Source organism: Psychroflexus aestuariivivens (assembly GCF_004010055.1).
Lineage (GTDB): Bacteria > Bacteroidota > Bacteroidia > Flavobacteriales > Flavobacteriaceae > Psychroflexus > Psychroflexus aestuariivivens.
On record NZ_RQVT01000018.1, the window covers coordinates 1 to 115343 of the forward strand.

General features: G+C 33.4%; 98 protein-coding genes (1 of these 98 running past the window's edge). 51 read left to right on the forward strand and 47 right to left on the reverse strand.

The window, feature by feature from the left end:
- The first annotated feature begins 66 nt into the window (after positions 1 to 66).
- On the forward strand, positions 67 to 1035 hold the full coding sequence (locus EIG86_RS02945) for a T9SS type A sorting domain-containing protein (protein WP_127844656.1): 969 nt from the start codon (positions 67 to 69) through the stop codon (positions 1033 to 1035).
- A 63-nt stretch (positions 1036 to 1098) separates the two neighbouring features.
- Here the strand turns inward: EIG86_RS02945 and EIG86_RS02950 are convergent, their stop codons facing one another.
- Together EIG86_RS02950 and mnmA are read right to left on the reverse strand one after the other, a co-directional pair.
- On the reverse strand, positions 1099 to 2043 hold the full coding sequence (locus EIG86_RS02950; protein ID WP_127844657.1) for an NAD(P)H-dependent flavin oxidoreductase: 945 nt from the start codon (positions 2041 to 2043) through the stop codon (positions 1099 to 1101).
- 11 nt (positions 2044 to 2054) lie between these two features.
- On the reverse strand, positions 2055 to 3245 hold the full coding sequence (mnmA, locus tag EIG86_RS02955; RefSeq protein ID WP_127844658.1) for a tRNA 2-thiouridine(34) synthase MnmA: 1191 nt from the start codon (positions 3243 to 3245) through the stop codon (positions 2055 to 2057).
- Positions 3246 to 3439: 194 nt separating this feature from the next.
- On the opposite strand from mnmA, the gene EIG86_RS14330 reads away from it, so the two are divergent.
- Positions 3440 to 5608, forward strand: coding sequence for a fasciclin domain-containing protein (locus EIG86_RS14330; RefSeq protein WP_317129905.1), 2169 nt, complete (start codon positions 3440 to 3442; stop codon positions 5606 to 5608).
- 80 nt (positions 5609 to 5688) lie between these two features.
- Here the strand turns inward: EIG86_RS14330 and EIG86_RS02965 are convergent, their stop codons facing one another.
- The 3 genes from EIG86_RS02965 to EIG86_RS02975 form a co-directional block, all read right to left on the reverse strand.
- Positions 5689 to 6327, reverse strand: a complete 639-nt coding sequence (locus tag EIG86_RS02965) for an SDR family oxidoreductase (protein ID WP_127844659.1) — start codon at positions 6325 to 6327, stop codon at positions 5689 to 5691.
- Between the two features lie 121 nt (positions 6328 to 6448).
- Positions 6449 to 7486: a CNNM domain-containing protein gene (locus EIG86_RS02970; RefSeq protein ID WP_127844660.1), complete on the reverse strand. Its 1038-nt coding sequence runs from the start codon at positions 7484 to 7486 to the stop codon at positions 6449 to 6451.
- Between the two features lie 3 nt (positions 7487 to 7489).
- Complete coding sequence (locus tag EIG86_RS02975) at positions 7490 to 8200, reverse strand: pirin family protein (RefSeq protein WP_127844661.1); 711 nt, start codon at positions 8198 to 8200, stop codon at positions 7490 to 7492.
- Between the two features lie 128 nt (positions 8201 to 8328).
- On the opposite strand from EIG86_RS02975, the gene EIG86_RS02980 reads away from it, so the two are divergent.
- From EIG86_RS02980 to EIG86_RS02990, 3 genes are read left to right on the forward strand one after another with little or no spacing between them, the layout of a single operon-like run.
- Complete coding sequence (locus EIG86_RS02980) at positions 8329 to 8871, forward strand: RNA polymerase sigma factor (protein ID WP_127844662.1); 543 nt, start codon at positions 8329 to 8331, stop codon at positions 8869 to 8871.
- Positions 8855 to 9397 carry a hypothetical protein gene (locus EIG86_RS02985; protein ID WP_127844663.1) on the forward strand — a complete coding sequence of 181 codons (543 nt, stop codon included), beginning with the start codon at positions 8855 to 8857 and terminating at the stop codon, positions 9395 to 9397. The genes EIG86_RS02980 and EIG86_RS02985 overlap by 17 nt, the downstream gene beginning before the upstream one ends.
- Positions 9369 to 10676 carry a hypothetical protein gene (locus tag EIG86_RS02990; RefSeq protein ID WP_127844664.1) on the forward strand — a complete coding sequence of 436 codons (1308 nt, stop codon included), beginning with the start codon at positions 9369 to 9371 and terminating at the stop codon, positions 10674 to 10676. Before EIG86_RS02985 ends, EIG86_RS02990 begins: the two co-directional genes overlap by 29 nt.
- 3 nt (positions 10677 to 10679) lie before the next feature.
- Here the strand turns inward: EIG86_RS02990 and EIG86_RS02995 are convergent, their stop codons facing one another.
- The 7 genes from EIG86_RS02995 to pyrE all read right to left on the reverse strand — a co-directional run bounded on the left by EIG86_RS02995 (position 10680) and on the right by pyrE (position 18122).
- Positions 10680 to 11156: a DUF4199 domain-containing protein gene (locus EIG86_RS02995; RefSeq protein ID WP_127844665.1), complete on the reverse strand. Its 477-nt coding sequence runs from the start codon at positions 11154 to 11156 to the stop codon at positions 10680 to 10682.
- Positions 11153 to 11647, reverse strand: coding sequence for a YciI family protein (locus EIG86_RS03000; protein ID WP_127844666.1), 495 nt, complete (start codon positions 11645 to 11647; stop codon positions 11153 to 11155). Before EIG86_RS03000 ends, EIG86_RS02995 begins: the two co-directional genes overlap by 4 nt.
- Before the next feature lie 18 nt (positions 11648 to 11665).
- Entirely contained in the window at positions 11666 to 12571 is a 906-nt protein-coding gene (locus EIG86_RS03005; RefSeq protein WP_127844667.1) for a sterol desaturase family protein, read from the reverse strand.
- A 75-nt stretch (positions 12572 to 12646) separates the two neighbouring features.
- Positions 12647 to 12994 carry a hypothetical protein gene (locus EIG86_RS03010; RefSeq protein ID WP_127844668.1) on the reverse strand — a complete coding sequence of 116 codons (348 nt, stop codon included), beginning with the start codon at positions 12992 to 12994 and terminating at the stop codon, positions 12647 to 12649.
- Between the two features lie 11 nt (positions 12995 to 13005).
- Positions 13006 to 16959: a PAS domain S-box protein gene (locus tag EIG86_RS03015; protein WP_127844669.1), complete on the reverse strand. Its 3954-nt coding sequence runs from the start codon at positions 16957 to 16959 to the stop codon at positions 13006 to 13008.
- Between the two features lie 121 nt (positions 16960 to 17080).
- Positions 17081 to 17473: an STK_08120 family protein gene (locus EIG86_RS03020; protein ID WP_127844670.1), complete on the reverse strand. Its 393-nt coding sequence runs from the start codon at positions 17471 to 17473 to the stop codon at positions 17081 to 17083.
- A 4-nt stretch (positions 17474 to 17477) separates the two neighbouring features.
- Positions 17478 to 18122 carry an orotate phosphoribosyltransferase gene (gene pyrE / locus EIG86_RS03025; protein WP_127844671.1) on the reverse strand — a complete coding sequence of 215 codons (645 nt, stop codon included), beginning with the start codon at positions 18120 to 18122 and terminating at the stop codon, positions 17478 to 17480.
- A gap of 8 nt (positions 18123 to 18130) precedes the next feature.
- On the opposite strand from pyrE, the gene EIG86_RS03030 reads away from it, so the two are divergent.
- Entirely contained in the window at positions 18131 to 18751 is a 621-nt protein-coding gene (locus EIG86_RS03030; protein WP_127844672.1) for an NUDIX hydrolase, read from the forward strand.
- Here EIG86_RS03030 and EIG86_RS03035 read toward each other — a convergent pair.
- Positions 18722 to 20473, reverse strand: coding sequence for a M14 family metallopeptidase (locus tag EIG86_RS03035; RefSeq protein WP_127844673.1), 1752 nt, complete (start codon positions 20471 to 20473; stop codon positions 18722 to 18724). The genes EIG86_RS03030 and EIG86_RS03035 overlap by 30 nt on opposite strands.
- A 62-nt stretch (positions 20474 to 20535) precedes the next feature.
- On the opposite strand from EIG86_RS03035, the gene EIG86_RS03040 reads away from it, so the two are divergent.
- The gene (locus EIG86_RS03040; protein WP_127844674.1) at positions 20536 to 22599 is read left to right on the forward strand and encodes a TonB-dependent receptor family protein; all 2064 of its coding nucleotides are present in this window, start codon (positions 20536 to 20538) and stop codon (positions 22597 to 22599) included.
- On the opposite strand, the gene coaD is transcribed toward EIG86_RS03040, so the two are convergent.
- From coaD to EIG86_RS03055, 3 genes are all read right to left on the reverse strand, one after another.
- Positions 22596 to 23066, reverse strand: coding sequence for a pantetheine-phosphate adenylyltransferase (gene coaD, locus EIG86_RS03045; RefSeq protein WP_127844675.1), 471 nt, complete (start codon positions 23064 to 23066; stop codon positions 22596 to 22598). The genes EIG86_RS03040 and coaD overlap by 4 nt on opposite strands.
- 74 nt (positions 23067 to 23140) lie before the next feature.
- Positions 23141 to 24136, reverse strand: a complete 996-nt coding sequence (locus EIG86_RS03050; RefSeq protein WP_127844676.1) for a D-alanine--D-alanine ligase — start codon at positions 24134 to 24136, stop codon at positions 23141 to 23143.
- A gap of 75 nt (positions 24137 to 24211) precedes the next feature.
- Positions 24212 to 24904 carry an RluA family pseudouridine synthase gene (locus EIG86_RS03055; RefSeq protein ID WP_127844677.1) on the reverse strand — a complete coding sequence of 231 codons (693 nt, stop codon included), beginning with the start codon at positions 24902 to 24904 and terminating at the stop codon, positions 24212 to 24214.
- 161 nt (positions 24905 to 25065) lie between these two features.
- Here EIG86_RS03055 and EIG86_RS03060 point away from each other — a divergent pair, with 161 nt between their 5' ends.
- On the forward strand, positions 25066 to 27879 hold the full coding sequence (locus EIG86_RS03060) for a M16 family metallopeptidase (protein WP_127844678.1): 2814 nt from the start codon (positions 25066 to 25068) through the stop codon (positions 27877 to 27879).
- Between the two features lie 78 nt (positions 27880 to 27957).
- Here the strand turns inward: EIG86_RS03060 and EIG86_RS03065 are convergent, their stop codons facing one another.
- Positions 27958 to 29586 carry an acyl-CoA carboxylase subunit beta gene (locus EIG86_RS03065; protein WP_127844679.1) on the reverse strand — a complete coding sequence of 543 codons (1629 nt, stop codon included), beginning with the start codon at positions 29584 to 29586 and terminating at the stop codon, positions 27958 to 27960.
- Between the two features lie 198 nt (positions 29587 to 29784).
- Between EIG86_RS03065 and EIG86_RS03070 the strand changes: the two genes are divergently transcribed.
- Complete coding sequence (locus EIG86_RS03070; protein ID WP_127844680.1) at positions 29785 to 33834, forward strand: BspA family leucine-rich repeat surface protein; 4050 nt, start codon at positions 29785 to 29787, stop codon at positions 33832 to 33834.
- Between the two features lie 77 nt (positions 33835 to 33911).
- On the opposite strand, the gene EIG86_RS03075 is transcribed toward EIG86_RS03070, so the two are convergent.
- Positions 33912 to 35372, reverse strand: coding sequence for an aminoacyl-histidine dipeptidase (locus EIG86_RS03075; protein WP_127844681.1), 1461 nt, complete (start codon positions 35370 to 35372; stop codon positions 33912 to 33914).
- Between the two features lie 137 nt (positions 35373 to 35509).
- Positions 35510 to 36277: an MBL fold metallo-hydrolase gene (locus EIG86_RS03080; RefSeq protein ID WP_127844682.1), complete on the reverse strand. Its 768-nt coding sequence runs from the start codon at positions 36275 to 36277 to the stop codon at positions 35510 to 35512.
- Positions 36278 to 36479: 202 nt separating this feature from the next.
- On the opposite strand from EIG86_RS03080, the gene EIG86_RS03085 reads away from it, so the two are divergent.
- The 3 genes from EIG86_RS03085 (at position 36480) to EIG86_RS03095 (ending at position 39842) form a co-directional block, all read left to right on the forward strand.
- Entirely contained in the window at positions 36480 to 37436 is a 957-nt protein-coding gene (locus EIG86_RS03085; protein WP_127844683.1) for a calcium/sodium antiporter, read from the forward strand.
- Positions 37437 to 37521: 85 nt separating this feature from the next.
- Positions 37522 to 38841 (forward strand): serine hydrolase domain-containing protein, encoded by a 1320-nt coding sequence (locus EIG86_RS03090; RefSeq protein WP_127844684.1) that lies wholly within the window; start codon positions 37522 to 37524, stop codon positions 38839 to 38841.
- Positions 38842 to 39167: 326 nt separating this feature from the next.
- A complete protein-coding gene (locus EIG86_RS03095; protein ID WP_127844685.1) occupies positions 39168 to 39842 on the forward strand; it encodes a hypothetical protein in 675 nt (224 codons plus the stop codon).
- Between the two features lie 14 nt (positions 39843 to 39856).
- Here EIG86_RS03095 and EIG86_RS03100 read toward each other — a convergent pair whose 3' ends face one another.
- Both EIG86_RS03100 and EIG86_RS03105 read right to left on the reverse strand, forming a co-directional pair.
- Positions 39857 to 40381, reverse strand: coding sequence for a hypothetical protein (locus tag EIG86_RS03100; RefSeq protein ID WP_127844686.1), 525 nt, complete (start codon positions 40379 to 40381; stop codon positions 39857 to 39859).
- A 208-nt stretch (positions 40382 to 40589) separates the two neighbouring features.
- Positions 40590 to 40994 carry a hypothetical protein gene (locus EIG86_RS03105; protein ID WP_127844687.1) on the reverse strand — a complete coding sequence of 135 codons (405 nt, stop codon included), beginning with the start codon at positions 40992 to 40994 and terminating at the stop codon, positions 40590 to 40592.
- Between the two features lie 350 nt (positions 40995 to 41344).
- On the opposite strand from EIG86_RS03105, the gene EIG86_RS03110 reads away from it, so the two are divergent.
- A complete protein-coding gene (locus EIG86_RS03110; RefSeq protein WP_127844688.1) occupies positions 41345 to 42463 on the forward strand; it encodes a DUF2891 domain-containing protein in 1119 nt (372 codons plus the stop codon).
- A complete protein-coding gene (locus EIG86_RS03115) occupies positions 42460 to 43677 on the forward strand; it encodes an Nramp family divalent metal transporter (protein ID WP_240032167.1) in 1218 nt (405 codons plus the stop codon). Before EIG86_RS03110 ends, EIG86_RS03115 begins: the two co-directional genes overlap by 4 nt.
- 132 nt (positions 43678 to 43809) lie before the next feature.
- On the opposite strand, the gene EIG86_RS03120 is transcribed toward EIG86_RS03115, so the two are convergent.
- From EIG86_RS03120 to EIG86_RS03145, 6 genes are all read right to left on the reverse strand, one after another.
- Positions 43810 to 44742 (reverse strand): mechanosensitive ion channel family protein, encoded by a 933-nt coding sequence (locus EIG86_RS03120; RefSeq protein WP_192901702.1) that lies wholly within the window; start codon positions 44740 to 44742, stop codon positions 43810 to 43812.
- On the reverse strand, positions 44735 to 45223 hold the full coding sequence (locus tag EIG86_RS03125; protein ID WP_127844689.1) for a Dps family protein: 489 nt from the start codon (positions 45221 to 45223) through the stop codon (positions 44735 to 44737). Before EIG86_RS03125 ends, EIG86_RS03120 begins: the two co-directional genes overlap by 8 nt.
- A gap of 42 nt (positions 45224 to 45265) precedes the next feature.
- Positions 45266 to 45754, reverse strand: a complete 489-nt coding sequence (locus EIG86_RS03130; protein WP_127844690.1) for a Dps family protein — start codon at positions 45752 to 45754, stop codon at positions 45266 to 45268.
- A 17-nt stretch (positions 45755 to 45771) separates the two neighbouring features.
- Positions 45772 to 46071, reverse strand: coding sequence for a phosphoribosylpyrophosphate synthetase (locus tag EIG86_RS03135; RefSeq protein ID WP_127844691.1), 300 nt, complete (start codon positions 46069 to 46071; stop codon positions 45772 to 45774).
- A gap of 222 nt (positions 46072 to 46293) precedes the next feature.
- A complete protein-coding gene (locus EIG86_RS03140; RefSeq protein WP_240032168.1) occupies positions 46294 to 46890 on the reverse strand; it encodes a DUF2490 domain-containing protein in 597 nt (198 codons plus the stop codon).
- A 153-nt stretch (positions 46891 to 47043) separates the two neighbouring features.
- Entirely contained in the window at positions 47044 to 49590 is a 2547-nt protein-coding gene (locus EIG86_RS03145; RefSeq protein WP_127844693.1) for an ATP-dependent Clp protease ATP-binding subunit, read from the reverse strand.
- A 212-nt stretch (positions 49591 to 49802) separates the two neighbouring features.
- Here EIG86_RS03145 and gyrA point away from each other — a divergent pair, with 212 nt between their 5' ends.
- Positions 49803 to 52343 (forward strand): DNA gyrase subunit A, encoded by a 2541-nt coding sequence (gyrA, locus tag EIG86_RS03150; protein ID WP_127844694.1) that lies wholly within the window; start codon positions 49803 to 49805, stop codon positions 52341 to 52343.
- Between the two features lie 50 nt (positions 52344 to 52393).
- A complete protein-coding gene (locus tag EIG86_RS03155) occupies positions 52394 to 53665 on the forward strand; it encodes a tetratricopeptide repeat protein (protein ID WP_127844695.1) in 1272 nt (423 codons plus the stop codon).
- 74 nt (positions 53666 to 53739) lie between these two features.
- Here the strand turns inward: EIG86_RS03155 and hpf are convergent, their stop codons facing one another.
- Positions 53740 to 54042: a ribosome hibernation-promoting factor, HPF/YfiA family gene (gene hpf / locus EIG86_RS03160; RefSeq protein WP_127844696.1), complete on the reverse strand. Its 303-nt coding sequence runs from the start codon at positions 54040 to 54042 to the stop codon at positions 53740 to 53742.
- 247 nt (positions 54043 to 54289) lie between these two features.
- On the opposite strand from hpf, the gene EIG86_RS03165 reads away from it, so the two are divergent.
- Positions 54290 to 54865, forward strand: coding sequence for a DJ-1/PfpI family protein (locus EIG86_RS03165; RefSeq protein ID WP_127844697.1), 576 nt, complete (start codon positions 54290 to 54292; stop codon positions 54863 to 54865).
- A 111-nt stretch (positions 54866 to 54976) separates the two neighbouring features.
- Positions 54977 to 57898, forward strand: a complete 2922-nt coding sequence (locus EIG86_RS03170; RefSeq protein WP_127844698.1) for an FAD-binding and (Fe-S)-binding domain-containing protein — start codon at positions 54977 to 54979, stop codon at positions 57896 to 57898.
- Here EIG86_RS03170 and EIG86_RS03175 read toward each other — a convergent pair.
- Together EIG86_RS03175 and EIG86_RS03180 are read right to left on the reverse strand one after the other, a co-directional pair.
- Positions 57893 to 58690 (reverse strand): hypothetical protein, encoded by a 798-nt coding sequence (locus tag EIG86_RS03175; RefSeq protein ID WP_127844699.1) that lies wholly within the window; start codon positions 58688 to 58690, stop codon positions 57893 to 57895. The genes EIG86_RS03170 and EIG86_RS03175 overlap by 6 nt on opposite strands.
- Positions 58691 to 58731: 41 nt before the next feature.
- A complete protein-coding gene (locus EIG86_RS03180) occupies positions 58732 to 59556 on the reverse strand; it encodes a UDP-2,3-diacylglucosamine diphosphatase (protein WP_127844922.1) in 825 nt (274 codons plus the stop codon).
- A gap of 205 nt (positions 59557 to 59761) precedes the next feature.
- Between EIG86_RS03180 and EIG86_RS03185 the strand changes: the two genes are divergently transcribed.
- The 9 genes from EIG86_RS03185 to EIG86_RS03225 all read left to right on the forward strand — a co-directional run bounded on the left by EIG86_RS03185 (position 59762) and on the right by EIG86_RS03225 (position 69601).
- Positions 59762 to 60805: a hypothetical protein gene (locus tag EIG86_RS03185; protein ID WP_127844700.1), complete on the forward strand. Its 1044-nt coding sequence runs from the start codon at positions 59762 to 59764 to the stop codon at positions 60803 to 60805.
- 111 nt (positions 60806 to 60916) lie between these two features.
- Positions 60917 to 63343 carry a phenylalanine--tRNA ligase subunit beta gene (pheT, locus tag EIG86_RS03190; protein WP_127844701.1) on the forward strand — a complete coding sequence of 809 codons (2427 nt, stop codon included), beginning with the start codon at positions 60917 to 60919 and terminating at the stop codon, positions 63341 to 63343.
- Positions 63344 to 63431: 88 nt separating this feature from the next.
- Positions 63432 to 63869, forward strand: coding sequence for a hotdog fold thioesterase (locus EIG86_RS03195; protein ID WP_127844702.1), 438 nt, complete (start codon positions 63432 to 63434; stop codon positions 63867 to 63869).
- A gap of 90 nt (positions 63870 to 63959) precedes the next feature.
- Positions 63960 to 64685, forward strand: coding sequence for a hypothetical protein (locus tag EIG86_RS03200; protein ID WP_127844703.1), 726 nt, complete (start codon positions 63960 to 63962; stop codon positions 64683 to 64685).
- 257 nt (positions 64686 to 64942) lie between these two features.
- Positions 64943 to 66148, forward strand: a complete 1206-nt coding sequence (gene lysA / locus EIG86_RS03205) for a diaminopimelate decarboxylase (protein WP_127844704.1) — start codon at positions 64943 to 64945, stop codon at positions 66146 to 66148.
- A gap of 146 nt (positions 66149 to 66294) precedes the next feature.
- Entirely contained in the window at positions 66295 to 67128 is an 834-nt protein-coding gene (locus EIG86_RS03210) for a glycosyltransferase family A protein (protein ID WP_240032169.1), read from the forward strand.
- Positions 67125 to 68729: a sulfatase-like hydrolase/transferase gene (locus tag EIG86_RS03215; protein ID WP_127844705.1), complete on the forward strand. Its 1605-nt coding sequence runs from the start codon at positions 67125 to 67127 to the stop codon at positions 68727 to 68729. Before EIG86_RS03210 ends, EIG86_RS03215 begins: the two co-directional genes overlap by 4 nt.
- Positions 68730 to 68859: 130 nt before the next feature.
- Positions 68860 to 69096 (forward strand): TM2 domain-containing protein, encoded by a 237-nt coding sequence (locus tag EIG86_RS03220; protein ID WP_127844706.1) that lies wholly within the window; start codon positions 68860 to 68862, stop codon positions 69094 to 69096.
- Positions 69097 to 69124: 28 nt separating this feature from the next.
- Positions 69125 to 69601 (forward strand): STM3941 family protein, encoded by a 477-nt coding sequence (locus tag EIG86_RS03225; protein WP_317129906.1) that lies wholly within the window; start codon positions 69125 to 69127, stop codon positions 69599 to 69601.
- 18 nt (positions 69602 to 69619) lie between these two features.
- On the opposite strand, the gene EIG86_RS03230 is transcribed toward EIG86_RS03225, so the two are convergent.
- The 3 genes from EIG86_RS03230 to EIG86_RS03240 form a co-directional block, all read right to left on the reverse strand.
- Positions 69620 to 70480, reverse strand: coding sequence for a carboxypeptidase-like regulatory domain-containing protein (locus EIG86_RS03230; protein WP_127844708.1), 861 nt, complete (start codon positions 70478 to 70480; stop codon positions 69620 to 69622).
- Positions 70481 to 70578: 98 nt separating this feature from the next.
- Entirely contained in the window at positions 70579 to 70998 is a 420-nt protein-coding gene (locus tag EIG86_RS03235; RefSeq protein WP_127844709.1) for a thiol-disulfide oxidoreductase DCC family protein, read from the reverse strand.
- Positions 70995 to 73169 carry an endonuclease MutS2 gene (locus tag EIG86_RS03240; protein ID WP_127844710.1) on the reverse strand — a complete coding sequence of 725 codons (2175 nt, stop codon included), beginning with the start codon at positions 73167 to 73169 and terminating at the stop codon, positions 70995 to 70997. Before EIG86_RS03240 ends, EIG86_RS03235 begins: the two co-directional genes overlap by 4 nt.
- 44 nt (positions 73170 to 73213) lie before the next feature.
- On the opposite strand from EIG86_RS03240, the gene ung reads away from it, so the two are divergent.
- A complete protein-coding gene (ung, locus tag EIG86_RS03245) occupies positions 73214 to 73879 on the forward strand; it encodes a uracil-DNA glycosylase (RefSeq protein ID WP_127844711.1) in 666 nt (221 codons plus the stop codon).
- 314 nt (positions 73880 to 74193) lie between these two features.
- On the opposite strand, the gene EIG86_RS03250 is transcribed toward ung, so the two are convergent.
- The 6 genes from EIG86_RS03250 to EIG86_RS03275 form a co-directional block, all read right to left on the reverse strand.
- Complete coding sequence (locus EIG86_RS03250; protein ID WP_127844712.1) at positions 74194 to 75039, reverse strand: substrate-binding domain-containing protein; 846 nt, start codon at positions 75037 to 75039, stop codon at positions 74194 to 74196.
- 30 nt (positions 75040 to 75069) lie between these two features.
- A complete protein-coding gene (locus tag EIG86_RS03255) occupies positions 75070 to 75942 on the reverse strand; it encodes a nucleoside phosphorylase (protein WP_127844713.1) in 873 nt (290 codons plus the stop codon).
- Between the two features lie 2 nt (positions 75943 to 75944).
- Entirely contained in the window at positions 75945 to 76157 is a 213-nt protein-coding gene (locus EIG86_RS03260; RefSeq protein ID WP_127844714.1) for an alkylphosphonate utilization protein, read from the reverse strand.
- Between the two features lie 7 nt (positions 76158 to 76164).
- Positions 76165 to 76500, reverse strand: a complete 336-nt coding sequence (locus EIG86_RS03265) for a translation initiation factor (protein ID WP_127844715.1) — start codon at positions 76498 to 76500, stop codon at positions 76165 to 76167.
- 2 nt (positions 76501 to 76502) lie between these two features.
- A complete protein-coding gene (locus EIG86_RS03270) occupies positions 76503 to 77453 on the reverse strand; it encodes an isopenicillin N synthase family dioxygenase (RefSeq protein ID WP_127844924.1) in 951 nt (316 codons plus the stop codon).
- A 234-nt stretch (positions 77454 to 77687) separates the two neighbouring features.
- On the reverse strand, positions 77688 to 79532 hold the full coding sequence (locus EIG86_RS03275; protein WP_127844716.1) for a DUF4139 domain-containing protein: 1845 nt from the start codon (positions 79530 to 79532) through the stop codon (positions 77688 to 77690).
- Positions 79533 to 79878: 346 nt separating this feature from the next.
- Here EIG86_RS03275 and EIG86_RS03280 point away from each other — a divergent pair, with 346 nt between their 5' ends.
- From EIG86_RS03280 to EIG86_RS03315, 8 genes are all read left to right on the forward strand, one after another.
- A complete protein-coding gene (locus EIG86_RS03280) occupies positions 79879 to 80673 on the forward strand; it encodes a DUF4412 domain-containing protein (RefSeq protein ID WP_127844717.1) in 795 nt (264 codons plus the stop codon).
- 342 nt (positions 80674 to 81015) lie between these two features.
- Positions 81016 to 81627: an SRPBCC family protein gene (locus tag EIG86_RS03285; protein ID WP_127844718.1), complete on the forward strand. Its 612-nt coding sequence runs from the start codon at positions 81016 to 81018 to the stop codon at positions 81625 to 81627.
- Positions 81606 to 82040, forward strand: a complete 435-nt coding sequence (locus EIG86_RS03290; protein ID WP_127844719.1) for a hypothetical protein — start codon at positions 81606 to 81608, stop codon at positions 82038 to 82040. Before EIG86_RS03285 ends, EIG86_RS03290 begins: the two co-directional genes overlap by 22 nt.
- A 159-nt stretch (positions 82041 to 82199) precedes the next feature.
- Positions 82200 to 83258 (forward strand): chorismate synthase, encoded by a 1059-nt coding sequence (gene aroC, locus EIG86_RS03295; protein ID WP_127844720.1) that lies wholly within the window; start codon positions 82200 to 82202, stop codon positions 83256 to 83258.
- Positions 83259 to 83264: 6 nt separating this feature from the next.
- Positions 83265 to 84575 carry a dicarboxylate/amino acid:cation symporter gene (locus EIG86_RS03300; protein ID WP_127844721.1) on the forward strand — a complete coding sequence of 437 codons (1311 nt, stop codon included), beginning with the start codon at positions 83265 to 83267 and terminating at the stop codon, positions 84573 to 84575.
- Between the two features lie 83 nt (positions 84576 to 84658).
- Positions 84659 to 86497, forward strand: coding sequence for a CocE/NonD family hydrolase (locus EIG86_RS03305; protein ID WP_127844722.1), 1839 nt, complete (start codon positions 84659 to 84661; stop codon positions 86495 to 86497).
- Positions 86498 to 86659: 162 nt separating this feature from the next.
- Positions 86660 to 89269: an AsmA family protein gene (locus EIG86_RS03310; RefSeq protein ID WP_127844723.1), complete on the forward strand. Its 2610-nt coding sequence runs from the start codon at positions 86660 to 86662 to the stop codon at positions 89267 to 89269.
- 56 nt (positions 89270 to 89325) lie between these two features.
- On the forward strand, positions 89326 to 89883 hold the full coding sequence (locus EIG86_RS03315) for a hypothetical protein (RefSeq protein WP_127844925.1): 558 nt from the start codon (positions 89326 to 89328) through the stop codon (positions 89881 to 89883).
- 3 nt (positions 89884 to 89886) lie between these two features.
- Here EIG86_RS03315 and EIG86_RS03320 read toward each other — a convergent pair whose 3' ends face one another.
- Genes EIG86_RS03320 through EIG86_RS03335 form a run of 4 tightly spaced genes read right to left on the reverse strand, consistent with a single transcriptional unit; the run spans position 89887 to position 95302 of the window.
- Positions 89887 to 91410 (reverse strand): GH3 family domain-containing protein, encoded by a 1524-nt coding sequence (locus EIG86_RS03320; protein WP_127844724.1) that lies wholly within the window; start codon positions 91408 to 91410, stop codon positions 89887 to 89889.
- A 43-nt stretch (positions 91411 to 91453) separates the two neighbouring features.
- Complete coding sequence (scpA, locus tag EIG86_RS03325) at positions 91454 to 93580, reverse strand: methylmalonyl-CoA mutase (RefSeq protein WP_127844725.1); 2127 nt, start codon at positions 93578 to 93580, stop codon at positions 91454 to 91456.
- Positions 93581 to 93582: 2 nt separating this feature from the next.
- Entirely contained in the window at positions 93583 to 94977 is a 1395-nt protein-coding gene (locus tag EIG86_RS03330) for a methylmalonyl-CoA mutase subunit beta (RefSeq protein WP_127844726.1), read from the reverse strand.
- Positions 94970 to 95302, reverse strand: coding sequence for an FtsB family cell division protein (locus tag EIG86_RS03335; protein ID WP_127844727.1), 333 nt, complete (start codon positions 95300 to 95302; stop codon positions 94970 to 94972). Before EIG86_RS03335 ends, EIG86_RS03330 begins: the two co-directional genes overlap by 8 nt.
- Positions 95303 to 95742: 440 nt before the next feature.
- Between EIG86_RS03335 and EIG86_RS03340 the strand changes: the two genes are divergently transcribed.
- From EIG86_RS03340 to EIG86_RS03410, 15 genes are all read left to right on the forward strand, one after another.
- The gene (locus EIG86_RS03340; protein ID WP_127844728.1) at positions 95743 to 96099 is read left to right on the forward strand and encodes a hypothetical protein; all 357 of its coding nucleotides are present in this window, start codon (positions 95743 to 95745) and stop codon (positions 96097 to 96099) included.
- A gap of 301 nt (positions 96100 to 96400) precedes the next feature.
- Positions 96401 to 97030 carry a protein-L-isoaspartate(D-aspartate) O-methyltransferase gene (locus EIG86_RS03345; RefSeq protein ID WP_127844729.1) on the forward strand — a complete coding sequence of 210 codons (630 nt, stop codon included), beginning with the start codon at positions 96401 to 96403 and terminating at the stop codon, positions 97028 to 97030.
- A 2-nt stretch (positions 97031 to 97032) separates the two neighbouring features.
- Positions 97033 to 99501, forward strand: coding sequence for an erythromycin esterase family protein (locus EIG86_RS14205; RefSeq protein ID WP_205030453.1), 2469 nt, complete (start codon positions 97033 to 97035; stop codon positions 99499 to 99501).
- Positions 99502 to 99568: 67 nt separating this feature from the next.
- Entirely contained in the window at positions 99569 to 101068 is a 1500-nt protein-coding gene (gene mqo, locus EIG86_RS03355) for a malate dehydrogenase (quinone) (protein ID WP_127844730.1), read from the forward strand.
- Complete coding sequence (locus tag EIG86_RS03360) at positions 101058 to 101654, forward strand: DNA polymerase ligase N-terminal domain-containing protein (protein WP_127844731.1); 597 nt, start codon at positions 101058 to 101060, stop codon at positions 101652 to 101654. Before mqo ends, EIG86_RS03360 begins: the two co-directional genes overlap by 11 nt.
- A 77-nt stretch (positions 101655 to 101731) precedes the next feature.
- Positions 101732 to 102658: a non-homologous end-joining DNA ligase gene (ligD, locus tag EIG86_RS03365; protein ID WP_205030454.1), complete on the forward strand. Its 927-nt coding sequence runs from the start codon at positions 101732 to 101734 to the stop codon at positions 102656 to 102658.
- Positions 102655 to 103467: a non-homologous end-joining DNA ligase gene (gene ligD, locus EIG86_RS03370; RefSeq protein WP_127844733.1), complete on the forward strand. Its 813-nt coding sequence runs from the start codon at positions 102655 to 102657 to the stop codon at positions 103465 to 103467. Before ligD (EIG86_RS03365) ends, ligD (EIG86_RS03370) begins: the two co-directional genes overlap by 4 nt.
- Before the next feature lie 300 nt (positions 103468 to 103767).
- On the forward strand, positions 103768 to 104931 hold the full coding sequence (locus EIG86_RS03375; RefSeq protein WP_240032170.1) for a baeRF3 domain-containing protein: 1164 nt from the start codon (positions 103768 to 103770) through the stop codon (positions 104929 to 104931).
- Between the two features lie 100 nt (positions 104932 to 105031).
- Positions 105032 to 106138, forward strand: a complete 1107-nt coding sequence (locus EIG86_RS03380) for an AI-2E family transporter (RefSeq protein WP_127844734.1) — start codon at positions 105032 to 105034, stop codon at positions 106136 to 106138.
- Between the two features lie 91 nt (positions 106139 to 106229).
- Positions 106230 to 106760 carry a macro domain-containing protein gene (locus EIG86_RS03385; RefSeq protein ID WP_127844735.1) on the forward strand — a complete coding sequence of 177 codons (531 nt, stop codon included), beginning with the start codon at positions 106230 to 106232 and terminating at the stop codon, positions 106758 to 106760.
- A 142-nt stretch (positions 106761 to 106902) separates the two neighbouring features.
- Complete coding sequence (locus EIG86_RS03390; RefSeq protein WP_127844736.1) at positions 106903 to 107925, forward strand: sodium:calcium antiporter; 1023 nt, start codon at positions 106903 to 106905, stop codon at positions 107923 to 107925.
- Between the two features lie 149 nt (positions 107926 to 108074).
- Positions 108075 to 109919 (forward strand): flavohemoglobin expression-modulating QEGLA motif protein, encoded by a 1845-nt coding sequence (locus EIG86_RS03395; protein ID WP_127844737.1) that lies wholly within the window; start codon positions 108075 to 108077, stop codon positions 109917 to 109919.
- Positions 109919 to 110968 (forward strand): glutathione synthetase, encoded by a 1050-nt coding sequence (locus tag EIG86_RS03400; RefSeq protein ID WP_127844738.1) that lies wholly within the window; start codon positions 109919 to 109921, stop codon positions 110966 to 110968. Before EIG86_RS03395 ends, EIG86_RS03400 begins: the two co-directional genes overlap by 1 nt.
- A 25-nt stretch (positions 110969 to 110993) precedes the next feature.
- Positions 110994 to 111914, forward strand: a complete 921-nt coding sequence (locus EIG86_RS03405) for a M14 family metallopeptidase (protein ID WP_127844739.1) — start codon at positions 110994 to 110996, stop codon at positions 111912 to 111914.
- A gap of 139 nt (positions 111915 to 112053) precedes the next feature.
- Positions 112054 to 112827, forward strand: a complete 774-nt coding sequence (locus EIG86_RS03410; RefSeq protein WP_127844740.1) for a sulfite exporter TauE/SafE family protein — start codon at positions 112054 to 112056, stop codon at positions 112825 to 112827.
- Positions 112828 to 113185: 358 nt separating this feature from the next.
- Here the strand turns inward: EIG86_RS03410 and EIG86_RS03415 are convergent, their stop codons facing one another.
- The 4 genes from EIG86_RS03415 to EIG86_RS03430 all read right to left on the reverse strand — a co-directional run.
- Positions 113186 to 113389 carry a dodecin family protein gene (locus EIG86_RS03415; protein WP_127844741.1) on the reverse strand — a complete coding sequence of 68 codons (204 nt, stop codon included), beginning with the start codon at positions 113387 to 113389 and terminating at the stop codon, positions 113186 to 113188.
- A 216-nt stretch (positions 113390 to 113605) separates the two neighbouring features.
- Positions 113606 to 114016: a hypothetical protein gene (locus EIG86_RS03420; RefSeq protein ID WP_127844742.1), complete on the reverse strand. Its 411-nt coding sequence runs from the start codon at positions 114014 to 114016 to the stop codon at positions 113606 to 113608.
- Positions 114017 to 114138: 122 nt separating this feature from the next.
- Positions 114139 to 114747, reverse strand: coding sequence for a uridine kinase (gene udk / locus EIG86_RS03425; protein ID WP_127844743.1), 609 nt, complete (start codon positions 114745 to 114747; stop codon positions 114139 to 114141).
- Between the two features lie 27 nt (positions 114748 to 114774).
- On the reverse strand, positions 114775 to 115343 hold the 3' portion of the coding sequence (locus tag EIG86_RS03430) for an alpha/beta hydrolase (RefSeq protein ID WP_127844744.1). 88 nt of this gene lie beyond the right edge of the window; only the last 569 of its 657 coding nucleotides appear in the window; its start codon lies off the right edge, out of view; its stop codon occupies positions 114775 to 114777.

The window sequence follows — 115343 nt, forward strand, 5'->3', positions numbered from 1 at the left end:
TGTGAAAGTGAAGAGTGAATTAGCCACTGAAACTTTTAAGATAATTAAACAATAAAACCAAAATCAATGAAAACAACTTTACTTACTTTATGTTTAAGCCTAATGTCTTTCCATTTTGGCTATTCACAAACCACAAACATCCCCGACGAGAATTTTGAGCAAGCCCTCATCGACCTAGGGATTGACAGTGACGGCACCGTCAACGGGCAAGTTCTCACAGCTGATATTGAGAATGTCACAGAATTAGATCTTTCAAACGAAGAATATGAAGACTTAGGATATAATGATTTAGATATCACAGGAATTTCCGACTTTACTGCCCTTGAAATTATTGATTTGCAGGGACAACCCATTTATTGGTTCTCTGGAGAAAATGAAGACATTTTCAATTCAAATTTAAATCTGAAAGAGATTCACCTCAACAATTTCGGAACAGATTACGATTCAAGTATTTACATAGAAAAATTAGATTTAAGCAATCTGAATAATTTAGAATATTTAAATTTTAATAATCTCGACATCAAATATATAAAGTTAGATAATTCAAATTATGACTATGAAAATATAATCATAGATTTGCTTCATGAAGGCTATCCGAGACCTGCTGGACCGATTACAAATAGTGATGATCCTGAGTGGCCAGATTATTGGACTAACGAAGTTTGTATTCAGGTTAACGACCCTGAGGCGGCAAGCAATAATAATCCGCCATATGATACTTGGACAATTCTTATTGATAATATTGGGATCGTTACTTACAATTTTTCTGCAAACTGTAATCTAAGTACCGAAAATTTTGAAGATTTAAACACAATCTCCGTTTATCCCAATCCAGTGCAAAATAAGTTGAATTTTGAGAATCCGAAACAAATCAATTTAGATGAAGTTCAAATTTTCAATATAAAAGGTCAGTTGGTAAAAAGGTTTACAAACATCAAAAACAGCATCAATTTAGATAATTTGAATAAAGGCGTGTATTTTGTAAAAGTGAAGAGTGAAGAAAATATACAGACATTTAAAGTCTTGAAAAAATAAATAGAACTCAAATTTAAATTCAGAGTTCGATATAAAGTTGTCAAAACTTTATATCGAACTTTTTTATAATTCAGAAACTTTAGCTTTGGCTGTCTTAAATTCAGAAATAATATTATCAACGATTTTTGCAGCAGGTAAAATGTCGTTTACCAATCCAGAAATTTGTCCGATTTCCAATTCACCTTCTTCCAAATCACCTTCAAACATGCCTTTTTTAGCTCTAGCGCGACCTAAAAGTTGCTGCAACTCTTCTTTGCTTGGTGTTTTTCGGTATAGGTTTTCAATATCCTGATAGAATTTGTTTTTCAACAAACGCACTGGCGCTAATTCTTTTAAAGTCAGTTTGGTGTCGCCTTCCTGAGCTTTCACAACTTCATTTTTAAAATTGATATGCGACGAGGCTTCTTCGCTGGCAACAAACCTAGTCCCAACTTGCACGGCATCTGCGCCCAAAATCATTGCTGCCAACATTGCTGAGCCAGTTGCAATTCCGCCAGCGGCAATCAATGGAACAGTCAGTTTTTGTCTTACCATTGGGATGAGCGTAAATGTGGTTGTTTCTTCACGACCATTGTGACCGCCAGCTTCAAATCCTTCAGCAACAACAGCATCAACGCCAGCTTCTTCAGATTTCAAGGCAAATTTTACGCTGCTCACCACATGCACAACTTTGATGCCTTTGGCTTGTAAAGTTTTGGTCCAGGTTTTTGGATTTCCAGCAGAAGTAAAAACAATTTCAACGTGTTCTTCCATAATAATATCCATGATTTTTTCAATATCTGGATAAAGCATCGGCACATTCACTCCGAAAGGTTTGTCGGTGGCTTTTTTACATTTTTGAATATGTTCACGCAAAACCTCAGGATACATAGAGCCTGCACCAATGATGCCAAGTCCACCGGCATTGCTTACTGCACTGGCCAATTTCCAACCGCTTGCCCAAATCATTCCGGCTTGGATGAGTGGATATTCTATCTTGAATAATTCTGTAATTCTATTAGTTGTCATACTTTGTTTTTTTATGCTATGACGCCAGAACCAATCAGTTCGTCGTCCAAATACCAAGCGACAAACTGACCTTCCGAAATGGCGGTTTGTGCTTGGTCGAAAATAACATACAATTCGTTTTTCATTTGATATAAAGTCGCATTTTCCAAAGGTTGTCTATATCGAATTCTAGCTTTTACACGCATCTGTTCGCCCTCTTCTAAAGCTAAATCTGGTCGCACCCAATGAATTTCATCTTGGTTTACCCAAAGTCCTTTTTTATGTAAACCCGGATGATTTTTGCCTTGACCGGTATAAATCACATTTTGTTCCACATCGGTGTCGATGACAAAAAGTGGTTCTTTAGTCCCGCCAACGGCTAAACCTTTACGCTGTCCTTTTGTGAAAAAGTGCGCGCCTTCATGTCGGCCTAAGCGTTTGCCGAATTCTGGTTTGTATTTGTATTTCTTAGACTGGGTTTGCAGCTGTGCTAATAAATCACTTTCGATTTCAACATCGTTGTCGTTGAATATTTCGTGTTTTGCATCTATTTCAACAATATCTCCGGTTTTAGGTTGAAGCTTTTGCTGAAGGAATTCTGGCAGTTTCACTTTGCCAATAAAACATAAACCTTGAGAATCTTTTTTGTCAGCAGTAATTAAGCCTTGCTCTGCAGCGATTTGTCTGACTTCAGATTTTTGAAGTTCGCCCACAGGAAAAAGTGTCTTGGCAAGTTGCGCTTGAGAAACCTGACACAAAAAATACGACTGGTCTTTATTATTGTCTAAACCGCTCATCAATTTGTAGATGGTTTCCCTCTCTTTGGTGAATTCCGCTTTGCGGCAATAGTGTCCTGTTGCCACATAATCTGCGCCTAAAGATTCTGCGATTTTTAAAAATACATCGAATTTGATTTCCCGATTGCATAATACGTCTGGATTGGGTGTGCGTCCTTTTTCATATTCAGCAAACATGTAGTCGACGATTTTTTCTTTGTATTCTTTACTCAAATCTACAGTTTGGAAAGGAATACCAAGTTTTTCAGCAACCAACATAGCATCATTGCTGTCTTCCAACCATGGACATTCGTCGCTGATGGTCACAGAATCGTCGTGCCAGTTTTTCATAAACAGGCCGATTACCTCATAACCTTGCTGTTGACATAAATAAGCGGCAACACTAGAATCTACGCCACCACTCAGTCCAACTACAACTCTTTTCATTTTTTAATTTTATGTTGCAAAAATACAAAAGATAAGTTTAAAGGCTTTATTTTAAGAATTTAGAACAAGATTCTTAGTAATCATTTATGAATTCGAAAAAAATTCAGACTTATGAAATGTTTAATTATTATTAACTTTAATTAAACAAAATAGAGAAACCTTTGTGTTTATCTTTATTAAAAAATTAAATAACTATGAAAAAAACAACAACTTTCACAAAACTATTGATGTTTACCTTAGTATTTTTCGGTTTAACATCATGTAGCGACGATGATGATGCAGCACAAGTCATCGACAATGAACCCACAACTTTTGAAATTATTGCCGACAGTCCAGACCATACTGTTTTGGAACAGGCTTTAATTGAAAATGGTTTAAACCAAGCCCTGAATGATGGGACTTACACCGTATTTGCACCAACAGATGAAGCTTTTGGAAATGTTGATATTTCTGCTTTGTCTGCAGAACAATTAAATAATATTTTATTGAATCATGTTGTAGAAGGCGCAGCAGAATCTGCTGATTTATCTAACGATTATTTAGAAACGCTAGCCACAGAATCTATTTCTGGCAATGACAACAATTTGAGTTTATATGTGAATGTAGATTCTGGAGTAGTGCTGAATGGCGTCTCTAGCGTTACAACTGCAGATATTTCAGCATCTAATGGCGTTGTACATATTGTAGATGCGGTAATACCAATTCCTGATATTACAACTTTTGCAGTTGCCGATCCAAATTTTGAAAACTTGGAAGTAGCGCTAACTCGTGACGATCAACCAGATTTTGTTGGTACATTAAGTGCGATGAGTTCTCCAGCGCCTTTTACAGTATTTGCACCTACAAATAATGCATTTGCTCAACTTCTGGAAACTACAGAATTTGAATCTTTAGCAGATGTTCCTACAGATTTGCTGACAGAAATTTTAAATTACCACGTTATTGCTGAAGATTTTGTATCGTCTTCAGATTTAACTTCTGGTGAAGTGACTACACTGGCTGGAACCATAACAATTGACGCTGAAAATGCAATCATTACAGATGCTAACGGCAGAACAATTAATATTGAAGTTACTGATGTGAATACCTCTAACGGTGTAATTCATGCTATCAATATGGTAATTTTACCTGAAATAGAAGCGACACCAACAACATTCGAAGTTATAGCAGACAGTCCAGACCATACAATATTAGAACAATTATTGGTAGAAACTGGTTTAGATGTAGCCTTGAATGACGGAACCTACACTGTTTTTGCACCAACAGATGATGCTTTTGCAGGAATTGATGCTTCAACACTTTCAGAAGATGAATTGACCAATATTTTATTGAATCATGTTGTAAATGAAACCGTTTTATCTACAGAATTAATGACGGATTATTATTCGACATTGGCAACTGAGAATTTTTCAGGAAATAATAATACATTAAGCTTATATGTAAATACAAGTAATGGTGTAAATTTAAATGGGATGTCATCAGTATCTGTTCCAGATAATGAAGCTTCAAATGGAGTTGTTCATGTTGTTGATGGCGTATTAACCATTCCAGATATCACAACTTTTGCTATAGCGGATCCTAATTTTTCAACTTTATTAGAAGCTTTAACTCGCGGTGATCAACCAGAATATACTACCACATTGAGTGATTTTAATCCGCCTGCACCTTTTACCGTATTTGCACCAACAAATGCTGCTTTTACGGAGTTGATAGATGAATTAGACGGTGTGAATTCTTTAGATGATATTGGTGCAGAACTATTGACATCAACTCTAAATTCTCATGTTATCGCAGATATGAATGTTACTTCAGGTAATTTACCAACTGGAAATGTAGGTACTTTGGAGGGAGATATTTTTATCGATGCTGCTTCAGCGACAATTACCGACGCAAATGGCAGAACTATTCAAATAATCTTAGAGATGACAGATATTCAAACTGGTAATGGCGTTATTCATGCTGTTGATACAGTTATTCTTCCAGATTTAGGTCTGGATGTAAATGTTGTAGAAATGACGATTGACAATTCTGGAGCTTCAGCTTATTTTGTAAGTTCAATTTCTGGGAATGAAAATGTAACTCCTTTGAATGAAAATAACAGCAGCTGGACTTTAACAGAAGGGTCTCGTTATGTGTTGACAGTTACTAATTCAAATTCTCATCCGTTTTCTTTAAGAAATTCAAATGACGATGAGTTAATAAGTCAAAGTTCGGAAGGAACCTTTGAAAACGATCCCGATGTGAACTTTCAATCGGATGGTAATCAAATCAGTTTTACTTTAACGCCGCAACTTGCAGCAGAATTAAACAATTACAGTTGTACTATTCATAGTGGAATGACTGGTACGATTAGTGTTCAATAGTGTTCAGTTATTTTATAATTGAAAAAAGCGAGATGAAAATAAATTCATCTCGCTTTTTATTTTTAGGTAAACTTTTTACTTTAGAAAGTTTTCAATGCTTTTTCTAAATCTTGATTGCCTGTAAGCAGTTCAAAAGATTTGTTTTTAGCAGTTTCTAAATTCAAACTCAAGACCAAAGCGTAAGCTACATCTTCTCTAGAAATTTTTCCGCTTTTATTGAGTTTTTGAGCAATTTCTACTTTGTCAGCACCTTTATCGTCTGTTAATGCGCCCGGCTGAACAATAGTATAAGGCATTTGACTTTCTCTTAGAAAATCGTCTGCAGCTTTTTTAGCTCTTAAATATAATTCTAAACCCTTCATTTGAGATGGATCGTCAGTTCCCATTGAGCTTAACATCACAAATTTCTGTAATTTGTGAGCTTTAGCTAATTCAATAGCACGAATAGCGCCTTTTTGATCTACGGCAATGGTTTTTTCATCTCCTGTAGAACCACCAGAACCTGCGGCAAAAATTACTTTATCCATACCTTTGAAGGCATCGGAAAAATCTTTCTCTAAATCGCCAATTCGTGTTTTAATTCCTTGATTTTCGAAATAATTTTGTTGCACCTCATTTCTGATCATTGCATAAGTGGTGTATTTATTACTGTCTCTAAGAATCTTGGATACAATTCTTCCAGTTTTTCCATTTGCGCCAATGACTAGTATATTTTCCATTTTAATTTATTTATGAATTCGAAATGAATATAATTGATTTGGAACAGCTTTAATATAAATCGAATTTAAAACTTTTGTAATTTAAGTTAAAAATTGACAAGTAAGTAATGTTTTTGAGCTGCTACTTGAATTTTTTGCTTTTAGTATTCCAAAGCGTTTTGGCATATTCTTGCATATTATCAACGGTATCTTTTTCATCAATAATTTCAAAACCAAGTAAATTTTCTAAAATATCTTCCATGGTGATAATTCCCGATAGACCGCCGTATTCATCAACAATTAATGAAATATGTTCTTCGGCTTCCAACATTTTTTTCCAAATGCTAAATACGGGCGTGTTTTCTTGAAACACCAAAATATCACGTTTTAAATTTTTCAATTTTAAAGTATTTTGTCCTTCTTCAACAAGATTTTCTAAAATATGCTGTCTTAATACATAACCAGTAATATTTTCATCATGACCTTCAAAAATGGGAATTCTAGAATGTTTATAATCTTCTTTGTGTTCAAAAAAGTCATCGATAAGCAAGTTTTCATCAGCAACTGTCACTACAATTCTTGGTGTCATAACATGTTTTGCTTTGAGTTGTCTTAATTTGATGGAGTTTTGAATAATCAATTTTTCTTCTTCAGAGAAAACTCCTTCTTTTTCAGCAATATTTGCCAATGCTGAAATTTCTTCTCGACTTGTTGTTTTTTCTTTGTTTTCTGAAGCGATTAAGTTTGTGATTAAAGAGGAAAGCCAAACCAAAGGATACATTATAATTACCGTGAAATTGATAATTTTTCCTGTAAATAAGGCAATGTTTCGCCAATATTTTGCACCAATTGTTTTTGGTATGATTTCGCTAACGATAAGTATTAGTAGAGTGAGTACAGCAGAAATTAATCCAAAATAGGCTTCGCCAAAAACGATTGCAGCTTGAGCACCTACGCCAGCTGCACCAACTGTATGAGCAATAGTGTTCAAAGATAATATAGCAGATAATGGTCGGTCAATATCTGCTTTAAGCAAACTGAATTGTTTGGCAGAAGCATTGCCCTTTTCCATTTTTACTTGTAAAAAAGAGATAGGGGTAGAAAGCAATACCGCTTCCATAATTGAGCATAAAAAAGATACGCCTAAAGCTAAAGTTAAATATAAAATTAATAAAGTCATATATTAAGACATTGGTACTTCTATGAGTAAAACTTTGGAGCCACGTTGAACTTTTATATCAATAAAATCCGTGTCCCAAACACCTATTGCATCTCGCTTTTGTAATTCATTTTTGTCAACTTCAATATTGCCTTCTAATACAAAAATATACAAACCATTATTTTTATGTTTAAATTGATAAGTCTCAGTTTTGTCTTGAGTAAATTCACCTAAATGCATCCAGGCGTCTTGATGAACCCAAACGCCTTCATCATCTGAATTTGGTGACAAAATTTGATAAAAACAATTTTCAGTTTTCTCAGAATCTATACTAATTTGGTCATATCTCGGTGTCACATTTTTCTGGTTTGGGATGATCCAGATTTGTAGGAAATGAACCTCTTGATCAGCATTATTGTTCATTTCACTATGAGCAATACCAGAGCCAGCGCTCATCACCTGAATGTCTCCAGATTTGATAACTGCTTCTGTGCCGGTATTATCGCGATGTTTCAAATCACCTTTCAAAGGGATGGAAACAATTTCCATATTTTCGTGTGGATGTGTTCCAAAACCCATTTTAGGAGCAACAACATCATCGTTTAGCACACGTAACATGCCAAAATTCATACGCTTTGGATTGAAATAGTTGGCAAAGCTAAAGCTATGATGCGAATTTAGCCAGCCGTGATTGGCATGACCACGAGTATCTGACTTATGAACTAAAGTTTTCATCGATTCATTTTTTACGAATTTAACCGAGATATTTCTATATTTTTAAAAATTTGACTTAAAATTTGTAACGCTATAAATTTACATCCGTATTTAAGGTGAAGCAATTTTAATTTAACAACACAGCCGGCGTGTTTAAAACAAAAATCATTCAGCAATGTTTAAAAGGGAACCGAAAGGCTCAATTGCAATTGTATAATAAATATTGCGATGCAATGCTCAAACTTGCTTATCGGTATTTGCAACAACAAGATTTGGCTGAAGATGCAATGCAAGAAGCATTTATCAAGGCTTTTAAAAATCTTCATAAATACGATGGAAGTTCAACATTTGGGGCATGGCTAAAACGAATCGTCATTCACCAAGCAATTGATGATTTGCGCAAAAACATCAGGTTTTTGGAACTGGATGAAAATTCAGAAATAAGCACCACAGATGAACACAATTGGGAAGTTGAAGATCATTGTGCTGTTGAGGATGTAAAACATGCCTTAGAACAACTGCCAGAAAAATATAAACTCGTGCTCAAATTATTTTTAATGGAAGGTTATGACCACGAAGAGATTTCCGAGATTTTAGGAATTTCTATCAATGCATCCAGAACCCAACTACATCGCGGAAAAATACTTTTGAAAGCAGAACTTAAACACAGGAATTATGAAAGATTTGCGTAAAGATTTCAATTATGAAGATTCAAAAATCGAGCTGTCTGATAGGCATTTAAATAAATTTGAATCCAAATTGAATCGAAATTTCAAGAATAAAAAAGATTTTTCGACATATTATAAAGTCGCATCAGTAGTCGTTATTTTACTTTTAAGTAGTATTATTTTACATTATTATACGACTTCAAGTGAAGTCATTACTGAAGAGACACCGATGAAACTTGGAGATATTTCTCCCGAATTACAACAGCTGGAGAACTTTTATCTTACTTCCATTAATTATGAATTGGCAACTTTGGAAACTGACCATAATTTTGATGAAGTTGTGGACGATTATTTAGAAGAATTGAAAATTATAGATTCTGAATATCAGGATTTACAAGACGAATTGAATGAAAATGGTGTGAACGAAAACCTGATTGACGCCATGTTGAAAAATTTACAACTTAGGTTAGAATTGCTTCAAAACTTAAAATCACAATTGAACGATTTAAAAACATTAAACAATGAAAACAACTCATATTACCAGATTTAGTCTGTTCGTTTTAGTCGCTTTTTTATCTCAAGTTATTTTGGCGCAAAGTACAAAGACTTACAAGGAAAGTTTTGATGTGAATGATGATGCTATTGTAAAACTAGCAGTTTCCAATTCTAAAATCAAAATTGAAACATGGAATAAAAATAGAGTAGAGGTTAAAACTATTTTGAAAACCAAAAACGATTCTGAACAAGATCTTGACGCACTTTTCGGAGCCTGGAAAATTTCTGCTTTAGGCAACAGCGAACGTGTTGAAATCAAAGATCACCGCAGTGGTGATAACGTCATGGTATTTTCAAATGTGCAACGTCCGCATTTACCACCACGACCACCAAGACCGCCGAGGCCGACCAAAGCAAATCAACCGCTAAATCCGCCGGAAATAGATTTCGATTTCGATTATGAAGCTTTTAAAGAAGACGGAAAGGCTTACATAGAAAAATTCAAAAAGCAATTGGATTCTAGTGATTTTAGAAATAAAATTCAAATTTGGAGCGAAGCATATAGAGATTCGCTTGGTATGCACCGAGATTCTCTGCAGAAATATAGACTTGAATTGCGAGAACACCGAGAAACTATCCGTGGTTATGCTAAGCAAATGAAAGAAGAAATGGCGCCTTTAATTGAAAAACTGGAGGAAAGGATAAAAACTGAAGTGCTGCAACATCCAAACTTCAATAATGTGGAACGCATTATTGAAATAAAAATCCCCAAATCTGCTAAGCTAGAAGTTGACATCAAACACAGCGAAATGGATATTTCCTCGGTTTATGAAATAGATGCAAACCTGAATTATTCAGGTTTGCAAATCTCAAGTTTATCGGGAAATCATAATATGATTAATGCGCGATACTCAAAGATCGATATTGAAAATGCTGAATCTTTAAATTTAAGCTTAGCGTACTCTAAAAATGCAAAATTAGGAAAAGTGAAGCGTCTAGTTTTGAATTCAAAAACTTCAAATTTAAATATTCTTGAAATCGAAGACCAAGCTATTATTGATGGTTCTTTTGGTAATTTAACGATTGATAAAGTTAATCCTGATTTCAATCTAATTGATATTAACCTTAAAAATTCAAATGCCAAATTGAAACTACCAGAAGTAAATTATAATTTCTATATGAATTCAAAATCCTCAAAATTAAATTTGAAAAGTGAATTAGATTTCAAAATAAGGAAAGGATACGATACAACGATTTATCAAAATTCGGAACTATCAAATTCTAAAAAAGCTTTAAATATTAATGCAGATTTTAGCGTTATTACGCTTAATTAGTCCTTATTTCTTTTTGACAAATAAACCAACGATTAAAGTGGTCATGACTCCAAAAATTGGAGCAGTCAATAAACTCGTCAAGAGGTAATTATTATAACTGAAATAATCATTTGCGTCGTTTCGAGACATTTCTTCATTCTCAACTGCAAAATTGATGGCATTTTTGAAATATTCTGGCGTTATATAATTGACTGAAATGTATAAAGATAAAGGTGTTAAAGCTGTCACAATCAAGCTGATGATTAATCCAGATTTAAAACACTGTGCATAGCTGATTTTGCCATTGAAAAAATTTTCTCGCTTATCTTTCAAAGCAAAAAAATAGATTATAAATGAAGGTATCGCAATCAAGTTTGTGTATACATAATGTTGATCGATATGCGCATCGTGTAAGCCAAAAACTAATTCCATGGCCATCCAAACTAGACTCATAACCACATAAATTAGCGCCCATTTCAATTCGATTTTATAAGATTTCATTCTGAAAAAGATTTGGTTTCTAATTGTTGACCTAATTTATTGACCAGTGGCAAAGCTCCACTGCCATACCATTTTTTATATTCTACAGAAAATAAGCCTGCTTGAATTGCAGGGTCAGATTCAGTGTAGGTTTTTGCAGAATCGATTGAGGCTGTGTTAAATATAAAAAGCCCGCGAAAGTTCGAATCGTTTAAGAAAGGACCTGCTAAAACCATCTTTCCATCGTCTGCAAGTTGTCTGATATTTTTAAGATGGGCTTGTTGTAATTTAGATATTTCAGTAGAATCCAAAGAATCATTTTGGCCGCTTTTCAGAAAAGCAATTACATAAGTTTTCATGCCATAATCATCAGCATTAAGTTCACTTTTGGTCAAGCTATCAATTACAAGTTGTCGTTTGTTTTCTAACTGATTTTTTTCAACTTGGTCATTTTTTTGACAGCTAATATTGAAAATCAAAATAATAAAAGGAAATATAATTTTAGATTTCATTTGAATATAAAATACGCTTTACTCTTCAGGAACTGGTTGTTCTTTCATTTTGGCTTTTTTCATTTCAGCTTTATGATAATCTACAGGACTACCAAAAGCCATTCTGAATGCATCTTTTAGAGATCTTGCCCTTAACATATCTTTGAAAAGTGCAGCCCATTCGTGAAATACCAAATAAAATGGATTGAAAGAGTTGACAGGTTTGGTAATACCGTATTGTGGTCGCTCTTCTTCGGCTTGAAACGTACCAAAAATTCTATCCCAGATAATTAATGTGGAACCGTAATTCTTATCTAAATATTTTTCATTTCTAGAATGATGAACCCTGTGGTGTGAAGGCGTAGTAAAAATATATTCAATCGGTTTTGGTAATTTTTTAATATATTCTGTATGAATCCAAAATTGATATAAAACTTCAATCTGATGAACTACTAAAAACACAAATGGATGGAAACCCATTAAAATTACTGGTAAAAAGAAAATAATTTTTAGATTTTGTGTCCAAGACAATCTAAAGGAAGTCGATAAATTATAGTATTCTGAATTGTGATGAACCACGTGCGTTGACCACCAAAAGCGCTGCTCATGAGCAATTCTATGTGACCAATATCTTACAAAATCCAACGCAATAAAACATAGTAAATATGACCACCAAGTGTGTGGAATCTCAAACGGAGTTAAATTGTAAAAAAACAAAAACACGGCAAAAACTCCGATTTTCATTACGCCATTCAGTAAAATATTCACAACGCCAATGAAAGTTGAAGCTAGAAAATCTTTGCCTTCATATAATTTTTTATTCTGTCTGTAGCTGAAATAAGATTCTAAAGCAACGAGTGTGAACATAATCGGCGCTGCAATCCAGATTATTGTTGTGAAATCTAAATTGGCAACATCCTCCAAACTCATAGGTTTATTACTCATAAAAACTATTTTTTTACAAACATAAGTTTTCAAAAAATGAAACTGCCTTTTTTTGACTAAATCTTTGCAATTATTTTATGAGGTTAGGCGTCTTTGCTTAGCTAAATACATCAAAATAAATAGCGCCGCTCCAAAAACCAAAGCATACCAAAAGTCCTTTTGCATGGCTTGAGTATAAACGCTTATTTTTTCTGAATAGGTAATTAGCATTGCATTTTTTCGCTGTGGCTGGCTGATGTCGTCATCTACATAAGTTATCTCTGTGCCAAAAGGAGAATTGTATGAAATTTTTACAGTTTTGGTGTTTTCAACTTTACCCTCGAACTTATAAACGAACGTGCCGAAATTTTCAAAAATGAACAACAACAAAACTCCTAAAATAAAGGATAATAAGCCAAATTGAATAATTTTTGATGAGGTCATAAAATTGAGTTTTACAGCAAAGTTAAAAGTTTTTTGATATTTAATTGAAGTTCTTCGATGAGTTTGTTTTGTTCTTCCAAGTTTTCAGGATTAGATTTTTCAACTTTCAAAGCTATTTGTGACAACTTTTTTGCGCCAAGATTCAAGGCTGTTCCTTTCACTTTATGTGCAAATTTATTCAGCTTATCAGTATTTTCTTTATCCTTTAGTGCTTCAAAATTTAGCAAACTTTCATTAAGACTCTCATGAGCAATTTTGATCAAACTTTCGTAAAATTCTTCATTTTGATCAATCATATTCATCAAATATGATTTGCTGAAATATTCATTATTTTCAGTAGATTCTGCTACATAGTTTTCTTCCGAATAATTTTCTATGGATTCGTTTTCTTCGGGAAGGCGGTGTTTCAAAATAATTTTCTTTACAGACTCCTGAAGAATCGGTTTGCTGATGTAATCATTCATTCCCATTTCAAGACATTTTTCTTTGGTGCCTTTTACTGTACCAGCAGTGATTGCCACTATTGGGACCATTTTTCCTGAATCCAATTTACGAATGGATTGTGTCAATTCATAACCATTCATAATCGGCATTTGAATGTCTGTAAATACGAAATCTGGGGAATGAGTTTTAAACTTTTCTAAAGCTTGTTGTCCGTCTTCGGCTTCATAAATTGTAGCATCAGTGTACAAATTTTTGATGTATGATTTAATCAACTCCATATTGATTAAATTGTCTTCAGCCAACAAAAATTTTATTTGGTCAGGTTTACTTTCTTTTGGTTTTTCATAATCCAAAACCTGATGCTCATCTGATGTTAAACCATTGAGTAAATCGAATAAGTCTTTTCTTTTAATTGGCTTTAACAAAGATTGTATAGAACCATAATACTGATGATTTTCGTCTATAAGTTTCTTTGAGTTAGAAGTTTCTAGAAGAACAAAACGTTTTTGTTTTGTAATTTCATTTTTTTTCAATCTTGAAATCGCTTCAAATCCAGAGAATTCTTTAAGATAGTGATTCACGAAAATCGCTTCATAATCATTAGCTTTTGTAGCCTTGACGCAGTCGTCGATATTGTCTGTGAAATCAACTTCGACATCTTCGTGTTGCAAGTAGTTCTGAATTACTTTTCGATTAACTTCGTTGACATCTAATACCAAAATACGTTCAATATCAGTCTCTAATTTAAGCTCACGATTCTTTCTGAATTCTACCTCCAAGTCTAAATCGAAAAAGAATTTACTGCCTTTATGAACTTCACTATCTAGATTTAACTTACTTCCCATCAGACCTAAAATTTGATCTGAAATTGCAAGCCCAAGTCCAGTGCCACCATATTTTTTGGTAACAGAAGTGTCCTCTTGAATAAATGCATTAAAAATTTTCTTCTGATTTTCTTTGGCAATTCCAATTCCGGTATCGGTTACAGAAAATCTTATTTTGGCTTTGTCCTTTGATTTTGAAAGATTTTCAATTTTTAATTCAATACTGCCGTCTTCAGTAAATTTTATGGCATTATTGATCAAATTCATTAGGACTTGTTTGATTCTAATTCCATCAATCCAAATAAATTCTGGCACGTCCGACTTCAACATTAAGATAATTTCTAATCCTTTTTTGTGCGCCTGATATTTGGTTAAATCTGTAACTTCTTCAGATAATTTTGTCAAACTTATTTTTTCGGATTCTAATTGAAGTTTTCCAGATTCGATTTTAGAGAAATCCAGAATGTTATTTATTAAATCTAGAAGTGTGTTTGCCGATTGAAAAACAGTATTCATATATTGGTGCTGCATTTCGTTCAGCGGTGTTTTCATCAGTAAGTCCGTAAACCCGATAACTCCGTTCAAAGGTGTTCGAATTTCATGACTCATATTGGCAACAAATTCAGATTTAGCCTGACTAGCTTTTATAGCTTCTTCTTTAGATTTGCGTAATTTGTCTTCAAATATTTTCTGTTCTGTAATATCCTGAATTGTTGAGATTGCAATTTTTTCTCCTTCTTTATCTGTGTGCACCAGGCTATTGATCGAAACCACAAGAATTTCTCCATTTTTGGTTATGAGTTTTTTCTCGATTCCTTTAATTGTATTAGATTCTTTTAGTTCTTCTATAGCTTCAAAGTCATTTTTGTTTAGACTTTTTTCATAAGTGATTTTCCAAATTTCTTTTCCTAAAATTTCTTTTTCTTTATAACCACACATTTTTTGCATGGCTTGATTGACGTCCAAAAATTTGGCACTTCTAAAATCTGTAATTACAATACCAACGGGAGACAATTCGAAGACATTTTTGAATTGGGTGACGTTCTGCTTGAGTTCAAATTCTAATTTCTTTTTCTCGGTAACTTCCTGGTGAGTACCGAACATCCATTCTGGTTTGCCGTCTTTAGTCCACGAAATAACTTTGCCACGATCCAATACCCAAATCCAATGGCCTTTTTTGTGTTTTAACCTAACTTCAGCTTGATAAAAATCAGTTTCTAGTCTAAAGTGTTCATTCAGTGCATATTCACTTTTCTCAAGATCGTCAGGATGTGTAAAACTGTTCCATTTTTTGACAGAAATTGGAGAAATGTCTTCCAAATTGTAGCCAATCATTTCAGCCCAACGCTCATTAAACATGGTTTCACCAGTATCAACATTCCATTCCCAAGTTCCTAGATTGGTGCCATTGATAATGTTATTTAGTCGTTCTCTTTCGTGTTTGAGTTTATTTTTATTTTGTTTGGTTTCTGTAATATCTTGAAAAGATCCATAAACACCAATGCATTTGCCTTTATAAATCTCGGGTTTTATTACAATTGAAGCCCAAATGTATTTTTTTGTTTTGGTAATTATTTCAAAATCACCTTTGTATTCTATTTTATTTTTGATGCAATCGAGTACTTTCTGCTCCAGCCTTTCAAGATTTCTGCCTGGTTTAAAAAAGGATTTTGAACTTTCTAAATCGGGTTCGAAACATTCATCCACTTCAGCAATTTCTTTCAAAATTGGCGTCCAGTGCAATTTGTTACTAATGATATTTAATTCCCAACCCCCAACTTTAGCAAGTCTGCCAGATTCTTCCAACATATTGTTGGTCAGCTTTAAACGTTTTTCGGTTTCTTTTTGTTTGGTGACATCTCTGATGACACAGAGGGTTTCGTGAGAGTCAGATTTTTTGATGACGGACACATTCATATTAAACCACTTTTCTTTGTTATTGTGGTTTAATTGATATTCTAGAGACACACTTTTGTTGAGGTTTTTGCTTTTACTTATGGCTTGTTTTATTTTGCTTAGCAGATTTTTTTCAAAATTTAAATCATTGAGGTTTTTGCCTACAAATTCAGATCTATCTTTAACCAAAAAATCCTCTTTTCCGTAAAAGTCTACAAAATCATTTTCCTTATTCAGGAGAAAAACCATGTCTCCTGTATTATTCAGTAAGGTTTGGAAACGTTGTTTAGCGTCAGATATGTTTGTATTTAAGTCTTTTAGTTCAATGTGTTTTTTGTGAGCCTCTATCTTCTCCATAACTTCTTCTGAAAGATTGGAAAAAATACTTTTTTGTCTTTCGTTAAGTGACTTCGGTTTGTAATCTATGATACAGAGTGTTCCCAAAACAAAACCTGACTTGTTTACGATTTTCTGGGCTCCGTAATACCTTATTTTTGGAGAGTTGACGACGTATTCGTAATTTTCAAACCTCTCGTCTTTTGAGGCATCCTGAACTTCAAAAAAATTGTTGGAAGAATTTAAACAGTGTTTTGTAAATATCGACTTGCTTCTGGAAAATTCCTTTTTCGTATGATTTTTTTCTGATTTTAACCAAATCCTATCTCTACCGACAAAACTTATAGACGCAATTGGACAGTCGAAAATGTCTGATGCGAGCTCTACGATTCTATCAAAACTTGCATCAATTTCTGTGTCTAGAATCATATAATCTTTCAGCGCTTTCAGACGGTTTTCTTCCATAGATTTTTTTTTAAAGAGCGCCTAAATATAAATCAATATTATTCAACCTAAATAAGTTTTCAAATGAAATATTCAGCAATTTTAGTGAAGTTTAAGCTTTAAAGATTTTAAAGGGAATTAACTAGATTTTACTCAAATTTTCACTTAATGTAGCGATGAATTTTTTGATAGGATTCTTAATCATCATAGCCATCATACTGTTGAAATCGCCTTCAAACACTAATTGTACTTCACTAGAATTTTCATCTATTGCCTCGATATTTCCAGTAAGTGTAAATGGAAGTTTGTCGCTTGCTGCAGCAAGGATGACTTGGTTCGGAGAAGTGATTTCTTTGAGTCTAAGTTTGATGACCGGCATGCCTTTCAATTGAAATAAAAAACTTTGTTGGTCTAACATCTCAAATTTTTCAATACTCTCAGGCATTATTTTTTCAAAATTCTCAATATTTTTCAGGAAGTTAAAAACTTCTTGCTGAGATTTTTCAACTTTAACTTTTGGGCTTTCTAAATTCATAATTTTATTTGTTCCATTCAGCAGGATTGGCCTGCCATTTTGTTAGTAATTCAACTTCTTCTTTATTGAGATAACTGCTTTTGTAAGCCTGATTTATCAACGTGTTGTAGTTGCTTAAAGTATAAAGATCGACATTTTCTGACTTGAAATTTTCTTCTGCAATATCGAAACCATAGGTGAAAATTGCCATCATTCCTTTGACTTTGGCTTGGGCTTCTTCTTTAAGTGCTTTTACAGCATTCAAGCTACTTTTGCCAGTGCTAATAAGATCTTCAATAACCACAACATTCTGATGCGTATCTAATTTACCTTCAATTTGGTTTTTGCGACCGTGTTTTTTTGGTTCTGGACGAACATATACAAAGGGTAAACCCAGATAATCTGCTACAATTGCTCCAATACCAATAGCGCCAGTTGCTACGCCAGCAATAGCATCAGGTTTGCCAAATAATCCCTCAATTGGTTTTGCCATTTGTTCAACTATATAATTCCGAATTGGAGGGTAGGAGAGTATAATTCTGTTGTCGCAATAAATTGGAGAATGCCAACCACTTGCCCAAGTAAAAGGACTTTGTGGTTCTAATTTTATTGCGTTAATTTGCAGGAGTAATTCTGCAGTTTTTTTTGCGGTATTTTCATTTAAAATCATAAATGCAAATGTATAAAGTTTTCGTTAATGATGTGCCGATTATATTATCTACACAAGAAAATATTGGATCGCAATATACATCTATCTCCATCAAAAAAGCAAAGATAAAACGGCTCATTAAGCAAATAGAACAAGGAGAATTGCACTATCTCAACCTTTACCATAAGAAAGAAGACAAACTACTAAAACATCTTAAAAAAAAGTTGAAAGTGGTAATTGCCGCCGGGGGGTTGGTGTACAATAAGAATAATGAAATTTTATTCATTTATCGAAATAAGAAGTGGGACTTGCCCAAAGGTAAAGCTGAAAACGGCGAACCTATTGAAACTACTGCTATTCGTGAAGTCGAAGAGGAAACAGCCGTCCAAAATCTCGAAATTACACGATTTTTACAAACGACCTATCATATTTTGAAACGCAACGGAAAATACAAATTGAAAGAAACCCATTGGTATGAAATGCGAACTGATTTTGATGGCGAACTCGCTCCACAAATCAACGAAGGTATCAAGAAAGCCAAATGGAAAAATTTTGAAAAATCCCAAAAAGCACTCAATAAATCCTATGCCAATATCAAATTACTTTTTCCAAAAGAATATTTAGTTGTGCACCCTAAAGATCGGATATAAACGGTGTGTAGATTCATAATATTTAGACCGCTTGTGGATCCAATCTAATTGTGCATACCAGTTTTTTGCAAATTTTGGATCTGAATTTTGTTTTTCTTCAAATTCAGCTTTTAGTTCAGGATTTTTAGCTAGAATTTCTATGGCTAAATCTTCAAAAACGTAGGGTGAAAAACCTTCTTTTTGCTGCAAAATACTATCGAAAAAATTCCAATTGAAAAATGAATCTACAGCTTCGGGTTCCAAAGTTTCTAATAAATAACGAATGCCTTTTTGATTTGTATTTACAATGATATCACCACTTCTAAACTGTCGTTGCATAATTTCCGAAGAAACTTTTGTTTCACTATGTAGATAATGACCTTCATAGGGAGAATTTCTGGTTTTGAAATCTTCTATCCTATATGCCTCGACTTCCATTAAAGTGTCATTAAACAATCTTGTATAAGAAATGTCATTCCATTTCAATAACTCAATCACCGATGTCCATTGCTGTGGAATGACATAGGATTTGGGGATTTTTACCGAATCAGTAGGCTTAAAACTGTTGTAATATTTAATTTCTTTGTTATAAGGTTTCTCCCGGTTGAATTTAATTCGATCTAACCCAGTGACTTCGCTTTTCAATTTTTCAACTTCATAACCTAGAAAATTTAATGTGGTATTTTGAGTTGAATCTACTTTAAAATTAATTGGGTAATACTCAGCTTCAACAAGTTTTTCAAAGCGATCTTGTCGTAAATTTTGAATTTCTTTTTGGTGCTTGTCAGAAATTTCTATGATGCTTTTCAACATACTAAGCGTGCCTTCAACTCTTTTGTTATAAGGCTTCAACATGTGAGTCTCAATCATCAAACCTATAGAATTCCATAAACTTGTGTAACCTGTAGAATATCTTGGGGAATCGTTGAATTGCGTGAATCCATATTCAGGAGATTTATTGAAAACATTTACATAAGGTGTGATTTTCCAAGATTTTTCTTCTAAATCGCGTTCTATATCAGGTCTGTAAGTTTGATTTAGAAATTCACCTAAATCTCCACCCAATTTATTGTGTTGTGTAAATAAGTGCGTCAGCGTGTATTGATAATCTGCGCCATTGCTAACATGAGTATCAACAAAAATATCTGGCGAAATTTCATGATAAACTTCAAAAAAAGCCTTGCTGTTTTTGGAATCGGACTTAATGAAATCACGATTCAAGTCTAAATTCTTAGCATTGCCGCGAAATCCGTATTCCGCTGGACCTTTTTGATTGGTTCTTGAATATGAATTTCGATTTAATGCACCACCAACATTATAAATCGGAATGGCGTAAATTTCTATATTTTCTGGAATCTTGTAATCTCCTTTTGCCAAAGCTCGAAACAAAAGCATCGACGCATCAACACCATCGGGTTCACCGGGATGAATCCCATTATTAATTAGAATTTTTAATGGCGAATCACTGCCGTTTTCTTTAGAAAACTTTACCAATTTTAGTGGTTTTCCTATGTCTGTTTCATAATGTTCTTGAATGGAAACCGAGCTAAATTCTTCGGCTAGCTTTTCATAAAAGTGAATCACTTCTTCATAAGTTGAAGTCGAATACCCTTTAGAATCTTCAAAGGTAGTAGTGATGTTGAATTCTTCCTCGTTTGTTTCATTTCCATCATTTTCTTTAGTCTCATTTTTACAGCTGAACAGACTTAAAATAATGATGAATAATAGACTATATTTCCACATTTATATTTTTATTAGATTTATATAAAATCATATTTTTTAATTTGCGCTACTAAATTATAATTTTGAAACATCTCTACCTGTTTTTTTTCTTTTTTTCTGCAATTCTTTTTAGTCAAAGTCAAAACGATACCACAGATTTAAAAGAAGTTGTCATCAAAGCTGACTCAGAAATTCAATCAGATTTTCAGTCCGATGCCAATGTGTCTCTACTAAATCGACAAGATATTTTGCGCGGTGACCAAAGTATAATTACGCCAATTCTGAATCAAATTCCTGGCGTTTATATGCAGCAAGGCGGTCTGAATACTAATAAAATCAACATTCGTGGCATTGGTGCACGCGCCCAATACGAAACCAATCGACTAAAATTGTATTACGATAATATTCCACTAACCACCGCCAATGGAACATCAACTTTAGATGATATTGATCTGACTAATATTTCTAATATAAAGGTTATCAAAGGACCTCAAGCAACTGAATTTGGTGCTGGTTTGGGTGGCGTTATCCAGTTAAAATCCAACTTACCAAAAAAGGAAACCATAAATTCTGGATTAATTTTTGGAAGTTTCGATTATCTGAAACAAAACTACAGTTTAAGTCAGGCCACAGAAGATAAACAGATTTATCTGTCTTACAATAATCTGAGTTCAGGCGGTTTCAGAGAAAATAGTGAATACCAGCGCGAATCTTATTTTCTGAATTCAAAATGGAAACTTTCTGAAAATTCAGACTTGCAATTTTTAGGGCAGTTCACTTCCATGAAAGGTTTTATTCCAAGTTCACTTAGCAGAACTGATTTTGAAAACAATCCTGAATCTGCGGCATTTACATGGGCGCAAGCCAAAGGCTACGAATCTTATGATAGTGGAACTTTTGGTTTGAATTGGTCTCAACATTACGACGAATTTTACACCCAAAACACTTCAGTATTTATGAATTTTAGAGATGCCTACGAGCCGCGACCATTTGATATTTTAGAAGATCAAAACATTGGCTTTGGAATTCGCCATGTTGGTGGTGTCCAATTTTCTCTATTTGAAAAAGCAGCAGAAATAAAACTTGGAGGCGAATTTATGAAAGACGATTATGACGTTTCTACTTTTGAAAATTTATATGAACAAAACAATAATCAAGGCAGTTTGCAAGGCGAAAAAATTTCAGATTTGAAACAAAACAGACAATACTTGGAATTGTTTTCCACTCTAAAAATTGAGTTGAATTCAAGGTGGAATTTTAAATTTGGCTTAGCAACCAACAAAACTAAATATGAAATTTCTGACCGTTTCTCGACTGGTGAAAATGCCCAAAACGGAAATTATGACTACGATCGTGTGTGGTTGCCAAATTTTGTGAGTCAGTATCAATTTAGCGACAATCATAAAATATCAGCCTCCATAAGTCGCGGTTTCTCTGTGCCAACACTAGAGCAAAGTTTGACCGAGGAAGGTGTTTTCAATACAAATTTAAAACCCGAAAAGGCTTGGAACTATGAAGTTGGTTATCAATCCAAATGGTTTGGTAGTCAGCTTTTGGCAGAGGTCAATGCGTATTATATGAATGTTGAAAATCTATTGGTTGCTCGTCGTGTAGACGAAGATCGTTTTGTTGGCATAAATGCGGGTTCAACAATTCATCCTGGAATTGAATTTTCTTTCAAATCGAATTTAGATTTAGATGAATCATTACAAATTCAGCCTTATTTCTCAGGGAATTTCAATTTTTATGAATTTGATACTTTTGTCGATGGCGATGATAATTTCAGCGGTAATGATTTGACAGGTGTGCCAGACAGACAACTAAATTTTGGCTTAGATGCGGTAATTTTTAATCGTTTGTATTTATTTTTTCAAACCAATGCGGTTTCAGAAATTCCATTGAAAGATGCAAATACGGAATTTACTGAATCTTATGCGTTTTCAAATTTGAAATTAGATTATAGATTTATAATTTTCAAGGAAATTCAAGTGTCATTAAGCGCTGGTGTTAATAATATGTTCAATGAAAAATATGCAGCAAGCATCGTAACTAACGCCGTTGGTTTTGGTGGAAGTGAGCCTAGATATTTTTATCCAGGACAGGGTAGAAATTACTTTGGCGGTTTCAGATTGAGCTATAATTTTTAAACTTTTCTATCTTTTTTCGCTCGAACTGCATTCGGTACTAAACTAGTGTAATCACCATTATTCCTGATAACATCTCGTACAATAGAGGAGGAGATATAGCTTTTTCCGCTTGAGGTTAATAAAAACACGGTTTCTATTTTTTCTAATTTTCGATTGGTGTGGGCAATGGCTTTTTCGAATTCAAAATCAGCTGGATTGCGCAAACCACGCAAAATGAAATTCGCTTTTTGAGTTTTACAATAATCGACAGTGAGGCCTTGGTAAGTATCTACTTTTATTTTTGGTTGTTTTTCAAAAGTTTTCTCCAAAAACTGCCTGCGCTCCTCTAGGGAGAACATATATTTTTTGTCTGCATTGATACCGATGGCAAGAATAATTTCATCAAAAAGCGTCAGACCTCGCATAATTATATCATAATGTCCAATAGTTACAGGGTCGAAAGAACCAGGAAAAACAGCACGTTTCATAAAAATAATTTTCTGTAAGTTAATTAAAGTGAATCTGGTTTCAAAATTAATTGTTTTGCTTTAGGATTTGGCTTCTATAAGTTTAAATCAGTTTGCTTGTCTAAAGCAACTTCTACCGCATTTCCAAAAAGTTCTTCCAGAGATATGCCACCGACTTTTGCTTGTTGTGGTAAAATACTTGCTTCGGTTAAACCTGGACAAGCATTACATTCTACAAAATGCGGTTCACCATTATGGAAAATAAATTCAGAACGCGTTAAACCTTTTAGTTTGAGTAGTTTGAAAATATTTTCAGCAATATTTTGAACTTTCTGCTGTTGCTTTTCAGAAATTCTTGCAGGTGTAATTTCTTGAGATTTACCTAAATATTTGGCTTCAAAATCAAAAAATTCATTTTCAGAGACTATTTCTGTTACCGGCAAGGCTTTGATTTCTCCATCAATATTAATGACACCAACACTAACTTCCGTCCCATCTAGAAAAGATTCTATAATGACTTCGTGGTCTTCTTTGAAGGAATGTTCCAAAGCCGATAAAATATCTTCTTCGTGTTTTACTTTTGAAATTCCATAGCTACTGCCAGCGCGATTAGCTTTGACAAAGCACGGTAAACCAACGGTTTCAACAACTTTTTTGGGGTCGACTTTGTCACCTTTATTAACGAAATAATTTTTAGCAGTTTTTATACCGTAAGCTTTCAAAACTGAAATACAATCACGTTTATTGAAAGTCAAAGCCGCCTGGTAATAATTGCTTGCTGTTTGGGGAATTCCCATAGTTTCTAAATAGGCCTGGAACAAGCCATCTTCACCAGGTGTGCCGTGAATAGTGTTGAAAACACAGTCGAAATGAATCAATTCATTATTGATTTCAACAGAAAAATCAGACTTATTTATAGGATAAGTTTTGCCATCATCGGTGGTGACAAACCAATGCGTTTTCATAATACTGGCACGAAATACACGATAATTTGTTTTTGATAAATGTTGGTAAACCACTTCACCGCTTTTCAAGGAGATTTCAGCTTCACTGGAATAACCGCCCATGGCGACAGCAATATTTTTTTTCATGTCAAAATTTTGTTCAAATATAATTGAAGATTTTAAGGTGCGTATTTTTCAGGCTAGAAAAACTTCCTGTTGTTGCTAATTTTTAAGACAACTTTGCCACAAATTTTCCTTGGGTAAATCAGCTTCAAAAGTAATTGACTCTTTGCGAACAGGATGAATCAATCGTAAAGTTTTAGCATGCAAATGAATGCTGGCATCTTTGTTACTGCGGTCGAAACCATATTTTAAATCGCCTTTAATCGGACAACCAATGGCAGAAAGTTGGCTCCGGATTTGGTGATGTCGTCCGGTTTCCAATTTAATTTCCAACAAGAAATAATTGTCTAAGTTTTTTATGATATTATAATTCAGAATGGCTTTTTTTGAATTTTCAACAGGCTTAATATGTGCGTAGGATTTATTTTGTTTTGGATTTCTCTTCAAGTAATGAATAAGTTTAGCTGAAGGATTTTCAGGTTTATTTTTGACTAAAGCCCAATATATTTTGTCAGTATCATGCGCTGCAAAAGCCTTATTGAGTCGAGATAAAGCTTTGGAAGTTTTGGCAAATAAAATCACGCCGCTGGTTGGTCGATCCAAGCGATGTACCACGCCAAGATAAACATTTCCGGGTTTATTGTGTTTTGTTTTCAGATAAGATTTTACGATTTCACTCAAAGGTTTGTCACCAGTTTTGTCTCCTTGTACAATATCGCCAGGTCGCTTGTTTACAGCGATTAAATGATTGTCTTCGTAAAGTACTTGTAAATTTTCAGAAGTAGAACTCATTATTTTGAAATATTTGCGTGTGCAATGTAATAGAATTCATTTTTATAAGCAACGCAAGGGATTCTTGTTTATAATTAAATATTTAACATTTTTAAACTAAAGAATTCGTTGGTAATTAAGTTTTTTAATTCTAGATTTGAAATTCAATCAAATTCTACATTATGAATATTTTAAAATCTTTGACGCTGTTATTCATTACAGCTCCTTTGATGCTTTCTGCACAACAGGTAAATTATGATGATCCGATTCCGATGGATCCTGATGTGAAAAAAGGTAAACTTGAAAATGGTTTGACCTATTACATCAAAAAAAATGATAAACCCGAAGATAAAGTCGACTTGAGGTTAGTCATAAATGCCGGTTCGATTTTAGAAACCGATAAACAACGCGGATTAGCGCATTTTATGGAACATATGTGTTTCAATGGAACTGAGCGTTTTCCAAAAAATGAACTTGTAGATTATCTGCAAAGTATTGGCGTAAAATTCGGTCAACACCTTAATGCTTATACAAGTTTCGATGAAACCGTATATTTCTTGCCAATTCCTTCTGATGATAAGGAAAAGCTGAAAAAAGGTTTCGAAATCCTTGAAGATTGGGCGTTTAATGCGACCTTAACTCCAGAAGAAATCGATAAAGAACGCGGCGTTGTTTTGGAAGAATATAGGCTTGGTTTGGGTGCAAACAAGCGTATGTTGGCTAATTACATCGATAAATTGATGCATGGATCGAGATATGCAGATCGTTTACCGATTGGTAAAAAGGAAGTTTTAGAAAATTTTGACCACGAAGAGTTAATTCAATTTTATGAAGACTGGTATAGACCAGATTTAATGAGTGTCATTGCAGTTGGTGATATTGATGTGAATGAAATTGAAATTATGATTAAAAGACATTTTTCAAAACACACGAATCCTAAGAATCCGAAGCCAAGAAAAACTTACGGCGTTCCAAATCACAACGAAACTTTTGTAGCTGTAGAATCTGACAAAGAAGCTGCTTTTTCTCAGGTTGAAGTTTACTACAAAGATTATGATGAATCTGAACCGAATACCACAATCGGTGATTACAAATCTCAGTTAGAAATTTCTTTGTTTTCAACTATGATCAACAATCGATTAGATGAAATAAGAAATAGCAATAATCCGCCATTCAACTATGGTTTTTCTTATTATGGCGGCACTTGGTCACGAGATAAGAAAGCATACCAATCTTCTGCAATGGTTGGCGAAGGCAAGCAATTAGATGCTTTGAAAGTTTTAGTTGAAGAAAACTTACGTGTAAAAGCACATGGATTTACAGAAGCTGAACTTGAACGTGCTAAAACAGAAATGCTAACTAGAGTTGAAAGACAATATAAGGAAAGAGACAAAACAGAATCTTCTCGATATGTACAGCAACTTCAAAATCAATTTTTACGAGGAAGTGTGATGACTAACATAGAGTGGGATTTTAAAATGATGGAAAAACTTTTGCCTAAAATTGTGGTTAAAGACATCAATGGACAAATTGACAATTACATTAAAAAGGACAATAGAGTTGTAATTTTGACTGGTCCAGAAAAAGATGGTTTAAAACAGCCTACTAGAGAAGAAGTCTTAAAAGTTATCGACATTGAATCAAAAAATTTAGAGCCTTATGAAGATGAAGCTATTGCTGAAAGTCTAATTAGAAGAAAATTACCTGAAGGAAAAATTGTCGACACTGAAACTAACGAAAATGTAAATTCCAAAACCTTGACTTTGTCGAATGGTGCAATGGTCACCTATAAGAAGACAGACTTCAAGAACAATGAAATTTTATTTGAAGCTATTAGTTTTGGTGGATCGAACTTGATCGATGACGAAACATATAAAGAAGTTCAATGGGCGATGGGCGGTCTTACAGAAGCTGGCTTTTCAGGAATGGATAAAAACGATATCAGCAAGTTTATGAGCGGCAAAGTAGCACGTGTAAATCCTTATGTAGGCGGAACAACAGAAGGGATGAGTGGAAGTGCTTCACCAAAAGATTTGGAATATTTAATGCAAATGATTCAAGCTTATTTTACAGATTTGAATTATGACGAAGAAGCATTTGAGAGTTATAAAACTAAACAAAACGCATTCATGTCGAATTTAACATCTATGCCAAATGTTTATTTTCAAGAACAATTCTACACGTTTTTAAGTCAAAACAATCCTAGATTTAATGGTATTTTCCCTGATGAAGAAGCCTGGGAACGCACCAGTTACAAAAAGGCGTATCAGATTTATAGAAAACGTTTTGAAAATGCTGGAGATTTCCATTTTTATTTTGTTGGTAATATTGACGAAGATGAATTCAAGTCTTATGTAGAAAAATATATCGCTGCCTTACCTGCAACAGAATCTTCAGAGAAACCTAAAGATTTGGGCTATAGAATGTTGGAAGGTGAACATAAAAAAGTAGTAAAGAAAGGACAAGATCCTAAAAGTCAGGTTACCATTATGTTTTATGGAGAAGCAGATTATAAACCAAAAGAAGCGATGGCTTTAGATGCTGCAGGAGAAGTGTTGACCATAAAACTAATCGAAGAATTGAGAGAAGGAGAAAGTGGTGTGTATGGTGCAGGGGCAAATGGAAGAATGAGCAAAGTGCCTTATGGAAGCTATAATTTCAGCATTAGCTTTCCTTGTGGTCCTGAAAATGCAGAAAAATTAACAGAATCTGCATTAATGGAATTGAATAAAATTATTCAAAATGGTCCTACGGAAGAAGATTTAAAGAAATTTAAGGAATCTGCAAAACTGGAATACAAGGAAAAATTAAAAGAAAATAAATTCTGGTTAGATCAATTCACAAAAGCTTACACTTACAATACTTCTTTGGATGATGTTATGAATTACGAAGACAGAATTGAAAGTTTGAAAGCAGATGATATTCAAATGGTTGCTAAAAAGTATTTGTCTGAAGACAAAATCATCGGAATGTTGATGCCTGAAGATAAAGAATAAATCTCAGTATCAGTTTTAAATAAAAAGCCTGCAAAATTTGAATTTGCAGGCTTTTTTGATTTTAGAAAAGTGGTAAATTTAAGTTTGAATCACACCAAGATTGAAATCTTTTTCAATTGGGGCGTGATTAGCAACTTCAATGCCGGTAGAAATCCACTTTCGCGTTTCTAGAGGTTCGATAACCGCATCTGTCCACAATCGCGCAGCCGCATAATACGGACTGGTTTGTTCGTCGTAATTGTTTTTGATTTTATCGTAAAGTTCTTTTTCTTTCTCTTCGGTGATTTTTTCGCCTTTAGCTTTAAGTCGAGATGTTTCAATAGAAAGTAAAACTTTAGCGGCAGAGTTTCCACTCATCACGGCTAATTCTGCACTTGGCCAAGCAAAAATCAATCTTGGATCATAAGCTTTTCCACACATTGCATAATTTCCAGCACCATAAGAATTCCCTATAATAACTGTAAATTTCGGCACCACAGAATTACTTACTGCATTAACCATTTTAGCTCCATCTTTAATGATACCGCCATGTTCACTTTTGCTGCCCACCATAAAACCAGTCACATCTTGAACAAATACAAGTGGTATTTTCTTCTGATTACAATTTGCTATAAAACGTGTGGCTTTGTCTGCGGAATCACTGTAAATGACGCCACCAAACTGCATTTCACCTTTTTTGGTTTTTACAATTTTACGCTGGTTGGCAACAATTCCAACGGCCCAACCATCAATTCTGGCATAGCCCGTAATTATGGTTTGACCAAAGCCTTTTTTATATTCTTCAAATTCAGAATTATCCACCAAACGTTCTATGATTGGCATCATGTCATACTGGTCGCTTCGTTTGGCAGGAAGCAAACCATAGATTTCCTTAGGATCTAATTTAGGTTGTTTGGATTTTTTTCTATTGAAGCCAGCTTTATCAAAATCTCCGATTTTATCCACAATATTTTGGATTTTCGATAAAGCATCTTTATCATCTTTTGCTTTATAATCGGTAACACCGCTAATTTCGCAATGTGTTGTGGCGCCGCCTAAGGTTTCGTTATCAATGCTTTCGCCAATAGCAGCTTTCACTAAATAACTGCCGGCGAGAAAAATACTACCGGTTTTGTCTACAATCATGGCTTCATCACTCATAATTGGTAAATACGCACCGCCAGCTACACAACTGCCCATTACAGCAGCGATTTGAGTGATCCCCATGCTACTCATCACAGCATTATTTCTAAAAATTCGACCGAAATGTTCTTTGTCTGGAAAAATTTCGTCTTGCATAGGCAAATACACACCAGCACTGTCGACAAGGTAAATAATTGGCAAACGATTTTCGATTGAAATCTCTTGCGCTCTCAGGTTTTTCTTGCCCGTGATTGGAAACCAAGCGCCAGCCTTTACCGTTGCATCGTTAGCAACAACAATTACTTTTTTGCCAGATACGCTTCCAATTTTCACAACCACGCCGCCGCCAGGACAACCGCCGTGTTCTTCGTACATGCCTTCTCCTGCAAATGCACCAATTTCTATCGCTTCATCGGCATTATCAAGCAAAAAATCAACACGTTCTCTGGCAGTCATTTTTCCTTTGCCGTGGTGTTTTTCTATTTTCTTCTCGCCACCACCGAGACTCACTTTTGCAAATTTTTCTCTTAAATCTGAAACCAAAAGCTTATTGTGGTCTTCGTTTTTATTAAATTTTATATCCATAATTTTTCATATCTGTGGTTGAAGTGCTAAAATACAAAACCAAATTTAATTATTCCGAAAAGGTTTTCGTGAGAATCTTAAAATTTAAAAATATTAAGGTTTCTAAAATTAACATATTCATAAAGGGAATTAAATTGAAAAGTACTCCTAAGAGCTTTTTGAATTCATTAACTTGCCTTTTTTAAAATTTTAAGCTTTATGAAAAAACTTTATTTCACAATTATTTTCGCTTTTATCGGATTAACCATGCAAGCCCAAGACGATGCTTTTATTACGACTTGGGAAGTGACAACGGATGATCTCGAAATAATTATACCAACTATTGGAACTACGGTTGGATTTAATTACAATTTTACAGTTGATTACGGTGATGGGACTGTTGAGACAAATTTGACAAATGATCGTGCCCACACATATAATTCTCCTGGAATTTATACAGTTACTATTACAGGTGATTTTCCAAGGTTTTTTTTTACTGAATTATCTGAGGACAAAGCTGCAATGCTAAAAACCATTGAACAGTGGGGTGATTTTGAACTGGTTACAATGAAATATGCATTTAGAGGTTGTATAAATTTAGAAGTTAATGCAACAGATGCACCTGATTTAAGCCAAGTAGATGATATGAGTTTTATGTTTGAAGATTGCACTTCTTTAAATCAAGACATTAACCATTGGGATGTGTCCAATGTTACCAATATGAGTTATCTTTTTCGAGAAGCATCGAATTTTAACCAGCCCTTAAATAATTGGGATGTATCCAATGTCACTAATATGAGTGGTATGTTTTCAAATGCAGATAACTTCAACCAATCTTTGAATGACTGGGATGTGTCTAATGTCACAAATATGATTAGTATGTTTTCAAACGCTAGTAACTTCAACCAGTCTTTGAATGATTGGGACGTATCTAGTGTATCTAACATGAGAAGAATGTTTCGTTCAGCAGAATCATTCAATCAGTCATTAGATAATTGGGATGTGTCAAATACTTTAGATATGGGCGGAATGTTTGCGTATGCATCATCATTCAATAAAACTTTAAATGATTGGGATGTGTCCAATGTCACCAATATGAGTGGTATGTTTTCAAATGCAGATAGCTTTAACCAATCTTTAAATGACTGGGATGTCTCCAATGTCACCGATATGAATAGCATGTTTTTAGGTGCAGAAGATTACAACAAACCTGTTAACAACTGGGAGGTTGCTATTGTTCAAGATATGGAACAAATGTTTATGAATACTGAGAGTTTCAACCAGCCATTAAATAATTGGAATGTTTCTAATGTCGAAACTATGAGAGGTATGTTTCAAAATACCATAAATTTCAATCAACCACTAAGTGACTGGGATGTTTCTAATGTTCAAGATATGGATGAAATGTTTGAAAATTCAGAGAGTTTTAATCAGCCTATTAATAATTGGAATGTTTCCAACGTTGAAACTATGACATATATGTTTAAAGATACCAAAAGTTTCGATCAACCTTTAAATAATTGGGATATTTCAAATGTTGATTCTATTGCATGGATGTTTAAAAATACAAATATGTTTAATCAACCATTAGATAATTGGGACGTTTCTAGTGTTATATATATGAATGGAACATTTAGTGATGCTGAAGCATTTGATCAGGATTTGTCAAATTGGACTTTTAGCAACAATGTTGTTTTAAATGGTTTTTTAAGTTATTCTGTATTGTCAACTCAAAATTATGACTTGCTTTTAAATGCATTGGATGATTCAGGTCTTGAAAATATAAGTATAGGGGTTAGGGAATTGTTTTATTGCAATAAGCTTGCGCATCAAAGCTTAGAGTCTAAAGGCTGGTATTTTTCTGGAGACTTTCATTTGGTAAATTGCAATTTTACAATTTCCGAAGATGCCTTTGCAACTATCTGGTATGTTGAAACCGATGATTTAAACATAACAATACCAACTCAAGGTTCTGGTTATAGTTACGATATTGATTTTGGTGACGGCAATACTTTGACAAATGTTTCTGGAAATATTTCTCATACTTATAATCAATCTGGGGCTTATGTTGTATCTATCTCTGGAGATTTTCCAAGCATAAATTTTGGACAATTCTCTGAGAATTCTAATGAACCAGAAAAATTACGGCGAATAATTCAATGGGGAAATAATGAGTGGTCTTCTATGCAAAATGCATTTAACGGGTGTGAAAATCTTATTATGACTGCGAATGATGTTCCGAATCTTTCACAAGTCAGTGACTTTAGTCATATGTTTGAAGGTTGTGCATTGTTAGATGAAAACTTCAACGACTGGGACGTGTCCAATGCAACTGATATGCAGTCGATGTTTAAAAATGCCGAAAAATTTAACCAAGCTTTAAACGATTGGGATGTTTCAAATGTAATTAACATGTCTTCAATGTTTGAAAATGCTGAGGACTTTAACCAACCATTGGATAATTGGGATGTTTCTAGTGCTATGGATGTGAGTTTGATGTTTAGAGAAGCTGAAAATTTTAATCAACCACTAAATAATTGGGATGTTTCTAGTGTTACAGATATGAGTTTTATGTTTATGGAGACTGAAAATTTCAATCAACCCTTAACTAATTGGGATGTTTCTGGTGTTATTGACATGAGTGAAATGTTTAATCAAGCTATTAGTTTTAATCAAGATATATCGACTTGGGAGTTTAATGACACTGTGCTTTTAGGTTTTTCTTCCCTTGATAATGGATTTCTGTCCTTTTCAGGATTGGACGTTGACAATTATAATGCGTTATTAAATCAATTTGTACTTTTAAATTTAGAGAATAAAAACCTTGGTGCTTATGAATTAAAATATTGTAACGTTATAGCTAGAGATTATCTTATTGATCAAAAAGGTTGGACTATTGAAGGTGATGAACTTTCAGAAGTTTGTGATTTTAATCAAATCGTTGGTAATGTTTATCATGATGAAAACAATGATGATTGCAGTTCGTCTATTATATCTCAAGGCGATTTTTTCATTAATGCAACTTCTAGTTCTGTTGATATTATAACGACTTCCATAGGCAGCGAAGCCTATGTTTTAAATCTCCCAGAAGGAGATTATGAGGTTGGACTTATCAATTTGCCGGATTATTTAGAGGCGACGCCAGAAATAACTAGCATATCATTGTCAGATGCTGGTAATGAAGTTCAACTCGATTTCTGTATATCTGGCAACCAAACTATTGAAGATTTAAATGTAGTTTTAGTTCCTATTGGAGAAGCACGACCTGGTTTTGAAGCGGATTATCAACTCGTGATTGAAAATGTGGGTACACAATCGGTAGATGATGTCACATTAACTTTAGATTTTGACGACAGCATGCAAACCTTTGTATCGGCGAACCCTAATCCAGATGTCGTTGGAAACAATCAATTGACATTTCAGATTCCAAGTTTACAGATTTTTGAAACCATGACTTTCGACCTTACGATGCAGATATTTCAACCACCGATAGTTAATGGCGGTGATTTTATAAATTTAACAGCGAATATTACGCCGGACACTAATGATTTTACGCTTACTGACAATCAGTATGATTTAAGACAAACCGTTGTAAATTCTTTCGACCCTAACGATAAACAAGTTTTGGAAGGCGAGCAAGTCTTGATTGAAAATAGCGACAAATTTTTGCATTATTTGATTCGTTTTCAAAATACTGGAACTGCCAGCGCAATAAATGTCCGTATTGAAGATATTTTGCATGACAAACTGGATTGGAATACAATTAGACCAGTAAGTTCTAGCCATAATTACCGGATAGAAATCACTGATGGCAATCAAGTTGAATTTATTTTCGAGGAAATTTTCCTTCCTCATGAAGACGCAGATGAAGCTGGAAGTAACGGATTTGTAGCTTATAAAATCAAACCCAAATCTGATGTTGAAATTGGAGATATGGTTTCGGGTAATGCCGCAATTTACTTCGATTATAATCCGCCGATTATCACCAACACAGTATCCACAACTTTTGTAGAAGAGTTGAGCATTGTAGATTATGCGATGAATCAAATTCAAGTGTATCCAAATCCAACAAGTCGCCAATTGAATATCAATTCAACATACAATCTTCAAGTTGAAAACATGACATTGTTTGATATCAAAGGCAAAACCATCAAACAAATAGAAGGTGGTCAAAGACAAATCAATATGCAGAATTTAGAAGCCGGCATATATTTCCTAAAAATTCAAACTGAACACGGCGAATCAACTCAAAAAATTATCAAGCGATGATTTTGTGATTCGATACCAATTAAAAAAAAGCCCAATCATTTCTAAACGATTGGGCTTTTTTATATTTTCAAAAGAAATTACTTTAATGGAATTTGCTTCAGCACTTCTAAAGTCAATTTCCAAAACTTTTGTGTACTCGAAATGCTAGCACGTTCGTCAGGAGAATGCGCCCCACGAATGGTTGGTCCAAAAGAAATCATATCCATATTTGGATAATGACTGCCCAAAATCCCACATTCTAATCCAGCGTGACAAGCTGCAACATGTGCTTGTTCATTGTTTTGTGTTTTGTAAATCTGATCGACAACCTTCAGAATATCAGAATCAGGATTTGGTGCCCAACCTGGATAATCGCCAGAAAGTTCAACTTGAAATCCAGCCAAATCAAATGCGCTTCGCAAACTGTTGGCTAAATCGTCTTTGGTAGATTCTACCGAAGAACGCGTAAGACAAAGCACTTCTATTTTTCCATTATCAACTGAAATTTTAGCAATATTGTTAGAGGTTTCTACCAAACCATCTATGTCTGGACTCATTCGGTAAACGCCATTATGCGCCGCATAAATAGATTTAAGAAACGCATCTTGAACATCACTACTCATCACTTTTTTTGGTGTTTCGCACTCAGAAATACTAATATTCAAATTTGGTTCAAGAGAAGCATATTCAGTTTTTATGGCTTCAGAAATCTTTTCAATCGTTGAGAAAAGCTCATTTTTGTGTTTGTTTTCAACGATAAGGACAGCAACGCTTTCTCTTGGAATGGCGTTTCTTAAACCACCACCTTGAATACTAGCTACACGAGAATGCACTTGTTCGTAAGCTGAAAATAATAATCTATTCATCAGTTTGTTGGCATTGCCCAAACCTTTGATGATGTCCATGCCGGAATGTCCGCCATTCAAACCATTTACAATGATTTTGTAGGCTGAAGAATTTTCAGGAACGGACTCTTCAATATAGAATCTTGTAGCAGAAATATCGACGCCACCTGCGCAACCAATGCCAATTTCATCGTCTTCTTCAGTATCTAGATTCAGAAGAATTTCCCCATCAAGAATGCTGTCATCTAGTTCTTTTGCGCCAGTCATCCCAGTTTCTTCGTCAATGGTAAACAAGGCTTCTAATGGCGGATGCGGAATATCATTGCTTTCTAAAATCGCCATAATCGTTGCTACGCCTAAACCGTTGTCTGCGCCGAGTGTTGTGCCATCAGCTTTGACCCAATCACCATCGACGTACATATTGATGCCTTGCGTTTCAAAATCGAATTCTGTATCGTTGTTTTTTTGATGAACCATGTCCAAATGCGACTGGAGTACCGTTGTTTTTCGGTTTTCCATGCCTTGGGTTGCTGGTTTTTTGATGATGACGTTTCCAGCTTTATCTTTAAGCGTTTCTAAACCTAAATTTTGTCCAAAATCCATCATGAATTGTATGACTTCATCTTCTTTTTTGGACGCTCTTGGAACGGCATTCAATTTGGCAAAATTCGACCAGATTACTTGTGGTTCCAAGTTTTTTATATCAGTATTCATCTGTATTGTTTTTTGATTTTCGCAAAGATATGCATTGTTAATTTATCGGTCGTACCAACATTTGTAAATTTGAATTAAAAAAAAACAGCCAACTTAAAATGAAGTTAGCTGTTTCAAATAAAAAATTCTTTCCAAATTTATTTCTTATACCATTCCAGCAATTCTACTTCTATCTCAGGATTAGCTTTGTTAATTGTTTTTTTGAAATGATCTATATCGCTAAAATATGATTCACCCTCTTTTTTTCCTCTGTAATGGTAAGGAATTACTTTTTTTGGTTCAAATTGCATTACACTTTCTATAGCTTGATCTACAGACATTGTATATGGTAAATTCATACAAATTAAAGCCAAATCAATGTTTTCTAAATTTGCCATTTCTGAAATATTTTCTGTATCGCCACTGATGTACATCCTGTAGCCATCTAAATCGAGTAAATAACCGTTACCTCGACCTTTAGGATGATATTCCATACGTTCTTTGGTGATATTATACATCGGTATGGCGGTAATTTCTATATCATTTGAACTAAAAGTTTCACTGTTAGAAATCACTTTAGTCAACTTTCGAAGTGATTCTGACATTTCTTTATACACGGCTTCTGGAGCTAAAATTGTAAAATCATTCCCTAATTCTTCCAAGGTTTCTAAGCTTAAGTGATCGCCGTGAATGTCTGTAATCAAAATATAATCGGGTGTTCCCATTTTTTTATATGTTTTAGCATCGCCAACAGGATCTACAAAGAAGAGCTTGTCTTTCCAGGTCATACCAAAACTGGCGTGAGATACAGGCATAAGTTCTACCTGATCAGTTTTATGCGATTCAGTTTCTTTACTTTCTTTAGAATCTTTTTTACACCCAACTAAAATAAAGGCGAAAACAATCAGTACATAAATTTTTTTCATGATTTTCTTTTTGAATTTTAGTCTAAAATAGTTTTATTTTTTGATGTTTCAATTTGAAATGAATCTTTTTTTTAATAACATCTATTTCAATATTAAGTAGTAAATAAATCGCTTTTCAACAAAATACTTAAACTTTTGTCTCCTGCTAAAATTAATTTTAGTATTCAAAAATACATTACTTTTGGCACGTAAATTTTTGATTATGCTTGTTTCAATTTTGCTGATTTGTTTAGGCTTTGTTCTTCTTATCAAAGGTGCCGATTGGATGGTGCGTGGCGCATCTACTTTAGCCAAACAGTACAATATATCTGACCTAAGTATAGGTTTAACGATTGTAGCTTTTGGAACTTCCGCACCAGAATTGGTTGTCAATTTGGTCGCAGCTTCCCAAGACCAGCCAGATATTGTGTTTGGTAATATTATCGGTAGTAATAATTTCAACTTATTTGTAATTCTAGGAATTGTAGCTATCATAGCTCCAATTGGAGTTAAATCGAGTACAGTTTGGAAAGAAATTCCTATTTCAGCTATTGCAGTTCTTGTCTTATTTTTATTGGCAAATTCATTTTTGTTTTCTAGTTCATCTGAAGTTTCGCGTTTGGATGCTTTGGTGCTTTTGGTCGTTTTTGCAGGATTTTTGTTTTATGTTTTTCAACAGATGAAGAATGACAAAAGCAATCTTGAAGTGCCGACAGAGCAAATGAGTCGATGGAAAATTACTGCTTATATTGTCGCTGGTTTAGCAGGCTTGATTTTTGGCGGACAACTGGTTGTCAATAATGCTACAGAAATTGCTACACATCTCGGCGTGAGTCAAAAAATCATAGGATTAACTATTGTCGCTGTAGGAACATCTCTACCCGAATTGGTGACTTCTGTAGTTGCTGCTTTAAAGAAAAATAGCGACATCGCTATTGGTAACGTGGTCGGTTCTAATATTTTCAACTTCTTATTGGTTATTCCGTTAAGCGCATTGTTAAATCCATTGGCGTTCAACACCGAATTCAATACAGATCTATATTTGCTTTTTGGTGGAACTTTATTTTTATTCGTAGCCATGTTTACCGGTGGAAAGAAAAAATTAGATCGGTGGGAAGCTTTGGTATTATTAGGAAGTTTCATTGCATATACTTCATACTTAGTTTATCAAGCAATTTAGAATAAGTTATTTTACTTTCATTGAATCTGTGAATTCAACAAGTTAATAATATTTTTCCCTAAATTTGTTTAAACACTTTATACGAATGAAAAAGTTATTTATAATTACAATACTGATCGGAATTGTAAGTCAATTTACTTATGCTCAAAACTTTGACAAAACTAAATTGGACAATTATTTCGATGTACTTGAAACTAATAATAAATTTATGGGAAGCGTTGCCGTTTCCGAAAACGGTGAAATAATCTATACAAAGTCTGTTGGTTTTGCTGATTTTGAAAACAAAACTGAAGCCGATGAAAATACAAAGTATAGAATAGGCTCAATTTCCAAAACTTTTACAGCTGTCTTGGTTTTGAAAGCTGTAGAACAAGACAAGTTAGATTTGAGTCAGACTTTAGATGAATTTTATCCTAGTATTGAAAATTCAGATGAAATAACAATTAAATACTTGCTCAACCACCGTAGTGGAATTCATAATTTTACGGCAGATCAAGACTATTTGTCTTGGCACACTCGACCAAAAACAGAATCGGAAATGCTGAGCTTAATTGCTGAAGGCGGCAGTGATTTTGAACCAAACAGTCGTGCACAATACAGCAATTCCAATTACATTTTATTGTCATTTATTCTGCAGAAGTTATTTAAAACTTCATATGGTGAATTGCTAAATAATCAAATTACTGAACCTATCGGATTGGACAATACTTATCTGGGAGAAAAGATTAATACTGCAGATAAGGAAAGCAAATCCTACACCTATATGAACACTTGGACGGTAGAAAACGAAACTGACATGTCTATTCCTTTAGGTGCTGGCGGAATTGTATCTACACCGATTGATTTGGTGAAATTTAGCGATGCATTATTTACTGGAAAACTTATTAGCGACAATAGTTTGGAGTTAATGAAAACAGTAGAAAATCAATTTGGACTTGGACTGGTTCAAATACCATTTTATGATAAAACTGGTTATGGACACACTGGCGGTATCGATGGATTTAGCAGTGTATTTTCTTATTTTTCAGATGGAAATATATCTTATGCTTTGACTTCAAATGGAACAAATTACAATAACAATAATATTTCTATAGCTGTATTGAGTGCTGTGTTTGATAAGCCTTACGAAATTCCTGAATTTACTACTTATGAAGTTGGCTTAGAAGATTTAGAGCGTTATTTAGGCGTGTATTCTTCCGTCGAATTTCCTTTGAATATTACAATATCAATGAATAATGAAACCTTAGTTGCACAAGCCACTGGCCAGTCTGCATTTCCCCTTGAAGCTACCGCAGAGCATAAATTTGAATTCAAACAAGCCGATGTAGTTTTAGAGTTCAAACCCGAAACTCAAAGTATGATTCTCAAACAAGGCGGTGGAGAGTTTACTTTTACAAAAGATTAATTTTTTTATTTTAAAATTGAATGTCACATTTATCGAAACATCAACAAGATTTGAAATTTTCGACCTATTGGGAAAAATATCATAAGCGTCCGAAACTGTACTATTTTAAAGAAAGCATTTTATATTGGGCATTGCCATTTACATTGTTTAAACTATTTTTTGAATTTAAAGATCATCAGTTTCATTTGTTCTCGGGTTGGGAAAACCAAGTTGTTTAGGTGTTTGGTATCAATGTTTTTCTTGGAATTCTGAAAGCTTTTTTTCAATTTCGTGTTAATGATAAACGCTACAGAAATATAGAATCAAATCTGCAGAATTAAAAATGAATGAACTCTCCACCTAAAAATCACCCGTTTTACCAAAAATCAAAATCCCAAAAACTTAAGTTTTATGGCAAACTGATTGGCATTATTTTGCTGTTCAATTTGCCTTTTGCTGTTTTGGCTTATATATTGAATTTATTTGCTATTGTTGCATTTAGTTTCTTTGTAAGCCTTACAATTTTAGCACCGTTTATCGATGTGCCAGGCATGGTCAAGAAAGGTAAACTGCATTATTTTTCTGAAATGTTGCTGGCAGAACAACCAAAAAACAATATCGTTAATATTCATGGCAGTAGCTTGTTTGTTTATTATTTTATGCTGAATCGTAAACAGAGTGGTAAGCAGCGAACGCAATTTATTTTGAAATCATTTTTAGAAGGTTTGATAAATATCATAGATGAGTATGAAAATGATGAGCAATTGAAAATCTGTGGTACCAGTCACATTCTGAATGCAAGAACAGCTGAAAAATTGGGTTTTGAATTGAAACCAAGACAAATCACCCAAAGTGTGATTTTGGTATTCAACTTTTTCAATATTTTGGCGTGCAATTACTTGTCGAAAGGCAAATTGGTTGCTCCAAAATTCAGCAATATCAAAAGTTTTGAAGCTAAAATTTCAGATTTGAAAGCCAATCGTAAACGCCTTATTCAGTATAAAAACCACCTTAAAACTTAACCAAATTATATTTTTCATTCCATCATTGGTGGAATGATGGCGACTTTGTTTTCAGATTGTTTGTTTTGAATTTTATCTATTTTATTTTTCTGATCATCGGTCAAATTGTCTTGGGTCTCGTAGTTTGATAGCTCTAAGGCGAATTTTGAATTATTGTTTACTAATTTCACAATTCCACCATTAAATAAGTCTTGAGTAATTACACAGGGTTGCACCTGCCAAGGCAAATCTTTTGTACTATATACTGTAATACTGCCATCCTTTGATACATATTTACTTGTCTTATAGCCACGAATTATAGTTTTTGACGTGTCTATTTTTTTAAAATGAAGATCCTTTAATACATAAGATGTATCAACATCTAAAAATTTATAAAATGCACTTTTTTCATAATCTAAACAAACATCTTCTTTTTTCCCAGTTGGGTTGAAGTTTAATTTAAGTTTTTCGGGAGGTGTTATTATAAATTCGACTAAGTAAGCAACACTCTGATTCGAAAAAAAATGGTAATTTATATTATCATATAAAACACTTTCCATTAGATTTAACCCATCCAAGCTCTTACTTTCATAGGTGAAAATGTTGTTATTGTTTGTCTGAGCATGAACAAAATTAATGCTCAATACGATTATCAATATTGATAAATAATTGGATTTTAGCATAACTTTTTTAAATTAATTGAGTTAAAATTAAGGAAGAATGCAAAAAAGCATTCTTCCTATTAGTATATAGGTTAAAAATTTTTGTTTAAAAAATTCTTTGTCTGTTAAGGTCATTCCTTAAGCCTTCAGCAAATTGATTTGAGGCCACAAATTCATTTCTAGAAAAAGTGTTTAGATAAGTTATTTGACCATTTGAATTTACTTCCGCATTAGCTTCAAATTCTACAGAAATTTCTGTTCCTTCTCCTATGCAGCCTTCTCCTAAAGTTGCTGTACCTGAGATAGCAGTAATTTCAGGAGGCATAGTTGCCGTTAAAGTAACATCAGCTTCATATGATATATTACAATCACCAATGTTAAAATTGCCATCTATACGAATTGTTATACCCGTATTAACAGGTTCTGCAATGTCTACGTTCTTTAATGAATCAGCTCCAAAAGCAACTGTTGAACTCATTACTAAGGCTAAAATAAAAATACATCTTTTCATATTTAAAAAATTTAATTAAAAAAAGTTAAACTGAACACTTTGTTCAGAAGATCTAATAGTGAAAGAGATCTTTTTCAAGTCATAATAGTTTCTGCAGATATTATGTGTTATCAAAACTATTTATTAAATCCTTGGTTTTTCTTAAAATAAAGTTAAATATATATTAAAGTATATATTTTTAATAGGTTACTCTTATTCAACCTATAAATGCAACTTAACCTTTAAAGAGTGGTTTATCAGGTATAAATATAGGATTTTTATATTTTTAAAGTATTCGATTTAATCTCCCTCAATTCTCTATTTAGATTTTGAAATTGCTATTTTAGTCGAGTGCTATTAAAATTTTCAAAATGAAATATGTAATTTTCTCCCTTGTCATTGTCTTATTTGCCTGTCAAGATCCTAAAAATTCAACTTCAGAAAATACCGAAGAAACGTCCGAACCTCCAAAAAATATAGACTTTCCTGAATTTACCCAATCCGATGCGCAAGCTTTATTGAGTTTGCCGTTAGATTGCGTAACACAGGAATTCCCTAACAAACTTGGTCAAGTTTTGGGCAGTGAAGCCGATTTGGCAAGACCCAAAGATTTGCGACCTGCATTTTACGGCTGTTTCGATTGGCATTCTTCAGTTCATGGGCATTGGGCTTTGGTGAAATTGCTTCAGAAATATCCGAATTTGCCAGAAGCTAAAGATGCCAAAACTATACTGAAACAACATTTGTCTGAAGGAAATATTCAGCGTGAAATCGCTTTTTTCAAAACCGAACACAATACTACTTTTGAGCGCACCTATGGCTGGGCGTGGTTGTTTCAGTTAAGCACTGCACTCAAAAATTGGGAAGACGAAGCCGCGCCACAACTTTTAGAAAACCTAATGCCGTTGACTGAACTTTTGGAGGAAAAAATGAAAACATTCCTGCCAAAACTCGTTTATCCAATTCGAGTGGGCGAACATCCTAATACGGCATTCGCATTGAATCTAACTTACGATTATGCTTTGGCTTTCAATAAAACAGAACTTCTAAATAGTATAAAACAGCGCGCTAAAGATTTCTATTTGAAAGATGAAAATTGTCCGTTGAAATGGGAGCCAAGCGGCTATGATTTTCTGTCGCCTTGTTTGGAAGAAGCAAGGTTGATGTCAAAAATTTTACCAAAACAAGAATTTGAAACATGGTTGAACCAATTTTTACCTGGAATCTACAATTCTGATTTCAATATGGAATTGGCAGAAGTGGGTGACCGCGAAGATGGAAAACTGGTACATCTGGATGGTTTAAATTTTAGTCGTGCTTGGAATTTGTACCAACTTTCTGAAACATCTCCTAAACTGAAGCATTTGAAAAATCTCGGCGATGCGCATTTTGTTAAAGCTTACCCTAACTTGATTGGCGATTCTTACGAAGGCGCGCATTGGTTAGGAACTTTCGCTTTGTATGCTTTGGATCAAAGAACAGAAATGTGAAATCGATTTTCAAAAACATAGGCCCAGGAACTTTGGTAGCCGCTGCTTTTATTGGACCGGGAACCATAACAATTTGCACTTTAGCAGGATTGAAATTTGGCTATAATTTACTCTGGGCGTTGCTATTTTCCATTTTGGCAACCATACTTTTGCAGGAAATGTCTGCTAGATTAGGCTTGGTTTTACGTCAGAATTTAGCCACGGCAATGCGCAATTATTTTCAAAATCCAGTCTTAAAATTTTCACTCATCACACTTGTCATTTTGGCTATTGTTTTGGGAAATTCTGCTTACGAAGCTGGAAATATAAGCGGCGCAGTTATGGGAATTTCTGTAATTACTGGCGAAACCCGACTCAGTTTTAACGATTTCAGTTTCAACTATATGCCAGTCATTCTGGGTACAATTTGTTTTTTTATTTTGAATTTGAACACCTACAAATACATTGAAAAAATTCTGATCAGTTTGGTGATTTTAATGAGCCTTTCCTTTGTAGGAACAGCTTTGATAACCAAACCAGATTTAGTCAATATAGTAAAAGGTTTGACTATTCCAGATTTCCCTAGAGAGTCACTGTGGACTATTTTAGCCATTATTGGAACGACCATTGTGCCGTACAATTTATTTCTACATTCCTCCATTGTTCAAGAAAAATGGAAAGATGCTGAAAGTTTGAAATTCGCACGTTGGGATACGATTATTGGCGTTGGTTTGGGCGGACTGGTGTCTGTGTGTGTGGTTATTACAGCTGCCACCATAGAACAAAATGAATTGAATTCTATTTTGGATTTGGCAAAAACCTTAGCGCCCATTTACGGCACTTATGCTAAATATTTATTGGGATTTGGTTTTTTTGCTGCTGGAATCACCTCTACAATTACCGCTGCTTTGGCTGCTGCTTATGTTTTGAAAGCCTGTTTAGGCTGGACTTCAGACAAAAGCAAACTTTATTTTCCTTGGGTCTGGCGTTTAATTTTGCTTTTAGGGGTAATTTTTGCCTCCTTCAATCTGAATCCGATTCGCTTGATTGAATTGGCGCAAATCAGCAATGCAATTTTATTGCCATTCGTTGCCTTGTTTCTGTTTTTGATTTTGAGTAATACCAAAATTATGGGGCGATTCAGGAATTCTAAACTTCAGAATATTTTCGCTGTGATTATCATCGCTTTCTGTTTCTTTCTGGGATTGAAAAGTTTGTTTTTGGTCTTTCAGTAATTAATACTTAATTCTAAATAAATACATAATTTCTATTCAAATTAAGATATCATTGATGAATACGTTTTGTTTTTGATTAAGTGTAGACAAAAAACAGTGCTTTAAGTTTAATTTCTTATAAAAATATAAAATTTAGGAATCTTGAATATTTCTAACATCCAAAGTTTCGGAGCGGAATTTATTTTTCCCAAAATCCAAAGTTCTAATTGGAAATGGTATGTTAATATCATGCTCATTATAAGCAGATTTTATTGCTAAAACAGCTTTATGTTGCGCCATATAAACATCGGCTTGATTAGCAACATCTGACCAAAATCTAACAAGGTAATTTATAGAACTATTCCCGAATTCTGTGTAAAAAAACTGAATGCCTTCTCCGTTTCTCTGTGGAAAGGCGTCTTTGATTGCTTTTTCTGTGATTTTTTGGACAGATTCCAAATCACTTTCATAACCAACACCGCATTCCAGAAAAACGCGACCTCTTGGAGTTCTACTGAAATTTTTAAATGGAGCATCAACTATTTTTGAGTTTGGGATAACTACCAAATTTTGATCAGCAGTTTGTATAATCACGCTTCTTAAATTGATGTCAATTACAAAACCACTGAAGTCGTTTGTCTCTATCCAATCCCCAATTTGTAATTTTGGTATGAAACTAATAATAACACCTGCAAAAGTATTATGCAGTGTGCCCTGAAGTGCAAAACCTACGGCTAATCCAACAACCCCAGCTGCACCTAAAATAGAAGTAAGAACAGTATTGAGATTCAAAATTCCTAAGGATAAAAACATCCCTAATAATATGATAACTGCTTTATAGACTTTTACAGAGATCGTTCTTATAGAGTCTTGAGCGCTGCTTTTTTGAAATAGTTTATTAACTATTCTGCTTGAATATTTAGCAATAATCAAAAACAATATAAAAACCAACACCGCAATTATAAAATTGGGTAAATTCATAATTAATGAATCTACCCAATCGTACAATTTGTCAGTTAAATTTGTCCAAGCATTTTTAGCTTGATCAACCATGTGTTCATCTTTTATGGTTAAAAAACTAAGCATGTTGCTTGTCTTCTAGTTTCATAATCCAAGCATCTAACATCCAACTTGTTTTTTCTAATTCTCTAATATAAGCACCAATCATATCGATAGTACCTTCATCTTCATTTTTATCTGCGGAGTCAACTACTTTACGCATTTGTTTTATAATTTCACCATGGTCACTCAAAAGGTTACTGACCATCTCACGATCTGAGACATCAGAACTTGACTCTTTTAAATTGGATTTATTTAAATAATCAGTAAAATTACTTTCTGGTTGGAATCTTAAAGTTAGTATGCGTTCAGCAATTTCATCAATCTTTACCTTAGCATCGTCATACATTTCTTCAAACTGAATATGTAAATCAAAGAAATTTTGTCCAATAATATTCCAATGGTAGTTTCTAAGTTTTTGATAATATAAATGGTAGTCAGCAAGCAAAACATTTAGCTCTTTGACTGTTGATTTTGTTTTGTCATTATCTAGATTTAAATAACTCATTTTACTATTAATTTTAATAATTAAACAATATTTAATTCAAATTTATGCGTTTCTTTTATCACCAATTTTCATAATCCAAGCATCTAGCATCCAGCTTGTTTTTTCAAGTTCTCTGATGTATGCGCCAATCAAATCTATGGTTCCTTCATCATTATTTTCATCTGCAACTTCAACAACCTTACGCATTTGTTTTATAATTGTTCCGTGGTCGTCCAACAGATTTGAAACCATGTCACGGTCAGATACATCAGAACTAGATTCTTTCAGATTTGTGATTTTTAAATATTCGGAAAGATTGCTTTCTGGCTGGAATCTTAAAGTTAAAATACGTTCAGCAATTTCGTCAATTTTCAACTTTGCATCGTCATACATTTCTTCAAACTGTTCATGCAAATCAAAGAAATTCTGACCAACTATATTCCAGTGATAGTTTCTTAATTTTTGATAGTATAATTGATAATCTGCCAATAAAACATTCATTTCTTTGACAGTGTTTTTAGTTTTATTTTGATCTAAATTTAAATAATTCATATGTGTATTTTTAATTTTTATTTTAAGTTAAGTTTGTTCATCATTTCTTTCGAAACTTGACCACTAGTGATGCCGTAACCATCTACAAGCATACCTTTACTACCATCTTTAGTAGAAATAGCAAACAAAATAGAATTGTCTGCAGGATTGGACATCCCTTCAAATCTATAAACTTCATCTACTTCAAAATCTTCAATTTTGTATTTGGTACTTTTAGATTTATGTTCTATTTGATCATCCACAAGATTGAAGTCTTCGGTATAACCTTTGTCTCTTAGACTATTCATTCTTTGAGAGAGTGTTTGATTTTGCGCCATTGTTAATGTTTTTGTTTAAATTTAAACTTTTTAGAAGAACAGAGCAAAGTAATTAAAACGTTTAATTATTATTTAACTATTCGTTTTTTTTATTGTTATCTTTCGTGTAATAAAATATTCCTAAGGGAAATGTGAAAAGCAAAAATAAAAATTGCCTTGTCACAATACCATATACTGTAATTAGTCCAGCAATAACGTATATCCAAGTAGTTTTTGTTATTTTCATATATTATGGTGTAAACTTATTTGAAGTTGACCTTTATTCAAACTATTAGAAATCTGCCTCATATAGCCAAATTGAACTTTCAATTTTTCTGAAATTATATAACCCAAAGCTGCATAAGCACGATTTCTGTCAAAGAAATCATTTTGATTGTTAGCTGAATTCTTACTGCCATTGATGAAAATTTCATTATAAAGCGCCAAATAGGTAGATTTTGGTGAAAAATCCGAACTGAAAACAGGAATATTTACAAATAGATTATACCGAAATCTTGTGTTGAAATCATTGCCTTCTACAAATCGCTGTTCGTAACGAAAGCGATGTGTAAGTTGTACTTTTTCGAAAATACTTTGCGGAATTAAAGCTTCTTGGTAAATTCGATTTTCTTTAGAATAACTTGTAGGCTCTGAATAACTTTCGGTAGGAATATAAGCGTAACCTAAAGTAAAAATAATATTTGATTTTTCTGGTGAATAAGTCAAACCACTTCGAAGCATAAGTTGTTCAAAATCACCCAGAAGATTATAATTTCTAGACTGAACATCACCTTGAATTCCAAAATTTGAATCATTAGGCTGGTATAAATAATTGTACATATACCAATTTCCAGTTTTGCTACTTACCGTTTGACAATAAAAATTATGAGTCAAAAAAATACAAATTGTAACTATAATAAGTTTTCTCATAGAGCTAAAAAATGAAAGCCTCCAGTATAGAAAGGAGGCTTTATGAAATATAAAATATTTGAATTAATCTTTATTCACCGCATCGCGAATTTGAATATGTAATTCATCTTTATCTTTGTCGTAATCCATAAATAGACGATCACCTTCAGAAACAGAAGAATTGATAATTTTTTCTGCTAAAGCATCTTCAATATACTTTTGAATAGCTCTATTCAAAGGTCTTGCGCCGTATTGTTTGTCAAAACCTTTTTCTGCAATGAAATCTTTAGCAGCGTCGCTTAAACTAAAGTCATATCCAACTTCTTCAATTCTTTGATAAAGTTTTTCAAGTTCAATGTTAATTATTTTTTTAATATCCTCTTTTTCTAAAGCATTAAAAATCACAACATCATCTATACGATTTAAGAACTCTGGAGCAAAAGCTTTTTTCAAAGCACCTTCTATAACTTTACGCGTATTTTCATCTTCTTGTTGTTTTTGCGATTGCGTTCCAAAACCTACACCTGTACCAAAATCTTTTAGCTTTCTAGCACCGACATTAGAGGTCATAATAATTATAGTGTTTCTGAAATCTACTTTTCTTCCCAAACTATCTGTCAAATGTCCGTCGTCCAAAACTTGAAGCAGCATGTTGAAGACATCAGGATGCGCTTTTTCAACTTCATCCAAAAGAATTACAGCGTAAGGTTTACGTCTTACTTTTTCCGTCAATTGTCCTCCTTCTTCGTAACCAATATATCCTGGAGGCGCACCAATTAATCTAGATACAGCAAATTTCTCCATGTACTCACTCATATCTAATCGAATAAGCGCATCATCATTATCGAACAATTCTCTAGCTAAAACTTTTGCTAATTGAGTTTTTCCAACACCAGTTTGTCCTAAGAAAATAAATGAACCAATTGGTCTATTCGGATCTTTCAAACCAGCTCTGTTTCTTTGGATTGCTTTCACAACCTTTGCAACAGCCTCATTTTGACCTATGACTTTACTTTTTATAACGTTTGGCAATTCTGCTAACTTATTACTTTCGGTTTTAGCGATTCTTTGAACTGGTATTCCAGTCATCATAGAAACGACATCTGCAATGTGCTCTTCGGTAACTGTTTCTTTATTTTCTTTAGAATCTTTTTCCCATTCTTCTTGAGCTATTTGAAGATTTTGCTCAACACGTTTTTCATCGTCTCTTAACTTGGCAGCTTCTTCATATTTCTGTTTTTTGACGACAGAATTTTTTTCTTCTCGAATTTTTTCAAGTTCATTTTCAAGATCCAGAATTTTTTTAGGAACTTTTATATTTGTAATATGAACACGACTTCCAGCTTCATCTAAAGCATCAATTGCTTTATCTGGTAAAAATCGGTCTGTCATATACCGATTGGTTAAAGAGACACAAGATTTTATGGCTGCTTCTGTATACAAAACATTATGATGATCTTCGTACTTTGGTTTGATGTTGTTTAGAATTTCAACAGTTTCTTCAATTGAAGTCGGCTCAACGATAATTTTTTGAAATCTACGTTCTAAAGCACCATCTTTTTCAATATGTTGTCTGTATTCATCCAAAGTTGTGGCACCAATACATTGAATTTCTCCACGAGCCAAAGCAGGTTTGAACATATTGCTGGCATCTAAACTTCCTGTAGCACCACCAGCACCAACAATCGTGTGAATTTCGTCGATGAATAAAATAATGTCATCGTTTTTTTCAAGTTCATTCATAACAGCTTTCATACGTTCTTCAAACTGTCCACGATATTTTGTGCCAGCAACTAAACTAGCCAAATCTAAAGTCACTAATCTTTTATCGTATAAAATTCTTGAAACTTTTCGTTTCACAATTCTCAAAGCTAGACCTTCAGCAATGGCACTTTTACCAACACCTGGTTCACCTATCAATAAGGGATTATTTTTCTTTCTTCGGCTCAAAATTTGAGAAACCCTTTCTATTTCTTTTTCTCTTCCTACGACAGGATCTAATTTACCATCTTCAGCCATTTCTGTTAGGTCACGACCAAAATTGTCTAAAACTGGAGTTTTGGATTTTTTTGAAGATTTATTTTGTGAACCGCTATTACTACCTAAGGATTCTCTTTCAGAACCACCGCTAGGAGGTGTGTCGTCTTGATAAGAATCTGTAGGAATATCTAAATAATCACCATCTTGGGCTATCATTGCTTTGAATTCTTCTTTCACGTTATCGTAGTCGACTTTAAGTTTGTTCAGTAACTTAGTTGTAGGATCGTTTTCATTTCTAAGAATACACAGCAATAAATGCGCAGTATTTATTGATGAACTTTGAAATAATTTTGCTTCAAGAAAAGTCGTTTTCAAAGCTCTTTCAGCTTGTCTTGTTAGGTGTAAATTTTTCTTATCTTGAGAAATATTTGTATTTGTATGGTCAGAAGGGTTTAGAATTTCAACTTTTCGACGTAGTAATTCCAAATCGACGTCCATGGCATCAAGAATATTAATTGCTTTTCCGCTTCCATCGCGCAACAATCCAAGCATCAAATGCTCGGTTCCAATAAAATCGTGTCCCAATCTTAGGGCTTCTTCTTTACTAAACGCAATTACTTCTTTTACCTTCGGTGAAAAATTATCATCCATAGTCTTTATTATTTATTTAGACATCATTTCAAAAATAATACCTAATTATCGATATATGCCATTTCAATAGTGAAAATCTTATTAAATCTCTGAAAAAAATAAAAGTAAATCGAGTTTTTAAAGCTTTAAGGATTTAATAGGTTTTGTATATTTGCTCCAATTCGATTCCAAATATCGTATTTTAGCGAAGATATTAATTTAAAAATAATTCAATGGCGAACGGTGAACAGCTTATACCTATAAATATTGAAGATGAAATGAAAACAGCCTACATCGATTATTCGATGTCTGTGATTGTTTCCAGAGCGCTTCCAGATGTTCGAGACGGTCTGAAACCTGTCCATAGACGGGTTTTGTTCGGGATGCAGGAACTCGGTGTTTTTTCAAATAAAGCTCATAAAAAATCAGCAAGAATTGTTGGTGAAGTATTGGGTAAATATCATCCTCATGGTGATACCTCAGTATACGATGCAATGGTGAGAATGGCTCAAGAGTGGAGCATGCGTTACCAACTCGTTGATGGTCAAGGTAACTTTGGTTCTGTAGATGGCGATAGTCCAGCTGCAATGCGTTATACTGAAGCAAGAATGAAGAAAATCAGTGAGGAATTACTCTCTGATATTGATAAGGAAACCGTAGATTTTAGCTTAAACTTCGACGATACTTTAGAGGAGCCTACTGTCTTACCAACTCGTGTTCCTAACTTATTAGTCAATGGTGGTAGCGGTATAGCCGTAGGTATGGCAACGAACATGCCACCACATAATTTAACCGAAGTCGTTGATGGCGTTTCCGCATACATAGATAATCGAGATATTGAAATCGATGAGTTGATGGAACACATCAAAGCACCAGATTTCCCTACAGGAGGCATTATTTATGGTCACGAAGGCGTAAAAGAAGCTTTCAAAACTGGTCGTGGTAGAGTAGTTATGCGTGCAAAATCGCATATTGAAGAAGTCAATGGAAAAGAGTGCATTGTAGTTACAGAAATACCATATCAAGTCAACAAAGCTGATATGATTAAGAAAACTGCAGATTTAGTCAATGATAAAAAAATCGAAGGGATTTCACTTATACGCGACGAATCTGACAGAAGCGGAATGCGCATTGTTTACTTTCTGAAAAAAGATGCTTTACCAAATGTAGTTTTGAATACTTTATTCAAACATTCTGCGCTTCAATCTACTTTTAGTGTCAATAATATTGCATTAGTTAAGGGGCGTCCGCAGATGCTTAATCTAAAAGATTTGATTTCAAATTTTGTTGAGCATAGGCATGATGTTGTTATAAGGCGAACCAAATATTTGTTGAGAAAAGCTGAAGAACGTGCTCATATTTTAGAAGGATTAATTATCGCTTCTGATAATATTGATGAAGTTATAGCACTAATTAGAGCTTCTGAGAATGCCGATGAAGCTAGAAGTAAATTGATAGAAAGATTCGATTTATCTGAAATTCAGGCAAAAGCCATTGTTGAAATGCGACTGCGTCAATTAACAGGACTTGAACAGGATAAATTACGCTCTGAGTACGACGAATTGATGAAAACCATAGAAGATTTAAAAGACATTTTGTCAGATGAAGATCGTAGAATGCAAATCATCAAAGACGAATTGTTAGAAATCAAAGAAAAATATGGTGATGAACGCCGTTCTGAAATAAATTATGCCGGAGGCGATTTCAGTATGGAAGATATGATTCCAAATGAAAGCGTTGTGCTAACAATTTCTCATGCAGGTTACATCAAAAGAACGCCGTTAAAAGAATACAAAACTCAAAATAGAGGAGGAGTTGGTCAGAAAGCATCTAACACAAGAGATGAAGATTTCTTAGAATATATTTTCTCAGGAACAAATCATCAATATATCTTATTCTTTACTCAAAAAGGTAAATGCTTCTGGAAACGGGTATTTGAAATTCCAGAAGGAAGTAAAACTTCTAAAGGACGCGCCATTCAAAACTTGATGAATCTTGAACCGGATGACAGAATCAACGCTTTTATTTTAGTGGAGAACTTATCTGATGAAGATTATATCAATAACCATTATGTACTGATGGCGACCAAAAAAGGACAAGTAAAGAAAACGGTTTTAGAACAATATTCTCGTCCAAGAGTCAATGGAATAAATGCCATTTCTATTAAAGAAGATGACGAACTACTTTCTGCAGTTCTTACCGATGGCGAAAGTCAGGTTATGCTTGGACTAAGAAGTGGAAAAGCCTTAAGATTCGAAGAAAAACACATTCGCCCTATGGGTCGTGGCGCAGCTGGAGTGCGAGGCATCCGATTGGCTAATGACCAAGATGAAGTAATTGGTATGATTTGTGTGAAAAATCCACAAGACGAAACTGTTTTGGTGGTTTCTGAAAAAGGTTATGGCAAACGCACTTTTATTGATGATGAAGATGGCGAAGCTGTTTATAGAATTACAAATCGTGGTGGTAAAGGTGTCAAAACCATCATGATTTCAGAGAAAACTGGTCAGCTTGTTGCTATGAAAACCGTCCGAGATGAAGACGATTTGATGATTATCAAAAAATCTGGCGTCGCTATTAGAATGTCAGTTTCAGATATTCGCACCATGGGAAGATCTACGCAAGGTGTGAGATTGATTTCATTAAAAGGCGGAGAAGAAATTGCTGCTGTGGCCAAAATTCTTAATGAGGACGAAGATGAACAAGATTCAGAATTGAATGATGAGAATCCAGAGATTTCTGGAGAAGAAACAGAAATCGAAAACGAAGATTAATTTTTAATTATTATATTTAACAAACAACAAAAAAAGAAATAAGAGATATCATGAGAAAGTCAATTTTAGTAATAGCATTATTAGGTCTGTCTAGCATAGCCTTTTCTCAAAAAGGCGAAGTAAGAAAAGCTGACCGCGCTTTAGAGGATAATGATTTTTCTGAAGCAATTAGTTTATTGAATGAAGCCAAAGCCGCTGGAATTTTAGAAGAAAATGAGAAATGGCAAGAAAAATATTATTTGGCAAAAGGGAAAGCTTTTGGTCTTAAAGCCAAAGCATCACCTACGGATTTTATGGAAGATGTGAATACTTCTATAAATGCATTTAATAAAGTTTTAGATACCGATCCTGATAATGAAGAAGCTAATCAAGGTCTTACAGAAATTAGACGTGGGATGATAGAAGTTGCTATCAGTAAGCAAGAAGAAGAAGAGTTTACTACTGCTGAAGAATTGTTGTATAAAGCATATGAAATGAATAAAAAAGATACAATGATGCTTTACTACGCAGCTTCCGCAGCTGTAAATGGTCAAATTTACGATAAAGCTTTAAAACACTATAAAAAATTATTGGAGTTAAATTTCGATGGTTCATCAGTGCAATATACTGCAGTTGATAAAGCAACTGGCAAAGAAGAAATCTTTCAAAGTAAGGAAATGAGAGATATTGCGTTAAAATCTGATGATTACATAAAACCTGACAATAAAAAAACACCTGCATTAACTGGTGAAATCGCAAAGAATATCACTTTAATTTACATTCAACAAGATGAACCTGAAAAAGCGCTTCAGGCTATTGAGAAAGCTAAAGAAGAAAATCCAGAGGATATTGATTTGATGCAGGCAGAAGCAGATTTATACTACCGTTTAGGTAAAATTGACAAATACGATGAACTGATGAAAAAAATAGTAGAGTTGGCTCCAGATAATCCTTCTTTGTACTATAATTTAGGAGTATCATCAGAACAATTAGGAGATATTGAAAGCGCAAAAAAATATTATAAAAAAGCAATAGAACTTGATCCTAAAATGACGGACGCTTATGTCAATATGGCTAGTATTATACTTGCTAAGGAAAGAGAAATTGTTGAAGAAATGAATAAACTTGGTACATCACCAGCTGACAATAAAAAATATCAAAAACTGAGTGAGGAAAAGAAAAAATATTATGTTGAAGCCTTACCTTTTCTAGAAAAAGCTTCAGAACTAGATCCAGATAATATGGGAGCTTTACAAACTATGCTAAGTATTTATTATCAATTAGGTAAAGACGATAAAGCAAAAGCGACTAAAGCAAAAATTGATAAGTTGAAAAACGAATAATGTTTGTTTTTATTGAATCAAAAAAGCCTGTTGAAAATTTTCAACAGGCTTTTTTGATTGAAAAATAAATGATTCTAACGCGGTGTCATCTTCTCTTTTTTCTTTTGAAGTTGTCTTGTCACATCGTCTACAGTATTGCTAATAGCCACTTCAAAACCTTTTTCATTCGAAGAAGCAAAAATGTTTTGTCCTGGTGCGCTTAATTTTACTTCGCAAATCATACCAGTTTCAGGACTCGAAGTGTTCTCTTTCTTGAAGAAAACTTCGGCTCTTACAATCCAGTCATATCGATTTTGTAGTTTTTCTAATTTTTTGGTAGCTAATTCTTCTAATCTTTCACTCGCACTTACGTGTACGTAATTAAAATTGATGTCCATAGGTATTAATTTTAAAGTTAAATTCTAGTATAAAATTAAATATTCAAAGCCTTATATAGTATGATAATAATCAACTTTTGAATACTTCAATTCATAAATTTAGTAAATTAAATTAACTTGCAGAATTTTTAAATCAACTTTAAACTTTTAAATTAAAATTTAACTTTATGATAATTTCTTAGCCAAAAAAATATTTCATAAGCCTAATAAATTTATGTAAATTTAGCTGAATCTAAAAATCAGTGTTATGAAAAAAATATTGTTGATTACAGGAGATTTTGCTGAGGATTACGAAACCATGGTCCCGTTCCAAATGCTTCAAATGATTGGACATGAAGTCCATGCAGTTTGTCCAGATAAAAAATCAGGAGAAAAAGTGAAAACTGCTATTCACGATTTTGAAGGCGATCAAACTTATACAGAAAAACCTGGACATTTATTCGAACTCAATTTCGATTTTAATGATGTCAACCTTAATGATTACGATGGATTATTTTTAGTTGGAGGAAGAGCACCAGAATATTTAAGATTGAATTCAAAAGTTATTGAATATACCAAACATTTTTTTGAAAATGATAAGCCTGTCGCAGCTGTTTGCCATGGTATCCAAATATTAACGGCAGCCAATGTTGTGAAGGGAAGAAAATTGACGGCTTATCCAGCGGTAAAACCAGAAGTTGAACTTGCTGGAGGTGAATTTCAAGACGTTGAGCCAACAGAAACCGTGGTTGACGGCAATTTAGCGACTTCACCAGCGTGGCCAGGACATGCGTCTTTAGTCAAAGCTTTTTTGAAATTACTGGGAACTGAAATTAAACTGTAGTTTATTAAATTCATTTTTGTAAACCAAAGGATTTGAATATAAATTCCTTTGGTTTGTTATTTTAAATAAATTTTAATCCTTACTTTCAAACTTGAATTTTAGTTAATATAAATGTCAGATTATAACTTTTCAATTCTAAAAAAAAAACTAGACGGTCGAGTTCTCGAAGGTGAGTTATACCAGTCTATTTACGCTACCGATGCTTCTGTTTACAGAGAAATTCCCGCCGCAGTTTGCATTCCAAAACACGATGATGATTTAAAATATATCATAGAATTTGCTGTTCAAAATTCACTATCAATTACACCGAGAGCGGCTGGAACTTCATTAGCTGGACAATGTGTTACCGATGGCTTGATAGTCGATTTGAGCGAGAATTTCAAAGCTGAACTTGATTTTGATTTTAATTCAAAAACGATTAGAATTCAGCCTAGTATTGTAAGAGATGAACTCAACCAAAGATTGGCTTCAGAAAACTTATTTTTTGGACCCAATACCTCAACATCCAATCGATGCAATATCGGTGGTATGTTTGGGAATAATTCTTCAGGAACAACTTCAATAAAATACGGTGTAACCAGAGATAAAATATTAGAAGCCAAAGGATTTTTGTCAGATGGAAGTTACGTTGAATTTAAAGCTTTAAATAAAAATGAATTCAACGAAAAGCTGGAACTTCAAACTCTAGAAGGTGAAATTTATAGATATTTCAATAAAGTTTTACAACAAGAAAATATTTCTACTTTAATTGAAAATGCTTTTCCAAAAGTTGATATTCATCGAAGAAATACTGGATACGCTCTAGATGAATTATACAGAAATTCATTTTTTGGAAATTCTGAAATCGAAACTTTAAATTTGTGTACTTTACTTTGTGGCAGCGAAGGCACCTTATTCATTGCTACTGAGCTTAAAATTCAACTGGACGATTTACCTCCAAAAAAATCGGTGATGATTGCAGCGCATTTCAACACAATTTCAGATTGTCTTGAAGCTGTAGTTGTTGCTATGAAGCATGATTTGTATACCTGCGAAATGATGGACAAAACCATTTTGGATTGTACAAAAGACAGTCTAAAATATAAAAACAATCGGTTTTTTATAGATGGTGATCCAGAAGCTATTCTGATGTTAGAATTAAAATCTTCTGACACTCAAGATTTGATTCAACAAACAGAAAAACTTCAAACAGATTTAAATCAGAAGACTGCAGCTTATGCAGCGCCTAAGCTGGAAAATGAAGAAATCGATTTGGCGGTGGAATTAAGGAAAGCTGGTTTGGGACTTCTAGGCAATTTGAAAGGCGATGCTAAAGCTGTAGCATGTATCGAAGATACGTCTGTTTCTATTTTGGATTTGCCACATTATATTTCAGATTTTACTAAAATCATGAAAAAGTATGACCAGCGCGCAGTTTACTATGCGCATGCCGGTGCTGGTGAGTTGCATTTGCGCCCAATTCTGAATTTAAAAACTTCTGAAGGTGTTGATCAATTTAAAAATATTTCTTCAGATGTAGCCAACTTGGTTAAAAATTATAATGGTGCCTTAAGCGGTGAACATGGCGATGGTCGAGTGCGTTCGCCATTTATTAAAGACCTTGTGGGCGAGGAGTGTTACAATATTTTCTTAGAAATTAAATCTGTTTTCGACCCTCATAATTTACTAAATCCTGGGAAAATAGTAAATCCAAAACCAATAGAAACTAATTTAAGATACGAAACTGATCGCATTGAACCGAAAATCTCAACAAAAATAGATTTTTCTGCAAACTCAGGTATTTTGAGAGCTGCTGAACAATGCAACGGCAGCGGCGATTGTAGAAAAAGTCATCACTTTGAAGGTGCAATGTGTCCGAGTTTTCAGGCAACTAGAGATGAAAAAGACTCTACTAGAGCTAGGGCTAATATGCTTAGAGAAGTGTTGACTAAAAATCCAGACGCAGAAAATCCGTTTGATGATCAAAACCTCAAAGAGGTATTTGACTTATGTTTGAGTTGCAAAGCTTGTAAGAATGAATGTCCTAGCAATGTAGATGTGGGTGCTTTCAAAACAGAATTTCAGTACCAATATCAAAAAACAAATGGGGTCAGCTTTAGAACAAAATTATTTGCTGAAAACAATTCAATTAATCGTAAGGCAAGTTTTCTTCCTAGTGTTTACAATGCGTTGAATTCCAATAAAATTACATCCAGTATTATTAAAAAAATTGCTGGAATAGCAGAGCAAAGAGAATTACCAAAATTGAAAAAAACATCATTACGGAAATTGATCAAAAATGAAAAAATATCACTTTTGCCTAAAGTAAAACCAATTCAATCTGTGTATTTATTTGTTGATGAATTCACTAATTATTTAGATGTAGAAATCGGAAAGGATGCAATTGAACTTTTGACCAAATTAGGTTTTGAAGTGAAAATTGTTCAGCATTTTGAAAGCGGAAGGAGCTACTTTTCTAAAGGACTCCTAGATGAAGCACAAAAATTTGTTGATGGAAATGTTGAAGTTTTTCAAGACTTAGTTAATTCCGAAACACCCTTAATTGGTATAGAACCTTCTTCAATTTTAAGTTTTAAGGATGAATATTTACGATTGGCAAAAGACAAAGTTGCCGCAAGCGAAATTGCAAAACATACTTTTTTAATTGAAGAATTTTTACACCAACAAGTTAAAAACGGCAGAATTACTTCAGAACAATTTTCAAAAAAACACGAAACCGTAAAAATTCACAACCATTGCTATCAAAAAGCCTTGTCTTCTCAAATTTATACTTTTGATCTTTTGAATTTGCCTAAAAATTTCAAGGTGAGTATTATTCCTTCAGGTTGCTGTGGAATGGCTGGCAGTTTCGGGTATGAAAAAGAACACTACAAAGTGAGCCAACAAATTGGTGATTTGGTTTTGTTTCCGGCAGTTAGAAACTCCGATGCCATTATTGCCGCAAACGGTACAAGTTGTCGTCACCAAATTAAAGATGGAACACAAAAAAATGCATTCCATCCAGTCAGTATCTTAAATAAGTTTGTTTTATAAATCCAATTCCACTTGATAATCTATTATATTTTGTGTTGAGGTAGAAGAGATGTCTTCTAATTCGAAACCGACTTGATCAGGGATATCTTCAAAAATTAACTCTGTACTGACCATACTTTTTATCAAGCCAATATCTTTAGCAAAATAGTTGGTAACTGTAGTTACATTTTGATCTGCTAAAATTGTAAATTCACTAAAAACCAAAAACACAGAAATAGACATATTTACTTCCAATTCAGATATGTATATGTTATTGTAGGTTTCTCCTTCTATATTCATACTTGGCACAAATCCGCCATTTATAGATGCTATTTCATAATTGATTGTAACTGGAAAACCATTTACATTTTGCTCTATTTCTCCAGTTTCAGTAAAAAACTGATCACCTTCATTCGTATTTGCATTATAAACTGTTACATTTTCAATAGGCAAACTTAGATCAATCATGTCAGTATTGAATTCAAGATTACTATCTAAAACTATATTTTGACCGTTTTCTTTATAAATTTCTCCTGCGGAAATTACAGAAGTAGTTGTTCCAGGAAGTTCAATATTACTTTGCTGAAAACTAAATCGCTCTGGTTCAGTTCCTGTACTTCCGCTAATCATTAATGTTTCGCCACCATTTTGTGTGTTTCCATTGACAGTTATGCTATTTTGGTAATCCCAAGAATTACCAATAACCAAAGGGAAGTAATTGGTGTTATCGATTTCATTACTGTCATCATCAGCGCATGAGATCAAACTGTTTACAATCAGTAAAAGCAAAAGAGATTTTAAAGTGAGTTTCATAAATTTGAATTTCTTGCAATTTATGAAATTTTTAGAAATATTTAAGTTTTTGATCGATTACTCATCACCGTAATAGCGGTTAGGAAATTCACAGATTTGTAACTTATATTCTCAAACTTAAACTGCAAATCTGAATATTTTTTCAAACTCCAGCGTTTCTTGTGATATTCCAAAGCGGTTAAATTTTCTACCCAATCGCCAGAATTCAAATATAAACAAGTACCGTTTTTACTAACTTTTCTGCTAATTTGTGGTTGATGAATGTGACCGCAAATTACGTAATGGTAGCCTTGTTCTATCGCTAAATCTGACGCTGTTTTTTCAAAATCTGAAATATGTTTGATGGCTTTTTTTACTGAATTTTTGATTTTCTTTGATAAAGAGAATTTTTCTTTTTTGAATCTAACCAACCAAAAGTTTAAAAAACGATTAATTAAAATCAGTAAATCATAACCCCATCCGCCAAGTTTTGCTAACCATTTAGCATTTTGAATCGATGCATCAAAAATATCGCCATGGAAAAACCAGGCTTTTTTGCCGTCTAAATCCAAAACTAGTTTATCAACAATTTTTAAATTTCCAACTTCAGCATAACTCAGTTTTCTGAGCATTTCGTCATGATTTCCGGTGATGTAAATTACCTCAGTGCCATTCATAGACATTTCAATAATAGTTTTGACAACTTCCAAATGCGCTTTTGGAAAATATTTTTTTCTGAATTGCCAAATATCAATGATATCACCATTCAGAATTATTTTTTTTGGTTTCACGGTAGACAAATAATTGAGTAATTCTTTGGCATGACAACCAAAAGTTCCCAAATGCAGGTCGGATAAGACAATCAAATCAACATTTCGTTTCAAAATCAATGGTTTTACACAAATTTCGCTAAAACTAACAGCTTCATATTTAAGCCATTGTTATCCTATTTTGAGTTGAAAGTTAAGTTTTGATCGGTTGATTTACATTTAGCTTACTTGTTGTAATTCAGTGTTTGAGTTTCATAGATAAATTTTGGTCTAGTATTTGTCAATTCATATTAAAATTGAAAATAAACTTAAATTTTTTGTTATGAGAAATCTTCTTATTTACTACGTTTTAATTGTCTTAATTATGATGTCGGGTTGCCAAAAGGATCAACCTGAAACACTACCAGAAAACTTATTTGAAAATATTGATACAGTCAATACTCAAATTTTCAATCTGGATACTGTTAGACAAAAAGTAATAACAGGAAACAAGGGAACTAAAATTTATTTTTCTAGAGATGATTTCGAAGTTAATGCAACTGATAATATTACACTTGAGATAAGAGAGTATTACAAACTTTCAGAATTGATATCTGAAAATATCCAAACCTTAACGAATTCAAACCAGCTTTTAGAATCTAGCGGTGTAGTTCATCTAGATTTTAAAGTTGATGATAAAAAAATTGAATTAAAAAAGGATAAGCGATTGAGATTAGGATTTCCAATTGATTCAAATGTTGATAACCGAGTTTTTAATGGTGAGTTTAACCAAAACAATGAAATGTTTTGGAGGCTGGATGAGGAAGCTATGACTACTTTTTATGATTTGGACACTTCTTATTTAAAGAAATATGGTGTAGATAAATATGTTCAAAAAATGATTCCTCTAGATTCTTTAGAATACTATGAGAATAGAAATAGGTCAAAAAAAGATAATGTAAGTTTTAGAGATGAACTGCAAGTTCAAGTGGATTCTACCCAAGTTCAGCTGAACTCTCCCCAGGTTATTTATACTGAGTTTTTTGTAAATGATACTCAATGGATTAATATTGATAGAGTATTAAATCCTGAAGCAAGAATTTCATTTGAATTAAAATTAGAAAATGAAGAAAAATTTGATTTCATCAATGCAATTATTTTATACGAAGGTTTGAACTCATTTACTTCGTTTCATAGGAATGTTGATGATATGTCTTTCCAGAAAATTCCGATTTTAAATAACTCTTCTATTTTGATAGTCAGCAAGAAAAATAACACATTTTTTGCTAACAAAACGCTATTATCAAATGGATCAGGTAAGATGATTGGAGTCAATCTTCAAAAGGTAGATTCTACAGAATTGAAACGATTCACTCAGAAAAAATAAATAATTTTTCAGAAATACATGTTTGTTCAAAACACACAAAATTTTAAATGCCTAAACATTTTAGGAGCGAAGTGGGTTTCTTATCTTTGCGGATTACTATTTAGATAAATTATGAAAATTTCTTACAATTGGTTAAAACAATTTGTCAATACCAAATGGACAGCAGAAGAAACAGAGGTTTTACTTACAGATTTAGGTCTGGAAGTGGAAGGTATCAAAACTTTTGAATCTATAAAAGGCGGACTGAAAGGCATTGTCGTTGGTAAAGTAGAAGCTTGTGAACCGCATCCAAACGCTGACCGTTTGAAAATTACCGAAGTAAATATTGGTGAGGAAAAAACGCTTTCCATCGTCTGTGGAGCGCCAAATGTCGACAAGGGACAATTGGTGCCTGTCGCAACAATAGGTACTATTTTGTATAATGAAGACGGAGAGCCTTGGCCAATAAAAAAAGGTAAAATTCGTGGAGAAGTAAGTGAAGGAATGATTTGCGCAGAAGATGAAATCGGTTTGGGCAAGAGTCACGATGGCATCATGGTTTTGGATGAAAAATTGAAACCCGGAACACCTTTGAATCAAGTTTTTCCAGTAGAAATTGATCAAGTTTTTGAGATTGGTTTAACGCCAAATCGCGCAGATGCAATGAGTCATTGGGGTGTAGCTAGAGATTTACGTGCAGGATTGATTCAGCAAGAAATCAGTACGCCAATTGATACGCCTTCAGTAAGTAATTTCCATGTAGAAGATCGAAGTAAACGTGTTAGTATTCGTGTTAAAAACAGTGAGTTAGCACCAAGGTATTGTGGTGTTTCTATTTCGGATATTGAAGTAAAAGCTTCGCCAGAATGGTTGCAAAATCGATTGAAAGCCATTGGAATCAATCCAAAAAATAACATTGTTGATGCAACAAATTATGTCATGCATGAACTCGGTCAGCCTTTGCATGTCTTTGATATTGAAAAGATCAAAAGCAATAAAATAGTGGTTACCACTTTACCAAAAGGAACCAAATTTACAACATTGGATGAAGTAGAAAGAGAACTTCATGAAGAAGATTTAATGATTTGCGATGCTGAAAAACCACTTTGTATGGCAGGTGTTTTTGGTGGGATTTCTTCTGGCGTGAAAGAAAATACAACGAGTATATTTCTAGAGAGTGCCTATTTCAACCCTGTTAGTGTTCGTAAAACTGCAAAAAGACACGGTTTGAATACAGATGCCTCATTTAGATTCGAAAGAGGTGTTGATCCAAATATTACAGAATATGCATTGAAACGCGCTGTTGTTTTAATTCAAGAAATAGCTGGTGGAAAAGTCAGTAGCGATATCGATGATTTTTATCCAAAAAAGATTGAAGATTTTCAGGTGTTTTTGACTTTCGATAAAATCAACAATCTTATCGGTCAGGAAATTGATACAGGAGTTATTAAAACAATTTTGACTTCTCTAGACATCAAAGTAAATAATGTTTCTGAAAGTGGTCTAGGTTTGACGATTCCTGCTTATCGGGTCGATGTTCAGCGCGAAGTCGATGTGATCGAAGAGATTTTGAGAGTTTATGGTTACAATAACATCGAAACCGATAGTAAATTCAATATTTCTATTGCAAACTCTTCTAAGTATGCCGATTATAAAATTCAAAATAAAATTGCAGATCAATTGGTAGGTCAAGGATTTTATGAAACCATGGCAAATTCACTTACTACTTCTAAATACACAGAATTATCCCAAGAAATAAATCCTGAACATAATGTTGAAATATTAAATGCGTTGAGCCAAGATTTGGGCGTGATGCGTCAATCGATGTTATTTTCTGGTTTGGAATCCATAGCTTACAATATCAATCGAAACCAACAAAACTTGAGGTTTTTTGAATTCGGAAAAACTTATCATAAATATGATGAAAAGTACGTGGAGCAAAAACATTTGTCTTTATTTTTAAGTGGATTTAGACACAAAGAATCATGGACAATGCCTCATCAAACTACAGACTTTTTTCAGATGAAAGGTGTTTTGGAGCGTATTTTTGAACGTTTAGGTTTATCTGAAATTAAATATAAATCCTCAGAAGCTTCTTATTTTTCAGAAGGTTTAATTGGTAGTTTCAAAAAACAACAAATTTTTGAATTCGGTCGAGTTAAAAATAATATTCTGAAACATTTTGGCATCAGTCAAGAAGTGCTTTATGCAGAAATCAACTGGGATTCTGTTTTAGAATTAATTCAGAAGTCAAGTTTCATAATTAAACCAATTTCTAAGTTTCCTTCGACTCGACGAGATTTTGCTTTATTATTGGATAAAGGTGTTAAGTTTGATGATTTGAAACAAATCGCATTCAAAACAGATAAAAAAATACTTAAAGAGGTCGATTTATTTGATGTCTACGAAGGCGATAAACTTCCAGAGGACAAGAAAAGTTATGCCATGCGTTTTGTGTTTGTAGACGAGAAGAAAACGTTGACAGACAAGCAAGTGGATAAAGTAATGCAAAAACTCCAAAAAGAATTTGAAAAAGAATTTGGTGCGAGTTTAAGATAAATTCATATCAAGATAACGATTCAAAATAAATCCTTTGTTATAATATGACAAAGGATTTACTATTTTAGCTAAATTCAAATTCAGCAATATGGAATTACATGACCCATTTGTCAAAAAAATGATTGAAGAAATGGTGCCAATCCATAAATTTTTGGGATTGCAGCTTCTTGAAATCAAAAAAGATTACGCCAAAGTTAGGGTGCCTTTTCGCCCTGAAGTCGTTGGTGATATTCGAACCAATCGTTGGCATGGAGGAATTATTACTACAATAATGGATTCTGTTGGAGGCATAGTTGGAGGAACACATCTTAGTTCTATCAAAGATAAAATGGCAACTATTGATATTCGTGTAGATTTTCTTTCACCGGCGCATGGTGAAGCTATAATTGTAGAAGGCACAACAATCCGTTTAGGAAGTCGAATTATGGTAGCTAGTATGAAATGTTGGTTAGAAAATGATAAAACTGAGACTGTACTTGCTGAAGGCAGAGGTGTTTATAGCTTTATCAGGTTGAATAAAGATTGAATTAATACTTAATACGTGTTAAATTTTCAATCTCGAATTGTACAAATATTACTTTGTTCATACATTTATATCGAATGTTGTAAATGATATATGATGCTTCCAAGAACAAACCTAAAAGAGAAATTGCTCAAAGAGAAATCTAAAAATTTTTCTGATGAACAGATTTTGAAATCAGTAGAATCTATTTTCCAAAACGTAGATCAAAATAATGAGCAAATACTTCAGAAACTGAATGCTGATCAGGATGAAATAACACACAATAATTTCAATACTGACTTTTTGGAAGCTGAACATATTTTTCATATAGATCAAATTGAAAAAATTTGTGTGAATTATAGATTGAGGTTTTTAGATTCTAAACTTTTTAAGGGAAAATTGCCTTACGAAGCGATATCAAAAATTAAAGATTTGGAACGCAAACATGATACGAGTTTGAAAGGCTTTAAAATTATGGCACCTTCAAAATTATTCAAATTAGAAAATGCAGACGATCCTCTTCTTTTCGCACCAATTGGTAATGATTATTATTACTTGATTCATAAATGGGGAAACGACCTCAGCCCATTTCGGAGGTTGATGATGTGGCCTTTTAAAACATTCGAAAATTTTATATTTACGATTTTAGTTACAGCTTTGTTATGCACTTCACTCGTGCCAAATGGTTTTTTCATGGATGAAGATAATATAGGTACAGAATTTTTCTTGCTCTTTATTTTTATGATCAAATGGATTGGTGGCATAGCTTTATATTATGGTTTTGCCAAGGGAAAAAATTTTAACACTTCTATTTGGCGTAGTAAATATTATAATGCTTAAAATTGCATTGTGATTATTTTCAATTTTACATATCATAAAAAATCACCCGCTACTTTTCGTGGGTTTCTTTTTTTGGCTTCTATTTTGAAGTCAAAATCTATTCTATTTTTCAGTTCCAAACCCAAATACATAAAGGTTTCTAAACACTACAAGAAGCCTGAAGTAATAGTGTAATTACAATTTTTATCACTTTTATTTTAGCCTCGTTTAAATCAAAATTTAATCGCAAAACTTTATATATAAATAATTCTCAAACAATGAAACAAGCAGATCTTTTAAAAATGACTCAAGAATTTGGAAGTCCAATTTATGTTTACGACAGTGAAAAAATTACAAATCAATATAAACGTTTAACAGAAGCTTTCAAAAAAGTAAAACATCTGCGTTTGCATTATGCGGTTAAAGCCCTGTCTAATGTGAATATTCTGAAACTTTTTAATCAACTCGGAAGTGGTTTGGATACGGTTTCAATTCAAGAAGTTCAGTTGGGACTCGCTGCTGGAGTAAATCCTGAAAAAATCATTTTTACGCCAAACGGTGTTTCAATGGAAGAATTGGAAAAAGCTGTAAAATTAGGCGTCCAAATCAATATTGACAACCTACTAATTTTGGAACAATTTGGCGCCAAACATCCTGAAGTTCCTGTTTGTATTAGGATCAATCCACATGTTATGGCGGGTGGAAATACCAATATTTCAGTTGGCCACATCGATTCCAAATTTGGGATTTCTATTCACCAAATGCCACACGTTTTGCGAATTGTGGAAAATACAGGCATGCGCATCAACGGAATTCACATGCATACGGGAAGCGATATTTTAGATATTGGTGTGTTTTTACACGCTGCTGAAATTTTGTTTGATGTGGCAAAGCAATTTGAAAATTTAGAATTTTTAGATTTTGGCAGTGGTTTCAAAGTGCCGTATCACGACAATGATATTGAAACTAATGTAGAAGAATTAGGACAGAAACTCAGTAAACGTTTCAACGAATTTTGTAAAGATTACGGTAAAGATTTGACTTTAGCTTTCGAACCTGGTAAATTTCTAGTGAGCGAAGCAGGTTTGTTTTTGGCAAAAGTGAATGTTGTAAAACAAACAACTTCGACGGTTTTTGCACAAATAGATTCTGGTTTTAATCATTTAATTCGACCTATGTTTTATGGTTCAAATCACGATATTATCAATATTTCACATCCAAAACGTAATAAAAGATTTTATTCTGTGGTCGGCTATATTTGTGAAACTGACACGTTTGCCAACAATAAAATGATTTCAGAAATCAGTGAAGGCGATATCTTAGCATTCAAAAATGCTGGTGCGTATTGTTTTTCAATGGCAAGCAATTATAATTCTAGATTTCGGCCAGCAGAAGTGCTTTGGCATAAAGGAAAAGCCCAGTTAATTCGTCAACGTGAAACCTTTGAAGATTTGATGCGCAATCAGGTTGAAGTTGAATTGTAAAATTTTGTATTATTTATTTTATTAACATCACTAAAAACTCCTGTCTTGTCAGGAGTTTTTTTTGAAATAAATTGAAATTTTAAAATAAACCGACACCAAATACGCTTACAAAGTGAAATCATAAATTAAAATTGTAATTTCGATTTTTGAATAGAGTATCATCAGTTAAAATGCGTCATAAACAGACTTTAGAAATATTGATTTCTACGATGAATCGTAAAGATTTATCGTTTTTGAAACCCATGTTTCCTAATCATGATTTAGCTGATTTGAAAATTTTAATCGTCAATCAAACCAAGAGTTCTAATTGGTTAGAATCTGATTATGAAAATATTAGAGTGATCAATTCAAATGAATTCGGATTGAGTAAAAGTCGAAACTTAGCATTACAAAACGCCAGTGCAGATATCGTTTTGTTTGCAGACGACGATGTAGTTTATCTTGAAAATTTTGAAAACATAATTCTTGCTGCTTATCAGAAATATACATCTGCTGCATTGATTTCGTTTCAATTTCTAAATGATTCTGGTCAATTGAAAAAAGAATATCCTGCGGAAGAAGGTTTTATAACCTCGACTAAGCGGCCTTTGTCTTCAGTAGAAATCAGTGTAAATTTGAATTCATTTAGAAAACAGAAAATTTATTTCAATGAAAATTTTGGTTTAGGAACAGAATTTCCCGCTACAGAAGAACAAATTTTTAGACGACAAATTTTGAAAAAAGGTATGAAAGTGGCTTTTGTTTCTAAACCAATTTTGATTCATTCTGATGAAACTTCAGCATCAAATCAAGGCTCAGAATCTTTTATCAAAGCCATGTCTGCGCAGAAGTTTTTAGCATATGGCAATTTTGCCTATCTGTGGTTGCTAAAATTCGTATTTTTCTTATTTCGACATAAATTTATCACTGCAAAAGACATTTTGAAATCTTATCAAATTGGAAGTAAGGCCATTCAAAACATTAAAAAAAGTGAAGCATGAGTCTTAATTTCAAACAACTTTCTTTTTGGTTTTTACCTATCGTTTTATGTTTTTGTTTTGAATTTGCTCTGGCAGAATTTAGAATCTATAATGTAAGAAATTTTCTTGAAAACATTGGATTTGCCATAAGTCTTTTAGTTTTAATCAGTGTGTTTCAAGCTTTCAGTTGGAAATCCAAATTGGCTAAAGTTATCTACATTTTATTTCTGTTTTCGTTGTTTATAGAAAGCAGTTTTTATTATTTATTTTCCACATATTTTTCAGCGTCATCAATTTTTATTCTTCTGGAAACCAACCCTGCTGAAGCGATTGAATTTACAAAAATGTATTTCGATATTCATTTAGTTTGGTTTTTTCTATTGCATTTAGGTTTCATAATTTTATATCTGAAATCCAAATATCAACCAATTTTAACTTTCAAATTACGCATCAAGCCAAGCTATAAGCTTTTGTTTTTCATTAGTTTACTTGCTATGATAAAGCTTTCAGGTTTAATTGTCGCTAATTTTCCTTATCATTTATTGAAAGGTGTTTCAGGTTATATTTATGAAATTGAAAAATATGAAGATTTAGAAATAGATACTAAAACTGGGAATTTTCAAAATGTTGATTTTCTTGGTGAAAATTCTGCTCACACCTTTGTGATGATTATCGGTGAATCTACAACGCGAAGACAAATGGGGATTTACGATTTTTATCGCGAAACCACACCATTATTAAGTCAGCGCAAATCAGATTTGTTAATTTATGACGATGTGTTGAGTTCCGAAGCGCATACAATTCCATCCTTACAAGCGGCTTTAAGTTTGAACAATTTTGAAAATAAAACCGAATCTACAATTATTCAATTGATGAATCAGGCTGGTTTTAAAACCTTTTGGTTGTCTAATCAACGGCCTATAGGAATGTATGAGACTTTACTCACCAAACTTTCCAAAGCCGCTGATGTTTACAAATATACCAACACTGCGCAATGGGGTTCTGTTACACCGTACGATGAAGTATTATTACCGTATTTAGACGAAGCATTGCAAGACAAATCAAAAAATAAATTTATTGTCATCAATTTGCTAGCAACACATGGACAGTATCATTTGCGCTATTCAGATCGTTTCAAGACGTTTACCGAAATCCCAAAAACAAAATTTCATTCTGAAAAAAGTTATAAATCCATCAATGATTATCATAACGCCATTACTTACGTTGATTTTATGGTGGATGAAATTATAGATAGGGTAGAAGCACAAAATCAGAAAAGTTATGTGTTGTATTTTTCTGATCATGGTGAAGAAGTATTTTTCGATCGCGATTTTTTTGGTCATAATGATTCGGATGTGCCAACACGCTCTATGTTTGAAATTCCATTTTTTGTTTGGTTATCACCAGAGTATAAATCGACTTATGAATTGAATTTTAAACCTAAACGGCCATATGTGATCAATGATTTGCTGCATTCCATGTCAGATTTGTCTCGAATTCATTTTGAAGAACACAAACCAAATCGTAGTATATTTTCTGATGATTTTAAACCAAAACCAAGAATCATAGGTAGTGGTATTGATTACGATGAATATTTTGAAGATTATCTAAAAGCCGATTAATTAATGATTTTTTGTAACTAATTGATAGCAGAGTTTCAAGATATCTATTTTATAAAGCTATTATTCAATGTGAAAATTAATACATATATTAGGGCAAATTTTACTTATTTTCTAACATAAAATATCAAATATGGAAGTCCAAAATACAACACAGGAACAAAAAAGTGATAAAGATTTTGTCGCAATGTTATTACTCTGTTTCTTTCTAGGAAGTTTAGGCGTACACAGGTTTTACGTTGGTAAAATTGGTACAGGAGTTTTGATGTTACTCACTTTCGGAGGTTTTGGTATATGGACAATTATAGACTTTATAATTATTGCTACGGGTAATTTTAAAGATAATGAAGGTCGTAAAATTAAAAGTTAAGAATCACTTCCCTTTTAGGAATTTATGAATGAATTTTCATTATTTAAAACATAAGATTTACATCATGATTTTGTTGTCAATAGCAATTTTGTTTATTGGCTATTCATGTTTGCAGATTGAAACCACTTTTGGATTTATAGTAGGTATTTTAAACCTGGCTTTGGGTGCCATTACTTTTAGTGCTGCTGCACGATTCATTATATTGAAATCTCCCATTTTATCTATTAATGCGGAAGGCATTTATGATTCTCGTGTTATGACATCAGTAATACCTTGGGCAGACATCAAAGATTTTGAATTGCTGAAAATAAAACGAACGCATTTTTTGAAGCTAGATGTATCAAAATCTTACAGTGATTTTAAATGGCTTTACCGCAAATTGTCTCAGAAAAATTTGAATAAAAACCCGCAAGTTGTCCTCATCAATTTAAAGAATCTTAATGTAGATTTTGAAAATTTAAAAAGCGCCTTAGAGACTCAAAAAAGTGAATTAGTAGATGGTTAAATCATACTAAGGTCGGTTTTAGTCATCGATTTTCCCTAAAACTTTTAGTCCGACCATGCCCATATATTTGGTTTCTCTTTGAAGTTCAAAAGCTCTTGTTTTGTCAACAGGTTTTTCAATTCTTTTACTAAAAACATGATAATTGACATTTGTTTCATTAGATTTATTCACACCATATCGCATGAATATTTCTTTTTCTGGCGTTAGCGCTTCAAAGCAAACCAACACACCACTTTTTGGCAATGGTATTTTTTGTTCTAACTCAAATGTTTTTAGTCCGTTGCCAGAATCTACCGTGAAAATCGAATTTTGTTGCAATAAAGATTGTTTAAGTTTCTTCGTGTTTGTATCAAATTCATAAAGGTGAATTCTGATTTTTGCCTTTTCACCATTATGCTTGGTCTTTATTTTTGCAATAACCGATTTTATAAAGATATTATTTTTATCACTTGCATTTTCGATATACACTGAAACAAATGTATTTTGATTGATTCTGAAGCGATAAGTTGGCAAAAATGATTTTCGTAAGTTGTGATAACCGATTTCGTTTTCTTCTAGTTTGGCATTGACAACCACTTCTTCCAACTGATTTTCGATAGGATTTAGAAATATCGTATCCGTTTTTGTACTGAGTCGAATTTCCTTTAAGTGGAATCCTGGACAACCAATCGCAATAATGGGATCAGCTTTTTGATTGAATTTAAATTTCCCTTCCTGATCGCTTAATTTGCTCTTTTCTCCATTTTTAAAGACCACTTTGGCGTAAGGAATCGGTGTCTTGTTTTCAGCATTGGCTATAACAATTGTCTTCTGTCCAAAAATGTTGGAAGTTTGAAAACACAGTAAAACGACGATTATATAATAAAAATAATTATTCATATACTTTGCTTTTAAATATTGCAATATAGTTAGCTTGTATTGATTTAATATCTTAATTAAACTATATAATCTAAAAGTTATACTAAAGCATAAAAAAATTAAACATCCAAAAACTTACTTTTTTCTTCTGGTGTAGGGAAGGGGCAGGTTTCACTTTTTCCAAACCATTTGTAGCGGTTTTCTGCTACAAAATCATAAACTGTATTTCTAAATCCCTCGGGTAAATACAAAAATATACCCAACATCGGGTACAAACCGGACAAGCCTTTTGCTATTTCTAGAGCTGCTGTAGATTTGATGTAGTAAGCGTTGCCTGGATCTATCAAAATAATAGAATCAATTTCATCTGTATTGATACCGCGTTCTTTGGTCAATTTTTCGCCCAAATCGCTTTGTAAAGACGCAAATCTGAATTGATCTTTTTTGTCTCTTTTTAGAATAAATCTAACAGAAGCGTTGCAAAAATTACAAACGCCATCAAACAGTACAATTTTTTTTCCTTCAGGTATATCTTTCATTTGGCTCGTTTTACAAGTTCTAATTGACTTTCAGATACTGAGGTTGTAAACATACCATAATTGACGACAGCTTTGTCTTTTTCGAATTTATCTATCGTGCCTACAGCTCGACCATCTTGGATTCGTACAGAATCGCCGACTTTCAATTTTGGTCTTTCGCTTTTCACATCAGCTTTAGCCTCACTTTTTTCTTTTTCTTTTTTCTTTTTTTCTCTTATTTTTTCAACTTTTTGTTGAGCTTCAGCTTTGACGGCTTGTTCTTTTTGTCGCTGAATTTTTTCTTCTTTACGGGTTTGTTGTATGCGTTTTGAATTTTCCTTTTCAATGATTTTCAGAATATTGGAAAATAAAAGTTTCTTGTTTTTATTGTTGAAATACTGCTGACCAATCTTATCGATTTTCTCTCCAAGACTAATCATTCTTTGGTGACTGTCATAGAGTTCTTGATAACTTTCCAGTTTCTGCTGAACTTTCGAATTGATTTCATCCAACTTCTCTTGTTCTTTGCGTTTTTGATCAGTCGTAGAACGCAATTCAGTGTTGGTTTTAGCTAGCTTGGAACGCTCCATTTGAAGTTTAGCAATACTTTTATCGAATCTGATTTTTCCACGTTCAACTTTTTTCTTGGAACGGTTAATCAAACTATATGGTATGCCATTTTTCTGAGCCACTTCAAAAGTAAATGAACTTCCAGCTTCACCGAGTTTCAGCTCAAAAAGTGGCTCCATAGTAAGGCTGTCAAAACTCATATTGGCATTGACAATTTCCGGGTTTTCATTCGCCATCATTTTCAGATTGGCGTAATGTGTGGTTATAATTCCAAATGATTTCTTTTCATGAAAAACTTCCAGAAAAGTTTCTGCTAAAGCGCCACCGAGTTCAGGGTCAGTTCCCGTACCGAATTCATCGATAAGGAATAAAGTTTTATCATCGCATTTTTTGAGAAATCGGCGCATATTTTTTAGCCGATAACTATAAGTACTCAAGTGATTTTCAATACTTTGGTTGTCGCCAATATCAGTTAAAATTTTGTCGAAAAAGCACATTCTGGAATATTCATGAACTGGCACCAACATTCCGCTTTGCAACATGATTTGTACCAATCCGAAGGTTTTAAGAGTAATACTTTTTCCTCCTGCATTAGGCCCTGAGATCACAATGATTTGTTGTTGATTATTGAGCGAAATATCTTGTGGATAGGTTTTTTTACCTATTTTATTGTGGTTTATTAATAAAAGTGGATGAAAAGCATCCTTTAGAAAAACCTCTTTTTCGTCTGTGATTTTAGGCAGTAATCCGTCATAAAGTTCTGCATATTTGACTTTTGAAGCGATCAAATCAATTTCACTCAAGTAATTTTGATATTGTTTAAGTAATTCAACAAAAGGGCGTAAAAAATTTGTCAAAGCCTTCAAAATGCGATTTATTTCTTCGCGCTCTTCAAATTCAGCTTCATCGAGTTCGCGCTCAGAATCTTGGGTTTCTTCTGGCTGAATATAGACGATATTTCCAGATTTAGAACTTCCCAACATACTGCCTTTAACCTTGCGCTTATGCATTGATGTTACTGCCAAAACCCGAACATTATCTACAACAGATTCACGGATTTCATCCAAATATCCAAAACTACTGTATTTTGAAAGTGCTTTGGCAAAGCTTGAATTGATTTTGCCTTTTGCAATATTGATGGTTTTTCTTATCTTAAACAATTCTGGCGTGGCATCATTTTTTATGTCACCAAATTTGTCAATCTTACTTTTTATTTCGTCAACAATAGCTGTAGTATATTCTATTGGTTGTGTGGTACGAAATAAATTTGGATAAAGATGTTTGAATTTTTCAAAATATTTCAAATGAATATTTGTTGTTTCAGATAAATTCAGAATTTTTCTAAAACTCTGCAATTCCAATACAGCATCTTCAATATTCAAAATCTTAATGGCTTCATCGACACTTTCAAATCCATGATTCGGAATAGCTTGCTCTTCTAAAGCCGAAGATTTGTATTCTTGGGTTTGATTGAGGTGAAAATATATTGATTTATAATTCTGATATGGTTGCAGTGCTAAAGCTTTCGTTCTGCCTAATTCGGTGATGCAAAACTCACTCATTTGTCGGCAAATTTCAGGAAATTCTAAATCTATTAATGTCTTATCGCTTATTTTTATCATACTAAAATTCTACATTCGTAGTTTTACAAAAATACGCATAAATTATGGAGGTTAATATTGAAGCAAGTTGGAAAAATATCTTAAAAGATGAGTTCGAAAAACCTTATTTTAAAGCTTTAGCAGAATTTGTTAAATCTGAATATAAAAAATACCAGTGTTTTCCTCCAGCTAAATCCATTTTTAAAGCTTTCGATTTATGTCCTTTCGATCAACTCAAAGTCGTTATCATTGGTCAAGATCCGTATCATGGCCCAAATCAGGCACATGGACTATGCTTTTCTGTACCTGAAGATGTCGCCATGCCGCCATCTTTAATCAATATTTTTAAAGAATTAAAATCAGATTTGAATAAACCACTTCCTGAACATGGTAATTTGGAATCTTGGGCTAAACAAGGCGTATTATTACTTAATGCTACATTGACGGTTAGAGCTAGAGAAGCTGGAAGTCACCAGAATCAAGGTTGGGAGATTTTTACAGATGAGGTAATTTCACAAATTTCTAAACAGAAAGAAGATGTCGTATTTTTGCTTTGGGGAGGATTTGCAAAGCGAAAATCAAAACTGATTGATAAAAGTAAACATCATATTTTAACTTCTGGTCATCCTTCGCCCTTGAGTGCAAATCGAGGATATTGGTTTGGTAATAAGCATTTTAGTGAAACAAATCAATTGCTAGAATCTAAAGGGAAAGCAAGTATAAAATGGTGATTTTGAGATAATAAAAAATCTGTAGCTTTTAATTATGAAATTGTAAACGCTTTATTTATCAGCCATGACGGCTTTGGACTCAGAAGATCTTTGAGACCAAATTTTTGGAGTGTTAGGCTTAAGCTTAGATTTAGTTTTTCTACTATGTCCATTTTGATCTGGACAATCACAACTGAATATCAACAACATAATGTTGATTAGTATCAAGCTTAATAAAATTATTCCAATGGTTAGTAACAAACTTATTGTTTTTTAGTAGATGTGAAATAATCAAATGGGTTGCGTAATATATTTATTATTTTTTAAAAATCGTTTTAAGCAATATAATCTGAATAATTCAACCCCTTATTAATCAGTTTGAGTTCCATGAGTTTATCCTGAGCATTCATCAAATCTTCTTCATTGATTTGTGTTTGACTCCATTCTGTTTTACTTAACCATTTTGAAACATCAGTATATTTCAACTGATATTTTTCAGCAATTTTTTGTGTGATTCCATCAATAGATTTAAACTCATTTGTTTTTCGATTGATAATTTCAAGAAGTTTATTAATACGCTCAGAATTTGCCTCAATAAAATGATTTGTTGACACTAAAACAAAACACGGCCAAGGTGTAGGCTGGTTTCCAAGCCAACGAAAAATTCCTCGGTCAACCAAAGGTTTTGTTGTGAAATGTTCCCACATGAAGTAATCAGCTTCCCCGTTACTTAAAGCTTCAACAGCACCGTATAAATTCTGTGTGGTTTCAAACTTCAATTCTTTAGTTTCCCAGTTATTTTGATCAGCATTGACGTATGTCATTAAGTGTGAACCTGAACCAAAGCGACTAATAGCCGCAGTTTTGCCTTCTAGAGATTCTAATTTTTCAAACTTAGATTTAGCATCAACATGGATTCCCCACATCAATGGACTTTGCACATAAGTTTGAAGAATTTTGAATGGACTACCATCAGCGATTTCTTTCACAGAACCTTCAGTAAGCATAATTGCCAAATCAATTTCTCCTTCTTTCAATGCTTGGCTCATTTCTCCTGTTCCGCCATGAAAATCTGTCCATTGCAATTCGATATTTGCATTAGAAAAAGCACTTTCTTCTAAGCATAAGTGCCATGGATAGTTAAAATGTTCTGGAACTCCTCCAATTTTTATTTGCGTCATTCTATATAATTCTGGAATCTATTTTTCAAATTAAAGTTTAGTTAACTTCTCTAAAGTGAATTGAATTAAATTTTTCACCGCTGCCTTTGGATCTTTGCTGAATTTTCCTGTAGCACGATTGGCAATGATTGCATTCATAGATAAAGCACCGTGACCAAGCATTTTGGCCATGCTATAAATCGCACTAGTTTCCATTTCTAAATTAGTGATTTTTTGATTCTGAAATCTAAAATCGACCAATTGGTCTATGAAATCCGCATCTTCTAGTTTTAATCTTAAAACCCGACCTTGTGGACCGTAAAAACCAAGATTAGTTCCAGTGTAACCAACCACAACTTGAGGATCATTTTCAAATAAATCAGCAAGTGTAGAATCGCAATCGACAATATAGGGTTCTGGTTTTTTCTTAGAAATATTAAGGTGTTCATTCAATGCATCTGTGGCAGGTTGGTTGATGATGTCGTTTTTATAATAATGTAATAAACCATCAAAACCAACGCCAGCTTTTCCCATGACAAATTTATCCAATTCAGTCTCAGGTTGAATGCCACCTGAAGTTCCAATTCTAACAAAATTCAATTTGTGGTGAGTTTCTTTAACTTGACGGGTTTCTAAATCGATATTTACCAACGCGTCCAACTCGTTAATCACAATGTCGATATTGTCTATACCAATGCCTGTAGAAATTACAGTCATTTTTTTACCTTTATAAAAACCTGTTTGAGTTTTGAATTCTCTTTTTTGAGTTTCAAAAATGATTTCATCAAAAAAAGCAGTCACTTTTTCAACTCGATCTTGATCACCAACAGTAATAATTGTATCTGCGATATTTTCGGGTTTCAGATTTAAATGGTAAATACTGCCATCTGGGTTGAGTATCAATTCAGAAGATTGAATTTGCATAACTATGTCTTTTTTACAAATTGAGTTTTAAGGACAAGACCTTTTATTTTTTTATTTCGGCATTCAATTTCATCTGGAGAATTGGTCAGTTGAATATTTTTGAAAGTAGTACCTCGTTTAAGATTTGTCGACGTTCCTTTAACTTTTAAATCTTTAATCAAAGTTACGGCATCGCCGTCATTCAGCAAGTTGCCGTTTGCATCTTTTGTATCCATAAAATTTTTATCCGCCTACGCGTTTTACTTTGAAACCAATATCTGTCAAAATAGTCATTATTCTATCTCGATAATCACCTTGAATTATGATAACCTCGTCTTTAAAACTTCCACCAACACCGAGTTCTTTTTTTAATAATTTTGTAAGGTTTTGGAAGTCTTTTTTAGCGCCAAAATACTCTTTAATAACAGTATTAATTTTGCCGTTTCTTTTACTGAATTCACAAATTAGTGGATCATCTTGAAGCCAAATGTCTAAATCGTCATTCGGCTGACTGGGTTCATCTTCTTCTTGTGGTTCGTGATCTGGGAAAATGTTTTGCAGTTGATCTTTTAAGTCCATATTTATTTTTTGATTAATCCAATTTCTACTAATCTTTGGTGAAGAAATTCACCTGCGGTAATATCTTCGTAATGTTTTGGATTATCTTCAGTTATACATTCTTCTAAGCAATCTAGTCTCATTTCACTTCTTGGATGTAAGAAAAACGGGATAGAATATCTAGGTTGTCCCCATTCATCTTTTGGTGGATTGGTAACACGGTGAATTGTTGAGCGTAATTTATTGTTGGTATGTCTTTCCAACATATCTCCAACATTTATAACAAGTTCATCGTCTTTTGGAACAGCGTCAATCCATTCGCCATCTTTACGTTTCACTTGCAAACCTCCTGCGGAAGCACCCATTAGCAAAGTTATCAAATTGATATCGCCGTGAGCACCTGCTCTAACCGCTCCTTTTGGTTCAGATTTAATAGGTGGGTAGTGAATCGGTCTTAAAATTGAGTTACCATTTCTGGCCCAATGGTCAAAATAATATTCATTTAAACCAATGTATAATGCTAAAGCGCGTAACACATATATTCCGGTTTTCTCCAGCATTCGATAGGCTTCCATCCCAACTTCATTGAATTCTGGTAATTCCTTGACTTCCACATTTTCAGGATATTCTTCAGTCAATTCTGCATCTTCATCTGGTTCTTGACCAAAATGCCAAAACTCTTTTAAATCTCCTTCTTTTTTGCCTTTGGCGTGTTCTTTTCCGAATGAAACATAGCCGCGCTGACCGCCGAGTTCTTCTCGTTCGTATTTTTTCTTAACATCTTCTGGTAAGTTGAAAAATGCTTTGACTTGTTTGTAAAGTTCCTCAACTAATTTATCATCTAAAAAATGATGATTTAAAGCAACAAAGCCTATTTCTTCATAAGCGGAACCTATTTCATCTACAAATTTTTGCTTGCGTTTTGGATCGTCAGATAGAAAGTCTGACAAGTTTACGCTTGGTATATTAGTCATTGACATAAATTCAATTTTTTAAAATTTAATAATACAAATTTAATGATTTTTTTTAACTCCTTTATTTTGAACAACACCAACAGCAATAGATAAAAGTTAGATTTGAAAATTAATTTGAATACAAGTTATTTACTTTCAAATATTTATGTCTATAGAATACATATAAAATTCTAGCTTTTATTTCTGAATTCATTAATTTCAAATTTTTTAAAAAATATCATTTTATAAGGTGAATCAATTCAAATTAATTCTTTTCTCTTTTGGATATTTTACAGTGAAACTATATTTGATAGATTTTGAAATTTGTGGTGAAATATTCAATTGCCATGTTACAATGCCAGTCTCTTCATCAATTTTACCACCTTCATAATTTCTATTATCAACTTTGATTTCATCATTTTGAGAAATCGGAATCCGTTCTTGAAGTTTCAACTGAATTTCTGAGCTTTTATTATTCTTGAACTTGACTTCATAAGTTTTGTCAAGAATCCGCTTGCCACCCAAAAAGCTTTTTCCTTTATTGTCGTTTATTTCCTCACGTTCTATGCTAATATTAGGGTCTTGACCTAAAGAAATCGTAAGTTGATCTTCAATTACATAAGGATCGATATAAGTTTTTCCAGCGTAGCTGTTTTCAAAATAAAGATTAGCATCACCAGGAAGTAAGCTCATATTGGCGCTATTCGAAATATTTGCGATTAAATAAACAGCTTGAGAAAGTTCGGAATTAGCGTAATATTCGTATTCAGTTTCAAGCGTTTCCGTCTTGATGTCGATAGTTTTTGTGCCAGAATCTGAACTTATACTGTATTTATTTGGCAAAATAAAATGTTCTGAAATGGTGTTTTCTTCAACGGTAACTTCTGGTTCAGGTGCTTCGTGTTTCTCTGAAGATCTATTTCTTGAAGAATAAGCAGTAACAACAACCGCATCTAAATTATTAGAATCCATTTCCATATTTAAATTAATTGTGCTACTGTAAATAGGGATTTTTGCAGTTTTGTAACCAATATATTTAAATACTAAATGTCTTCCGCTGTCAATGTTTAAACTATAACGACCATCAAAATCAGTTTGGGTTCCTGTGCTTCTGCCTTCAATAATTACATTGATGCCAGGTATAGGCAAACCATCATTGTCACTTACAATACCAGAAACCTGTTTTACACTGGGATTGTATGATTTTTGTTTCAATTTTTGATAAGAATTAGCGGTATTCACAGCTTTTCGTGTGAAGTTTAGATAATACGGATTTAAGTCAGGTTTTGAATTGTCTTTATTGGGATTGGCTGATGAAAGTATCAAATCTATATCAGTCCAATCTCGTCCGGTATTTTGAAATACTTTCGCCTTATAATTTAATTCAACATCAGTTTCAATATTTTTAGAATTGATATCGTAACTAGGTGACCATCCAGCGTCAGGTAAAAAATATTGTAGTTTAATGTTTTTTTGCGAAGCTGTTTTTACATCTAAATTCAAACTGATTTCGCCACGATAAACATCATTTTTACCTTCAATTTTACGAATTTCATTTTTTAGTTCGTTCAACTCTTCTTCAACCTCGTTTTTATCGACAGTGATATCATAAATTTGGTTATTGATATTTTTGAATTTTTCTCTATAAAAATTGGCATAATCACTAACTTGTTGAACACTAATAGAAGTATTTTGAGAACCTAAATTTTGATTTTTTTCCAACAAGCTTTTCTCTTTTTCAAAAGCATTAATTTCATGATTCAATTTGGAAATTTCTAATTCTAATTTTTCTTTTTTAGATTTAAATTTATCCAAATCTTCAGAATCTTCTTTTGAATTCATAAAATCGATATCGTAATTGAAATCATTTAAATGAATGTCATCCAAACCTTTTATAATTATGCTGTTAGGGTTGATATTTGGTGAAAGATTCGTGATTAAAAGTTTTTGCTCACCCTTATTTAAATAAATATTTACAGAAGATTTCAATTCAGCACCTTCCAGATATACAGTAGCAGATTCTATTTTGGTTTCTATTTCCGTTTGGAAAGCGAAAACTAATGTTGGTAATAAAAAAATGACTTTCATTAAATTTTTCATCTTAAATATATTTATGCTTAAAACTAGTAATTTTTTTCATCAGCAACTCATCGTAGTTAATAAATATGATCTTTTGATTTAGCATTTTTTGTTTTCTAATATCTGATAAAATCAAATATGGAAGTTTTAAAATAACTATTTAGCATTTTAATAAGGCTTTTAACTCTAAGCAAAGTTGTTAACCATTTCTTTTAATAATGACCTCTATTGTTTTTTATCAAGTAATGTCTTTTCTGGTAAAATATACTAGGTTTTTTGCTAAAACTTTAACTCTTTATTAAACTTGAAGTGAAACTTTACTTTTTTTCTTGTATTTTGATGTATAAATATTTAAATCACACACATCATGAAAAAATATACATTTTTATCAGTTTTACTTGCAATTTGTTTTAGTATTCAAAATATTGAAGCGAAAAATGAAAAATACAAAGATAATTTAATTGACTATTCAGTAAATTCAATAACCCTAAAGTCAGAAAGTTTAATATTCAAAAATGATACAACAAAAAATAATCTTGTAGTCACTTCTCAAAGAAATTACTTAAAACTTAAAAATAATTCCAAAACAAAGGCAGTGAGCGAATATAAATTTACTCATGAGACGGTTTATGAAATTACTGTATCAAATCAAGACCGCACTTATAAAATGTCCTATCTACTCAATCCAGATGCTCAATATGTAGGTATGAAAACGAATATGAGTGGCTCCCGAAATAGTCAGAATTTAGGAGAATCTATCATTGTAATAGATGACAATGAGTCCACGGTATTCATGAATAAGTCAGGAAATAAAATGCAGATGTCATTATCTCAGATGGGCGGTCAGCAACAGACTAATCCTACAGACCAGATGAGAGATTATAATTACAATAATTTGAAAAAAACTGGTAAAACCAAGACTATTTTGGGAGAAACTTGCTACGAATATGCAATGACAGATCAAAAGAAATCTGTAAGACTATGGATAGCACCAAATATTGACATTCCTAATTGGTTTATTGATAATAAGGGGTTAATAAACGGTCACGTTATGGGTTACACAATAGATTCTGAAGAGGCTAAAATAACAAGTGAAATTGTCGAAATTAAAGATAATATCAACAAGACTATTGACCCAGCAGAATATAAAAAGATGATGTAAAATTTATAGTCTTTCTTTTAGTTTTTCTAGATAAAAATTCTAAAATAATGATTGAATCTTTCTTTGATTTGTTCTCATTATGAAATGTCCAAAGCAAAAAAAACTCCTCATAGTCCTAATAATGAGGAGTTTTTTTATGGTTTTTTATTCCAATCAAAAGGTTTTAAAACCAAACGATTTTGACTTATAGTTTATCATTCTGTCACTGCTTCATTCGCATCATATCATTTAGAATATACATATAGCTTTTTCTAATTTTAAAAATGAACTCAATATTTTAAAATTAAATGTTAATATAAATAATTAAATTTGGATCCTAAAACCTAATTGAAAAATCAAATTATGAAAGTATTAAAGTACATAGGCATAATTTTACTCATTATTGTCATTATTTTAGGAGTTCTAACATTCGTTTTGCCAACAAGCATGGAAACTGAAGAAAGTATTGCTATCAATGCACCGAAATCAATAGTAAAAGAACAAATCCTATATTTTGAAAATTCTCAAGAATGGTCACCATGGTCGAAAATTGACCCAAATATGAATACTTGGCTAGAAGGTGAAGACGGTGAAGTCGGTACCAAATATTTCTGGAAAGGCAATGAAGATGCAGGAGAAGGCGTTCAGGAAATCGTAGCCGTAGAGGAAAATCAAGTCGATTTGAAAATAACTTTCATTAAGCCTTTTGAAAGTGAAGCTGATACTTATTTTAAAATCAATGAAAAATCAGACAAAGTTGAGGTCACATGGGGTTTTACTTCAGAAATGCAACCACCTTTAAATTTGATGCTTCTGTTTGTAGATATGAAAGAATCCATTAGTGAAGATTATCGAGAAGGGCTTGAAAGTTTAAAAGAAATCAGTGAAAATATTGCAGAAAATTATGTAGCTGGATACAAAATAAAAAAGTCAACTTTGAATCTCAAAACTATTTGTACAAAAGAGAAACTATAGATTTTGATAAAATGCAAGACTTTTATAAAAAATATTTAGGTGAAATTTATGCTTATATCAGCAGTTCAAAAGAATTAAAACCTGAAAGACACGCCAGCGGAATGTATTTCGATTGGAACGAAGAAGACCAAACTACAGATATGGCAGCAGCGGTACCTTTTAAGCCTAAAGATGAAAATGTGGTTTTGAGTTCGCTTAAATTTGAGACAAAAGAACTTTCAGGTGAAGCTTACAAATTGGAATTTTATGGCGATTATGAAAAACTTGAAGAAGCCCACAATGCAATTCATAAATATCTTGAAAATAACGAAATAGCTATGTCAGAAGTGGTTTTGGAAGAATATGTTATAGGACCAGATGAAGAACCAAGTCCAGCAAAATGGCTGACAAATATCTATTATTTTGCAAAATAAATTTTGAGTGTAAGTTGATAAGCTGAAAATCCTTAATTGAGAATTTCAGCTTTTTTATTTATAAATTTCATTTGGATGGGTTCTAAAATTCATTTTTTTTAAATATGCACTTCATTTTTGAATATTCACTAAAACGATTACATTTGTTCAAAATGAAATATGGCGTCAAATAGCTTTGGAAATCTATTAAAATTGACTACTTACGGTGAATCTCACGGTCCCGCCATTGGTGGAATTTTAGATGGTGTGCCGTCTGGTATTATTTTGGATTTAGATAAAATTCAACATGAACTCGACCGTAGAAAACCAGGTCAGTCTAAGATTGTAACTCAACGCAAAGAGTCTGACGTTGTACATTTCAAATCTGGAATTTTTGAAGGTAAAACCACAGGATTGCCGATCGGTTTTGAAATTCAAAATACAGATAACAAATCCAAAGATTACAGCCACATCAAAGATATTTACCGTCCAAATCATGCCGATTTTACATACGATCAAAAATATGGACATCGTGATTATCGTGGTGGCGGACGTTCCAGTGCTAGAGAAACCGCCTCTTGGGTTGTTGCTGGCGCTATTGCCAAACAAATATGTTCTGAGATTCAATTTACGGCTTTCACCCAATCTGTTGGCGAATTGAGTTTGTCAAATCAAGATTTGATAGATTTCAAACTTATAGAGCAAAACCCGGTGCGTTGCCCAAATTCAGAAATGGCTCAAAAAATGGAAGATTATATCAAAGCTATCAGAAAAGAAGGCGATACAGTTGGTGGCGTCGTGAAATGTATTATTTCCAAGGTTCCCAAAAATCTTGGCGATCCTGTTTTTGAAAAATTACACGCTAATCTCGCCAAAGCGATGTTGAGTATCAATGCTGTGAAAGGTTTCGAATACGGTTCAGGGTTTGAAGGTTCAAAGATGAAAGGAAGTCAGCACAATGACATTTTCAATACTGACCAAACGACAAGAACAAATTTTAGTGGAGGCATACAAGGCGGAATTTCAAACGGCATGGATATTTATTTTCGCGTAGCTTTCAAACCCGTTGCTACGTTGATGCAAACACAACAAAGTATCGATAAAAATTCTAATCAAGTAGAAATGCAAGGCAAAGGACGACATGATCCTTGTGTTGTGCCACGTGCAATTCCAATTGTCGAAGCCATGGCTGCTCTCGTTTTGGCGGATGCATTTTTAAATCAAAAAACTTTAAATTAAATTTAAATGAAAAAATTAGCATTACATTGGCAAATCCTGATAGGAATGGGACTCGGAATTGTTTTCGCACTCATTCTTTCATATTTCAGTTGGGGAAGTGAATTTATTACAGATTGGATTAAGCCATTTGGAAATATTTTTATCAATGCACTAAAGTTGATTGCCGTTCCATTAATTCTAGCATCTTTGATTAAAGGCGTTTCCGATTTAAAAGATATTTCAAGTTTGTCAAAAATGGGATTGCGAACAATTGTTACCTATTTATGTACCACAATTATCGCGGTTTCTATCGGTTTGGCAATTGTCAACATCTTTGAACCAGGAAAAAGTATCGAAAGTGAAACGAGAGAAGAGCTTGTTGAAAGTTATGGTGGCGACGCAGAGTTGACTCGACAAAACGCACAAAAGCAAAAAGAAGCTGGACCTTTACAGGCATTAGAAGATTTAGTGCCAGACAATATTTTTGGCGCTGCTTCTGATAATAGTAATATGCTACAAGTTATTTTCTTTGCTATATTTTTTGGAATAGGATTAATCCTTATACCTGAAAAACAATCCAAACCAGTCAAAGATTTTTTTGATAGTTTTAATGAAGTCATATTGAAAATGATAGATTTAATCATGCTAGCTGCACCTTATGGCGTATTTGCGCTTTTAGCAGCTTTGGTAGTTGAAGCGCCGAGCACGGATTTATTTATTGCTTTAGCTTATTACGCATTATGTGTTGTTGGTGGCTTAATTTTAATGATTTTATTTTACGCGCTTATTGTTGGCATTTTTACCAAAAAAAGCCCAAGATTTTTCCTGAATGGAATTTCTCCTGCCCAACTTTTAGCGTTTTCAACTAGTTCTAGTGCGGCAACTTTACCAGTTACAATGGAAAGAGTAGAAGAACATCTTGGGGTTCATCGTCAAGTGTCCAGTTTTGTATTACCTATTGGTGCGACGATTAACATGGACGGGACGAGTTTATACCAAGCCGTAGCTGCCGTATTTATTGCACAGGCTTTTGGATTGGATCTGGATTTTGGAACGCAACTAGGAATAATTGCAACAGCCACATTAGCTTCTATAGGTTCCGCAGCAGTTCCTGGTGCTGGAATGGTCATGTTGGTAATTGTACTTGCTCAGGCTGGAATTCCAGAAGCTGGTTTAGCTTTGATATTTGCAGTAGATCGTCCTTTAGATATGCTTAGAACGACTGTCAATGTTACTGGTGATGCTGCGGTTTCGATGCTTGTCGCCAAATCTCAGGATAAACTAGGCGATCCTCAAGTGAAAAATTGGGATGACAATTACAAGCATAATGAAAATTAAGTTCCGTAAAATAGGAATTTCACAGAAAATTTTTATTTTAACTTATACTGAAAATTGAAGTCAAATAAAAAAAAATAATAATTATGAAATTTTTGAAATTTAATTTATTACTAATTTTCTTGACTTGCTCGGTATCAATTTCTTTCAGTCAGTTTGATGTGAAAGAGAATTATAATAAGCAAGAAGTGGATATTGAAATGCGTGATGGTATAAAACTTCACACCACAATATATTCACCCAAAGACACTTCAAAGTCTTATCCAATCCTGATGCAACGCACGCCATATAGTTCCAGACCTTATGGTGAAAATGAATTTAGAAGTCAGATTGGCCCGAATAAATACTTAATGGAACAAGGCAATATTATCGTTTACCAAGATGTTCGTGGACGTTGGATGAGCGAAGGTGTTTACGACAATATGCGTGCTTATATTCCTAACAAAAAAAGAAAACAAACCGATGAAGCCTCGGATACTTATGATACGATAGAATGGTTAATCAATAATGTGGATAACAATAACGGTAAAGTTGGAACTTGGGGAATTTCTTATCCAGGTCATTATGCCGCAATGTCAGTATTATCTGGTCATCCTGCTTTAAAAGCAGCATCGCCACAAGCGCCGATAGGTGATTTTTATTTTGATGATTTTCATCATAACGGTGCTTATTTACTAAGCTATTGGATTGCAACTTCTGTTTTTGGTTACATGAAAGATAAACCAACAGATCAATCCTGGTATCAGGTTCCAAATATTGGCACAAAAGATCCTTACCAATTCTTTTTAGATATCGGACCGCTTTCTAACTTGGATAAATATTACGACGAGGACAATATTTTTTGGCAACAACTGAAAGATCATCCAGACTATGATGAATTTTGGGAGCCACGCGGGTTGATTCAGCATATGAAAAACGTCGAGCCAGCTGTAATGACTGTTGGTGGCTTATTTGATGCGGAAGATTTGTATGGACCATTTGAGATTTATAAAAGTTTAGAAAAAAATAGTGATAATTATAATATACTGGTATTTGGACCATGGAGTCATGGAGATTGGGCACGGTCGAAAAAAAGACAAAGTGTTGGAAATGTTTATTTTGGAGATGACTTGTCGGAAAATTTTCAAAAGGATTATGAGACCAAATTTTTCAATCATTTCTTGAAAGGTGAAGGAGATTTTGATGTGCCAGAGGCTACAGTTTTTGATACTGGAGCTATGGAATGGAACGAATACGAAAATTGGCCACCTGAGGATGTCAATTATACTGAATTTTTCCTTGGTGAAAATCAAACTTTAACTGAATTGGCTGATCCTAATTTTGAAAATAAATTTGTAAGTGATATTACCAAACCTGTTCCTTTCACAGAAGATATTAAGGTGACTTTCACACCAAGAAAATTCATGACTGACGATCAGCGTTTTGCTGCTCGCAGACCAGATGTTATGGTTTATGAAACTGAAGTATTGGGGACAGATTTAAAACTTTCAGGTGAAATTTTAGCTAATTTGAAAGTTGCAACCACCGGAACTGCTGCAGATTGGATTGTAAAAGTTATAGATGTTTACCCACACGATGCAGAAGATTCAGAAGAAATGCAAGACCATTTAAAAATGAGTAATTACCACATGATGGTAAGAAGCGAAGTTTTTAGAGGTCGGTATAGAGACAGCTTTGCGGATCCAAAGCCTTTTATACCAAATAAAAAAACAAGTGTAGATATCAAGCTTCAAGATGTAAATCATACCTTCAAAAAAGGACACAAAATCCAAATTCAAGTTCAAAGTACATTTTTTCCTTACATAGACAGAAATCCGCAGAAATATGTAGAGAATATTTTTGAGGCCAATGAAGAGGATTTTGAAACACATACACATACTATTTACGGTGATTCTAAAATTGTCTTGCCAGTTGTAAAACTTTAAGTTTATTTCATAAATAATTTTTGAAACCGCCTTAATTTTGTAAAATTAAGGCGGTTTTTTATTGGTAAATCAATTATTTTCAGATTAAACAATTATAAAATTTAGTTTTTTTTTTGGAATATCTAATTCCTCATTCTTTAATTTTATACCAAACTTTAGACTATGAAAAAAGCAGCCAAAATTGTTGGAATCGTTGTATTACTATTAATTGTTTTACTCTTTCTAGCACCAATTCTATTTAAGGGCAGCATAGAAAAAATGGTTAAAAATGCAGCAAATGAAAATGTTAATGCGAAGGTAGAGTGGGAGGCATTGGATTTGAGTTTATACAGAAATTTTCCAAACGCTAGTTTGAGTTTAGAAGGATTGAGTGTAACAAATAATGCGCCTTTTGAAGGCGATACGTTAGTATATGCCAAAAACTTGAATGTTGCTATGGGACTTATGCAATTATTTAAAAGTGAAGGTTTGAGTATTGATAAAGTTTATCTCAACGAAGCTTTCATAAATGTAAAAGTTGACTCCCTTGGCAATGCCAATTATGATATTGCTAAAACTTCTGAAAATGATTCTCCACAGGAAGCAACAACCTCTTCAGATAAAGCTTTCAATTTGGATTTAAACCATTATGAAATCAATAATTCCAAAATAAATTACCTAGATGAAAGCGGAAATATTTTTCTGAAACTTTCAGATTTCAATCATTCTGGCGATGGAGATTTTGCAGCTTCCGTTTTTACTTTGAAAACACACACCGATTCAAAAGTTTCATTCGACTTAGATGGAACCAATTATCTGAAAAATAATTCTATTGTTTTAGATGCAGATTTAGAAATGAATTTGGACAAAATGAAATTCACTTTTCTTGAAAATGAAGCATTGATTAATCAATTGCCGCTTCAGTTTGATGGATATTTCCAGATGTTCGATGATTATAATGAAATGGATGTTAATTTCTCGACGCCTTCGTCAGAATTCAAGAACTTTCTAGCAGTTATTCCAGAAGAATATGCCAAGAATTTGGATAATGTAACCACTACCGGAAATTTCGATTTGAAAGGCGTCGTCAAAGGTAAAATGGACGATAAATATATTCCGACTTTAGATATTTCCATATCTAGTAATAACGCGTCTTTCAAATATCCAGATTTACCAAAAAAGGTGGAAGACATCAATCTGAATATCGAAGTTAAAAACGAAACTGGATTAGTTGAAGATACTTACGTCAATTTCAACGATATTAAGTTCAGAATAGATCAAGACAGGTTTTCAGGAAACGGTTCAATAAAAAACTTAACCACTAATATGTTAGTCGATTTTGAAGCTAAAGGACGTTTGAATTTAGCCAATCTTGAAAAAGCTTATCCTCTTGAACTCGACCAAAAATTAAGCGGAATTTTAGATGCCGATATCAAGTCTAATTTCGATATGAATACTTTGGAAAAAGAACAGTATGACAAAGTGAATGCTACTGGAAATATTAAATTGTCGAAGTTTGATTATGACTCGCCAGAATTAGCAAAACCTGTTCATATAGAATTAGCTACGCTGAATTTTTCAACTAAAAATATTCGGTTGGAGAATTTTGAAATGACGGCTGGTTCAACAGATTTGAAAATGAATGGAAACTTGTCTAATTTCATGGGTTTTGCTTTTGCGGATAAAACTTTGAAAGGTAATTTCAATGCAACTTCAAATAATTTTTCCGTATCAGATTTTATGGTTGAAACAGAAGCGGACGATTCAGAAACAAAGACCGAAAATAATTCTGACACCGAAACAGCTTCTACCGAAGCGATTAAAATCCCTTCATTTTTGGATATCGTGTTGAATTTCAATGCGAAGAATGTGAAATACGATAATTTAAATCTTAAAAACACAAAAGGAAGTTTAGCTTTAAGAGAAGAAAAAGCATTTCTCGACAACGTGACCGCAGATATATTTGGTGGAAATTTCAAACTGAATGGTGAAGTTTCTACGGCAACAGATCAACCGAATTTCAATGTAGATTTAAGTTTAAATACTATTCAGATCGTGGAAGCATTTCAACAAATGGAGTTGATCAAAGGCTTAGCACCGATTGCCCAAGCACTGCAAGGTGTGGCTTCAACTAGTATCAAGCTAAATGGTGATTTAACCAAAGATTTGATGCCGATTTACAATTCATTGAAAGGGAATGCATTAGCCGAAATAATTTCTGCAGATGTTCAGGATGACAAAATGCCGCTGGTTTCAAATTTGAACAACCAATTCAAATTTATTAATCTAGATAAATTGAAAATTCAAGATGTCGTTGCTAAATTGAATTTTTCAAATGGAGCCATCAATTTAGATAACTTCGATTTCAAAATTGAGGACATAAAAGTAGACGTTTCTGGTAGTCATTCTTTCAATAATGAAATGAATTATAATTTGAAATTGAACATTCCAGCTAAATATTTTGGCGATGAGGTTGGTGGAAAGTTAGCAGAATTGAGCGATACAGATTTAAATAAAATGAAAGTTGATTTACCAGTAAGTTTGTCAGGGTCTTTTGGTAACCCAAAAATCCAAATGAATATGCAAAATGCTGTAAAAAGCTTATCTCAGCAAATTATTGAAGCTCAAAAAGATAAAGCGACCGACAAAATCAAAGATAAAGTAGGCGAAGAAATTGATAAGTTATTAGGTAATGATGATAAAGAAAACGGAGAGGATTCTAAAACCAAAGAAGACGAAGTGAAAGATAAAGTCAAAGATGTTTTGGGTGGACTTTTGAAGAAGAAAGAATAATGATTAGAAATTTTAATCTAATCATAATATTTATTACAATTCACTTTAGCATTACTATGGAAGCTCAAGAATATCATATTTATCCTGAATCTATTGAGAAAGAAGTTAAGCTGGCTTTGAGTTATTTTCCTCAATTGAAAGAGATACCAATTGTTTTTAAATTTAAATCTGACATCAAAAAGTCAACTATGCAGGCTCAGCCTGACTTTAAAAGTTTATTAAAACCGCGTTCAAAACGAAAATATTATATTTTTATAAGTGAAAGATTTAAAATTTCAGGAACAGAATTTAAAACTATCAATGTCCCATCTGATGTAATGACAGGTTGGTTAGGACATGAATTGGGACATATTTTAGATTATCAACATCGGGGGAAATTCAATTTAATATGGTTTGGTTTAAAATATTTATATTTTGATAAACATATCATAGAAGCAGAGCGTGCAGCAGACACTTATGCTGTTCAACAAGGTATGGCTGAATATATTTTGAAAACTAAAGATTTTATTCTAAATCATGCAGAAATTGAAGAAAAATATAAAAAACGCATCAAACGTTATTATTTGTCACCTGAAGAGATCATGCAAATTGTTCAAGAAAATAAGAATAAGTAAATCTTATTTATTTACGAATTCCTCCCATTCTTCAAATTTTTCTTCATCCATGACCCGTTCCATTTTTACTTGTCCGCCTTTTTTCTTGTTTCTAGCATTCCAATCGTAAAATTTTTCTGGATCTATCAGGTTAACTTTAATGCCTTCCAAAGCTTTCGTTCTCGCAACTTTATAGTTTTTGTTGGCTTTTTTTAATATTTCATCCAGAGTTTTTGCTACTTTTTTAGAATCAACATCTTTTAGTTTAGTTCCCAAATACCAGAAATGATAAAATTGATCATCCTCACCACGTTTGGCGCAAATTGTATATTCAGGTATTGTGGTGTCAAATTCATCTTCTAATTCACGCATTGCAGCATCCATTTTGTTAACCGAAAGTTGTGAACCAACAGTGTTTAAGAAAAATTTGGTTCTACCAGTAATTTTTATTTCAGCGCGTTCGATATCTGTAAACTGAATAGTGTCGCCAATCATATATCGCCAAGCACCACTTACTGAACTTATGATTAAAACATAATCTTTGTCTAATTCAACATTTTCTAAAGTTATAGAAGGCGCATCTTGTACGAGCGAACCATCTTGCTGAATATATTCAGGTTCGAAAGGGACAAATTCAAAATAAATACCATTATCTGTAAGTAATTGCATAGCATCGGTCTCTGGTCGGGTTTGCAATGCTATAAATCCTTCTGAAGCCAAATATGTATCCACAACATAAACCTTCTTCCCGGTGAGTTTTTTGAAACTCTTTTCGTATGGTCCAAATGCAACACCGCCAGTCGTATAGACTTTCAAATTCGGCCAAATGTCATGAATATGATCTACTTTATGATAATCAATTACTTTTTCCATCATCAATTCCATCCAAGACGGAATTCCGCTCAAAGCACCAATATCCCAGCTTTTGGCATTTTCAGCAATTTTCTGAACACGTTCATCCCAATCATCTATTTTTGAAATTTCTTCGCCAGGTTTATAGTAGCCACGAAACCAAAATGGTATTCTGCTAGCACTAATGCCACTGATTTCGCCTTCTAGATGGTCATTATTATTCTGAAGTTCTGTTGAACTGCCTAACATCATGATTTCTTTTTCAAAAAAATCTGCTGGTAAATCGAAATTTTCGATAGCCAAAATTTGTTTAATTCCAGCATTTCTAATGGCTTCAATCATTTCATCAGTAACAGGAATTCGCTTGCTGCTTTTTCCAGTTGTTCCAGAACTTAAAGCGAAATATTTAGGATTTCCAGGCCAAGTGATGTCTTTTCTACCATCCTGTAATCTATGCCACCACTCATTATTTAATCGTTCATAATCAAAAAAGGGAATTTCATTTTTAAATGATTCTGCAGGTGATTCTGAATTCAAAATCTTTTCAAATTGATAATATTTTCCAAAAGCTGTTTTCCTAGCAGTTTCTAAAAGATGTTTTAGTGTTTCTTTTTGGTTTTCTATATGATTGGTTTCCGAAGAAATCGAATTCCTTAAATTGATAACACCCTTGATGATGTTGCCTATGATAGCCATAAATTATTTTAATTTCTGTTGATTTGTTTTAAATGATTTTTGGTCAAAAACTATCATTTAGGATTTCTAAAATTTGAATAGCTGCATCGCTAATTTTTGTTCCAGGTCCAAAAACAGCGACAGCACCAGCGTCGAATAAATATTGATAATCTGCTGACGGAATCACACCACCTACGATGACCATAATGTCTTCACGGTCAAGTTTTTTGAGTTCAGCTATAACTTCAGGAACCAAGGTTTTATGACCTGCAGCTAAAGAAGAAACACCTAAAACATGAACGTCATTTTCTACAGCTTGATTGGCTGCCTCTTTAGGGGTTTGAAAAAGTGGACCAATATCTACATCAAAACCAACATCAGCATAACCTGTTGCTACAACCTTAGCGCCACGGTCATGACCATCTTGTCCCATTTTGGCGATCATAATTCGAGGTCGTCTTCCTTCTTTTTCAGCAAATTCATCGGCTAAATTTTGTGCTTTTGCAAACGATTCGTCTGTTTTCATTTCTTTGCTATATACGCCACTGAAAGATTGAATTTTTGCTTGGTGTCTCCCATAAACTTTTTCTAAAGCCATACTTATTTCGCCAAGTGTTGCTCTTGCTCTAGCAGCTTCAACTGCCATTTCTAGCAAGTTTCCATTTTCTTTTTCAGCAACTTCAGTTATTTTTTGAAGTTTTTCTTGAACTATTTTATCGTCTCTTTCAGTTTTGATTTTTTCAAGTTGTTCAAGTTGTTGTTTTCTAACGGTTTGATTATCGACTTCCAAAGTAACGATAGGATCTTCTTTTTTCAATCTGTAAGCATTGACGCCGATAATTTTATCAGTTCCGCTATCAATTCTGGCTTGTTTTTTAGCTGCCGCTTGTTCTATTCTCAACTTCGGAATTCCGGCTTCAATGGCTTTGGTCATGCCACCAAGTTTTTCGACTTCTTGAATATGTTCCCAAGCTCGATGAGCAATGTCGTGTGTTAATTTCTCTACATAATAACTACCAGCCCATGGATCTACAGTTTTTGTAATCTGTGTTTCTTCTTGAAGAAAAATCTGAGTATTTCTAGCTATCCGTGCAGAAAAATCTGTTGGTAAAGCTATGGCTTCATCCAATGCATTAGTGTGCAAACTTTGTGTACCTCCAAAAGCAGCAGCTGCCGCTTCAATGCAAGTTCGTGCAACATTATTGAAAGGATCTTGCTCAGTGAGAGTCCAGCCACTGGTCTGAGAATGAGTTCTTAACGCTAAAGATTTTGGGTTTTTTGGGTTGAAGCGTTTTACCAGTTTAGCCCAAAGCATTCTGGCAGCACGCATTTTGGCGATTTCCATAAAATGATTCATGCCAATTCCCCAGAAAAAAGATAATCGAGGTGCAAAAGTATCGATGTCCATTCCAGCATCCAAACCTTTTTTGATGTATTCTAAACCATCTGCCAAAGTGTAAGCCAGCTCAATATCTGCTGTGGCTCCAGCTTCTTGCATGTGGTAACCAGAAATACTTATACTGTTGAATTTAGGCATATTTTGCGACGTAAATTCAAAAATATCTGAAATGATTTTCATTGATGGCGTCGGTGGATAGATGTAAGTATTTCTGACCATAAATTCTTTCAGAATATCATTTTGAATTGTTCCTGAAAGTTGTTCTTGTTTCACTCCAGACTCTTCGGCTGCAACAATATAAAAAGCCATGATTGGCAAGACAGCACCATTCATAGTCATTGAAACCGACATTTTGTCGAGAGGTATTTGATCGAACAAAACCTTCATGTCTTCTACAGAATCTATAGCTACGCCAGCTTTACCAACGTCACCAACAACCCGTTCATGATCACTGTCGTAACCGCGATGAGTTGGCAAATCGAATGCCACAGACAGGCCTTTTTGCCCTGCAGCCAAATTTCTCCTGTAGAAAGCATTGCTTTCTTCTGCAGTTGAAAATCCAGCATATTGGCGAATTGTCCATGGGCGACGTACATACATGGTCGAGTAGGGGCCGCGTAAATATGGTGGAATTCCAGCAACGAAATCTTGATGTTCTATTTTTTCTAAATCCGACTTAGCATAGGTAGGTTTCAATTTAATTTGTTCCGCAGTTTGGAATTTTTTTTCGTCGGTTTCTTCAGTGGAAGAAATCGTTTTCAAATTCAAATTTTGTATGTTTTTACGTGCCATGTTTATCGATTTTCAGTTGAAGATGCTTTCTGTTCTTCGTCTAAACGTGTTTGTTCTATTTCTTCAGCTAATCGCCTAGGAATAATTGGTTGAACCAAAGTTTTACGTTTATTTTGTTTCAAAAATGGATATAATTCCAAATCATTACGCATTTTGTCTTCGGGATTCACATATTTATTTGTGCCGACCAAAGTAGATTTTCCCGATTGAATTTTCTTCATTTCTTTGTCCGCACTTTCCTTGATTTTCTTTTGAATTTTTCCTTCGAATAACTGTTGAATAAACCCGCCGCCAGCTTCAATATTTTTGAATACAGACAAGGCTTGTTCTGCCAATTCTTTGGTTAAACTTTCGATGTAATAAGTTCCGTCTACGGGGTTTTTGACTTTGTCGAAATAACTTTCTTGTTTTAGAATCAACAATTGATTTCGAGAAATTCGTTCGCCAAATTCATTGCGTTTGTGGAAAATCTCATCATACGCAAGGTTGTTTACCCAATCTGCACCACCTAAAATAGCGCTCATGCAAGCTGTCGTGGTGCGTAACATGTTCATGTTGTAATCATAAATTGTATGATTTCTAGAACTCGGTTCGGCGAGAATATTGAGTTCAACTTTGAAATTATATTCCGAAGCTAGACTTTCCACCAAAAGTTTTAGGGCTTTTATTTTGGCAATTTCCATAAAATAGTGAGCCCCAACTGAAATTACTAAGTTGACATTTAAAACTTTATATTCTTTATTATTGAAAAGATTGAAATATTCATTCAGATGAGCCAAAGAATAGGCTAGTTGTTGGGATATATTTGCACCTGAATTTTGATAAATTCTAGCGTCAACATTAATGTTATTGATTAATTTTGAATTTTCATTGATTTTTAAAAGATCTTCAAAATCTTGAGATTGCGAGTTAAACCAATTTCCATCTGAAGCTAAATGATTAATAGGGTCAATTCCAAACCTGAGGTTCAAGTTCTGTTTTGATATTGTTTCGTGAAAATTTTTCATGAAATCGATATCGAAAAATAAAAATTCAACATAGAATTGAGTTGAATTTTGGTCAAAAGCTTCAAAAAACGATAACTTTTTTGTGTCAGCTTCTGGAATGATAATCCAAAGGCTTTCTGCACCGCGATTGATTACATCTTTGGCGTTTTCAATGGAAATATCGGTGTTTTCTAAATAAATTTTTTCTGTGACTAACCAATGTTGGGTTTGTGGAAGTTTGAAGTTTTCATCCTGTTCATCGCGATGATAAAAGGGTTTGATATCAATGCCTTCATCGGTTTTTGTTACTAAAGTATCGTTGTAATCAGCGCCTTTCAGGTCAACTTGTATTTTTTGTTTCCAGGCTTTCGCTGAAACTGATTCAAATTCTTCAAATAATTTTTTAGTCATTGTTTTTTGATTTTAAGCTATCTTCATATTCAATGATGTATATTTCTTCGTTTGGACGCTTCATAAAATAGGTTTCACGAGCAAATCGTTCTATTTCAAGACTGTCATCTAGTTCTTCCAGAGTTTGTTTATCTTTTTCAATTTCTTTGATGTAATATTCTCGATTGGCTTCAATTTCATCAATTTCTTGGTTGAGCTCTCTGTGAACAAGCCATGAGTTACTATCTAAAAACAACATCCAAATGCAAAAAATAAATAATACCAAAACATATTTATTGCTCAATATTTTGAACCAAGTTTTGGATTTAAGTTGTTTGTAATTCATAAATTCAAAATTACGTATTTTTTTGTGATTGGATTAATATAAATTTTGATCAGAGTTTTGAAATAAGAAGTTTTTAGGTGAAGAATTTGCTTGTTAATTTTTGTTAAAATAGAAACGTATTTTTTTATTAAATTTATTTTTGTTCAAATTGAATTTTAAAAAATTAAACAAATTGAAGTCATTTTTGAATCAAAGAAAATCCAGAAAAAATGAGTTGGAGTATTTTAAACCTTACTCATATTCTAGTCTAATAAGATGAAAAGACTATTAGGTATTATAACGAAATCAAAGAGAATTTAAATGAAGAATATTTTTTTAAAACTTCCACTCACATAAGCATCAGAGATTATATGTTTAATGAATGCAATAATAAGCATATTAAGAAATATTTTGGTAAACCTTTATATATATTCACTAATCACTTTTCGCCAAAAATTCAGGTGTTTTTTTATAAAAAATATTTTGGAGATATTAAGACCAGAATAGAATACCATTTTTACAATAAACAACTTTTCCTAAAACAAATCAGCTTTCCATATTTAAACGATGAAGAAAAGGAAAAAATACGAGCATTGATTTCCCAAAAATATTTTATAGAAAATACCTATTTAGACTCTAAGGCAATTATTGACCCAAATGCGAATTTATTCTTTATTAATGAAGGTTTAGTTTTTAATATTTATTATGTGAATCAAAATAATTCTACTTTCAATAATGCCTTAGATTATATAGAAAATTCAGGGATTGAATTAAAAAACGACAATTTTGAAGAAAGTATTATATTTAAAAACATCTAAAGCTAAAACTGACTAAATAAAATTCAAAATATCAAATTATTGAATTCAATATATTTTATTATTTAAATATACAAGTTTACTCTATTTTTTTAACGATTATAAGCTTCTTACTAAGAATTTTGAGCATAATTTCTGTCTACTTTCTTCCCTTAACTTTTTCTATTTGAAGCTATAATATAATCTTTTTTTATAATCTATTTAAGATCAATAGCTTGTAATTTTTATCTATAATCTTTATATTAAGCCTTAATTCTAAATTAATGCCTGATTATAGCTAATTGACATTATCAAAAACAAAATTATGAGCACGAAAAAGAGAATGATTGAAGATCAATTAAAAGGAAGAGATATCACAGATGAAGATGTTCTGGATGCCATGCAGCAAGTCGATAGAGAATTGTTTGTTCCGGAAGATAAGAAAGACAGAGCTTATGATGACAGCCCTCTGCCTATAGGGAAATCTCAAACTATTAGTCAGCCTTACATAGTGGCCTATATGGCCCAGGAATTAAATTTGGAAGAAAGCGATACCGTCTTGGAAATAGGAACCGGTTGTGGTTATAATGCCGCCGTTTTATCGAGACTAGTCAAAAAAGTATATTCTATAGAAATAATAGAATGGCTAAGCAAAATGGCAAAAGAAAACATCGAAAAAACAGACTACGATAATATTGAAATGAAACATGACGATGGATATGAAGGATGGTCTGAAAATGGACCTTTTGATGCGATACAACTTACAGCTGCTCCAGCCGAAATTCCGGAAACTCTCAAAAAACAATTGAAAATTGGCGGTAAAATTTTGGCTCCCGTAGGAACGACTTCTCAAAAGCTGGTCCGCATTGAGCGCGTGAGTGAGGACGAATATAAAGAAGAAACCTTATTGATGGTAAGATTTGTACCTATGACAGGTCAGGCAGAAAATAAATAATCATGAGTACATCAACCACATCAGACAGACTGGATGAAGCAATCACCCTTATGGAAGGTTTTGCAAAGCGAACAGGAATTTCAAAAGAACAGGGAAATTCCAGCAGAAGGTATCTCTGGACAGATGCTTTTGCAGTGCTCAATTTTTTGAATCTTTCCAGGCTAACGAATAAAGACATATATAAAGACCATGCGTTAATCACAATCGAAAAAGTGCATCATACATTAGGTAAATATGCAGAAAACGATGATAGAGACGGCTGGATAAGTGGTTTACAGGAAGATGAAGCTGAAAAGCATCCTACGATAAACGGACTTCGAATAGGAAAAAAAGATCTGGAGCGACGTGAGGATGAAGCTTTTAATGAAAGACTGGAATGGGAGAAAGATGGCCAGTATTTTCATTACCATACTCGATGGATTAATGCTCTTCTTAAAGCTGGAGAGCAGCTTGAAGAAGAGAAGTTTTCCAAGTGGGCTTCAGAACTGAGTCTGGCAGGATCCAAATTTATTTCAGAAGACAGAAATCTCAACATGAACTGGAAAATGAGTGTCGATCTCTCTCGCCCTCTTATACCGAGAATGGGAGCGCATGACCCATTGGAAGGTTTGCTCTGTGCACTGCAGATTAAAGAAATGACAGATTTCCATGATAATGAATTCGATCTTTATATAGAGCAATTGAAGGAAATCTGTGAATCATCAAACTGGGAAACCACCGATGCGCTTGGCATTGGAGGTTTGTTACTGAACGTTATCCGCGCAGCAGAACTTGAAAAAGAAATCTCCCTACCCGATTCTATCAATTCCAAAAGACTATTAAGAAATGCTGAACAGGGACTCGATTGGTTTCATCAATCCTTTCGGGCAGAAGAATCGGCAAATTACCGTCTGCCTTTTCGTGAATGCGGACTTTCTCTTGGACTCAGGTGCTTGGAAGGAAATCTAAATTTTCTGAAAGAAAATGGGTTGAAACCTGATATCCATTCAGGCATTTGGTCTTTAGCAGAAGAAATTGAAAACTTTTGGCTGAAGGATGAGAACAAGAAAGCTCGCACCTATCAGGATCATTTAGATATTAACGAAGTGAGCATAGCATCTAGTCTGCTCGCAGCTGAAAATCCTGATACTTACACAAGATTAAATAAATTAATCGAATTTAAAAAAAGGAAAATGAAAGAATCTATAATTGAAAACTTGAGAGAACATAAAAATGAATTTAAGGAAAAGGAAGATCTGAAAGCCTTAATTAATTCAATAAAAGATAAGAAAATAGTTATGTTGGGTGAAGCTTCTCATGGCACACACGAATACTATAACTGGAGAGCCAAGATCTCTAAAATACTAATGGATGAACACGGCTTCGATTTTGTAGCCGTGGAAGGAGACTGGCCACCGTGTTATGAACTCAATAGGCATATCAAAAATTATGACGATGCCATAAAAGAAACAAAAAATGCTTTAAAGCAATTTGAACGCTGGCCGTCCTGGATGTGGGCAAATTGGGAAGTACATGAGTGGGCTCAGTGGCTGAAAGAATATAATAAAGATTTGTCCTCAGAAAATCGTAAAGGCTTTTATGGATTGGATGTTTATAGCCTCTGGGAATCGCTGGATGCTATCATGGACTATCTGGAAGATGAAGATAATTCCGGTTATGAAGCCGCAAAAACTGCGATGAGATGTTTTGAACCTCATCGTGGTGGTGATGGTCAAAAGTACGCGTTATCTACCAGGATGGTGCCTGAAGGTTGCAGAGAAGAAGTCATAAAAATGTTGACAGAAATCCGCGAAAATGTAACAAATTACAACTCCGATCCTGAACACGCTTTTAGTGCAGAACAAAATGCGGTTGTTGCTAAAAATGCAGAAAAATATTATAGAATTATGGCATCCGGAGGCGAATCGACCTGGAATATTCGTGATAAACATATGATGATTACCCTCAATAGGCTCATGAATTTCCATGGAGAAGATGCAAAAGGGATTATCTGGGCACATAATACTCACATAGGAGATGCCTCTTACACAGATATGGGAGATCAAGGCTTATACAATATAGGTGAGTTAGGACGCCAAGAATATGGAAAAGATCAGGTTTCTCTTGTAGGCTTTGGCTCTTATAAAGGAAGTGTACTTGCAGGAAACGCATGGGGTGCTCAGGTAGAGGAAATGGACTTACCAGAAGGTCGCGAAAATAGCTGGGAAGACTTTTGTCATCAAGCCGGAGATCAATTTCATATAGACTGTAAACATCTGGAGAATAACCCAGAACTTCAGAATAGAATACCTCATCGTGCTGTTGGAGTCGTTTACAATCCAAAACATGAGCGTTTTGGTAACTACGTGCCAACTTTAATTCATAAACGCTACGACCATTTTATATTTTTTGATCACAGTAAAGCTCTAAATCATATAGATATTTCTGTAGAAGATTCTAAACTTCCCGAGACCTATCCTTTTGGAATATAAACTAAACTGAATACAAATAGAATAGTCCAATTAGAATCTAAAAGCTTTAAGTCGAAAACTAAAATATATGAGTAAACAACTTGATGAAAACACATACGATCTAATCTGCATTGGTGCTGGAATTATGAGTACAACTTATGTATTAATGCTCAAGTTATTGAATCCTGATTCAAAAATTTTAATTCTGGAAAAACTTTCAGAAGCAGGACAGGAAAGCACGAAGACATTGAATAATGCAGGAACCGGACATGCTGGTAATTGCGAATTAAATTATACCCCTGAAAAGCAAAATGATGAAATTGATGTTTCCAAAGCTCTGGATGTATGCTTTGATTTTGAACTTACCAAGCAATTCTGGTCTTACCTCCTAAGAGAAGATTTTTTATCGGATCCTGAGAAATTCATATATCAAAGTCCGCATTGTAGTTGGGTACATGATCAAAAGCAGGTTGAATTTCTCAAAAAACGGTATAAGGAGATGAAAAAACATGTGGAATTTGAAGACATGGAATATACCGAAGATTTCGAGACTTTACAGGAGTGGTTTCCTTTAATCATGCGTGAAAGAAATGAGGAAGAACCTCTTGCAGCAACTCGAATTGTTGAGGGCACCGAAATTGATTTTGAATATGTAACTAAGCGTTTTACTGAAATTTTGAAAGATAAATTTGAAGTCGATATTTTAGTAAATCATGAAGTAAAAGATGTAAACAGAAAAAACAAGGGCTGGACTGTTAAGGGGAAATCTGATGAAGAAAGTTTTACTTATGAAACTAAAAAGATTTTCATAGGAGCAGGCGGAGGAGCTCTGCCCTTATTACAGAAAGCCGAAATCGAGGATGAAAATAATTATGGAGGCTTTCCTGTAAGCGGAAAATGGTTAATATCGAATAAGAAGGAACTTATCGAAAAACACGATGCCCAGGTTTACTCCAAAGCAAGTGAAGACAACCCACCAATGTCTGCACCTCATCTCGATAGCAGGCATGTTAACGGAGAGAAATTATTGCTCTTCGGTCCTTTCGCGGGATTTAGCGGAAAATTTCTTAAAAAAGGTTCCCCTCTCGATCTTGTTAGTTCTATAAATTTTGATAATATCCCTACTTATCTTGGTGCTTTTTGGAAAAACCTCGACCTCACTAAATATCTTGTTGAGCAAGTATCACATGGAAAAGAAGAGCGAATGGAAGAATTGAGAAATTTTATAAAAGATGCCAGACCTGAGGATTGGGAAATGGAATCTGCGGGACAAAGAGTACAGATTCTTAAAAAAAACAAAGATGAAGGAGCGAGTCTGGAATTTGGAACCGAGGTAGTCTCCAATAAAGACGGCACAGTAACAGCCTTGCTTGGAGCTTCGCCGGGAGCTTCTACCGCTGTAAAAATAGGCCTGGATATCTTAAAAGAAGAATATGGTGATTTATTTGCCTCCCAAGAAAATAAGGATAAACTAGACAACATGATTCCATTTTGGAATAAGTCTGTAAAAGGAAATGAAGAAGACTTCAGAAAAGTACGGGAGGAATGCAGTAAGCAATTAAAATTAAAAAAGAATTATGGGAAATAAAGATTATGAAGAAAAGCGAGACTTCAATAAAACCGATGAACCAAAAGGCGATAGTAAGAAGAGCTCAGGTGATCAGCCAATTTTTGTGATTCAAAAGCATGATGCAAATCAGCTTCATTACGATTTCAGAATTGAGATTGATGACTCTTTAAAATCCTGGTCAGTTCCAAAAGGACCCAGTACAGATCCAAGTGATAAACAGATGGCTATTCCAACCGGTGATCATCCTTTGGATTATGCAGATTTTGAAGGAGTCATTCCTGAAGATGAATACGGCGGAGGAACAGTCATGATTTGGGATAAAGGAACTTTTGAAAACATCAAGAAAGATGATAACGGTAATCTCATTAGCCTTAAAAAGTCTTATGAAAATGGTACGGTTGAGGTAAATTTAAAAGGAGAAAAAATAAAAGGCGGTTACGCGTTGGTAGAAATGGAAAGCGGAGATATGGAAGGCAACTGGCTACTCATCAAAATGGATGATGATAAAGCCGATGCCCGTCGTAATCCTACCAGTACAGAAAACAAAAGTGTAGAAAGCGGTAGGACATTAAATGAAATTGAAAAAGAAGAGAGCGAATCATGAACTCTTTAAAAGATATCCTGGAGCCGGAAGAATTTGAAAAAGCAGAAAAGAAGGATTTTTCAGGTTTTGTCAAACCTATGCTCGCTACTCTCACGGATGATTACTTTGACGATCCCGATTGGATTTACGAAAGAAAGCTTGATGGTGAGCGGTGTATTATCGTCCTAAATAAAGGAGAATGTGGTATTTATTCCAGAAATGAGAAAAAATTAAACAATACTTATCCTGAGTTAGAAAATGCTCTTAAAGATGATAGTTATTCTGATATGATTCTCGATGCAGAAATAGTAACCTTTGATGGAAATGTAAGCAGTTTCAGCAAGCTTCAGAACAGGCTGCAAATAAAAAACCGAGATATCGCCTTAGATTCTGAAGTAAAAGTGTATCTGTATATTTTTGATATTATATATTATGACAGCTTTGAACTTAACCAACTTTCCCTAAAGCACAGAAAAAAAATTCTGAAAAAAGTAATGAATTGGGAGGATCCGATTCGGTTTGTATCACATCGCAATGAGACTGGAAAGAGTTACCATGAAGAGGCTTGCAGGAAAGGCTGGGAAGGAATTATTGCAAAAGATGGCAAATCTAATTATGTACACAGCAGAAGTAAAAAATGGCTGAAATTCAAATGTTCAAAAGGCCAGGAACTGGTCATAGGAGGATTTTCAGAACCGGAAGGTGAAAGAGTTGGATTTGGCGCCATGCTTGTTGGTTATTATGAAGGTGATTCTCTTGTATATGCCGGAAAGGTAGGAACTGGATTTAACGACGAATTTCTAGCCAAATGGCGAAAGAAATTTGACAACATAGAATCTGACACGAGTCCGTTTGAAGATTTCAATGACGATAATAACGGAGATTACCACTGGCTAAAGCCGAAATATGTGGGAGAATTCGGCTTTACAGAATGGACAGATGATAATAAATTACGCCATCCCCGATTTCTGGGAATGCGGGATGACAAAGAACCTGAAGAGGTCGTAAAAGAAGAACCCAAATGAAAATACAGGACATCGAAATTTCAAATCCCGATAAGCTTATTTTTGCAAATAAAGGCATCACCAAACTGGAAATGGTGAGATATTATGAGAAAATTGCCGATAAAATGCTTCCCTATCTGGAAAACCGCCCACTCACGCTCCAGCGCTTTCCGGACGGAATTGAGGATGGTGGTTTCTTTCAAAAAAATGCAGCCGACTATTTCCCAGATTTTATAGAAACTGTCTCGATTGAAACAGAAAATGGAAGCAATCTACAGGTTGTCTGTAATAATAAAAAAACGCTCATATACCTGGCAAATCAGGGTACTGTTACATTTCATATATGGCTCGCAACTCAAGATAATTTAAATAAACCGGACAAGGTTGTTTTTGACTTGGATCCCCCTGAAAATTCATTTGAAAAAGTAAAAACTGCTGCTGGTAAAATTAGAGACTTATTAATAAATGAGGGGAAAGAACCACGTCTTATGACCAGTGGTAAAAAAGGGCTGCACGTTTGGTATCCTGTAGATCGCTATAAAAATTTTGATGACCGCAGAGAAGAAGTAAAAGAACTGGCAGAAAAAATGAAGGAAAAACATCCTAACATTCTCACTACGGCAACCCGAAAAGAAAAAAGAAATCATAAGATTTTCGTTGATTATCTTAGAAATGCTTACGGTCAAACTACAGTATGTCCATATTCACTACGACCTATAAATTCAGCTGGAGTTGCCACACCTTTAGAATGGAATGAATTATCAAAAATCAAGAAAGGAGACCATTATACACAAGAAAATATTTTTAGGCGTCTGGGGCAAAAATATTAATGGTTTTACATCTAAGCATTTCCAAAAACATCGACTTAGATTGACTTATGAAGTTTCGATGTTTGTTTTTTCAAAAGATTTTATTTAATAACACTTAAAATATTCTTAAACCCAAGGTAGAAAGTGCTGCGTTTATTAATTTGAAAACAGTGCATTTATTATAATTAATGAATTCATTTTTCATTAATGATTTATGCAAAAGATAGATCAAATTCTGTTTGAAAATTGTAAATAAATATCTATAAGAATATTTTATTTTAAAAATTTTCAAAAAAACGTTTAATCAAAAAAACAAATTTTATGGCAATGATTACAAAAAATGAAGTTTTAAAATTAGCAGATGAAAATAGTTCATTTTGTGTTTCAATTTTTATTCCAACACATCGTGGAGGAGAAGAAACATTGGAAGGACAAGACAAAATCAAACTTAAAACTCAACTAAAAGAAGTTAAAGCCAAGTTGAAATCTCATGATTTTAGTGATAAAGAAATCGAAGAGTTTGTCCAACCTGTAGCTGAATTGATCAACGACAGTGAATTTTGGAGACATCAGTCTGATGGTTTAGCCATTTTCCTTTCTAAAAATACATTCAAAAAATACACAGTTCCGGTTCTCTTTGAAGAATTCAATTACGTTTCAACAGAATTTTATTTAAAACCATTGATGCCTTTATTCAATGGAAACGGACTTTTTTACCTGCTCACTTTGAAATCTGATGAGGTCAAGTTTTTTGAAGGCACTCGAAATACTATAACAGAAGTAATTACACCAGAGGAAGTTCCTTCTCAATTGCAAGATGTTGTTGGCTACGATTACGAACAAAAAAATCTGCAGTTCAGATCTGAACAACAAGGAAACATGAAAGCTGGAATGTATCATGGTTCTGGCGAAGGTGACGCTGAAGAATTGAATGAAATGAAGCGTTATTTCAGGGCAGTTAACGATGGAATATTGACAATGGTTCATGATGACCAAAGACCGCCTTTAGTGGTTTGCTGTCAAGACTTTCAGTTTCCAATTTATGAAGAAGTCAACACTTATCAGAATTTATATTCAGAACATATTTCAGGAAATCCTGATGATAAGAATATTAATCAACTTCATGACGAAGCCTGGGATTTACTACAACCGTATTTTGACAAGACCCGCCAGGAAAAGTTAGATTTGTATTCAGAATATATTGGAACTGGAAAAGCTTCTGCAGATGTGAATATGATTATCAAAGCGGCCATTGAAGGTAGAATTGACAGTCTTTTTGTTCAGAATGGTGCAGAAATATTTGGTGATTATGATAAGGATAGTCAAGAAGCAAATGTTGAAGTTGAAGAAACAGATACAAATATATCCTTACTGAACCTTATTGCTGTGAAAGTATTTGAAAAAGGCGGCAGTATATATATTATGGAAAAAGAAAAAATGCCAGATGAAAACCATAAAAAGGTAAATGCTGTGTATAGATATTAATAGTCTTTTTCATGAAGCAAAAATGACAGGTGATTTTCCTCCTTAATTTCCTGTCATTTATTGTTTTTGAAAGCAAAACTTTTTCAAAATCAAGAAAAAAATGGTCAGGAATAAACTACAAAGAATAAATACTTTTTTATTGTTTTGCTTTCTACTTATTTTAGGATTGTATTATGGTGCGCCATTCTTAATTCCATTGACTTTTGGTATTTTTTTTACGACTCTAGTTCTACCAATCAGTAAGTTTTGTGAAACAAAAATGAACTTAGGCAGAATTCTCTCATCGTTTATAAGTACATTATTTTTATTTATTGTTGTCGGTGGGATTTTCTTTCTTTTATTCAGACAATTGAGCGTTTTTATAGATGACCTCTTGGAAAGGAAAGAAGAAATTCTCGGTTTTGTTGAGAGCTTGAGACAACAAATTGTCGATTCTACAGGCATTACACTAGAACAACAAGAGGAAGTATTCAAAGAGCGCCTCTATGGAATGATTCAAGAAATTAGGAAGCAACTTTCAAGTTTTTTGAACGATTTCATCGACATTCTGCTTAGTTTTTTACTCATGTTGATTTATGTATTCTTAATCCTTATCAACCGTGATAAATTTACAGATTTCTTGATGAAATACGTGCCTGAAAAGAAAAAGCAAAATATAGCAACAATTTTAAATAAAGCTAAAAATGTTGCTAATCGCTACTTATGGGGAAGAGTAAAGGTAATGCTAGTTTTGGCTGTAATGTATACAATTACTTTTCTGGCTTACGATTTAGAATACTCTGCGCTTCTTATCATTTTTGGTGTTTTAATTACCATAATACCATATATAGGTCCTTTTGTAAGTGGGTTATTCCCAATACTTTTTATGTTGGTTCTTAGTGATAATTCTACTGAAATTTTATCATTTTCGATTATTGTATTGATTATTCAACTTATAGAAAGTTATGTTTTAGAACCTATTATTATTGGATCTGAAGTTAAACAAAGTCCGTTATTTGTAATTATAGCAATAGTTCTGGGCGGCCTTATTTGGGGATTCGCTGGACTTATTTTGTTTGTGCCACTATTCGGTGTAATGAAAATAATATTTGACAATACATCTGGACTCAAACCTTTAGGATTCTTAATAGGATATGAGCGTTCTGGAAACAATGAAAGTTTGTTCAAACAATTGAAAAATAAAATTCAAGGGATTACTAAAGATTGAATTGCATTTTGTCAGAAATTTTATATTTATTAGAAACGAAAGGCCAAGATTTTCTGAAAAACAGTTTAACTTTTTTAATTAAAAATAAATCATGGAAAAAACAATATCAGGAATTACACTAGAATGTATAAAAGGCGATATAGCAAGACAAAAAGATATCAAAGCTGTAGTAAATGCTGCAAATGCTGAACTTACAACAGGCGGTGGAGTAGCAGGTGCATTACATCAAGCTGCTGGAACTGGTTTGGAAGAAGAATGTAAGTCTTTGGCTCCAATCAAACCAGGTGAAGCTGTGATTACAGATGGTCATAAACTTCCTAATAAATATGTCATTCATTGCTTAGGACCTGTTTTTGGTCAAGATCAACCTGAAAATGAAATTCTAGCGAAATGTTATCAAAATGTATTACAACTTTGTGAAAAACACAAAATAGAATCGGTTGCCTTCCCAGCTATATCTACAGGTGCTTTTGGATATCCCATTCAGGATGCTACAGATGTCGCTTTTAAAACTATTTTGGAAATGATTCCCAAATTAGAATTTTTAGAAAAAATTCGGTTTGTACTCTATGCGGATAAAGATTTAGAGATTTATAAAGAAAATTTATTCCGTCATAGATGAGCAAGTTTTTTTTAAATTTAAGTTTTAGCCAATCTAATATTCAAACTATTTATTTGAATTAAAATGTGATTCAAGTTTATATTAATTTTCGCAGATTGTTACCAACATCTTTTCATTTGAAAAATAACTGTATATTCAAAACATGAGTTTACTCTTAGCCATTTCAATTTTCATAATTTCTACAATTATTATCATATTTGCTGGTACAACGTTGACAAAATATGCCGATCAACTTGCAAATAAAACTGGAATAGGTCAAGCATTTGTAGGTGCTGTTTTTTTGGGTGGAGTGACTTCAATTGCAGGTATAATCACTTCAGTATCTTCGGCTTATAATAATCATCCTGAACTAGCAATTAGCAATGCAATCGGTGGCATTGCGGCGCAGACAATTTTTCTGTCTATAGCAGATATTTCGTATAGAAAGATAAATTTAGAACATGCTTCAGCATCTTTAGCAAACCTGATGCAAGGTGTCTTATTGATCGGCTTATTAACACTTGTTATTTTAGGTATAGTAAGTCCTAACTTCACAGTTTTCAATATTCATCCTATATCTTACATTATTATTATTGTGTATTTAGTTGGATCAAGAATGATTGCAGTAGCCAAAGAAAAACCAATGTGGAATCCCAAAATAACAGTTTCTACAGTAGAAGATAAACCAGATAAAGAAGCTATCGAAGATATAAATTTGAAGAACCTTATAATTAAATTCGTATTATTATCTGTTCTTGTGGGCGGATCGGGTTATGCAATTGCAATGTCTGGAATCACAATTTCGAATGAAACTGATTTAGGTGAAGGTTTTGTAGGATCCTTAATGACTGCTGTAGCAACATCTTTACCCGAACTTATAGTAACATTGGCAGCTGTAAGACAAAAGGCATTAGCACTGGCAGTAGGCAATGTTATTGGCGGTAATTCTTTCGATGTACTTTTTGTTGCATTTTCAGATATAGCCTATCAGGATGGAAGCATTTTACACAACATTCAAACCGATCAATCATTTATTATTGCACTAACGATGCTAATGGTTAGTGTGTTGGTAATGGGATTGTTGCATAGACAAAGAAAAGGAATTGCTAATATCGGTTGGGAAAGTACTTTGATTTTGGCACTTTACATAATTGGAAATATATTCTTGTATTTCTTTTTTTCTTAAATAAATCCCAAAGTGATTTTTAAGCCTTAACTTCCTAAGTTTTATTTTTAAATTTAGAATTGTTCATTCAAATCGTAAATCTGTTATGCGTTTATAAACAGTAGATTAATTTAAATAATATTTATCTAAAAATAAACAATAAAAATAAAATGCGTAAAATATCTGAGTTAACAGAGGAATCTATTAAACAGATTTTAACAATTCTTGAAGATGAAGGTGAAATTAGCGCTTCACTTCCAGGAAATGGATTAATTCATATTGAAGATAATTTGCCCTATTTGGTAGTTTATAGAGCAAGAAAAAATGATCCTGGCACAAAAAGATTAATTATAAGTGAAGCTTCATATCTTTTAATTGGGAATGAGAGTTTTGAAAATTATCGGAAACTAGTCCATGCTCTTGCAAATACGCTAAGCGGTAATTTCAAATCTTATATGATTTTTGAAATTTATACAGGTCTTTCTAGAAATACATTTACAATAAAAGCACCAGTTCAAAAAATAAGTAGCACGGTTGATGTCTTAGAAAAGGGTTTGAATAATATAAATAAAGAATATTCAGGCCTCGATGTAAAGACCGAAATAAAAGATACGCCCCATCGACAAAAAGAAGGAGATAGAGAGCTTTTAAGTATCGAGGAAGCTAAACGTTCTGGATCAGTGGTTGTTGGCCTCGAAATCCCAGCAGTTTACCGTGATGAAAGTAATAAAGTTTACCCTGTTTTTTTAAGAGAGTTTAAGGATTATCTTATAAGTTGTATACATAAAGCAATTTTTGATTATGTGCGTATCCAGACTACCAGTGGAGTTGAAAGCCATTTAGCATTAGGTCGAAGACACCTGAAAGAAAAGGTCTTTGAGATTGACAAAGCTTTGGCAAGCATAGAAAAATCATATCAATTTTTATGGCTAGTTTCCCCAGCGAATATTAGAGATATAAAAAACACTTTCTTTGAAAATAATTTTGAAAAAGTTATAGATTACCATTATCGCTTGCTTCCAATAGATCCTGATGTTTTAAAAAGAAAACTCTACAACCTCAAAATCGAAGATATTGATGATCCTGCCATGTCTCATATTTTTAGAGAAAAGAGAGAAGAGTTGGACCAGCAAATTACAATGTTGAATGAACGCGGAACACCCAATTTCTTTTACAACAGTATCAGACTTTATAAAGGGATAACTCAAAAACTCAATCGCGAAGCCAAAGCAATTCTTGATGAAGTAAGTGAAACTGATGAAGAGAACGAAGGTGTCAAAATAAATGCTGAAGATTTTGGAGCATTAGCACGCAAAGAATTTGATAATTTCACAAAACAGGATAGTAGCTTCAAAAGTAAAGTTCACATAAGAAAAGATGTGAATATTATAATGGTGAATAAGGGTGAGCTTTATATACCTTCAGATTACAAAATGCTCAAAATTGAGGCTAATGCCTTGATTCAGCATGAAGTTGGGACTCATATTTTAACTTATCACAATGGAACTTCTCAACCCTTGGAATTATTGAGTGGTGGTTTAGCAGATTACGATCCGCTTCAGGAAGGACTTGCAGTGATGTCTGAATTTATGGTAAATGGACTTACTGCAAATAGATTGAGAACATTAGCAGGTAGGGTAATTGCTGGTTCAGCGAGATTAGAAGGTGCAAATTTTATTGAAATTTTCAGATTGTTAAAAATGAACTATGGATTCTCTGCCCAGAGAGCTTTCAATATTACATCCAGAATTATGCAAGGTGGAGGCTTCTTGAAAGACATAATTTATTTAAAAGGACTAGTTCAACTTAGGGAGCATCTTCAAAATAAAGGAGATTATGAATCTTTACTCTCAGGAAAGTTTGCATTACAGCACACAGAAATTATTAAAGAATTAACTGAAAGAGAAGTGTTGATGTCAGGGGTCTTAAAACCAAGTTATTTATCCACTCAAAATTTTAAAGAAAAAATTAAATTAATCAGAGATGGGCTACCCATCTCAAAAATGATAACATAATGAAAATTTGCTTTGTATTAAATGATATTGAAAACGAGAGGTTTGGAACTTCAATTATGTTAATGACAACAGCCCACAATCGCGGGCATGAGGTTTATGCCATGGGAGTTGGAGATTTTAACTTTCAACACGGTGAGCCAATTACCATTAATAGTACTCAAGTGCCAAAAAATACCAATACTAAATCTCCTCAAAAATTTCTGGAGGCTCTAAAAAGTTCAAAAGCACGTAAAAAAAATATTACTGCAAATACTCTGGATGTTCTTTTCATAAGGAACAATCCGACAGAAGAAGAATCTGGACGTGGATGGGCAGAACATGCTGGAGTAGCTTTTGGAAAAATGATGCAACAGCAAGGTGTTTTGGTTCTAAACGATGCCTTTGCGCTTTCTCATGCTTTTATAGATAAACTTTATTTTGAAGAACTACCGAAGGAAATAAAACCCAACTCTCTAATTACCAGAAACAAACAGGATATTTTGAAGTTTTGGAAGGAAAATAACAAGAAGATTGTTTTAAAACCCTTAGAAGGTTCTGGTGGTCAAAATGTGTTTCTTATTGATGAAAATGAAAAAAACATCAATCAAATTATTGAAACCATAAGCCAAAACGGGTATATAATTGCACAAGAGTTTTTGCCTGAAGTTAAAAATGGTGATGTTAGAATACTTTTGGTAAATGGTCGAGTTATGGAAAAAGACGGTACACAAGCTATCATAAGACGCGTTAGTGGTGAAGGAGAATTTAGAAGTAATTTCGCACTTGGAGCCACAGCAGATAGTAGTGACCTTACCCCAGAAATGCAGCGCATTGTTGATTTGACAGCTCCAAAATTGATTAGTGATGGATTCTTTTTTGTTGGTTTGGATGTAGTCAAAGACAAATTAATAGAAATCAATGTCCTGAGTCCAGGAGGCATGGAACATTTTGATGATATAGGTCTACCAGATTTCACTCCTTTTATAATTGAAGCTATAGAACGAAAGGTTGAATATAAAAAACTATACGGTCATCAATTATCCAACAAAGAGATCGCAGGAATGCACTAATCTTAAAATAGTAAATTAACAAATTATGAGTAAACATTCAGATCAACACATATCTAGAGTAATTGGAAAATATACGAGTAACAAAGAAGGACCATTACTTTTTGTCACTGCAGGAATTCACGGTAACGAACCTAGTGGTGTAGAAGCTTTAGAAGAAGTTTTCAAACAATTAGAGAAAACCAAACCTGAAATTAAAGGGACTTTGGTTGGGGTTTCTGGAAACCAGAAAGCGCTCAATAAAAATAAGCGTTATATAGACGAGGATCTCAATCGAGTATGGACTAAACAAAACATAGAACAGGAAATCTCTGAAACCCATGAACAAAAAGAAATGTGGGAAATTATTAAGACTTTAGAAGAATTCCCAGAAGAAAACTTTACCAAACGCTATTTTCTAGATTGTCATACCACATCCTCACCAAGCCTCCCATATATCTCAGTTCAGGTTGTGAATGACAATGATGAATGGGCACACAAATTCCCTACTTATATTATTCGAGGGTTTAGTGATATAATTACAGGTGATATTGACCATTATTTGAGTCGGATAGGTATTACAGGATTTGTTTTTGAAGCTGGACAACATGAAGACGAAACTTCAGTAGAAAATCATGAAGGTGTGATTTGGTTAGCTTTAAAAGAAGCATGCGAGCTCGATCTTTCTAAGATTGAAACATACCCAGAATGTGTCAATAGATTTGCGAAAAAGAATGCACCAGAGCAGAAAACTTTTGAATTAATCCATCGTCACGGTCTTGAAGATTCCGATATTTTTGAGATGGAACCTGGCTACGAAAATTTCCAAAAAATAAGTAAAGGAGAACTTTTAGCAAAGCAAAACGGTAATGAGGTGAGAAGTAAATGGGATGCTAGAATCTTTATGCCACTCTATCAATCTCAGGGTAATGATGCTTTTTTTGTGATTGAAGAAGTAGAAGGGAAGTGATTATATTTTTGAAAACTAAAGGTAAAGTTTAGTAAAGCATAAATATTAAATTTTGCATTAACCTAAACTAAATGAATACATTTATCTAAGAAAAAAAAAGCTAATTTTTTCTTTTATGATGATATCGAAAATCAAATAGATGGAATATTTATCGTCGGTTTTTTCAGATGTGGAGTTAAATGTTAGCATTTTATTATTTGTTTTAGGAATTGCAGCATTTTTGATCTCAACGATTTCAGGCGGTGGAGGCGCTTTGGTTTTAGTTCCATTTCTAAACTGGATGATAGGTGTAAGTAATACTGCGCCAGTTCTTAATTTAGGAACTTTTATCGGTCGTCCTGCCCGTTTAGTTATCTTTTGGAAACATATAAGTTGGAAAGTTTGTCTTTATTATGCTCCAGCAGCTATTTCTGGTGCATGGCTTGGTGCTTGGTTCTTCAACAATTTGAAAATTGAATGGCTTCAAATATTTATAGGTGTTTTTCTTGTAAGCACCATCTGGCAATATAAATTTGGAAATAAAAAGAGTTCATTCAAAGTAAAACTGTGGCATTTTATTCCTTTAGGCTTGTTGATTTCAACTTTAGGAACAATTATCGGCGCTTTAGGTCCAGTTCTCAATCCTTTTTATTTAAATCTTGGACTCGATAAAGAAAAACTCATTGCAACAAAGACGGCCAACTCATTTCTAATGGGTATTTCACAAATTGGAAGTTATACTTTTTTTGGACTGTTAAGCGATCAATTTTGGATTTATGGAATAGTTTTAGGTATAGGAGCAACTATTGGGAATATAATTGGAAAGAAATTTCTTTCACAAATGAAAAGCAAAACCTTCCTCAGGTTTGTGATTGCGATAATGGTTATTAGCGGTGTGTTATTGGTTTTCGACCAAATTCAAAAGTTTTTTTAATAGAATAAAATGAAAAATTAGTCAAATAAGCCATCTTCTATAATTTTCTGAACGATATCTATTAGAACTGTATTAAAAGTGATTATTACGTTTAAAAATATTTGATATTCTTTTGTCGAATCAAAAACTGAAGTTCAATCGGCTTCGAAGTAAAATTTTAGTGATTTGTATTACTAATCTAAATTTTTGCCAACTATCAAGCTTTAAACTTCTCCTCAATATTCATTAGTATTTATCTGCAATTGAAGAAATTGGAAGGAAGCAAAGCAAATCATTGAACTAATCTGAATCATAATACATTAAAAAAGCGGAAAGATTAAAAAATATCTTTCCGCTTTTTATGGCTAGTCATTTTAGTTTAACTATCTATTTCAAAAGAAACTTTTGCATTTACTGCATAATTAACTATTTGATTATTTGTTACATTAGCGTTCATTTCCTTAACATAAACTGATTTTATGTTTTTAACGGTTTTAGACGCTTCTGTTACTGCATTTTGGGTTGCGTCATCAAAACTTTTGTTTGAAGTAGCAATGACTTCTATAACTTTTACAATACTCATAATTAATATTTTTTTTGATTCACATCTAATTTAATGAAAGTAGAGGTAAATCAAACATACTTAATGAAATATAACACAATCTTAAAAATTTATCTTAAAAAATAAATAAAAATTGGTTTTTAGCTTTATAAAATGCTAATTATTCAGTAGGATTTTAATTATTTGATTTTGAATAAGCTGTACACTAAAATACGTAAGTTCTTTTTGTAAATTGTTTTATTTCAGATTATAATTTTCCAACTCACCTTTTAGTTTCAATAGTGAATTTGTTTCTATAATTTGAGTATCAATAACAAATTCATTCTTTGCAGAAATCAGTTTTAAATCACCAGCAAATTCTTTAATCGATACTATTTCTTTGAGCTTTATTTTCTTTGGAAACAGGGTGTTTTTGATTAATTCGCCTTTATTCAGACTCAGGTATTGTTTGTTTTTTTCAAAGTAATAAACCAATAACATAAAAAGTCCCCCGCCAATTTGTCCAAAACCAATAGCATCTAGTGAAATGTTTTTCCAATTACCAATAATTAATGAAAGTGAAACTAATATGATTCCTAGTGAAATAAGTACAATTGCTACTCTTAAATTAATTTTCAATCTGGCTTTACTATAATGGATTTTTGTCATAATTAAAACGATTTAAACTGAAATTAGGTAAAATAATATTTATTTGTATTTGCTTTCAAAATTTATAATTAAATATATGATAAATAAATAATTAGAGTGCTATTTTCTTCCCTCTTAATGCACTAAATGAGCCGTTCTTTAATAATTGTCTGAACGATATCTATTGCAACCGTATTGAAACGATTATTAGGAATAATAATATCGGCATACTCTTTTGTCGGATCGATAAATTGCTGATGCATTGGTTTCAAAGTGGATTTATAACGATTTAGCACTTCATCTAAATCTCTACCACGCTCAGAAATGTCACGTTTCAAGCGTCTCATCAAACGTTCATCGCTATCAGCATGAACAAAAATTTTAATATCGAACATATCGCGAATATCAGGATGTGTGAAAATTAATATACCTTCCACAATCATAACTTTTCGAGGCTTAGTAGTTATGGTTTCATGAGTCCGGTTGTGCGCTTTAAAAGAATAGACTGGTTGCTCAATGTTTTGGCCAGTTTTTAAGATTTTTAAATGTTCGACCAGTAATTCGAAATCGATAGATTTAGGGTGGTCGAAATTTATTTTCACACGTTCATCCATTGGTAAATGCGACAAATCTTTGTAATAAGAATCTTGATAAATCACATCGACTTCATCATGTTGAAGTTCGTTGATAATCTGATTGACTACTGTTGTTTTTCCACTTCCAGTGCCACCGGCAATACCAATTATAAGCATAATTATTCTTAGTTTTTGTTTGAGTGATTAGCGATGTTCAGCTAGCCATTTTTTTAAACTCATAAAATTTTGTGGGTTGATACCGTGACCAACAGGATATTCTTCGTAATTGATATCGATATTCAATTTTTCTAAAAACGGCTTGTTTTTTCTAGCCCATTCTACAGGAATAACCTGATCTGAGGCGCCGTGTGAATTGTAGACAGAAAGATGACTAAAATCGTTTTTTTCGTAACCGGCTTCAATCATATTTTGATCAATATAACCACTTAAAGCTATGATATTTTTAAACAATTTTGGATGCGAAAGTCCCAATGCAAAACTTAAAATCGTTCCCTGACTAAACCCTAATAAAGTGATGTTTTTCTCGTCGATTGGATAAGCTTCCTTTGCTTCAGAAATGAATTTTTTAACCAAATCTCTAGATTCAATGGCTTGTTCAACATCGCTGAATTTTCCTTGTTGTGCATCAAAATTGATCGCATACCAAGCATTTCCGAAGGGTTGAATTTGATGTGGTGCTTTCAGTGAAATTACAATATATTCTTTAGGCAATTCGCTGGCGAAAGAAAACAAGTCGTTTTCATCACTGCCAT

Bases quoted from the DNA above. Each gene is read 5' to 3' on its own strand.
- EIG86_RS02945 (WP_127844656.1), top strand. From the start codon at position 67: ATGAAAACAACTTTACTTACTTTATGTTTAAGCCTAATGTCTTTCCAT.
- EIG86_RS02950 (WP_127844657.1), bottom strand. From the start codon at position 2,043: ATGACAACTAATAGAATTACAGAATTATTCAAGATAGAATATCCACTC.
- mnmA (WP_127844658.1), bottom strand. From the start codon at position 3,245: ATGAAAAGAGTTGTAGTTGGACTGAGTGGTGGCGTAGATTCTAGTGTT.
- EIG86_RS14330 (WP_317129905.1), top strand. From the start codon at position 3,440: ATGAAAAAAACAACAACTTTCACAAAACTATTGATGTTTACCTTAGTA.
- EIG86_RS02965 (WP_127844659.1), bottom strand. From the start codon at position 6,327: ATGGAAAATATACTAGTCATTGGCGCAAATGGAAAAACTGGAAGAATT.
- EIG86_RS02970 (WP_127844660.1), bottom strand. From the start codon at position 7,486: ATGACTTTATTAATTTTATATTTAACTTTAGCTTTAGGCGTATCTTTT.
- EIG86_RS02975 (WP_127844661.1), bottom strand. From the start codon at position 8,200: ATGAAAACTTTAGTTCATAAGTCAGATACTCGTGGTCATGCCAATCAC.
- EIG86_RS02985 (WP_127844663.1), top strand. From the start codon at position 8,855: ATGAAAGATTTGCGTAAAGATTTCAATTATGAAGATTCAAAAATCGAG.
- EIG86_RS02990 (WP_127844664.1), top strand. From the start codon at position 9,369: ATGAAAACAACTCATATTACCAGATTTAGTCTGTTCGTTTTAGTCGCT.
- EIG86_RS02995 (WP_127844665.1), bottom strand. From the start codon at position 11,156: ATGAAATCTTATAAAATCGAATTGAAATGGGCGCTAATTTATGTGGTT.
- EIG86_RS03000 (WP_127844666.1), bottom strand. From the start codon at position 11,647: ATGAAATCTAAAATTATATTTCCTTTTATTATTTTGATTTTCAATATT.
- EIG86_RS03005 (WP_127844667.1), bottom strand. From the start codon at position 12,571: ATGAGTAATAAACCTATGAGTTTGGAGGATGTTGCCAATTTAGATTTC.
- EIG86_RS03010 (WP_127844668.1), bottom strand. From the start codon at position 12,994: ATGACCTCATCAAAAATTATTCAATTTGGCTTATTATCCTTTATTTTA.
- EIG86_RS03015 (WP_127844669.1), bottom strand. From the start codon at position 16,959: ATGGAAGAAAACCGTCTGAAAGCGCTGAAAGATTATATGATTCTAGAC.
- EIG86_RS03020 (WP_127844670.1), bottom strand. From the start codon at position 17,473: ATGAATTTAGAAAGCCCAAAAGTTAAAGTTGAAAAATCTCAGCAAGAA.
- pyrE (WP_127844671.1), bottom strand. From the start codon at position 18,122: ATGATTTTAAATGAAAATACCGCAAAAAAAACTGCAGAATTACTCCTG.
- EIG86_RS03030 (WP_127844672.1), top strand. From the start codon at position 18,131: ATGTATAAAGTTTTCGTTAATGATGTGCCGATTATATTATCTACACAA.
- EIG86_RS03035 (WP_127844673.1), bottom strand. From the start codon at position 20,473: ATGTGGAAATATAGTCTATTATTCATCATTATTTTAAGTCTGTTCAGC.
- coaD (WP_127844675.1), bottom strand. From the start codon at position 23,066: ATGAAACGTGCTGTTTTTCCTGGTTCTTTCGACCCTGTAACTATTGGA.
- EIG86_RS03050 (WP_127844676.1), bottom strand. From the start codon at position 24,136: ATGAAAAAAAATATTGCTGTCGCCATGGGCGGTTATTCCAGTGAAGCT.
- EIG86_RS03055 (WP_127844677.1), bottom strand. From the start codon at position 24,904: ATGAGTTCTACTTCTGAAAATTTACAAGTACTTTACGAAGACAATCAT.
- EIG86_RS03060 (WP_127844678.1), top strand. From the start codon at position 25,066: ATGAATATTTTAAAATCTTTGACGCTGTTATTCATTACAGCTCCTTTG.
- EIG86_RS03065 (WP_127844679.1), bottom strand. From the start codon at position 29,586: ATGGATATAAAATTTAATAAAAACGAAGACCACAATAAGCTTTTGGTT.
- EIG86_RS03070 (WP_127844680.1), top strand. From the start codon at position 29,785: ATGAAAAAACTTTATTTCACAATTATTTTCGCTTTTATCGGATTAACC.
- EIG86_RS03075 (WP_127844681.1), bottom strand. From the start codon at position 35,372: ATGAATACTGATATAAAAAACTTGGAACCACAAGTAATCTGGTCGAAT.
- EIG86_RS03080 (WP_127844682.1), bottom strand. From the start codon at position 36,277: ATGAAAAAAATTTATGTACTGATTGTTTTCGCCTTTATTTTAGTTGGG.
- EIG86_RS03085 (WP_127844683.1), top strand. From the start codon at position 36,480: ATGCTTGTTTCAATTTTGCTGATTTGTTTAGGCTTTGTTCTTCTTATC.
- EIG86_RS03090 (WP_127844684.1), top strand. From the start codon at position 37,522: ATGAAAAAGTTATTTATAATTACAATACTGATCGGAATTGTAAGTCAA.
- EIG86_RS03095 (WP_127844685.1), top strand. From the start codon at position 39,168: ATGAACTCTCCACCTAAAAATCACCCGTTTTACCAAAAATCAAAATCC.
- EIG86_RS03100 (WP_127844686.1), bottom strand. From the start codon at position 40,381: ATGGAAAGTGTTTTATATGATAATATAAATTACCATTTTTTTTCGAAT.
- EIG86_RS03105 (WP_127844687.1), bottom strand. From the start codon at position 40,994: ATGAAAAGATGTATTTTTATTTTAGCCTTAGTAATGAGTTCAACAGTT.
- EIG86_RS03110 (WP_127844688.1), top strand. From the start codon at position 41,345: ATGAAATATGTAATTTTCTCCCTTGTCATTGTCTTATTTGCCTGTCAA.
- EIG86_RS03120 (WP_192901702.1), bottom strand. From the start codon at position 44,742: ATGCTTAGTTTTTTAACCATAAAAGATGAACACATGGTTGATCAAGCT.
- EIG86_RS03125 (WP_127844689.1), bottom strand. From the start codon at position 45,223: ATGAGTTATTTAAATCTAGATAATGACAAAACAAAATCAACAGTCAAA.
- EIG86_RS03130 (WP_127844690.1), bottom strand. From the start codon at position 45,754: ATGAATTATTTAAATTTAGATCAAAATAAAACTAAAAACACTGTCAAA.
- EIG86_RS03135 (WP_127844691.1), bottom strand. From the start codon at position 46,071: ATGGCGCAAAATCAAACACTCTCTCAAAGAATGAATAGTCTAAGAGAC.
- EIG86_RS03140 (WP_240032168.1), bottom strand. From the start codon at position 46,890: ATGTACAATTATTTATACCAGCCTAATGATTCAAATTTTGGAATTCAA.
- EIG86_RS03145 (WP_127844693.1), bottom strand. From the start codon at position 49,590: ATGGATGATAATTTTTCACCGAAGGTAAAAGAAGTAATTGCGTTTAGT.
- gyrA (WP_127844694.1), top strand. From the start codon at position 49,803: ATGGCGAACGGTGAACAGCTTATACCTATAAATATTGAAGATGAAATG.
- EIG86_RS03155 (WP_127844695.1), top strand. From the start codon at position 52,394: ATGAGAAAGTCAATTTTAGTAATAGCATTATTAGGTCTGTCTAGCATA.
- hpf (WP_127844696.1), bottom strand. From the start codon at position 54,042: ATGGACATCAATTTTAATTACGTACACGTAAGTGCGAGTGAAAGATTA.
- EIG86_RS03165 (WP_127844697.1), top strand. From the start codon at position 54,290: ATGAAAAAAATATTGTTGATTACAGGAGATTTTGCTGAGGATTACGAA.
- EIG86_RS03170 (WP_127844698.1), top strand. From the start codon at position 54,977: ATGTCAGATTATAACTTTTCAATTCTAAAAAAAAAACTAGACGGTCGA.
- EIG86_RS03175 (WP_127844699.1), bottom strand. From the start codon at position 58,690: ATGAAACTCACTTTAAAATCTCTTTTGCTTTTACTGATTGTAAACAGT.
- EIG86_RS03185 (WP_127844700.1), top strand. From the start codon at position 59,762: ATGAGAAATCTTCTTATTTACTACGTTTTAATTGTCTTAATTATGATG.
- pheT (WP_127844701.1), top strand. From the start codon at position 60,917: ATGAAAATTTCTTACAATTGGTTAAAACAATTTGTCAATACCAAATGG.
- EIG86_RS03195 (WP_127844702.1), top strand. From the start codon at position 63,432: ATGGAATTACATGACCCATTTGTCAAAAAAATGATTGAAGAAATGGTG.
- EIG86_RS03200 (WP_127844703.1), top strand. From the start codon at position 63,960: ATGATGCTTCCAAGAACAAACCTAAAAGAGAAATTGCTCAAAGAGAAA.
- lysA (WP_127844704.1), top strand. From the start codon at position 64,943: ATGAAACAAGCAGATCTTTTAAAAATGACTCAAGAATTTGGAAGTCCA.
- EIG86_RS03215 (WP_127844705.1), top strand. From the start codon at position 67,125: ATGAGTCTTAATTTCAAACAACTTTCTTTTTGGTTTTTACCTATCGTT.
- EIG86_RS03220 (WP_127844706.1), top strand. From the start codon at position 68,860: ATGGAAGTCCAAAATACAACACAGGAACAAAAAAGTGATAAAGATTTT.
- EIG86_RS03225 (WP_317129906.1), top strand. From the start codon at position 69,125: ATGAATTTTCATTATTTAAAACATAAGATTTACATCATGATTTTGTTG.
- EIG86_RS03230 (WP_127844708.1), bottom strand. From the start codon at position 70,480: ATGAATAATTATTTTTATTATATAATCGTCGTTTTACTGTGTTTTCAA.
- EIG86_RS03235 (WP_127844709.1), bottom strand. From the start codon at position 70,998: ATGAAAGATATACCTGAAGGAAAAAAAATTGTACTGTTTGATGGCGTT.
- EIG86_RS03240 (WP_127844710.1), bottom strand. From the start codon at position 73,169: ATGATAAAAATAAGCGATAAGACATTAATAGATTTAGAATTTCCTGAA.
- ung (WP_127844711.1), top strand. From the start codon at position 73,214: ATGGAGGTTAATATTGAAGCAAGTTGGAAAAATATCTTAAAAGATGAG.
- EIG86_RS03250 (WP_127844712.1), bottom strand. From the start codon at position 75,039: ATGACGCAAATAAAAATTGGAGGAGTTCCAGAACATTTTAACTATCCA.
- EIG86_RS03255 (WP_127844713.1), bottom strand. From the start codon at position 75,942: ATGCAAATTCAATCTTCTGAATTGATACTCAACCCAGATGGCAGTATT.
- EIG86_RS03260 (WP_127844714.1), bottom strand. From the start codon at position 76,157: ATGGATACAAAAGATGCAAACGGCAACTTGCTGAATGACGGCGATGCC.
- EIG86_RS03265 (WP_127844715.1), bottom strand. From the start codon at position 76,500: ATGGACTTAAAAGATCAACTGCAAAACATTTTCCCAGATCACGAACCA.
- EIG86_RS03270 (WP_127844924.1), bottom strand. From the start codon at position 77,453: ATGACTAATATACCAAGCGTAAACTTGTCAGACTTTCTATCTGACGAT.
- EIG86_RS03275 (WP_127844716.1), bottom strand. From the start codon at position 79,532: ATGAAAAATTTAATGAAAGTCATTTTTTTATTACCAACATTAGTTTTC.
- EIG86_RS03280 (WP_127844717.1), top strand. From the start codon at position 79,879: ATGAAAAAATATACATTTTTATCAGTTTTACTTGCAATTTGTTTTAGT.
- EIG86_RS03285 (WP_127844718.1), top strand. From the start codon at position 81,016: ATGAAAGTATTAAAGTACATAGGCATAATTTTACTCATTATTGTCATT.
- aroC (WP_127844720.1), top strand. From the start codon at position 82,200: ATGGCGTCAAATAGCTTTGGAAATCTATTAAAATTGACTACTTACGGT.
- EIG86_RS03300 (WP_127844721.1), top strand. From the start codon at position 83,265: ATGAAAAAATTAGCATTACATTGGCAAATCCTGATAGGAATGGGACTC.
- EIG86_RS03305 (WP_127844722.1), top strand. From the start codon at position 84,659: ATGAAATTTTTGAAATTTAATTTATTACTAATTTTCTTGACTTGCTCG.
- EIG86_RS03310 (WP_127844723.1), top strand. From the start codon at position 86,660: ATGAAAAAAGCAGCCAAAATTGTTGGAATCGTTGTATTACTATTAATT.
- EIG86_RS03315 (WP_127844925.1), top strand. From the start codon at position 89,326: ATGGAAGCTCAAGAATATCATATTTATCCTGAATCTATTGAGAAAGAA.
- EIG86_RS03320 (WP_127844724.1), bottom strand. From the start codon at position 91,410: ATGGCTATCATAGGCAACATCATCAAGGGTGTTATCAATTTAAGGAAT.
- scpA (WP_127844725.1), bottom strand. From the start codon at position 93,580: ATGGCACGTAAAAACATACAAAATTTGAATTTGAAAACGATTTCTTCC.
- EIG86_RS03330 (WP_127844726.1), bottom strand. From the start codon at position 94,977: ATGACTAAAAAATTATTTGAAGAATTTGAATCAGTTTCAGCGAAAGCC.
- EIG86_RS03335 (WP_127844727.1), bottom strand. From the start codon at position 95,302: ATGAATTACAAACAACTTAAATCCAAAACTTGGTTCAAAATATTGAGC.
- EIG86_RS03345 (WP_127844729.1), top strand. From the start codon at position 96,401: ATGAGCACGAAAAAGAGAATGATTGAAGATCAATTAAAAGGAAGAGAT.
- EIG86_RS14205 (WP_205030453.1), top strand. From the start codon at position 97,033: ATGAGTACATCAACCACATCAGACAGACTGGATGAAGCAATCACCCTT.
- mqo (WP_127844730.1), top strand. From the start codon at position 99,569: ATGAGTAAACAACTTGATGAAAACACATACGATCTAATCTGCATTGGT.
- EIG86_RS03360 (WP_127844731.1), top strand. From the start codon at position 101,058: ATGGGAAATAAAGATTATGAAGAAAAGCGAGACTTCAATAAAACCGAT.
- ligD (WP_205030454.1), top strand. From the start codon at position 101,732: ATGCTCGCTACTCTCACGGATGATTACTTTGACGATCCCGATTGGATT.
- ligD (WP_127844733.1), top strand. From the start codon at position 102,655: ATGAAAATACAGGACATCGAAATTTCAAATCCCGATAAGCTTATTTTT.
- EIG86_RS03375 (WP_240032170.1), top strand. From the start codon at position 103,768: ATGGCAATGATTACAAAAAATGAAGTTTTAAAATTAGCAGATGAAAAT.
- EIG86_RS03380 (WP_127844734.1), top strand. From the start codon at position 105,032: ATGGTCAGGAATAAACTACAAAGAATAAATACTTTTTTATTGTTTTGC.
- EIG86_RS03385 (WP_127844735.1), top strand. From the start codon at position 106,230: ATGGAAAAAACAATATCAGGAATTACACTAGAATGTATAAAAGGCGAT.
- EIG86_RS03390 (WP_127844736.1), top strand. From the start codon at position 106,903: ATGAGTTTACTCTTAGCCATTTCAATTTTCATAATTTCTACAATTATT.
- EIG86_RS03395 (WP_127844737.1), top strand. From the start codon at position 108,075: ATGCGTAAAATATCTGAGTTAACAGAGGAATCTATTAAACAGATTTTA.
- EIG86_RS03400 (WP_127844738.1), top strand. From the start codon at position 109,919: ATGAAAATTTGCTTTGTATTAAATGATATTGAAAACGAGAGGTTTGGA.
- EIG86_RS03405 (WP_127844739.1), top strand. From the start codon at position 110,994: ATGAGTAAACATTCAGATCAACACATATCTAGAGTAATTGGAAAATAT.
- EIG86_RS03410 (WP_127844740.1), top strand. From the start codon at position 112,054: ATGGAATATTTATCGTCGGTTTTTTCAGATGTGGAGTTAAATGTTAGC.
- EIG86_RS03415 (WP_127844741.1), bottom strand. From the start codon at position 113,389: ATGAGTATTGTAAAAGTTATAGAAGTCATTGCTACTTCAAACAAAAGT.
- EIG86_RS03420 (WP_127844742.1), bottom strand. From the start codon at position 114,016: ATGACAAAAATCCATTATAGTAAAGCCAGATTGAAAATTAATTTAAGA.
- udk (WP_127844743.1), bottom strand. From the start codon at position 114,747: ATGCTTATAATTGGTATTGCCGGTGGCACTGGAAGTGGAAAAACAACA.